The sequence below is a fragment of the [Erwinia] mediterraneensis genome (genome assembly GCF_900604315.1).
GTDB classification, from domain to species: domain Bacteria; phylum Pseudomonadota; class Gammaproteobacteria; order Enterobacterales; family Enterobacteriaceae; genus Pantoea; species Pantoea mediterraneensis_A.
Genome location: NZ_LR026978.1, coordinates 3,693,175 through 3,808,517, shown reverse-complemented (window position 1 = coordinate 3,808,517; position 115,343 = coordinate 3,693,175). Strand labels below are relative to the sequence as shown.

111 protein-coding genes, 2 tRNA genes and 4 pseudogenes (2 of these 117 only partly in view) are annotated in these 115,343 nt (G+C 54.4%); 56 read left to right on the top strand and 61 right to left on the bottom strand.

What is annotated here, in order from left to right; genetic code table 11:
- The 9 genes from E0E17_RS17985 to E0E17_RS17945 form a co-directional block, all read right to left on the bottom strand.
- A protein-coding gene (locus E0E17_RS17985) for an NAD(P)-dependent oxidoreductase (RefSeq protein WP_130835353.1) crosses the window boundary here: on the bottom strand, positions 1–247 show its start. The gene continues 650 nt to the left of window position 1, outside the view; 247 of the gene's 897 nt are visible here — the first part of the coding sequence; its start codon is at positions 245–247; its stop codon lies off the left edge, out of view.
- A gap of 10 nt (positions 248–257) precedes the next feature.
- Positions 258–1,616 carry an MFS transporter gene (locus E0E17_RS17980; protein ID WP_130835352.1) on the bottom strand — a complete coding sequence of 453 codons (1,359 nt, stop codon included), beginning with the start codon at positions 1,614–1,616 and terminating at the stop codon, positions 258–260.
- A 102-nt stretch (positions 1,617–1,718) separates the two neighbouring features.
- The gene (locus E0E17_RS17975) at positions 1,719–2,117 is read right to left on the bottom strand and encodes a carboxymuconolactone decarboxylase family protein (RefSeq protein ID WP_130835351.1); all 399 of its coding nucleotides are present in this window, start codon (positions 2,115–2,117) and stop codon (positions 1,719–1,721) included.
- Positions 2,118–2,195: 78 nt separating this feature from the next.
- Complete coding sequence (locus E0E17_RS17970) at positions 2,196–3,626, bottom strand: aldehyde dehydrogenase family protein (RefSeq protein WP_130835350.1); 1,431 nt, start codon at positions 3,624–3,626, stop codon at positions 2,196–2,198.
- Between the two features lie 15 nt (positions 3,627–3,641).
- On the bottom strand, positions 3,642–4,517 hold the full coding sequence (locus E0E17_RS17965) for an NAD(P)-dependent oxidoreductase (RefSeq protein ID WP_130835349.1): 876 nt from the start codon (positions 4,515–4,517) through the stop codon (positions 3,642–3,644).
- A gap of 32 nt (positions 4,518–4,549) precedes the next feature.
- The gene (locus E0E17_RS17960; RefSeq protein ID WP_130835348.1) at positions 4,550–4,876 is read right to left on the bottom strand and encodes an NIPSNAP family protein; all 327 of its coding nucleotides are present in this window, start codon (positions 4,874–4,876) and stop codon (positions 4,550–4,552) included.
- 22 nt (positions 4,877–4,898) lie between these two features.
- Complete coding sequence (locus E0E17_RS17955; protein WP_130835347.1) at positions 4,899–5,708, bottom strand: N-acyl homoserine lactonase family protein; 810 nt, start codon at positions 5,706–5,708, stop codon at positions 4,899–4,901.
- Positions 5,709–5,859: 151 nt separating this feature from the next.
- Positions 5,860–7,242 (bottom strand): MmgE/PrpD family protein, encoded by a 1,383-nt coding sequence (locus tag E0E17_RS17950; protein ID WP_130835346.1) that lies wholly within the window; start codon positions 7,240–7,242, stop codon positions 5,860–5,862.
- Between the two features lie 398 nt (positions 7,243–7,640).
- Complete coding sequence (locus E0E17_RS17945) at positions 7,641–8,636, bottom strand: bifunctional helix-turn-helix transcriptional regulator/GNAT family N-acetyltransferase (RefSeq protein WP_130835345.1); 996 nt, start codon at positions 8,634–8,636, stop codon at positions 7,641–7,643.
- 503 nt (positions 8,637–9,139) lie between these two features.
- Between E0E17_RS17945 and E0E17_RS17940 the strand changes: the two are divergent.
- Both E0E17_RS17940 and E0E17_RS17935 read left to right on the top strand, forming a co-directional pair.
- Positions 9,140–9,298, top strand: a pseudogene (locus tag E0E17_RS17940) (transposase); the annotation flags it as partial.
- A 167-nt stretch (positions 9,299–9,465) separates the two neighbouring features.
- Positions 9,466–9,696: a hypothetical protein gene (locus E0E17_RS17935; protein WP_130835344.1), complete on the top strand. Its 231-nt coding sequence runs from the start codon at positions 9,466–9,468 to the stop codon at positions 9,694–9,696.
- Here the strand turns inward: E0E17_RS17935 and E0E17_RS17930 are convergent.
- The 5 genes and pseudogenes from E0E17_RS17930 to E0E17_RS17910 form a co-directional block, all read right to left on the bottom strand.
- On the bottom strand, positions 9,649–11,622 hold the full coding sequence (locus E0E17_RS17930) for a PhoX family protein (protein WP_130835343.1): 1,974 nt from the start codon (positions 11,620–11,622) through the stop codon (positions 9,649–9,651). The genes E0E17_RS17935 and E0E17_RS17930 overlap by 48 nt on opposite strands.
- A 261-nt stretch (positions 11,623–11,883) precedes the next feature.
- A pseudogene (locus E0E17_RS17925) lies at positions 11,884–13,059 on the bottom strand (tyrosine-type recombinase/integrase).
- 160 nt (positions 13,060–13,219) lie between these two features.
- A tRNA-Asn gene (locus E0E17_RS17920) sits at positions 13,220–13,295 on the bottom strand.
- Between the two features lie 103 nt (positions 13,296–13,398).
- Complete coding sequence (mtfA, locus tag E0E17_RS17915; protein WP_130835342.1) at positions 13,399–14,175, bottom strand: DgsA anti-repressor MtfA; 777 nt, start codon at positions 14,173–14,175, stop codon at positions 13,399–13,401.
- A 186-nt stretch (positions 14,176–14,361) separates the two neighbouring features.
- Positions 14,362–15,027, bottom strand: coding sequence for an ASCH domain-containing protein (locus E0E17_RS17910; RefSeq protein ID WP_130835341.1), 666 nt, complete (start codon positions 15,025–15,027; stop codon positions 14,362–14,364).
- Between the two features lie 616 nt (positions 15,028–15,643).
- Here E0E17_RS17910 and E0E17_RS17905 point away from each other — a divergent pair.
- Complete coding sequence (locus tag E0E17_RS17905; RefSeq protein WP_130835340.1) at positions 15,644–16,357, top strand: phosphohydrolase; 714 nt, start codon at positions 15,644–15,646, stop codon at positions 16,355–16,357.
- Positions 16,358–16,397: 40 nt separating this feature from the next.
- On the opposite strand, the gene dcm is transcribed toward E0E17_RS17905, so the two are convergent.
- Positions 16,398–17,819: a DNA (cytosine-5-)-methyltransferase gene (gene dcm, locus E0E17_RS17900; RefSeq protein WP_130835339.1), complete on the bottom strand. Its 1,422-nt coding sequence runs from the start codon at positions 17,817–17,819 to the stop codon at positions 16,398–16,400.
- A 167-nt stretch (positions 17,820–17,986) separates the two neighbouring features.
- Here dcm and E0E17_RS17895 point away from each other — a divergent pair, with 167 nt between their 5' ends.
- Positions 17,987–18,463: a very short patch repair endonuclease gene (locus tag E0E17_RS17895; RefSeq protein ID WP_130835338.1), complete on the top strand. Its 477-nt coding sequence runs from the start codon at positions 17,987–17,989 to the stop codon at positions 18,461–18,463.
- Here E0E17_RS17895 and yedA read toward each other — a convergent pair.
- Positions 18,460–19,368 (bottom strand): drug/metabolite exporter YedA, encoded by a 909-nt coding sequence (gene yedA, locus E0E17_RS17890; protein WP_130835337.1) that lies wholly within the window; start codon positions 19,366–19,368, stop codon positions 18,460–18,462. The two genes, E0E17_RS17895 and yedA, sit on opposite strands and share 4 nt — an antisense overlap.
- Positions 19,369–19,544: 176 nt before the next feature.
- Between yedA and E0E17_RS17885 the strand changes: the two genes are divergently transcribed.
- The 4 genes from E0E17_RS17885 (at position 19,545) to E0E17_RS17875 (ending at position 21,260) form a co-directional block, all read left to right on the top strand.
- Positions 19,545–19,820 (top strand): hypothetical protein, encoded by a 276-nt coding sequence (locus tag E0E17_RS17885; RefSeq protein ID WP_130835336.1) that lies wholly within the window; start codon positions 19,545–19,547, stop codon positions 19,818–19,820.
- A 10-nt stretch (positions 19,821–19,830) separates the two neighbouring features.
- The gene (locus tag E0E17_RS17880) at positions 19,831–20,742 is read left to right on the top strand and encodes a DUF808 domain-containing protein (protein WP_130835335.1); all 912 of its coding nucleotides are present in this window, start codon (positions 19,831–19,833) and stop codon (positions 20,740–20,742) included.
- A 35-nt stretch (positions 20,743–20,777) separates the two neighbouring features.
- A complete protein-coding gene (locus E0E17_RS20530; RefSeq protein WP_255352405.1) occupies positions 20,778–20,909 on the top strand; it encodes a hypothetical protein in 132 nt (43 codons plus the stop codon).
- Between the two features lie 171 nt (positions 20,910–21,080).
- Positions 21,081–21,260: a YodC family protein gene (locus E0E17_RS17875; RefSeq protein ID WP_130835334.1), complete on the top strand. Its 180-nt coding sequence runs from the start codon at positions 21,081–21,083 to the stop codon at positions 21,258–21,260.
- A 58-nt stretch (positions 21,261–21,318) separates the two neighbouring features.
- On the opposite strand, the gene E0E17_RS17870 is transcribed toward E0E17_RS17875, so the two are convergent.
- From E0E17_RS17870 to E0E17_RS17860, 3 genes are all read right to left on the bottom strand, one after another.
- The gene (locus E0E17_RS17870; RefSeq protein ID WP_130835333.1) at positions 21,319–22,539 is read right to left on the bottom strand and encodes a glycosyltransferase family protein; all 1,221 of its coding nucleotides are present in this window, start codon (positions 22,537–22,539) and stop codon (positions 21,319–21,321) included.
- Positions 22,540–22,575: 36 nt separating this feature from the next.
- On the bottom strand, positions 22,576–23,373 hold the full coding sequence (locus E0E17_RS17865; RefSeq protein WP_130835332.1) for a mannosyl-3-phosphoglycerate phosphatase-related protein: 798 nt from the start codon (positions 23,371–23,373) through the stop codon (positions 22,576–22,578).
- Between the two features lie 258 nt (positions 23,374–23,631).
- Complete coding sequence (locus E0E17_RS17860) at positions 23,632–23,862, bottom strand: DUF2525 domain-containing protein (protein ID WP_237680806.1); 231 nt, start codon at positions 23,860–23,862, stop codon at positions 23,632–23,634.
- Positions 23,863–24,070: 208 nt separating this feature from the next.
- On the opposite strand from E0E17_RS17860, the gene E0E17_RS17855 reads away from it, so the two are divergent.
- On the top strand, positions 24,071–24,229 hold the full coding sequence (locus E0E17_RS17855; protein ID WP_130835330.1) for a YqaE/Pmp3 family membrane protein: 159 nt from the start codon (positions 24,071–24,073) through the stop codon (positions 24,227–24,229).
- Between the two features lie 65 nt (positions 24,230–24,294).
- On the top strand, positions 24,295–24,492 hold the full coding sequence (dsrB, locus tag E0E17_RS17850) for a protein DsrB (protein ID WP_130835329.1): 198 nt from the start codon (positions 24,295–24,297) through the stop codon (positions 24,490–24,492).
- A gap of 31 nt (positions 24,493–24,523) precedes the next feature.
- On the opposite strand, the gene E0E17_RS17845 is transcribed toward dsrB, so the two are convergent.
- The 15 genes from E0E17_RS17845 to fliF form a co-directional block, all read right to left on the bottom strand.
- Entirely contained in the window at positions 24,524–26,230 is a 1,707-nt protein-coding gene (locus E0E17_RS17845; protein WP_130835328.1) for a methyl-accepting chemotaxis protein, read from the bottom strand.
- A gap of 486 nt (positions 26,231–26,716) precedes the next feature.
- A complete protein-coding gene (rcsA, locus tag E0E17_RS17840; protein ID WP_130835327.1) occupies positions 26,717–27,352 on the bottom strand; it encodes a transcriptional regulator RcsA in 636 nt (211 codons plus the stop codon).
- Between the two features lie 629 nt (positions 27,353–27,981).
- A complete protein-coding gene (fliR, locus tag E0E17_RS17835) occupies positions 27,982–28,767 on the bottom strand; it encodes a flagellar biosynthetic protein FliR (protein WP_130835326.1) in 786 nt (261 codons plus the stop codon).
- Positions 28,767–29,036: a flagellar biosynthesis protein FliQ gene (gene fliQ, locus E0E17_RS17830; protein ID WP_130835325.1), complete on the bottom strand. Its 270-nt coding sequence runs from the start codon at positions 29,034–29,036 to the stop codon at positions 28,767–28,769. Before fliQ ends, fliR begins: the two co-directional genes overlap by 1 nt.
- Positions 29,037–29,075: 39 nt before the next feature.
- Entirely contained in the window at positions 29,076–29,804 is a 729-nt protein-coding gene (gene fliP / locus E0E17_RS17825; RefSeq protein ID WP_130835604.1) for a flagellar type III secretion system pore protein FliP, read from the bottom strand.
- The gene (gene fliO, locus E0E17_RS17820; protein ID WP_130835605.1) at positions 29,804–30,199 is read right to left on the bottom strand and encodes a flagellar biosynthetic protein FliO; all 396 of its coding nucleotides are present in this window, start codon (positions 30,197–30,199) and stop codon (positions 29,804–29,806) included. The genes fliP and fliO overlap by 1 nt, the downstream gene beginning before the upstream one ends.
- A gap of 2 nt (positions 30,200–30,201) precedes the next feature.
- Positions 30,202–30,618 carry a flagellar motor switch protein FliN gene (gene fliN, locus E0E17_RS17815; protein ID WP_130835324.1) on the bottom strand — a complete coding sequence of 139 codons (417 nt, stop codon included), beginning with the start codon at positions 30,616–30,618 and terminating at the stop codon, positions 30,202–30,204.
- Entirely contained in the window at positions 30,611–31,618 is a 1,008-nt protein-coding gene (gene fliM, locus E0E17_RS17810; RefSeq protein WP_130835323.1) for a flagellar motor switch protein FliM, read from the bottom strand. Before fliM ends, fliN begins: the two co-directional genes overlap by 8 nt.
- 4 nt (positions 31,619–31,622) lie before the next feature.
- On the bottom strand, positions 31,623–32,108 hold the full coding sequence (gene fliL / locus E0E17_RS17805; protein ID WP_130835322.1) for a flagellar basal body-associated protein FliL: 486 nt from the start codon (positions 32,106–32,108) through the stop codon (positions 31,623–31,625).
- 129 nt (positions 32,109–32,237) lie between these two features.
- Complete coding sequence (locus tag E0E17_RS17800; RefSeq protein ID WP_130835321.1) at positions 32,238–33,458, bottom strand: flagellar hook-length control protein FliK; 1,221 nt, start codon at positions 33,456–33,458, stop codon at positions 32,238–32,240.
- Complete coding sequence (fliJ, locus tag E0E17_RS17795; protein ID WP_130835320.1) at positions 33,455–33,898, bottom strand: flagellar export protein FliJ; 444 nt, start codon at positions 33,896–33,898, stop codon at positions 33,455–33,457. Before fliJ ends, E0E17_RS17800 begins: the two co-directional genes overlap by 4 nt.
- A gap of 25 nt (positions 33,899–33,923) precedes the next feature.
- Entirely contained in the window at positions 33,924–35,285 is a 1,362-nt protein-coding gene (gene fliI, locus E0E17_RS17790; RefSeq protein WP_130835319.1) for a flagellar protein export ATPase FliI, read from the bottom strand.
- Entirely contained in the window at positions 35,285–35,977 is a 693-nt protein-coding gene (fliH, locus tag E0E17_RS17785) for a flagellar assembly protein FliH (RefSeq protein ID WP_130835318.1), read from the bottom strand. Before fliH ends, fliI begins: the two co-directional genes overlap by 1 nt.
- Positions 35,970–36,968 (bottom strand): flagellar motor switch protein FliG, encoded by a 999-nt coding sequence (gene fliG / locus E0E17_RS17780; RefSeq protein WP_130835317.1) that lies wholly within the window; start codon positions 36,966–36,968, stop codon positions 35,970–35,972. The genes fliH and fliG overlap by 8 nt, the downstream gene beginning before the upstream one ends.
- Positions 36,965–38,680, bottom strand: coding sequence for a flagellar basal-body MS-ring/collar protein FliF (gene fliF / locus E0E17_RS17775; RefSeq protein WP_130835316.1), 1,716 nt, complete (start codon positions 38,678–38,680; stop codon positions 36,965–36,967). Before fliF ends, fliG begins: the two co-directional genes overlap by 4 nt.
- Positions 38,681–38,911: 231 nt before the next feature.
- Between fliF and fliE the strand changes: the two genes are divergently transcribed.
- Entirely contained in the window at positions 38,912–39,223 is a 312-nt protein-coding gene (fliE, locus tag E0E17_RS17770; RefSeq protein ID WP_130835315.1) for a flagellar hook-basal body complex protein FliE, read from the top strand.
- A 350-nt stretch (positions 39,224–39,573) separates the two neighbouring features.
- Here the strand turns inward: fliE and E0E17_RS17765 are convergent.
- Positions 39,574–40,742 (bottom strand): IS3 family transposase gene (locus E0E17_RS17765; protein ID WP_130835314.1). Its coding sequence is split into 2 segments (ribosomal slippage): positions 39,574–40,493 and positions 40,493–40,742, totalling 1,170 coding nucleotides; the frame shifts between segments, so codons are not numbered across the junction.
- A gap of 109 nt (positions 40,743–40,851) precedes the next feature.
- Between E0E17_RS17765 and E0E17_RS17760 the strand changes: the two genes are divergently transcribed.
- Positions 40,852–41,490 carry a glutathione S-transferase family protein gene (locus E0E17_RS17760; protein ID WP_130835313.1) on the top strand — a complete coding sequence of 213 codons (639 nt, stop codon included), beginning with the start codon at positions 40,852–40,854 and terminating at the stop codon, positions 41,488–41,490.
- 175 nt (positions 41,491–41,665) lie between these two features.
- Here E0E17_RS17760 and E0E17_RS17755 read toward each other — a convergent pair whose 3' ends face one another.
- On the bottom strand, positions 41,666–41,926 hold the full coding sequence (locus E0E17_RS17755) for a hypothetical protein (protein WP_130835312.1): 261 nt from the start codon (positions 41,924–41,926) through the stop codon (positions 41,666–41,668).
- A gap of 288 nt (positions 41,927–42,214) precedes the next feature.
- Between E0E17_RS17755 and zinT the strand changes: the two genes are divergently transcribed.
- The 3 genes from zinT to E0E17_RS17740 all read left to right on the top strand — a co-directional run bounded on the left by zinT (position 42,215) and on the right by E0E17_RS17740 (position 43,827).
- Positions 42,215–42,865, top strand: a complete 651-nt coding sequence (gene zinT, locus E0E17_RS17750) for a metal-binding protein ZinT (RefSeq protein WP_439654638.1) — start codon at positions 42,215–42,217, stop codon at positions 42,863–42,865.
- 165 nt (positions 42,866–43,030) lie between these two features.
- On the top strand, positions 43,031–43,390 hold the full coding sequence (locus E0E17_RS17745; RefSeq protein WP_130835311.1) for a hypothetical protein: 360 nt from the start codon (positions 43,031–43,033) through the stop codon (positions 43,388–43,390).
- A gap of 209 nt (positions 43,391–43,599) precedes the next feature.
- Entirely contained in the window at positions 43,600–43,827 is a 228-nt protein-coding gene (locus E0E17_RS17740; protein WP_130835310.1) for a hypothetical protein, read from the top strand.
- Positions 43,828–43,989: 162 nt separating this feature from the next.
- On the opposite strand, the gene E0E17_RS17735 is transcribed toward E0E17_RS17740, so the two are convergent.
- The gene (locus tag E0E17_RS17735) at positions 43,990–44,640 is read right to left on the bottom strand and encodes a helix-turn-helix domain-containing protein (RefSeq protein WP_130835309.1); all 651 of its coding nucleotides are present in this window, start codon (positions 44,638–44,640) and stop codon (positions 43,990–43,992) included.
- Positions 44,641–44,785: 145 nt separating this feature from the next.
- On the opposite strand from E0E17_RS17735, the gene E0E17_RS17730 reads away from it, so the two are divergent.
- The 3 genes from E0E17_RS17730 (at position 44,786) to E0E17_RS17720 (ending at position 46,228) form a co-directional block, all read left to right on the top strand.
- Positions 44,786–45,172 carry a hypothetical protein gene (locus E0E17_RS17730; RefSeq protein ID WP_130835308.1) on the top strand — a complete coding sequence of 129 codons (387 nt, stop codon included), beginning with the start codon at positions 44,786–44,788 and terminating at the stop codon, positions 45,170–45,172.
- On the top strand, positions 45,156–45,473 hold the full coding sequence (locus E0E17_RS17725) for a hypothetical protein (protein WP_130835307.1): 318 nt from the start codon (positions 45,156–45,158) through the stop codon (positions 45,471–45,473). Before E0E17_RS17730 ends, E0E17_RS17725 begins: the two co-directional genes overlap by 17 nt.
- 74 nt (positions 45,474–45,547) lie before the next feature.
- Positions 45,548–46,228 (top strand): SOS response-associated peptidase family protein, encoded by a 681-nt coding sequence (locus E0E17_RS17720; protein ID WP_130835306.1) that lies wholly within the window; start codon positions 45,548–45,550, stop codon positions 46,226–46,228.
- Positions 46,229–46,432: 204 nt separating this feature from the next.
- Here the strand turns inward: E0E17_RS17720 and E0E17_RS20695 are convergent, their stop codons facing one another.
- Entirely contained in the window at positions 46,433–46,681 is a 249-nt protein-coding gene (locus tag E0E17_RS20695; RefSeq protein ID WP_500812376.1) for a YmdA family protein, read from the bottom strand.
- Positions 46,682–47,275: 594 nt separating this feature from the next.
- The gene (locus E0E17_RS17715) at positions 47,276–47,515 is read right to left on the bottom strand and encodes a DinI-like family protein (RefSeq protein ID WP_130835305.1); all 240 of its coding nucleotides are present in this window, start codon (positions 47,513–47,515) and stop codon (positions 47,276–47,278) included.
- A 186-nt stretch (positions 47,516–47,701) separates the two neighbouring features.
- Here E0E17_RS17715 and iraP point away from each other — a divergent pair, with 186 nt between their 5' ends.
- Positions 47,702–47,989, top strand: a complete 288-nt coding sequence (iraP, locus tag E0E17_RS17710; RefSeq protein WP_130835304.1) for an anti-adapter protein IraP — start codon at positions 47,702–47,704, stop codon at positions 47,987–47,989.
- A gap of 210 nt (positions 47,990–48,199) precedes the next feature.
- Here iraP and E0E17_RS17705 read toward each other — a convergent pair whose 3' ends face one another.
- The gene (locus E0E17_RS17705; RefSeq protein ID WP_130835303.1) at positions 48,200–48,523 is read right to left on the bottom strand and encodes a DUF6388 family protein; all 324 of its coding nucleotides are present in this window, start codon (positions 48,521–48,523) and stop codon (positions 48,200–48,202) included.
- A gap of 171 nt (positions 48,524–48,694) precedes the next feature.
- On the opposite strand from E0E17_RS17705, the gene yedD reads away from it, so the two are divergent.
- Positions 48,695–49,168 (top strand): lipoprotein YedD, encoded by a 474-nt coding sequence (gene yedD, locus E0E17_RS17700; protein ID WP_130835302.1) that lies wholly within the window; start codon positions 48,695–48,697, stop codon positions 49,166–49,168.
- 66 nt (positions 49,169–49,234) lie between these two features.
- Here the strand turns inward: yedD and fliT are convergent, their stop codons facing one another.
- From fliT to fliD, 3 genes are read right to left on the bottom strand one after another with little or no spacing between them, the layout of a single operon-like run.
- Positions 49,235–49,591: a flagella biosynthesis regulatory protein FliT gene (gene fliT / locus E0E17_RS17695; RefSeq protein WP_130835301.1), complete on the bottom strand. Its 357-nt coding sequence runs from the start codon at positions 49,589–49,591 to the stop codon at positions 49,235–49,237.
- Entirely contained in the window at positions 49,592–49,996 is a 405-nt protein-coding gene (gene fliS, locus E0E17_RS17690) for a flagellar export chaperone FliS (protein WP_130835300.1), read from the bottom strand.
- Between the two features lie 18 nt (positions 49,997–50,014).
- A complete protein-coding gene (fliD, locus tag E0E17_RS17685) occupies positions 50,015–51,412 on the bottom strand; it encodes a flagellar filament capping protein FliD (protein WP_130835299.1) in 1,398 nt (465 codons plus the stop codon).
- Between the two features lie 30 nt (positions 51,413–51,442).
- Here fliD and E0E17_RS17680 point away from each other — a divergent pair, with 30 nt between their 5' ends.
- The 10 genes from E0E17_RS17680 to E0E17_RS17635 all read left to right on the top strand — a co-directional run bounded on the left by E0E17_RS17680 (position 51,443) and on the right by E0E17_RS17635 (position 61,182).
- Positions 51,443–51,634, top strand: coding sequence for a hypothetical protein (locus tag E0E17_RS17680; RefSeq protein ID WP_130835298.1), 192 nt, complete (start codon positions 51,443–51,445; stop codon positions 51,632–51,634).
- Positions 51,635–51,678: 44 nt separating this feature from the next.
- Positions 51,679–53,382: a FliC/FljB family flagellin gene (locus E0E17_RS17675; protein ID WP_130835297.1), complete on the top strand. Its 1,704-nt coding sequence runs from the start codon at positions 51,679–51,681 to the stop codon at positions 53,380–53,382.
- 151 nt (positions 53,383–53,533) lie between these two features.
- Complete coding sequence (locus E0E17_RS17670; protein ID WP_130835296.1) at positions 53,534–54,502, top strand: HNH endonuclease signature motif containing protein; 969 nt, start codon at positions 53,534–53,536, stop codon at positions 54,500–54,502.
- Between the two features lie 142 nt (positions 54,503–54,644).
- A complete protein-coding gene (locus E0E17_RS17665) occupies positions 54,645–55,367 on the top strand; it encodes an RNA polymerase sigma factor FliA (RefSeq protein WP_130835295.1) in 723 nt (240 codons plus the stop codon).
- Between the two features lie 51 nt (positions 55,368–55,418).
- Complete coding sequence (gene fliZ / locus E0E17_RS17660; RefSeq protein ID WP_130835294.1) at positions 55,419–55,922, top strand: flagella biosynthesis regulatory protein FliZ; 504 nt, start codon at positions 55,419–55,421, stop codon at positions 55,920–55,922.
- A 128-nt stretch (positions 55,923–56,050) separates the two neighbouring features.
- Positions 56,051–57,037, top strand: coding sequence for a D-cysteine desulfhydrase (locus E0E17_RS17655; protein WP_130835293.1), 987 nt, complete (start codon positions 56,051–56,053; stop codon positions 57,035–57,037).
- Positions 57,038–57,147: 110 nt separating this feature from the next.
- Positions 57,148–57,948 (top strand): cystine ABC transporter substrate-binding protein, encoded by an 801-nt coding sequence (gene tcyJ, locus E0E17_RS17650; RefSeq protein WP_130835292.1) that lies wholly within the window; start codon positions 57,148–57,150, stop codon positions 57,946–57,948.
- Entirely contained in the window at positions 57,948–58,616 is a 669-nt protein-coding gene (tcyL, locus tag E0E17_RS17645) for a cystine ABC transporter permease (protein WP_130835291.1), read from the top strand. Before tcyJ ends, tcyL begins: the two co-directional genes overlap by 1 nt.
- A complete protein-coding gene (gene tcyN / locus E0E17_RS17640) occupies positions 58,613–59,365 on the top strand; it encodes an L-cystine ABC transporter ATP-binding protein TcyN (protein WP_130835290.1) in 753 nt (250 codons plus the stop codon). The genes tcyL and tcyN overlap by 4 nt, the downstream gene beginning before the upstream one ends.
- Positions 59,366–60,096: 731 nt before the next feature.
- Positions 60,097–61,182 (top strand): acyltransferase family protein, encoded by a 1,086-nt coding sequence (locus E0E17_RS17635; protein ID WP_130835289.1) that lies wholly within the window; start codon positions 60,097–60,099, stop codon positions 61,180–61,182.
- 2,009 nt (positions 61,183–63,191) lie between these two features.
- Here E0E17_RS17635 and putA read toward each other — a convergent pair.
- Entirely contained in the window at positions 63,192–67,136 is a 3,945-nt protein-coding gene (putA, locus tag E0E17_RS17625; protein WP_130835288.1) for a trifunctional transcriptional regulator/proline dehydrogenase/L-glutamate gamma-semialdehyde dehydrogenase, read from the bottom strand.
- Positions 67,137–67,586: 450 nt separating this feature from the next.
- Here putA and putP point away from each other — a divergent pair, with 450 nt between their 5' ends.
- Together putP and phoH are read left to right on the top strand one after the other, a co-directional pair.
- Entirely contained in the window at positions 67,587–69,071 is a 1,485-nt protein-coding gene (gene putP, locus E0E17_RS17620) for a sodium/proline symporter PutP (RefSeq protein WP_130835287.1), read from the top strand.
- 983 nt (positions 69,072–70,054) lie between these two features.
- A complete protein-coding gene (gene phoH / locus E0E17_RS17615; RefSeq protein ID WP_130835286.1) occupies positions 70,055–70,843 on the top strand; it encodes a phosphate starvation-inducible protein PhoH in 789 nt (262 codons plus the stop codon).
- Between the two features lie 95 nt (positions 70,844–70,938).
- On the opposite strand, the gene fbpC is transcribed toward phoH, so the two are convergent.
- The 7 genes from fbpC to E0E17_RS17580 form a co-directional block, all read right to left on the bottom strand.
- Complete coding sequence (gene fbpC, locus E0E17_RS17610) at positions 70,939–71,985, bottom strand: ferric ABC transporter ATP-binding protein (protein ID WP_130835285.1); 1,047 nt, start codon at positions 71,983–71,985, stop codon at positions 70,939–70,941.
- An 11-nt stretch (positions 71,986–71,996) separates the two neighbouring features.
- Positions 71,997–74,075, bottom strand: coding sequence for an ABC transporter permease (locus tag E0E17_RS17605; RefSeq protein ID WP_130835284.1), 2,079 nt, complete (start codon positions 74,073–74,075; stop codon positions 71,997–71,999).
- Between the two features lie 69 nt (positions 74,076–74,144).
- Positions 74,145–75,176: an ABC transporter substrate-binding protein gene (locus E0E17_RS17600; RefSeq protein WP_130835283.1), complete on the bottom strand. Its 1,032-nt coding sequence runs from the start codon at positions 75,174–75,176 to the stop codon at positions 74,145–74,147.
- Positions 75,173–76,507: an MFS transporter family glucose-6-phosphate receptor UhpC gene (gene uhpC, locus E0E17_RS17595; protein WP_272940801.1), complete on the bottom strand. Its 1,335-nt coding sequence runs from the start codon at positions 76,505–76,507 to the stop codon at positions 75,173–75,175. Before uhpC ends, E0E17_RS17600 begins: the two co-directional genes overlap by 4 nt.
- Positions 76,508–76,570: 63 nt before the next feature.
- Positions 76,571–78,109: an MASE1 domain-containing sensor histidine kinase gene (locus tag E0E17_RS17590; RefSeq protein ID WP_130835281.1), complete on the bottom strand. Its 1,539-nt coding sequence runs from the start codon at positions 78,107–78,109 to the stop codon at positions 76,571–76,573.
- Entirely contained in the window at positions 78,109–78,738 is a 630-nt protein-coding gene (locus E0E17_RS17585) for a response regulator transcription factor (RefSeq protein ID WP_130835602.1), read from the bottom strand. The genes E0E17_RS17590 and E0E17_RS17585 overlap by 1 nt, the downstream gene beginning before the upstream one ends.
- Positions 78,739–79,307: 569 nt before the next feature.
- Positions 79,308–79,395 (bottom strand) — tRNA-Ser (locus E0E17_RS17580).
- 240 nt (positions 79,396–79,635) lie between these two features.
- On the opposite strand from E0E17_RS17580, the gene phoA reads away from it, so the two are divergent.
- Complete coding sequence (phoA, locus tag E0E17_RS17575) at positions 79,636–81,042, top strand: alkaline phosphatase (RefSeq protein ID WP_130835280.1); 1,407 nt, start codon at positions 79,636–79,638, stop codon at positions 81,040–81,042.
- Positions 81,043–81,075: 33 nt separating this feature from the next.
- Here phoA and msrA read toward each other — a convergent pair whose 3' ends face one another.
- The 3 genes from msrA to E0E17_RS20270 form a co-directional block, all read right to left on the bottom strand.
- A complete protein-coding gene (gene msrA / locus E0E17_RS17570; protein ID WP_130835279.1) occupies positions 81,076–81,609 on the bottom strand; it encodes a peptide-methionine (S)-S-oxide reductase MsrA in 534 nt (177 codons plus the stop codon).
- A gap of 68 nt (positions 81,610–81,677) precedes the next feature.
- Entirely contained in the window at positions 81,678–82,244 is a 567-nt protein-coding gene (locus tag E0E17_RS17565; protein ID WP_165446244.1) for a flavin reductase family protein, read from the bottom strand.
- A gap of 211 nt (positions 82,245–82,455) precedes the next feature.
- Positions 82,456–82,605, bottom strand: coding sequence for a hypothetical protein (locus E0E17_RS20270; protein ID WP_165446243.1), 150 nt, complete (start codon positions 82,603–82,605; stop codon positions 82,456–82,458).
- Between the two features lie 127 nt (positions 82,606–82,732).
- Between E0E17_RS20270 and otsB the strand changes: the two genes are divergently transcribed.
- The 17 genes from otsB to flhE all read left to right on the top strand — a co-directional run bounded on the left by otsB (position 82,733) and on the right by flhE (position 102,461).
- A complete protein-coding gene (otsB, locus tag E0E17_RS17560; RefSeq protein ID WP_237680805.1) occupies positions 82,733–83,548 on the top strand; it encodes a trehalose-phosphatase in 816 nt (271 codons plus the stop codon).
- Complete coding sequence (gene otsA, locus E0E17_RS17555; RefSeq protein WP_130835278.1) at positions 83,523–84,965, top strand: alpha,alpha-trehalose-phosphate synthase; 1,443 nt, start codon at positions 83,523–83,525, stop codon at positions 84,963–84,965. The genes otsB and otsA overlap by 26 nt, the downstream gene beginning before the upstream one ends.
- Positions 84,966–85,929: 964 nt before the next feature.
- Positions 85,930–86,280: a flagellar transcriptional regulator FlhD gene (gene flhD / locus E0E17_RS17550; RefSeq protein WP_130835277.1), complete on the top strand. Its 351-nt coding sequence runs from the start codon at positions 85,930–85,932 to the stop codon at positions 86,278–86,280.
- A complete protein-coding gene (flhC, locus tag E0E17_RS17545) occupies positions 86,280–86,858 on the top strand; it encodes a flagellar transcriptional regulator FlhC (protein WP_130835276.1) in 579 nt (192 codons plus the stop codon). Before flhD ends, flhC begins: the two co-directional genes overlap by 1 nt.
- 130 nt (positions 86,859–86,988) lie before the next feature.
- On the top strand, positions 86,989–87,876 hold the full coding sequence (motA, locus tag E0E17_RS17540; protein ID WP_130835275.1) for a flagellar motor stator protein MotA: 888 nt from the start codon (positions 86,989–86,991) through the stop codon (positions 87,874–87,876).
- Positions 87,873–88,817, top strand: a complete 945-nt coding sequence (gene motB, locus E0E17_RS17535) for a flagellar motor protein MotB (protein WP_130835274.1) — start codon at positions 87,873–87,875, stop codon at positions 88,815–88,817. Before motA ends, motB begins: the two co-directional genes overlap by 4 nt.
- 10 nt (positions 88,818–88,827) lie before the next feature.
- On the top strand, positions 88,828–90,855 hold the full coding sequence (cheA, locus tag E0E17_RS17530) for a chemotaxis protein CheA (protein WP_207302097.1): 2,028 nt from the start codon (positions 88,828–88,830) through the stop codon (positions 90,853–90,855).
- 23 nt (positions 90,856–90,878) lie between these two features.
- Positions 90,879–91,376, top strand: coding sequence for a chemotaxis protein CheW (gene cheW, locus E0E17_RS17525; RefSeq protein ID WP_130835272.1), 498 nt, complete (start codon positions 90,879–90,881; stop codon positions 91,374–91,376).
- A 169-nt stretch (positions 91,377–91,545) separates the two neighbouring features.
- Complete coding sequence (locus E0E17_RS17520) at positions 91,546–93,222, top strand: methyl-accepting chemotaxis protein (RefSeq protein WP_130835271.1); 1,677 nt, start codon at positions 91,546–91,548, stop codon at positions 93,220–93,222.
- Positions 93,223–93,555: 333 nt separating this feature from the next.
- On the top strand, positions 93,556–95,163 hold the full coding sequence (locus E0E17_RS17515; protein WP_130835270.1) for a methyl-accepting chemotaxis protein: 1,608 nt from the start codon (positions 93,556–93,558) through the stop codon (positions 95,161–95,163).
- Between the two features lie 25 nt (positions 95,164–95,188).
- On the top strand, positions 95,189–96,064 hold the full coding sequence (gene cheR / locus E0E17_RS17510; RefSeq protein ID WP_130835269.1) for a protein-glutamate O-methyltransferase CheR: 876 nt from the start codon (positions 95,189–95,191) through the stop codon (positions 96,062–96,064).
- The gene (locus tag E0E17_RS17505; protein ID WP_130835268.1) at positions 96,061–97,110 is read left to right on the top strand and encodes a protein-glutamate methylesterase/protein-glutamine glutaminase; all 1,050 of its coding nucleotides are present in this window, start codon (positions 96,061–96,063) and stop codon (positions 97,108–97,110) included. Before cheR ends, E0E17_RS17505 begins: the two co-directional genes overlap by 4 nt.
- A gap of 39 nt (positions 97,111–97,149) precedes the next feature.
- Positions 97,150–97,539, top strand: coding sequence for a chemotaxis response regulator CheY (gene cheY / locus E0E17_RS17500; RefSeq protein WP_021506272.1), 390 nt, complete (start codon positions 97,150–97,152; stop codon positions 97,537–97,539).
- 9 nt (positions 97,540–97,548) lie between these two features.
- A complete protein-coding gene (gene cheZ / locus E0E17_RS17495; protein ID WP_130835267.1) occupies positions 97,549–98,190 on the top strand; it encodes a protein phosphatase CheZ in 642 nt (213 codons plus the stop codon).
- A 644-nt stretch (positions 98,191–98,834) separates the two neighbouring features.
- Positions 98,835–99,986, top strand: a complete 1,152-nt coding sequence (gene flhB, locus E0E17_RS17490) for a flagellar biosynthesis protein FlhB (RefSeq protein ID WP_130835266.1) — start codon at positions 98,835–98,837, stop codon at positions 99,984–99,986.
- Positions 99,979–102,066 carry a flagellar biosynthesis protein FlhA gene (gene flhA / locus E0E17_RS17485; RefSeq protein ID WP_130835265.1) on the top strand — a complete coding sequence of 696 codons (2,088 nt, stop codon included), beginning with the start codon at positions 99,979–99,981 and terminating at the stop codon, positions 102,064–102,066. The genes flhB and flhA overlap by 8 nt, the downstream gene beginning before the upstream one ends.
- On the top strand, positions 102,066–102,461 hold the full coding sequence (gene flhE, locus E0E17_RS17480; protein WP_130835264.1) for a flagellar protein FlhE: 396 nt from the start codon (positions 102,066–102,068) through the stop codon (positions 102,459–102,461). The genes flhA and flhE overlap by 1 nt, the downstream gene beginning before the upstream one ends.
- A gap of 164 nt (positions 102,462–102,625) precedes the next feature.
- Here the strand turns inward: flhE and E0E17_RS17475 are convergent, their stop codons facing one another.
- Both E0E17_RS17475 and argS read right to left on the bottom strand, forming a co-directional pair.
- Positions 102,626–103,441: a hypothetical protein gene (locus E0E17_RS17475; RefSeq protein WP_130835263.1), complete on the bottom strand. Its 816-nt coding sequence runs from the start codon at positions 103,439–103,441 to the stop codon at positions 102,626–102,628.
- Positions 103,442–103,701: 260 nt separating this feature from the next.
- Positions 103,702–105,432: an arginine--tRNA ligase gene (argS, locus tag E0E17_RS17470; RefSeq protein WP_130835262.1), complete on the bottom strand. Its 1,731-nt coding sequence runs from the start codon at positions 105,430–105,432 to the stop codon at positions 103,702–103,704.
- 643 nt (positions 105,433–106,075) lie between these two features.
- Between argS and E0E17_RS17465 the strand changes: the two genes are divergently transcribed.
- Positions 106,076–106,642, top strand: coding sequence for a VOC family protein (locus E0E17_RS17465; protein WP_130835261.1), 567 nt, complete (start codon positions 106,076–106,078; stop codon positions 106,640–106,642).
- On the opposite strand, the gene E0E17_RS17460 is transcribed toward E0E17_RS17465, so the two are convergent.
- Entirely contained in the window at positions 106,639–107,781 is a 1,143-nt protein-coding gene (locus E0E17_RS17460) for a MalY/PatB family protein (RefSeq protein ID WP_130835260.1), read from the bottom strand. The genes E0E17_RS17465 and E0E17_RS17460 overlap by 4 nt on opposite strands.
- A gap of 86 nt (positions 107,782–107,867) precedes the next feature.
- Between E0E17_RS17460 and cutC the strand changes: the two genes are divergently transcribed.
- Positions 107,868–108,620, top strand: coding sequence for a copper homeostasis protein CutC (gene cutC / locus E0E17_RS17455; RefSeq protein WP_130835259.1), 753 nt, complete (start codon positions 107,868–107,870; stop codon positions 108,618–108,620).
- Between the two features lie 220 nt (positions 108,621–108,840).
- On the opposite strand, the pseudogene E0E17_RS17450 reads toward cutC, so the two are convergent.
- Both E0E17_RS17450 and E0E17_RS17445 read right to left on the bottom strand, forming a co-directional pair.
- Positions 108,841–109,314 (bottom strand): annotated as a pseudogene (locus E0E17_RS17450) (type II toxin-antitoxin system HicB family antitoxin).
- Positions 109,300–109,464: pseudogene (locus E0E17_RS17445) on the bottom strand (type II toxin-antitoxin system HicA family toxin); the annotation flags it as partial. The pseudogenes E0E17_RS17445 and E0E17_RS17450, both read right to left, overlap by 15 nt.
- A 411-nt stretch (positions 109,465–109,875) precedes the next feature.
- Between E0E17_RS17445 and E0E17_RS17440 the strand changes: the two are divergent.
- The 3 genes from E0E17_RS17440 (at position 109,876) to E0E17_RS17430 (ending at position 112,823) form a co-directional block, all read left to right on the top strand.
- Positions 109,876–110,478, top strand: a complete 603-nt coding sequence (locus E0E17_RS17440) for a hypothetical protein (protein WP_130835258.1) — start codon at positions 109,876–109,878, stop codon at positions 110,476–110,478.
- Between the two features lie 843 nt (positions 110,479–111,321).
- Positions 111,322–111,843 (top strand): hypothetical protein, encoded by a 522-nt coding sequence (locus tag E0E17_RS17435; RefSeq protein WP_130835257.1) that lies wholly within the window; start codon positions 111,322–111,324, stop codon positions 111,841–111,843.
- Positions 111,844–111,980: 137 nt separating this feature from the next.
- Entirely contained in the window at positions 111,981–112,823 is an 843-nt protein-coding gene (locus E0E17_RS17430; protein ID WP_130835256.1) for a hypothetical protein, read from the top strand.
- A 29-nt stretch (positions 112,824–112,852) separates the two neighbouring features.
- On the opposite strand, the gene E0E17_RS17425 is transcribed toward E0E17_RS17430, so the two are convergent.
- Positions 112,853–113,950 (bottom strand): glycerol dehydrogenase, encoded by a 1,098-nt coding sequence (locus tag E0E17_RS17425; protein WP_130835255.1) that lies wholly within the window; start codon positions 113,948–113,950, stop codon positions 112,853–112,855.
- Between the two features lie 178 nt (positions 113,951–114,128).
- Between E0E17_RS17425 and E0E17_RS17420 the strand changes: the two genes are divergently transcribed.
- Positions 114,129–114,752 carry a LysE family translocator gene (locus tag E0E17_RS17420; protein WP_130835254.1) on the top strand — a complete coding sequence of 208 codons (624 nt, stop codon included), beginning with the start codon at positions 114,129–114,131 and terminating at the stop codon, positions 114,750–114,752.
- 3 nt (positions 114,753–114,755) lie between these two features.
- Here the strand turns inward: E0E17_RS17420 and cmoB are convergent, their stop codons facing one another.
- On the bottom strand, positions 114,756–115,343 hold the 3' portion of the coding sequence (gene cmoB, locus E0E17_RS17415) for a tRNA 5-methoxyuridine(34)/uridine 5-oxyacetic acid(34) synthase CmoB (protein WP_130835253.1). 381 nt of this gene lie beyond the right edge of the window; the window shows 588 of its 969 coding nt (coding positions 382–969); its start codon lies beyond the right edge, outside the window — the gene reads right to left on this strand; the stop codon is at positions 114,756–114,758.

Sequence of the window (115,343 nt, the reverse complement as noted above, 5' to 3'; positions counted from 1 at the left end):
ACGTCAGCACACCGTTTTCACCACTTATCACGCTTTCCACCGCTTTACTGTCGGGTAGTGAGAGCATGATCAGCGGACTGGCTTCCACCAGTTGTGCAAGGGAGGAGGCAGAGAGTGCCCCGGCACGTTCCACCGCTGCGCGCTGTGTATCAAATCCTGTTACCTGAATACCGGCAGCCACCAGACGGCGCGCCATGCGTCCGCCCATATTGCCCAGGCCGATAAAACCCACTTTTCTGTTTTCCATGATGACCTCCTTAATCCTGATGCGTCGAGAAATCGACATCTTTGGTTTCTGGCCCCATCAGCGCACCGATCATTCCGATCACGCCGCCCAGTACCAGCAGGACAACAGCGGTCAGACTGAACGGCATCAGCGCGCTCAGCCACTCCATATAAAAGGCGTAAAAGGAGGGCAGGATCACCGAGAGGCTAAAACCGATGCCAAAGCCGGTTGCACGCACATCGGTAACAAACCGCTCATTGATATAGGTAACGATAACGCCCCAGGGCGAAGTCACCAGCACCGCCAGCAGACTGACCAACAGCATAATGGCAGGTAACGACAGGTTGGGAAGGTGCAACAGCGCCCAGAGAATGGCGGCACCCAGCGTGGCGATTAGCGGGCCAACAATAATGAAAAAGCGGCGGCGGCCAATTTTTTGCCCTAATAAACCAGAACCGATATAACTGAAAAACAACAGGATATAGCAAATAATCAGCGTCGCGGTCATTTCAAAACCGCTCAGATGCAGGGTATGTAACAGCACGCCCGTTGGCAGAAAGATGGTAATGATATTTTGCGTTAACCAGAAACCGCTCATCATAATAAGCACCTGGAAAAGATTGCGGGCGCTTTTTCCTTTCAGCAGATCCAGCAGAGGCACTTTTTCGCGTACTGCGCCATCTCCGCTTTGCCATACCTCAGATTCCGCGACTTTATAGACATAATATAGCGCCAGACCTGCCGCCATCAGCGCGCCGATGATAAAAGGGATACGCCATCCCCATTGAACATAGGGGGAATCCATACCGCCCTGCGGAAACAAGGCAAACATGAGCATGGTAATCAGGTTAATACTGACATACGCGGCCGGGAACCCGGCGATAATGAGGCCACCGACAAAACCACGTTTCTCTTTTTTCGAATATTCAATAGCCAGAGGCATGGCACCGGTATAACCGCCACCCAGGAAAATGCCATCAATAAAACGCAGCAACACCAGCAGGATATAGGATCCCAGGCCCAGCGTTTGATAGCCAGGCAGCAGGGCGATTAACAGCGTCACGATCCCGAAGCCCGATACCGAATAGATCGACGCTTTCCGCCTGCCGAGTTTATCTGCCACAATACCAAACAGCAGCGCACCCAAAGGACGGCCGAGGAGAGTAGTGATAAAAACCAGTGACGCGAGAATGGTTTCCGTGCTGGCAGAAAGGTTGGGCGGCTGAAAATAGAATAGCATCGGCGACAGCACAACGACCGGCAGATAAATATCGAACATATCTATATATTCAGAAAAGAAAGCACCTTTAATGGCGTTCTTTCTCTTTTCTTCCAGCGACTGATCGTGAACATTATCCACAACAGTCGTATTGGCGCTTACGCTAACCATAATGTCTCCCGTTTCTCAGTGCATCTCTGTGGATGCCTTGTTCTGGGTGGAAATCCAGCGCCGCTGATCATGGGTTGTAGGGCCAGAGGGCTGGATGAGAGGTTAAGCCGAGGCGGAATGTTCTTTTTCCCACTCGCTAATGGCTTTACTGGCAACGCGAAACGCTGCCAGCGCAGCGGGTGCACCGCAGTAAACCGCCGTTTGCATCAGCACGGCACGGATCTCTTCGTGACTCACGCCGTTATTCAGCGCGCCACGGACATGCACCGCCAGCTCGTGATGCTGGCTCATCGCGGTCAGCATGGCGATATTCAGCATGCTGCGCGTTTTAAAACTGAGCGTCTCATCGCCCCAGACCTCACCCCAACAAAATTCCGTGACCAGTCGCTGTATCGGCCGATTAAACTCGTCGGCACTGGCCCAGGAGCGATCGACATGCGCTGCGCCCAACACCTGTTTACGGTGGTTAAAACCCTTCTGAAACAGTTCGCTTTCGTCCATTCTGACTCCTTTAGTTTCTCAACTTCAGATTATTCAATAATATTGTCATACAATAATTTCAGAGAAAATTTTTTGCGCTCAGGCGTCGCCATATCCCACCATGGCTTTGACTTCGAGGTATTCGCGCAGACCGGCCTCTCCCCATTCACGGCCATTACCGGAGCGGCGATAGCCACCAAAAGGGGCATGAAAATCGGGACGGGGATAGTTGATATGCACCTGGCCTGCCCGTAGACGACGGGCGATATTACGCGCGCGCATCAGATCGCCGGACTGAACGTAAGCCGCAAGCCCATACTCGGAATCGTTGGCAATAGCGACGGCTTCATCATCGCTGTCATAAGGAATGATAGAGAGCACCGGACCAAAGATCTCCTCCCGGGCAATGGTCATATCGGGTGAGACGTTGCTGAATACCGTGGGACGCACGTAGTAGCCGGTTTCCAGGCCTTCCGGCTTGCCGTTTCCGCCTGCAATCAGGTTTGCGCCTTCCTGGATGCCGCGGGCGATCAACTGTTGCACACGGGTGAATTGCGCCAGGTTCACCAGCGGCCCCAGCTCTGTTTGTGGATCTTCCGTCGGGCCGGGACGGTAACCTGACGCCACGCGTCGGGCTATTTCATCAACACGCGGCAGCAGGGCGCGCGGCACCAGCATACGGGTCGGGATGGAGCAGGACTGGCCGCAGTTGGTGAAACAGCCAGCGATGCCACGCGTTACCGCCTCTTCCAGATCGACATCATCCAGCAGTATATTGGCGGATTTTCCACCCAGTTCTTGCGCGACACGTTTCACGCTATCGGCTGCCAGTTTCGCGACCGCAATTCCGGCGCGGGTGGATCCGGTGAAAGAGACCATATCCACATCCGGATGCGCCGCGATAGCCGCACCCACTCCTTCACCATCGCCATTGACCAGATTAAACACCCCAGCGGGAACCCCAGCGTCATGCAGGACTTCAGCCAGCAGGAGCGTGCTGATGGGAGAATATTCGCTGGGCTTCAGTATCATTGTGCAGCCTGCCGCCAACGCCGGTGCCACTTTTACCATCACCTGATTTACCGGCCAGTTCCAGGGGGTTATCAGCCCACACACACCCACCGGTTCCAGGCGAATCCGGGTCGTGCCACGCATCGTCTCAAAAGAAAAATTTTCCAGTACCTCAATGATGGCGTTCAGATGTGCAGGCCCACGCGCTGCCTGTCCGTCGCGGGCAAAGGTGACGGGTGACCCCATTTCCAGGCGAATCGCCTCAACAAACTCGTCATAACGCCGTTGATAGCCGTCAAGGATACGCCGCAATAACGCCAGCCGTTCTGCAACAGAGGTGGCGGCCCAGGGCAGAAAAGCGCGCCGTGCCGCTCTGACTGCCCGCGCCACATCATGGTGATTCCCCAACGCCAGGGAAGCGATCGGCTGTTCCGTTGCGGGATTGATGACGTCGAACGGGCGGGGAGCGTCCGGTTCCACCCACTGGCCATCAATATAAAATTGTGCAGCATGAGACATCACAATCTCCTGACATTAAAGGTTATCCGCCAGTAAACGGTACATTTCGGTGTGATCGGTGGTAGCGGAAGCTGATTCTGCGGCCCGATGCCATAGCGCGATACAACTGCGGCCAAGCGTCATCGGGTAGTTCACGTCGTCTGCCAGCGCCTGGGCGATATGCAGATCTTTATCCATCAGTTTCAGGGCAAAGCCGGATGCGTAACTGCCGCTGAGCATAAACTGCTTCACTTTGTTTTCTGACGTATTGCTGCGCCCGGTCGACGCATTGAGCACATCAGTCATTACCGACGCGTCAATACCAAAACGTTGGGCGATATGCAGCGCTTCGACAGTGGCTGCCAGGCCCGCCGCCGAAACATAGTTATTCAGCGCTTTCGCCGCATGGCCAGCGCCGGCCGCGCCAATGTGCAATACCGAGCGCCCCATGGTTTCCAGCAGCGCCTGGCAGCGCGCCAGTACTTTCTCTTCGCCGCCAACCAGAATCGCCAGCTCGCCTTGCTCAGCGCGTTTCACACCTCCTGATACCGGCGCATCCAGCCACGCCAGTCCCATCGCCTGCAGCCTGGCGGCAAGCTGGCGTGAGCGCGTTGGCACGGAAGAACTCATATCAATCACCACTGCACCTGCAGTTAATCCTGCCGCCCATTTACGACTCAGTAACACCTCCTCCACAATAGTGGAGTCAGGCAGCATCGTGATCAGGGCCTCGCAGTCGGCGATATTGTCTGTGGTTAAGACACTGGCGCCTGTCGAGGCGCAGAGCGCTCGGGTGCGGGCTTCGTCGGTATCGTTCAGATATAAGTGATATCCCGCCCGTGCCAGACATGTCGCCATGGGCGTCCCCATCATGCCAAGCCCAATAAAACCAATGTTGCTGATCGCTTTCACTCTTACCTCTCTTGATTCAGCTCAGTTATCGCCTAACGCAGCGAAGAAAAATCGGTTGGTGCCAGAAAACTGTTTTCAATCCGCGCGACAATAGCCTTTTCCCGCTCGCTCCCGGCGCGTTTGGCTATCCAGTCGCTGTCCGCCTGAAAAGCGTTCCAGCGCGCTTCTCGATCGGCCATGTCCTGCCATTTCAGCAGATAGGTCAGCGTATGGTTACTTTCGCCGACCTGGGTGGTCCAGAAACCCACAGCTTCAATGCCATAGGTAGCAAAGAACCCCAGCGTGGTGGTGCGAAAACGTTCGAGCAGTGCCGGTAAACGCCCCGGCAGACAGTGGTAAACGCGCAGTTCATAGAGCATAAGGTCTCCTTGATAACGGGAATTAATTCAGCGGGAGCGGCGCCAGATCGAGACGGACAATCCACGCTTCTGTGCCGGGTTGCAGTGCCGGATAACGTTGCAAAACCAGAGGGTCATGTCCGGGGATGATGTGGTCTGCGGAATCGGCCAGCTGCCTGACCCGCTGGTAGCCTTCCATCATATCGCCGATGTTGAAGACCACCGGATAGGGCAGTTGCTGATCAATATTGGCGTAATAGTGTGCGGCGTCTGAAGCCAGCACGACCCAGCCTCGTTCGGTACGCACTCTGACGATCTGTAAACCGTCGGAATGGCCGCCCACCCGGTGGAGTGTGATGCCCGGCAGGAGTTCGCTGTCACCATGATGAAAACAGACCCGTCCGGCAAAAAGTTTCCCGATCATCGCCTGGACATCTTCAACGGCAAAAGGGTGGCGTACGCCCTCATGACACATATAGCGACCGGTACAAAAGGCCATTTCCTGGTCCTGAACATGAAAGGTCGCTGCCGGAAAGAGATGCTGATTGCCGGCATGGTCATAATGCATATGGGTCACAATGACATTTTTCACCTTGTTGGCATCAACGCCTGCCCGCTGTAAGCCCGCTTCGACAGGATGGGTGAGGGTACGGCCTCGCTTTTCTGCCATGGCCGCATCGAACCCCATATCGACAATGAGAGTTTGCTGCCTGCCGACAATCGCCCAGACGAAATAGTCCATGGGCATCGGACCATCATGAATGTCGCCGCCAATAAAGTTCTCTCTGGCTTGCCGGTTATGATGCGCATAGCGAATGGCATAGATCTGATAGTTTTCACATTCTGCTGACATAAAGCTGCCCTTTTACACAGGTGGAGCGGGATACGCTTCAGTTAAGCGTCCCTGCAGGGTTCCGGAATAAAAAAGTAAGCGCCATGTGTTCTGGCAAGGTGACACAGGCGTCTGTCATTTCCCCTGCAACGATGCAGGATTTCGGCGCGGTTCACTCTGTAGCCAGCGAACAACCTGCTGAAAGGTGCATGCCACTGCACAGCCGCACCAGATACAATAAATGCTCTGCCGTTGCTTCCCCTGTGGATAGTGTGGTGATGGCGGTCGTCAGGTGCGAACAGGCGGCGGCGGAAAGGCGTTCGCTTGCCACCTGCTTCAGCCTGTTTATCACCTGTTCTGGCGATGCTGCACGCACGTCTTCAAGGGATTCATGGATGACTTCACCCTGCAGAGTTTCAATGCGAATCGCCGCTCCCTGGCGGGCAGGAAAGACGCTATCCAGATCCGCAGAAACCTTCAGCGTGATTTTTTCGATCAGACGTGCAATGCGTTCATCTTCCAGCCGGGCATAATTCGACTCGGCAATCTCCCGCTGTGCCAGGGTCGCGGCGACGCCAAAGTAAATGCTCATTTTGGCCTGTAACGGCGTGTTAAACGGCCCGCGCCAGGCACAGCCGGGATAATTTATCGCCGCCTGACAGGTGGAAAGTTCAATACGTTTTATTTCGTCAATGTTTTTTATGCGTTCGACCGCCGCCAGCGCGACCTGGCAGGGGGACTGAGCAAAATTACAGGCGGGTACTTCTTTGTTGAATACCGTGGTTATTTCGTATTCATCCTGTGGAAACAGTGACAGCGGTTCCTTCAGCGGAATCGCGAAGGCGGCGAACAGCCCGGCCTGGCCATCAAGCGCGGAAGCAGAGCCTTGCGCGCCCAGCATCGCCAGTCTGAGTGCGGTAATGGCGTTGCGGGCAGCGAATCCCGGATGGTAATACATCTCGTCGGCACCGCTGTGCGGCCACTCATTTAAACCGCCAAAGGCATTGGCGGCGAACGCAAGGGCGTTGATGGTTTTTTCCCGATCGAGCTGCAGCAGTGCGGCACCCGCAAGGGTGGCCGCCAGTGGACCAATAAGACCTGTAGGGCGAAAGTGACGCGCCATCGCCGGTGTAATCAGCGCGCGTCCAATGCGTCCGCCGAGTTCATAACCTAAAATGGCCGCTGCAAGCGGGCAGGCGTTCAGCGCAGGATTTTCCGCTGCCAGTGAAATCAGCACTGGCCAAATCACCACGCCCATATGGGAAATGCTGCCGGTGTGCATATCTTCACGCACCAGGCCGTGGCCTCTGACTGCATTCGCAAAGGCTGCCTCTTCTGCACTGGCGCATACCGCGTCGCCTGCCACCGGTACCACGCCGCTGCTTTTCGCCGCGATATCCCGTACCTGCTGGCTCCACGGCAAATGTGCTGACTCCAGCGTGCAGGATAAAAAATCAAGAAAACAAATCGCGGCTTTTACGCGCGCTGATTCAGGAAAAACGGCGTGTGATAGTGCCTGGTCAACCAGGTTGCTTAGCAATGTTATCTGTCCCACCGCACTTCTCCTTTGATGATTAACCCTGAATGATTCAACAAATGGTCGTTTTTTCTGCCGCCGCTGGCGTCTGTGTGCCGTTTAGGTATTACAGTAATACAATATACAAAAATACAATTATGTGATCTTTTCCACAGATGGAAACAAGCGCAGGATCCGAGCGTGCAGAGCCGCTTGTTATCCGGGGCGTCCAAATCTGCTCGATCTGGCGGGGTGATGGCTAAGCTGTTGGCCTGCTGATGACGCAAGGAGAAATTTATGGGAGGGCGATGGGATCAGGCAGAATCGGGGCTAAGCAACGCAGAACGGGGTTGGCGGAGAGTGCCGCTGAAAAACGTGTGCGCCTGACAAGGCCGTCGGAAGTGACGGCCCGCAAGCGTGGCGTGTATCCGGGTCTCTTACAGAATTTTTTCCATAAACACAAAGCGTAAGTCGGGGCTGACCGGCGTACCGAAGCGGGTATCCCCGGCGGGAAAGGCTTCGGTTTCGCCCGTCTGATGATAGCCGCGTCTTTCATACCAGCTGATGAGCGTATCGCGCACTTCCAGCACCGTCATCTGGATGCGTGTGCCGCCCCTGGCCTGGCACCAGTTTTCGGCGGCGGCCATCAGTTTTCGCCCGTAGCCCGTGTTCTGCAGCTGAGGATCAATGGCGAGGGAACCCAGATACCAGGTGCCATTGGTGACCGGCTCAAGCCAGACGCAACCTTTGACGTTGCCCTGTATCTTCCACACCAGCAGGGTGGCATCGCCTTTTGCGGCGACTTCCTGGCGCAGGGTGGCCTCGCTGATGCGATCGCCGTCAATAATGCCGACTTCTGTGGTCCATCCGCCTTCACCCTGTGTGTTGCGATAGGCACGATTTAACAGCGAGGCCACGGCTGGCATATCCTCTTCACGGGCCCTCTGCAGTTGCGGCAGGGAGAGGCGGGCAGCCCGTTTGGTCAGCGGCTCCGCTGCCAGACGCTTTTCCAGCTCGCTCACTTGATCAACAAAAGACCCTGTCAGCCCTTCCACCAGTTCTCTGACCACCAGATCAAGCAGTGGCCAGACAATTTTTTCCCCGCGTTCGACAACCGACTCACCCGCCTCGGTCAGTACCACTACCGTTTTACGGCGATCCGTTTCGTCAGCCCGGGTCGCGATCAGGCCTTCCTCCGCCAGTCTGCTGATGTTTTTTGTCATGGCGGGCTGGCTGACGTCAATCGCCCGCGCCAGGTCGCTGATGCTCTGCCCCCCCTCTTTTTTCAGCTGGGCAAGCACCGGATAGAGGCCGGGCGGCACATTGGTGCCGGTGTCGCTGGCGAGCAGACTGGAATCGGCCTGCATACGCTCGGCCAGTCGCTTCAGGCGGCTGCCAAGGAAGATAAACGGCATATCTGAAATAATGTCCATCACGCATCCCTTAAAAAGTCCCATTGATTACTTTATGTTCATAACCGGCTATATTTAACGCCATTAATGTTGTCACCATGTTAAAGGATTCGCTGGCAGGCGGCAGCAGGCAATACGCAATAATCAGACCTCTGCAGAATTTCCGACAAAATGGCGAAATTGGGCTTACCACTTTCTGAATAAACCTTCCGTGCTTTAATCTGTGCCTAAGCGCTCGCTGCTTTTATAAGTATTTGAAATTAATTGGAAATATAAATATACCGTCTGGTCTCTATATATTGACAGGTTTCAGAACGCAATAATAATGTATCAATCGATACATTACTGTCAGAGTGATAGTTCGCGCTGATTTTCCACACTGTCCGCCATCATCCGTGGAAAAATTTCACTGATTGGATCTCTGTTAATCAGCCAGTTTTAGCCTGTTTACTAATGGGAAATCAATCGCCACGGGTTTAACAGACACCTCAGAGTCATTTAAGATGGCTTAAAGAGAGGTGCCCATGAGCGGTAAGCGCTATCACGAAGAGTTCAAAATTGCAGGGGTAAAACAAGTGGTTGATCGTGGTCATTCTGTTACCAGGGTGGCAATACGTCTTGATATTACCACCCACAGTCTTTATGCCTGGATAAAGGCTTATGGCCCAGATTCCTCCACCTATTTTGTATCGCAGGTAAACCCTCATAACCCAGCGCCAGCGCCAGATTTGCAAAACGCAAAAAGAAGCCGTGCATGACATCCATTCCATATAATTAGTTACTTTTTTGAGTGTTATAACATAACAATTATAATGTAAACGATTAATCGATTTTTTGATATGGAACGTGCATGTACGAAGCTAAGCTTAAGGTAGCGTTAAACTTGATAATCATTTCAGAGAATAAGAAAAAACATAAAAAGCTAAGGTTAATTCCTTCAGATAACAGCGAGATTGAATATTTGATACCTGGGGAAATTAGGGAGGATCAAGCTGTTGCCATAAAAATGGTGCCCAAAAGGGCACCAGATGCATCAGGTACCGATTATCCCGCCATTGGATTTGGTGATAACTACTGTTGAAGAACGTGGTCGTCCGTCTGATCTAGAATCTGGCCAGTTGGAGATAGCACGAGGGTTACTCGGATCGGTAATGTCGTCGCCACCTTCGCCGGGATGCTGGATATTAATAAACAGCGTGCGGTTGTCCGGCGTAAAGGCGATACCGGTAATTTCACACCCGCGTGGCCCGGTCAAAAAGCGGCGATACTCATTGGTGCCGGGCAGGGTCGCCACCATCTGGTTATTCCCCATCCCTTCATACGCTTTTTTATTAATCGTACTGGAGGAGACGTCGGTCTGGATCCACAGCACGCCGCGGTGATCGAAAGAGAGCCCGTCAGGGCTGCCGAATTCCGCCCCCTGCATGGAGCCTTTCACTTTAGGATCTTCACTGTCTGTACGCCCGGCGAGCACCAGAATATCCCATTTAAATTTCGTTGATGCCGGGTCGGCACTCGCTTCGCGCCAATGCATGATGTGGCCGAACTGGTTGTTGGCGCGCGGGTTGGCCGCGTCTACCGGGGCTTTGCCCTCTTTACCACGATCGGAATTGTTGGTGAGCGTGCAATACACGCTGCCTTTCGCATGCGGATCAACGGCGATCCATTCCGGGCGATCCATTTTCGTTGCGCCCACCGTATCGGCAGCAAGGCGCGTTTTGATCAGCAGATCGCCCTGATTGTCGAAACCATTGCTTTGATCAAGGCCATTTTCACCGAAGACCAGCGGCAGCCAGTCGCCGGAACCGTCGTCATTGAATCTTGCGACATAGAGCGTGCCTGACTCCAGCAACTGCATATTTGCCTTGCGATCGCTCGGGTCATATTTGTTCTCGGAGATGAATTTATAGATGTATTCAAATTTCTGATCGTCGCCCATATAGACCACAACGCGATTATCCTCCGCCAGCGTCACGGCGGCGCCTTCATGCTTAAAGCGGCCTAATGCGGTATGTTTGCGCGGCGTGGAGGTCGGATCGTAGGGGTCAATCTCCACCACCCAGCCAAAGCGGTTCGGCTCGTTGGGCGTTTTATCGACGCTGAAACGTTCGTCAACCTCGTTCCAGCGGTAGGATTCATCGCTATCGCTAATGCCGTAGCGCTTCTCCAGCACGTTACGCGGCGCTTTTTTAACAAAAATATCCGACCAGTTCTCTTCACAGGTCAGGTACGTCCCCCACGGGGTTTGGCCATTGGCGCAGTTTTGCATGGTGCCCAGTACCACTTCGCCTTGCGGATCGGCGGCGGTTTTCATCAACGCCTGATGACGCGCCGGACCGCTCAGTTGCATGGGTGTATTGACGGTTATGCGACGAGCAAAGCTGGAGGGACGGACCACCTGCCAGCCCACGTTATCTTTTTTCACCTCGATAACAGATACGCCCATCGCATTCTGCCCTTTACGGGCCTTATCAAGATTCCAGTTGGCGGTACCGTCTTTAAACAGCATGCCGTTATCAATGTACTCATGGTTGAGCGCCAGCAGACCGTGTGCCGGGTTCTCTTCGCCCTGCGGCAAGCTAAACCAGGCCATGCCGTCATGGTGCATACCGGCCTGCGCCGCCTGTTCTTCGGTGGTGTTGCTGGCGTCGAATTTAAATTCCGGCAGATTGCCCTTTATGCCCACAGCATCGCCCCAGCGATAAAACGGACGGGCTATATAGCCTTCCGGCACGGTAACCGTGTCTGCGGTCGAAACGGGAATGCTGGTGAAGCCCAGCGACACCGCTTTGGATAATGCTGAGGGATTTGCCTCTGCCGCGAAGGCGTTTTCTGGCTTGACTAGATAGGGAAAGGAGACGGCAGCGCCCGCCACCATTCCCATTTGCAGAAAGCGGCGACGGGACATAAAAGCGCTGACTACCTCAGAAAAGACAGGGTTCACGCTGTGGTTACTGATCTCATCGCTGTGCTCCTTTTTAAACACTGATTTAAGGGGTCTGCTCATATCGTTTTCCTGTGATTTCCATAGATTTGCGTGGCAATACAGGGCAGTTTAAAAAATATTTGTTACAGATTTATAACATGAGAAATAGCGGAGGTTCAGGAGAAAAAGTTCAATGGCATTTTTGTATTACTGATAAATCAATAAAGCCGTCCCCACCTAAGCGGAGACGGCTTTATTATACCTGACAATTCAGCGGTTCTCCTGAACCATTATATAAGGCGGTACATAGGCTTTTCTGCACATATCCAGATAATCCGACCATCACTGCATCATTGCCTTGCGGGCTTCAAGATGCTCTGCCTTATGAATGTATGTCTGACGCACGGTGTTACGTTCCTGGTGACTCATCTGGCGTTCTACCACATCCTGCGACCATAAACCGGATTCCATCACTGCATGCATCGCCCGAAAGCCATGACCGCAAATATCCTGTTTTGTATCATAACCCATTAGCCGTAGCGCCTTGCTGACTGTGTTTTCGCACATAGGTTTATACGTGTTGTGGTCGCCCGGAAAGACCACTTCACCATCACTGTAAATATCCTTAACCTGCTTCAGAATGGCAAGAGCCTGGCGCGAGAGCGGAACGATATGCGGTGTGCACATTTTGGCACCACGCCCGGAATAAAGGACACCGGCAATGAGCTCACGAGTGGCAGGTATCGTCCAGATTCTGTTTCTGAAATCAATCTCTGACCAGCGGGCAAAGCGCAGTTCACTGGAACGGATGAACAGATGCAGCGTCAGCAGGACGGCAAGCCGGGTCAGTTCACGGCCCTGATGATAGCCCTCAACGCGTTCGAGCAGCTCAGGCAGATGGTCCAGCGGCAGGGCAGGATAGTGACGTCTGATGGGAGAGTCGTCACGCCGTTAAGGTTTGCCGCCGGGTTAGTGTCGATTAATCCCTGATGAACCGCATGAAGCATGATGTTGCTGAGGTACTGCCGCATGCGGGATGCAACTTCCAACAGGCCTTTTTCCTCAATGCCTTTCAGCAGGTCAATGAAATGACGGGGTTTAAGTTCTGGTACTGACAGGTGCCCGATAACCGGAAAGACATGATTGTTCAGGCTGACGAGCCGGCGGTCAGCGGTATTCTGCGACCACTTTTTATTGCTCCTGTGCCACGCCAGCGTCACGGCTTTAAACGTTGTTTCCGGTCTGCGTAAGCTGCGCTCAGTAGCACGCTGCTGTGCTGGGTTGATGTTAAACGCCAGCATGTTGCGGACACCTCCCGCTGCTGCCTGGCGTCAGAAGGGAGACGGCAGGATAGGCACCCAGTGCAATGCGGGATTCTTTGCCGTTAATACGATACTTGAGATACCAGTGGCGGGAGCCACCCGGCTTGACCAGCAGATACAGGCCGTGAGAATCGGAGACTTTAAAGGGTTTATCAGTAGGGTTGAGAGTGCGGATTTTCGCGTCGGTAAGGGATATATGGGATCACTCCATTATCGAACTAACCTGACCCCAGATTTGACCATCAATTTTTCCCGATGCAGAGGGTAAAATCAAAATGCACCGGGAAGAGTTTTCACGCTAACCTGTTGAATCTGAATCATATAGAGATTCGTGAAGATGCATGAAAACAGAAAATTGGCTCCTCTGACTGGACTCGAACCAGTGACATACGGATTAACAGTCCGCCGTTCTACCGACTGAACTACAGAGGAATCGTTTCGATGGGGCGCATATTAACGGCGCGCCCATAGTGTGTCAACAGCAAAAAACGCATTAGCATTCAACTGGCTAGCTTTAAAGCAAACTGGCGAGATATCAGGCGGAGACGGCCGGAATTGCCTGTAAACGCGCCAGCGGATGTTGCCCGTAAAACTGACTGAGCCGGTGGTACATCGCCGGGAAGCGCTCCGCCAGCAGATCCGGGGCGCTGAAAAAATATTCAGACAACACGGCGAAACATTCTGCCGCATCGCTGGCCGCATAAGGATCGATGGTCGACGCCTGTTCGCCTACCAGTTCCACTTCTGCCTCAATTTCACTCATCGCGGCATGCAGGTCATGTTCCCAGCCTGCCACTTCACGCAGCGGAATGGGCGGGACGCCATTGGTATAGCCGCTGCCGCGCGCATCCAGCTTGTGTGCCACTTCATGGATCACCAGGTTATAACCCGAAAGATCGAACGAATCCTGGATATCGAGCCAGTTCAGCACCACTGGCCCCTGCGTCCAGCTTTGTCCAGCATGCACGGCGCAGGCGTGATGCATCAGTCCGGCATCGTCCTGCCAGTGATCATCAACCTTAAAGGGTTCGGGATAGATAAGGACATCATGAAAGCCGTCGAGCCACTCAAATCCCAGCTTTAACACCGGCAGACAGAAAAGTAGCGCAATGCGTACCGAGCGTAGTTCATCGAGCTTTACGTCCTGCAATGGCACCACTCTTTTATGTTGTAAAAAGCGGCGGGCGAGGGCAATTAGCGCCTGCTGTTCATCGTGATTAAGCAGGGTGAAAACAGGCTGTGCCAGACCCTGTTGCCAGGGCAGCTCGGCCAGCATCGCATCATGATTTGCTTTCCAGGGCCAGTTGAACATGAAACACTCGCTGTGGTGAACGACGCTGAAGCAGCCCTGGTGCGTCCGGCAAATCTTGTCATCCCGCGCGCGGGCAAAAGAAAAGTCACCGGGAGCCGCCATCTACAGGGCTGAGGGAGCAATATTCAACCCGTTAGTGCAAGATTAATCTGTGATGCAGGCCGCAAACCGGGGCGTCTGCCGCGATTATTCACGTTTGACGTGTCTGAACTCAATCACCCATACCCAGGGATTCACTTCCCAGCTGGTTGCGCCATACTGTTTTTGCCAGGCTTTGCGGTACGCTTCTTTCGGCGATTCCGCATTCATACTCATGGTAAAAAAGTTGTTCAGGAAGTGCGTATCGGTCTGCACGCCCTCCGCCATAATCTCATCATCAGTGATATCCTGGATTTTTTGCGCACGGACGGCGGTAATTTCCAGATTAATGCGACTTGCCCAGCGTGGCATATGAATCGCAGTTTGCCAGCCGAACTGCTCGGCTTCAGGATTATGATCCAGCCCGGCGCTGTCCGCACGGTACTGACAAAATTCCGGGGTGCGGAAGGCAACGGGATCGCGCTCATAGGCGCAGACTTTATCTTCTGGCACCATCGGACCGCGCCAGGTTTCACGCACCCAGAGAATATCGCCCGGCTTGCCGTAAGGGCAGTGATAGCTGATATCGCTCATCGACATCAGTTTATAACCATGCAGGTGGTTAGCGCTGACGTCAAACGCGTGTACCCCTTCATGGTGATCCTGACCAGGGCCAAAGGACTGCGTTTTCATGATACGCCGGGTCTGGGTTTGCTGGCCAATTAACAGGGCGCGAACCCGCTGTTCCGAAAAAAGAATCGGCCGTTCTTTCATTGCACACCTCTTGTTATGTGTAGAACCCGTTGTATAAACGGTAAAAAGCCATCGGCGTAAGCCATTATGCCCTGGCATAAGGGGGATAAATCATTTTGCTTAATAATTTGCCGCCTTATAATAAGCATGAGTTTTCTGTTTTCCGTGATTCACAAGGCATTCACGAAAAATGGCGAAATAAAAGTGATCTATCTCGCATCTTCTCAGGCCATTTTCTCCAGTAACAGTACGTTATATCGGCAGGTACGGGAACTTTTTTAGACTGATTCACTGCTTTACATCAGTTTTTACAGCGATATGACCCTGATCATAGCCGTGAAAAGCCGCGTTGCCCATATATTCTCTCTGTATAAAAGCATTATCAATTTTTAACATATCATTTTAAGGCAAACTGCGCTGAGGAAAAACTGAAAACCCGCTAATGACTGGGCATGGGTACAGAAGCGCACTATAAATAGGATCCGGATCCCATTTTTTGCTGCTGCCTCGCGCTTTTTTTGCTTTCACTGGCAGAAGCATGTTCAGAAAAGTGTCATCAGAAAACCGCTATACTGTGCCACGTATTAATGCTGGCCGGACCAGTGTAACGAAAATAAATTTTGCAGGGAGAGAGAAGATGTCACTGACGCTCTGGCAAGCTCGTTTCGAAAGCTGGTTACAGACTAACTGGGTACATGACGATAAAGCGCATGATATTGCTCATCTGCGCCGCGTCTGGATGAGCGCGCAACGTATTATGCAGGGCAGCGACGCCGATCCCCTGGTGGTGCTGGCTGCCTGCTATTTTCATGACATTGTTAACCTGGCAAAAAATCACCCTGAGCGTCATCTTGCTTCTACGCTGGCGGCGGCAGAGACAAAACGCATTCTGCAGCAGGCCTTTGCGGATTTCCCTGCGCAACTGCGGGAACCGGTCGCCCATGCGGTACAGGCGCACAGTTTCAGCGCCGCGATTAAACCGGAAACGCTGGAGGCGAAAATCGTGCAGGATGCCGATCGGCTGGAATCGCTGGGAGCAATCGGTCTGGCGCGCGTGTTTTATACCGCCGGCGCGCTGGGACGTCCGCTGTTTGACAGCGAGGATCCGCTGGGGAAAAAGCGCGAATTAAATGATATTGCCTGGACGCTGGATCACTTTCAGAAAAAGTTGCTGCGGCTGCCTGCCACCATGCAAACCGAAGCGGGACGCCAGCTGGCCGAGCACAACGCGGAATTCCTGGTGGGGTACATGGCGAAACTGTGTGCCGAGCTGCAGGGCGATCTGCTAAACCTGGATGCCTCGGTGCTGCGTGATTTTAGCCCGCAACGGACATCGGCACTCTTCTGCTGAAGGTGACCCTGAGCGCGGGCCGCCAACAGCATGATATCTGTTAAGTGCGCGACGAATCAGCTGCCCGGGTAATTTTCATCACCTGTTGAATCACTGGCAGCAGCAGTTGAGCCACTGCCGCAAACACCGGCACCACCACCGAGTTGCCGAACTGCTTGTAGGCCTGGGTATCGGACACCGGGATGCGAAAACGCTGCTCGCCCGGCGCTTCAAAGCCCATCAGACGCGCGCATTCGCGCGGCGTCAGGCGGCGCGGGCGGCGCGCCATATTCTCCGGATGCTGGAAATCCGCTTCGCCTTGCGCGTTATCCCAGCCACGATCGATCAGAATTTCCGAGCCATCTTTGTAATAACGCGCTGAGAGGGTGCGCGTACAGCAGTGGCTGTCGCGCGGATCGTTCAGGCCAAAACCAAATCCGTTGCCTTTCGCCTTATGCTTTTTCGCGTACTGATAGAGATAGCGCCACAGATCGGGCGAAAGCGTATATTTATCGTCCACCTCGCGATCCAGCAGGCTGTGCAACGACGGCACGCGGGCAGGGTAGAGCTGACGCAGATTCTGCAGGGTAAAATCGCGGCTGAAGGGGTAATCGCGACGAATGCCGACCAGTACAATACGCTCGCGATGCTGCGGCAGGAAATGGCGCGCATCGATGATTTTGCTGTCGGGCAGGGTCGCGTCGGCATCAGCCACATCGTAGCCCAGCTCATCCAGGGTCTGCATAATAATCTGGAAGGTGCGGCCTTTATCGTGACTCTTCAGGTTTTTAACGTTTTCCAGCACAAAAACTGCAGGCTGTTTGGCGGCAAGAATACGCGCCACATCGAAAAACAGTGTGCCCTGTGCCTGGCATTCAAAGCCATGGGCGCGTCCCAGCGCATTTTTTTTACTTACTCCGGCCAGCGAGAAGGGCTGACAGGGAAAGCCCGCCAGCAGCACCTGGTGATCCGGGATCTCCCGGTCAATATACTGATAGATGGCCGCTTCGTCGCTCAGACCTTCCGGCTGGGTGATCTGGCGGATATCGGTGTTGAAGCGATGCTCGGCGGGATCGCTATAATGGTTCGCCCGATAGGTTCTGACCGCCTCTTTATTCCATTCGCTGGTAAAAACACATTTGCCGCCGATAGCTTCAAATCCGGTGCGGATACCGCCAATCCCGGCGAAGAGATCGATAAAACGGAACTGCGGATTATCATAGTGCGCGGGACGGGACGGAAGCATGGCGCGGAGCATAGCGACTTCGTCAGCAATAAGCGGTTTGCTGCTGGCTTTGCCCTGGCGTATACGCGCCAGCCGCTCATGGGACCAGTCACGCCCGCCCGCCTGGTTCAGCGCAGCTGCCACGGTGCGCGGGTTGTAGATAGTCAATACCTGCGCCAGCAGAGACGCATCGTCCGCCGGGTCAGGGTGAGGCAAAAGATACGGTGCGGCGAGCATGGAAGTGTCAACGGCGTGCATGCGTTTTTCCTTAACAGTGAAGGCGCTATGCTATCACTCCTTGCAGGCTGAAGTAATAAGCGGTATGCCAGGGTGATGCATCAGCAAGCGCGCTGAGTCGCCAGCTACAGTCAGCCTGGCGGTGCGTGCGCTACAGTTGTCCTGGGATAAGAAAAAAGGAGTCGCTTATGGCAGACGTGCACAGCAGCGAAATACGCAGCAAAAACATGCGTGCTATCCGCACCCGGGATACCGCCATTGAGCAGCGGGTGGCGCTGCTGTTGAAAGAGCTAGGCTTTGACTTTCGCGTTCAGGATAAAAGCTTGCCGGGACGGCCTGACTTTGTCCTCAGCGAGCAGCAGGCGATCATTTTCGTCCACGGCTGCTTCTGGCATCGCCACCATTGTTATCTGTTTCGCCTTCCGGCGACCCGCACTGAATTCTGGGCAGGCAAGATCAACAGTAATGTGGAACGTGACCGGCGCTATATTGCCGAACTGCAGCAAGCGGGCTGGAAAGTGCTTATCGTCTGGGAATGCGCGCTGCGCAACAAGCTTCGTCTGGGTGAGACGGCGCTGGCCGAGCGGCTGGAGGAGTGGCTGCTGGAGATGGAGACGAGTGCCGAGATCGATCATCTCGGCCTTCATCACTATCCGGTAGTTTAACGCTCACCCCGGGTAATATTGCGCGCCGGAAACAGATATTTCCCCAGCGTCACCAGTACCACGGCCGCAATAATAATCGCCAGTGCCAGCCATTCACGCGGCGACAGAGACTCTCCGGCAAAGGTGGTGCCCAGCAGCACCGCCACCACCGGGTTTACATAGGCATAGCTGGTCGCCACTGCCGGTGAGGTGTGGCGGATCAGATACATATAGGCGCTGATGGCGATCACTGAACCAAAGATTATCAGATAAGCCAGCGCCAGAAAGCCGCTGAGCGGTGGCAGATGATCCAGATGTTCGCCGCTGAACAGACTCACCAGCAGCAGGATCACTCCTGCGGCAATCAGTTCAATGGCCCCGGCCATCGCCCCTTGCGGCAGCGCCACGCGCGATCCCCAGACGGAACCAAATGCCCAGCTCAGAGCCGCCAGCAAAATCATTATCGCCCCCCAGGGATTGCCCGCCAGATGTCCCGCACTGTTCAGCAGAAGAATTCCGATCATGCCGATAATAACTCCCAGCCATTCTGGCGGACGTGACGGGAGGCCGAACAGACGGCCAAAGATCAGGGCAAACAGCGGCACCGTGGCGACCATGACGGCCGCCAGCCCGGAGGGAACATGCTGATGCTCCGCCAGCGTCACCAGTCCGTTGCCGACGCTGAGCAGCAGAAAGCCGACAATCACGGCGTTACGCATTTCGCGCCAGCCCGGCAGCCGCTGTCCGCGCAGCCGTAAAAACAGTAACAGCAGCAGGCCGGCGCTGAAGAAACGCACCCCTGCCATCAGTAGCGGCGGCCAGCTTTCAACCCCCACACGAATAACGTAGTAAGTAGAACCCCAGACAACATAGAGGATAAACAACGACAGTATTAACGGCAGAAGCGCCCGGGCGCGAGGTGACATTATCCATAATCTCAACGTAGAAACAGGATGCTCAGACTGCGGGGAAAGCGCGCGGGACGCAAGCGGTTTTCGGACAGGGAATTCATCTTTTCTCATACGCAGCGGCTGCGCAACCATTGCCAATTTGCACCATACTTGGTTAGATTGCCATTTCCTCCGTGACGAAGGATGCTTCAATGAGCAGTATCAAACTGACGGTGAAACGTCTGTATCAGATTCAGGATGAGCGCATGGTGAATACCCGTGCTACGGCACGTATTTACATTGGTGAGGCGTTGGTCGCTACGGAGGAGATTACCGGCATGACCGAAAGCCCGGTAAGCAAATACCTACATGCCGGGGAAACCCACGGGCAGCCGGTACGGGTGGAGTGGGATTGCGCAGGAATTGCTGACATGACCGTCACGGAAATGGAACGCTGCCCCTGTTGCCAGCATAACGAACCGGAATAAGGATGCTATTTTGGCGGGAACAAGCTTACTGACTTTACTGGATGATATTACCACCCTGCTCGACGACATCTCCATGATGGGGAAAGTCGCGGCGAAAAAGACCGCTGGCGTACTGGGAGACGACCTCTCCCTGAATGCGCAGCAGGTATCCGGGGTGCAAGCCAATCGCGAGCTGCCGGTGGTATGGGGTGTGGCGAAAGGCTCCTTTCTGAACAAGCTGATTCTGGTGCCGCTGGCGCTGCTGATCTCCGCTTTCGCTCCCTGGCTGGTAACGCCGCTGCTGATGATCGGCGGCGCTTATCTCTGTTATGAAGGCACCGAAAAGGTGTTCCACAGCCTGCATCGCGATAAAGCGGAAAAAAGCCCGGAGGCGAGCCAGCAGAGGCTGGAAAAACTGGCGCAGCAGGAGCCGCTCGATTTTGAAAAGAAGAAGATCAAGGGCGCGGTGCGCACAGATTTTATTTTATCGGCGGAGATTGTCGCCATTACGCTGGGTATTGTCTCAGATGCGCCGCTGCTGAATCAGGTGATTGTCCTGTCCGGCATTGCGATTCTGGTTACCGTGGGTGTTTACGGGCTGGTGGCGGCGATTGTAAAACTGGACGATCTCGGTCTCTGGCTGCGAACCAAAGGTTCAAAGCTGGCGCAGAGCATCGGTAGCGCACTGCTGTTTACCGCCCCCTGGCTGATGAAAATTCTCTCGGTGGTAGGCACCCTGGCGATGTTTCTGGTGGGCGGAGGGATTGTTGTCCATGGCATTGCGCCGCTGCATCACGCCATTGAGCATTACAGCGCCGGCTTCAACAGCGTGATTGCCGCGCTGTTAAGCAACGGGGCTAACCTGGTGCTCGGCTTTATTCTGGGTACTATCGTGCTGTGGACGGTAAATCTGATTGCTAAACTGCGCGGGAAGTCGGTATAAAGCGCACTTTATTTCGATAAGTCAGGAGAAAAAGCGTGAACGACGATATGTTTGAATTTGATATCGATGCCCAGCTGGAGCAGGCCGAGGCGAAAGCGGAAAAAAAGGCCAGTGAAGTGCCTGACGATCTGAGTGATGAAGCGGATTGCGAAGGCTGTAAGATCTAAGCGAGCCAGCAGATACGTTTAAAAGCGGATAAGAAATCTTATCCGCTTTTTTTATTTCCAACATTTTTAACTGCTTAATGACGAGTTATCCGCTTTCCGTTTCTTCTGATGCGCAAATTTCGTGCATAGCTGCTATATAAATCAGTAATCATTTATAGAGGAGGAGAAGAAATGTATTTTGCCATCAGTGATGAAGTTCAGCATAAAGACGGCGGACCTGTAATGGTGGTAACCGGCTACGCCAGCGGTATGGTTGAGTGTCGCTGGTATGATGGTTTCAGCGTGCGCCGCGAAGCGTTTCGTAAAGAAGAACTTTCTGTTTTGACACCACAGCGCCAGCTGGCCAGCTAATGTGCTGACCGCAACGAAGACGGGGCGATAACGTCCGCCCCGTCTGATGCCCGCAGCTTTATACCTTACCGTCGTTATCCTCTTCTACCGCCTGATAAATACGCTGCAGAATATCCGGAAAAGCGGACTGAACACGGCTCCAGCTCGGAATAAAGGGCTTATCATTCGGACGTTCAATAAAGGCCTGGCCCGCATCGAGAATTGACTGAGTAAACATTTCCACCGCTGCCTCTTCCGAATGCTGATCAAACTTCAGGCCATTCATTGCCGCTTCGTGGTTATAGGTTTCCATCATATCCAGCGCGTTGCGGTAGTAGGTGGCTTTCAGCACGCGGAAGGAGTCGCTGGTGAGATTGACCCCCATGGTGGCCAGTTTGCGCAGCAGCGATTGTACAATATCGTTACTCATCCGTTTCAGCCCGCCGGTGCCATCTTCTTCCGAGAGCGGCTGATGTTTATGGTCGTAGTTGTCAGAGATTTCCACCTGACAGCTCTGGCGGGTGGTGTAGTTACGGTAGATTTCCGACAGCACGCCAATCTCCAGTCCCCAGTCACCGGGAATTTTAATATTGTTCAGCACATGGGTGCGCATGGCGAACTCCCCGGACAGGGGATAGCGGAAACTGGCAAGATAGTCGAGATAGTCGGAATGCCCGTAAACCTTTTGCAACGAGCGCAGCAGCGGGCTCACCAGCAGACGTCCCACACGCCCGTTCAGCTTGCCGTTCGCCACCCGGGCATAGAAGCCTTTACAGAACTCATACTGGAACGAGGGATTAGCCAGTGGATAGAGCAGGCGTGCCAGCATGCCGCGTTCATAAGTGACAATATCGCAATCGTGTAAGGCCACACAGCTGGTCCGATCGGAGGCGAGGGTGTAGCCGGTGCAGAACCAGACGTTGCGCCCCTTGCCCGGCTGCGTGGGCGATAACCCTTCTTTATCCAGCTCAGCGTCCAGCGCCTTGAGACGCGGTCCATCGTTCCACAAGATGCGGTGACGCTGTGGCAGGCGCGAGAAAAATTCGCGCGCATACAGGAACTGGTCGCGATCGGCGCGATCGAGGCCAATTACGATCTCCTCCAGGTAGGGCACCTTCGCCAGCTCATCAACGATATGGCTCAGGGCCGGGCCTTCCAGTTCGGAAAAAAGCGATGGCAGCATCAGGCCCATTTTGCGCTTGCGGGAAAACTGCACTAACTCCTTTTCCAGCTCTTCCACATTGCGGTGGGTGAGATTATGAAAATTGGTAATCACGCCATTCTGGTAAAAATCACTCATCGCCTCATCCTTCTTTTGGATTCAGAATGCGCGGCATCAGGGCTGCGCAAGAAAATAGTCGAGACCTTCGCGCCAGCCTTCCGGGCCGTAGTGGGTAGTATGATAAACGTTGTGCTGATCCTGGCGGGACAACGTAACCGGGGTTTTACTGTAGCCTTTGATTACCACCGCATAGTCGACGCTGTCGAGCATCGGGGCATCGTTGGGACCGTCGCCGAGGCCAATGGTCTGGCGCTGCACGCCTTCTGCCTGCTGCAGATGCTGACGCAGCCAGGTCAGCGCCGCGCCTTTGCCGCTGCCCTGCGTCATTACGTGCCAGAAGCGTCCTCCCTGGGTCAGCATCAGGCCTTCAGCCTGCAGCGCGCGGCTAAAGCGCTCAAACTGCTCGTCGCTGTCGCGCCAGATCACTACCTCTGAGGCGTCACGCTGACGTGCCAGCGCGGATTCAGCCACGGTCAGCCCGGTCATTTTCGCGACGTCCTGGTCGGTGAAATCACAAAAGCCGGAAAAACGATAGGTACCCTGCAGGGCGCTGAGGGTGGTGCACAGCGCCTGATAATCGCGACCTCCATGCGGAATATGTTGCAGTTGCCCATCTTCCAGATGGACCACGGCACCGTTTTCGGCAATAAAGGGCGCACCGCTAATACCCAGCTTCTCCTGCAGTGGAACGATTTCCGCTACGGTCTTACTGGAACAGATAACCAGCGGGATCTGGTACTGCTGCAGACGCGCCAGCCATTCGGTGGCGGGCTCCCACTGATAGGTATGATGGTCAAGCAGGGAACCGTCGAGATCGGTCACGATCATTAAGGGCTGCTGCAAATCGGGCATTTCACCTCTCCTGTACCATCCCATGGCAGTTAAGCAGATAAAATTCGAAATACTAGCTTAACCGCTCTACGGGTTTTTGCCTGTCGGCCCCGAAACTCTGTGCCAGGAATCGTCTTAAATCCGGATGGGCGAAGCGGGAAAGAGGAGAGAAGGGCGAGCAGACAGCAGAGCACAAATCTGCTCCGCAGTGGACGTTGCAGCGCCAACGCCTGCAAGCTGCTTTCAGCTGGCGGCGGCGCCGCTTTTTCATCTTCCTGGTTAGCGATTCAGCTCATTGCTGCTGTAATCGTGAATATCCAGCTCAAATGCATCGGCCAGTTCACAGCCTGCCGCCGGATTTGTGGCTTCAGGGCGGGGGCGGGGCTGCGCTGCATCGCTATCCATCCACTCTCTAATCTCACCGGAGGTACGCGTTTGAATCGCCTGCAGCAGCTGCTCAATATCGGCAGCATGGTCCTCTGGTCTGACATTGCCCTCAGATCGCTTCATTATGTTCATGATACCCCCGGCAGCCTTTTGTTCAGTATAATCGCTGCGGGAAAAGGAAAGTATGCAGCGTGCCAGAAACCGGGCGCCGATCAGAAAGCAGGCAAAAAGGCTCCTGACGAATCTTTACCTGACAGGTAAGCATCCTGCGATCAGAAAGACTATATTTATCAGTGTTTCGCAGATTTTATTATGAACTCAAGGAGAGATTATGGATCTGTTACGTATCATTATCGCTATTCTGCTGCCACCGCTCGGCGTGTTTCTGCAGGTGGGATTTCGCGGCGCCTTCTGGTTAAACATCCTGTTAACGCTGCTGGGGTATATTCCCGGTATTGTTCACGCCATCTGGGTGATTGCCCGCCGCTAAGCTCGGCAACGCGCTTTCTCTTCGGTTACAATGGGGTCTGACCGGGAATCAGGGGAGAAAGAAATATGCAGGTGAATGACCGCGTCACGGTAAAAACGGATGGCGGCCCACGCCGGGTCGGCACTATCCTGGCGGTGGAAGACTTTAACGAAGGCACCATGTATCTGGTCGCTCTGGAAGATTATCCGCTGGGGATCTGGTTTTTTAATGAAAACGCCCAGCAGGAGGGCGTTTTCGTGGAACCTTATGAAGAAGGGGCATAGTACCCCTTCGGTTTATCTGCGCCAGAAGTTGTCAAAACGTCTCCCAGTTATCGTCACCTGCTGCCAGCGCCGGGCGCCGGGCAACAGGCGCGGCTTTCTCTGCCGGAGCCCCTTTCTGCACCGGTGCGGCTAACAGTGGCGTATCACTCAGGCGGAACGCTGACACGGCTTGCGTGAGTTTGCCCGCCTGATCTTCCAGCGCTGCCGCAGCGGCTGAGGCTTCTTCCACCAGCGAGGCGTTCTGCTGCGTGACGTTATCCATCTCGGTGACCGCCTGGCTCACCTGCTGGATACCACGGCTCTGCTCATCTGACGCAGCGGCAATTTCCGCCATAATATCGGTGACACGCCGTACCGCTTCGACAATTTCGCTCATGGTTGAGCCCGCTGCGCCAGCCTGATGCGAACCGTTATTGATCAGCGCTACCGACTCCGCGATTAACCCTTCAATCTCCTTCGCTGCCTGTGCACTGCGCTGCGCCAGATTACGCACTTCGCTCGCCACCACGGCAAAGCCGCGGCCCTGCTCTCCGGCGCGCGCCGCTTCTACGGCGGCGTTCAGCGCCAGAATATTGGTCTGGAAGGCGATGCTGTTAATCACGTTGGTGATTTCAGCGATCTTCTTCGAGCTGCCGGAGATATTATTCATGGTTTGCACCACGCCGCTGACGATCTCGCCGCCATTGCGCGCTTTTCCGGAGGCATCAGCCGCCAGCTGACTGGCATGATGAGCGTTTTCCGCATTCTGTTTCACCGTGGCGGTCAGCTGCTCCATGCTGGCTGCCGTCTGCTCCAGCGCTGCCGCCTGCTGTTCGGTGCGTGAAGAGAGATCGGTGTTGCCAGCGGTAATTTCACCGGAACCCTGATAAATAGCCACAGCACCTTCGCGTACGGAGCCAACGGTTTTCACCAGCGCATCCTGCATCAGCTGCAGATTATGCAGCAACAGGCCAATCTCGCTGCGACCACAGGGTTGATGAGGCGCGGTGAGATCGCCCTGCGCAATGCGTTCAATGCGCGCCACAGCGTGGCGCAGTGGCGTGATCACCACACGACGCAGGAACACAAAGGTGAGCAGCGTCAGCAGCAGGGCGGCAACAAAGGCACCCGCCATCGCGATATTGCCAATACGTGACTGCTCTTCTGCCTTCCGGTTAATGGCTTCAGCGCGGTCGGTACGGATTTTAATCGCCTTTAACAGCACTTCGTTATACGCATCATCAAGCTTACGGGTCACATCGGTTTCCAGCGCGATGACGCTTTCAAAGCTACCCTGTTTGGCAGCATCGACCATCGGCTGCAGCCCTTTATCTATATAAGCGTTGAAACGTTCCTGTAACGGGGCATCAAGAGCGATACCCTCAGCCGTCTTGTTATTGCGGCTCATATAGACTTTGAAGCCTTCGCGCGCCTGCAGAATACGTTTCTCGGTGTGGGCCACATCGGCACGATACTGGTCCATTTCGCCGATACGCGCGGCAGCGCCAGCCTGAATAATATTCAGGCGCGCGCTACGCAGGTGATTTGAGCTGTTAGAGATTCCCATGCGAATCTGAATTTCTTCTGTAGCATCAGCAAGAGAGTTATTGCTCTGCGCCAGAAACCAGCTTGCGAGGCCAATGCATAAGGCAAAAAGCAATAAAATACCGCCAAAAATCAGGGAAAAGAGCGGCATCAGGCGGATGTTCTGCCAGATACTGAGCTTGCTTTGCCCATCGGTCACCAGTGCTGTGTTCATATCCGTGCTCTCTTATAAGTTGTAGGGGCCGCAGATAAAGACATCGGCAAGAAAACAGAAAGGATTAGTGGGGATAATGGGATCAACTTCGCAATTTTCGTTAAAAGTAAAAATCCGCCTTCATAGAAGGCGGCTTTGATTGCGCCCCATAGGGGGTACCAAAAACCTTAAAAGGAAGTCTCTGCCTGTTCCGTAAGATTCAAATCCAGAGACGATAAGGCAGAGCCAAAACGTATTGATGACCACGCCCGCAGGACGTGGTTTTAAGCTGGCAGTAAAAATCCGCCTTCATAGAAGGCGGCTTTGATTGCGCCCCATAGGGGGGTACCAAAAACCTTAAAAAGCAGTCTCTGCCTGTTCCGTAAGATTCAAATCCAGAGACGATAAGGCAGAGCCAAAACGTATTGATGACCACGCCCGCAGGACGTGGTTTTAAGCTGGCAATAAAAAAACCGACCCGGAGGTCGGTTTTTAAATCGGGCAGGGTTATCTGATGTTAACGTAAATACCCGAGGTCACATTATCCGTAAGACGTACCACATGATAAATAACCTGCTTATTATGAGTTTTAATCTTACGCTTAATATTACCTTTATGTGACGAAACCGTTTTCGCCTTAATTTGCATCTTATCCGAGATCTGGATGGTGTCGTGTCCTGACATCCACATCTTCAGCATGTTTGACTCGGTCTGGCTCAGAGTCAACGGATGCACGTCCAACCCGGCAGAAATACGCGGTGATGTGCTGGCTTTCTTTTGCAGGTAACTGCTCAGCAGAGAGTCCAGAGTTGAAGTTTTCACCGATTTAGAAGTGATAATCAGGTTCTTACGGACGTAAAGATATTCTTCAAAATGAATGTTAGAGATCGCCATGAAAATAAAAAACAGCGTATCAGGATGCTGCATGATAATGTTACGAATGCGATCGCTGGAGTCCGATTCATGAATGAAACACTCTTCATTAATAAAGACGACACCCGGTTTTAATTGCTCGCATTTCTGTTGTAACTGATCAATATCTGATACAGAACTAATATTTTTCTTTTTAACTCCCTTTGACGACATGTAGTCCGACAAACCCAGGCGTGTGTAGTTGCATGAATCCATAATAATAGTTGGCATGTTAGCGACCCTCACCAATTTGTTATCCGTTTAAATCAACGATGAATACGCGTTTGCGGTACAAGCAAGTTTTCCAATGATACTTTATTTTGCATTGCAGCCTGGCGACGGGCAAAAAGCCTGTCCAGAAGATACATCCCTGACCCTGACTGCGAAAGTAATGTTTTACGCTACTGTAACGTCACTCATCCGCCGGCGACAGAAAGCCGCTGGCAGCGGGTAGCGTGCGTTGCTATCACGCGCTTTTGAGATGTCCGTCACTATCGCCGATAACTCAGTTAATTCTGATAGGACAATTCTCAAAAGGCCTGAAAGGCAAAAGCGTGATGATTCAGAGCGTGTTGACAATGCCGGAAAAAAAGGATTCTGACAAGAAAAATTATTTCTAAATATTTCCTCTTATAAAACAACCATTTGCGCATTAATTCAACAGATACATAAGGTTATGCGCCTTAAGAATCTTCTACTTAAAATACGCCAAGGCTCATTTAATAAGAATAATTTTCAGCACACTTCAGCACTTATCAGAATTTCCTTAGTTGATTTCTGAAAAAATTGGTTCAAAAAATGCACTCAATGTTTTTAACCACTTAAGTGTGTGATCACCCTGATAAAGGAATACTTAACCCTTAGTCATGAGTAAGTTCAGTAAGGAAGCGTGCAAGCAAATCGAAGAGTTCGCCGAACAGATGCTCGCAGAACGGGGCCAGCAACGGCATCATCAGGCCAATAGAGAGAATACCCACTGATAAGGTAATGGGGAAACCAATCGCAAACACTGACAACTGTGGTGAAACCCGGTTTAATAAACCCAGGACCAGGTTTAACGTAAGAAGCAGAATAATTAAGGGCAGCGCTAACATCATGCCATTAAGGAAAATTAGTCCGGCTGCTTTCACCAGCGCCATAAAAGCATTAGCGTTGAGCGGCGCACCTCCGATGGGCATGGTATGAAAACTGTCTGCCAGCAGCGAGATGAGCCAGAGATGACCATCGAAGCTGAGAAACAGCAGCATGGTAAGCATATCAAGAAAACGCGCCAGCACCGGCATATTCAGACGACTGCCAGGATCAAAGAAGGTGGCGAACGAGAGCCCCATCTGTAAGCCGATCACTTCACCGGCGGTGCGCACGGCAGCAAAGGCAAACTGCATGGTCAGCCCCAGAGCGGTGCCGATCATGATCTGCTGAATCAGCAACCATAATCCGGCGGGGGAGAACAGGGTGACTTCGACGGGCGGCAGCAGCGGCATCAGCAGCCAGGTAATCATCACGCCTAAACCCAGCTTGACCCGCTTGCTGATGTTACGCTCGCCCAGCAGCGGCGCCGTGGCCAGCAGGGCCAGCACCCGCACCAGCGGCCAGTAAAATTCGCTGACCCAGCGCACCAGCTGACTGCTGTCGATGTCAATCATCAGCCGATCATATAAGGCAGGTTAGAGAACAGCGTGCGGATGTAGTCCAGCACCAGATTCAGCATCCAGGGACCGGCAATAATCGCGGTGGTCGCCACGGCGAGGATCTTCGGTATAAAGGAGAGCGTTTGCTCGTTTACCTGAGTGGCGGCCTGCAGCAGGCTGATAATCAGGCCGCTGAACAGAGCGGCCAGCAGCAGCGGCGCGGCAAGGGCGAGGGCGACCTTCATCGCTTCCTGACCCATTACCATAATCGATTCGGGTGTCATGTGCGTTTTCCTGTGGCTGAAAAGGAATATAAGAAGCGGTCAGGAGTAGAAGCTTTGCGCCAGCGACCCTACCAGCAGCTGCCAGCCATCAACCAGCACAAACAGCATCAGCTTAAAGGGTAAAGAAATGGTTGCCGGCGGCACCATCATCATCCCCAGCGCCATCAGTACGCTGGCGACGACCAGGTCGATGATCAGGAAGGGGATAAACACGGTAAAGCCAATCTGGAACGCTGTTTTCAGCTCGCTGGTCACGTAGGCGGGCAGCAGAATACGCAAAGGCACCGCTTCCGGCCCGGCGATGGGCGGCGTATTGGACAGGCGGGCGAACAGCGCCAGGTCGGCTTCACGTGTCTGACGCAGCATAAAGTCACGCAGCGGCTGAGCCCCTTTTTCCAGCGCCACTTCCATGCTGATCTTGTCCTGGCTGAAAGGCAAATAGGCGTCCTGATAAATCTTGTCGAAAGTCGGCGCCATAATAAAGAAGGTCAGAAACAGCGCCAGGCCCAGCAGCACCTGGTTTGGCGGTGCCGATGGCGTACCGAGGGCGTTACGCAGCAAGCCGAAAACGATAATGATGCGGGTAAAGCTGGTCATCATCAGCAGCACGGCCGGAATAAAGGTCAGGGCGGTAATAAAGACCAGCGTCTGTACCGGCAGTGTCCAGCTCTGCCCGCCGTTGGGCAGCGGGTGGCTCACCAGACCCGGCAGTTGCGCATGGGCAGCCGGTGCCAGCAACAGCAGCAGAAAAGGAAGCAGTCGACGCATCATTGAGGTTTTCCGGGACGTTTAACCAGGTTTTGTAACAGCTGACGAAAATCTTGCGGCGCGGCGGGCGCTTGCTCTTCCGGCGCGGCGGGTGGTAGCGTGTGCAGATGGGTAATCTGCTGTGCGGTGACGCCCAGCACCAGACGCGCATCGGCGGTATCGACAATCACCACACGCTCACGCTGTCCCACCTGCACACTGGCGCTGACGTTCAGCGCCTGCTGGCCGCTGACCCGCTTCGGGGCAAACCCGAGGCGGCGCGCCAGCCAGGCACAAACCAGAATCAACAACACGATCACCGCCAGCACGCTACTCACCTGCGTCAATACCGAGCCGGTAGAGTAGACTGGCGCCTGGGTGGAGGCGCTGTGCGTTGCCTGGGTTGGGTTGTTCATCATTAACGACTCAGACGACGCATACGTTCAGAAGGCGTAATGATATCGGTAATGCGTACGCCATATTTGTCGTTCACCACCACCACTTCCCCCTGGGCGATAAGATAACCGTTAATCAGGATGTCCAGCGGCTCACCGGCCAGACCGTCCAGCGCCACCACCGAACCCTGCGTCAGACGCAGCAGCTCTTTGATGGTCATCTTGGTACGGCCGAGTTCAACGGTCAGCTTTACCGGAATATCCATGATCAGGTCGATATCCTGCAGGGAACCGGTAACATCACTGGTTTCAAAAGACCGGAAGACGTTCTCGCTCTGCGGCGCACTGCTACTGCTGGTCGCCGCCTGCTCGTTCATCGCCTCAGCCCACAGATCGTCCGCAGAGATATTGTCATCGGACGGTTTCTTGCTGTCACTCATTGGGCTGTTCCTCGTTCAGCGAATTCAAAATCGGGTTAATCAAATGCTCAACACGCAGGGCGTACTGGCCATTCAGCGTGCCATATTGACTGGTTAATACCGGAACGCCATCCACATGGGCAATAATGCGGTCCGGTTTATCAATGGGCAGCACGTCGCCGGGTTTCAGCTGCAGAATACGCGACAAGCGCAGCGAGACATCAGCAAAGTGCGCAATCAACTCCAGCTCCGAGTGCTGGACCTGTTTCACCAGATTATCGCGCCAGTGGGTATCCTCCTGACGGGAGTTCTCCAGCGGCGGGTTTACCAGCAGTTCACGCAGCGGTTCAATCATGGAGAAGGGAATACAGATATTGAATTCCCCTACCAGGTTACCAATCTCCACCTGGAACGGCGTATTGACCACGATGTCGTTCGGCGACGTGGTGATGTTGGTGAACTTCACCTGCATCTCCGAACGCACATATTCGACTTCCAGCGGGTAAATCGCTTTCCAGGCGTCGCTGTAGCCTTCCAGCGCCAGTTTCAGCATACGACGAATAACGCGCTGCTCTGTATGGGTAAACTCCCGACCCTCTACCTTGGTAGGGAAACGGCCATCACCGCCAAACAGGTTATCTACAGCGATAAACACCAGGCTGGGTGAAAACACCACCAGGGCGGTGCCACGCAGCGGCTTCAGGTGGATCAGGTTCAGGTTGGTCGGCACCGGCAAGTTGCGGGCAAACTCATGGTAAGGCTGAATCTTGATCGCACCGACGCTGATGTCCGGGCTGCGGCGCAGCAGGTTAAACAGCGCCATACGAAACTGACGGGCAAAGCGTTCATTAATAATTTCCAGCGCCTGCAGACGCTCGCGCACCACGCGACGCTGGGTATTGGGATCATAGGGGCGAATATCCCCCTCGAGTCCCTTCGTGCTTTTATCATCTTCTGCGCTGTCGCTGTCTCCATTGAGCAGCGCGTCTATCTCAGCCTGGGAGAGAATGCTGTCGCCCATTGATTCACCTCAAAATGAAGGCGGTAAACAACACATCGTTTACGACCTGAGGAGGTTGACCCTTAACCAGCGGCGGTGCCAGCACCTGCTTGATCTGCCCAACCAGATCCTGCTTGCCTTGCTCGGTTGCCAGCGCCGCAGCGTTCTGGCGCGAGAGCAGCAGCAGCAGACGACTGCGCACTTCAGGCAGATATTCAGCCATCCGACGACGCGTATCCTCGTCCGGCATACGCAGGGTAAACCCTACATACAACACCCGATCAGGATTGTTGTCGGGATTAACCAGGTTAACGGTAAAGGTATCAAGTGCAAAGAATACCGGTGCCGCAGGCGGTTGCCCTTTTGCCGCTTCCGCCTGTCCACCTTCAGGTTTATTCATCATTCGCCAGACTGCATAGCCGGCAACGCTACAAGCGGCCAGCGTTACTATCAGTAACACCGGAATTAATATTGAACGTTTGCGGCCTTTAGCTTTCGCGTTATCAGACATTTTTGCAGTAACTTCCTGTGAATTAGGGGCAAGCCTCTCAGCTTGTCTGAACAGATTATCCCGCGTCTTAAGTCAAACAATGGGAAGAAAAGACGCGGGTTTTACGCTTACCTTCAGCGTTTGTCGCTGTCAGGCAAAAGTATCAACGGCGCCGTTGCCATTTACCCGCGCCTGTAACGAGGCTGGTACGGCGATCGGCGTTATATCACCGTCACTCTCCGCGGCGAGCGGAAAGCGGCCATGCTGGCCGTCACGGCGTGCTTCCTGTTGGCCCTGATAGCCCTGTCCCTGTGCAAAGGCGTCGCTGCTGACATTGCTCTGTCCCAGGTTAATCCCGCTTTCTGCCAGGGCGCTGCGCAGTTGCGGCATGGCCGCTTCCAGCGCCGCGCGCACCTGACTGTGGCTGGAAACCATATTCAGCTGCGCCTGATCGTTATCCAGCTTCAGGCTGATCTGAATGGCCCCGAGGTCTGCAGGATGCAGATGCAACTCCGCATTCTGCTGGCCGTTGCGCGTAAACATCAGGATCTGCTGGCTGAGCGCCTGCTGCCACTCGGAACTGCCGAGCTGAGCATTCAGCATCGGCGTTGAGGGCGAACTGATATTCGCGGAAGGCGTTACCGGCGCGCTGACTGCGCTGGCGCTACTCAGCATGGCGCTGGCAGGGGAACTGCCAGGTTGCGTATCCACAGTAAAGCTCTTCTCCTCCAGCGAGCCGGATGCCTGACGGAAGCTGCTGTCCAGGGTAAGCGGCGCAGCGGAAAGCGTCTGAGCCCCAGATGCATGCGTCCGGTTCCCTTCTTGTGCCTGAGTGCCGGTGAGCACGCTGCCTGTCTCCTGTGTCGCGTCGCTACGGGCGCTCAGCAGGCTGGCGGCCGTCAAAGGCGCACTCTGCGCACCTGCAGGGCGCAGGTTAATCCCGGGCTGGTTCTCCGCAGAACGCACGGTGACCGGTAACATGGCGAACAGCGCCTGCAGGTTCTGCTGATCCGTCGCGCTCAGGGTGACCGTTTCAGAATTTCCTTTATCATCGGCGGATTTAAGGGCGGCTTTAATCTTTTCCGGTGATAACAGGGTGTTCAGCGTATCGGGATTTTCCAGCGAGGCGAGCAGGGCATCCAGCGCCTCAGTCGGCGCCGCCTTTGCCTCTGCGTCCACCGGTTTTTCCGCGGTTTGCGCCAGATCCTGAGGCTGATTCGCCAGCGTCAGCAATTGCTGGCCTAATTCTGCCAGAAAGTCTTGCGGCAGCCCCGCAATTCCCGGCGCGCCATCCCCCTGCGGCACGCTCTCTCCTTCGCCAGCACGGCCGGTAACTGGGGTGCTGGTAATGATGTTTGGCAGCGTAATCATTCGCTTTTCCTCATGGCTGCCCGTTGGGCAAATTCATCCATCCGTTTCTGATCGAGACGGTTTTCCTGTCGTAATGCATTTTCCGCCGCCCGTGACAGCAGCGTTTGATAGGCGTTGAGCCGCTGCTGCTTCTCACGCCAGCTGGCCAGTGCCTGCTCCAGGCGTCGGTTCCACTGCTGCAGCTGCTGGCGATGCTGCTCAATCGCTTTTTCCAGCGTCTGGATAAACTGGTGGTAGTTGGTCCAGCGCGAGCTGGCGATACCGCCAGACATATCGTCATTAAGCTTATGGCGATACTCATCCTGATAATTGAGCAGCATGTTGAGCTGCTCATCAGCCTGTTGTACGCCACGGCGCATATCGCCGAGATGGACTGCGGCTTTTTCCAGGTCTTTTTCCGCGAGATCGCGTAGCGTATCGATAGCATTTGCGGTTTTCATGGCGTCACCTTGCTTTCAGCGTCGATCAGCCGAACAGTGTCTGCAGATGCTGGCAGGCATCGTCGTAATTGCTGCGTTCATAAATGCTCTGTTGCAGGAAAGCTTCCATCTGGGGATAAAGCGAGATCGCTTTATCCAGCATCGGGTCGCTGCCTGCCGCGTAGGCGCCCACGCTCACCAGATCGCGGTTACGCTGAAAGGTGGAGAGCAACTGCTTAAACTGGCGCACGCGCGCGTACTGCGTTTCATCAATCAGATGGGTCATCACACGGCTGATTGAGGCTTCGATATCAATAGCCGGGTAGTGACCCGCTTCCGCCAGGCGGCGTGACAGCACAATGTGTCCGTCCAGAATGGCACGCGCTGAGTCGGCAATCGGATCCTGCTGGTCATCCCCTTCGGTCAGCACGGTATAAAAGGCGGTAATAGAGCCGCCGCCATGCGTACCGTTACCGGCGCGCTCCACCAGCGCGGGTAGCTTGGCAAACACCGAAGGCGGATAACCTTTGGTCGCCGGGGGCTCGCCGATCGCCAGCGCAATTTCACGCTGCGCCATGGCGTAACGGGTCAGCGAATCCATAATCAACAAGACATGCTGACCACGGTCGCGAAAATCTTCGGCAATACGGGTAGCATAGGCGGCACCCTGCATACGCAGCAGCGGCGAGACGTCCGCCGGGGCGGCGATAACCACCGAACGCGCGCGGCCTTCCGCGCCGAGAATATTCTCGATAAAGTCTTTCACCTCGCGGCCACGTTCGCCGATCAGGCCAACTACAATGACGTCCGCTTTGGTATAGCGCGCCATCATGCCCAGCAGCACGCTTTTCCCCACGCCGGAACCGGCGAACAGACCCATACGCTGACCGCGTCCCACGGTAAGCAGGGCGTTGATGGCGCGCACCCCGGTATCGAGCACATCGGTGATCGGTGTACGCTGTAACGGATTAAAGGGCGCGGTAATCAGCGGCGCGCGGTAGCCGGTGTCGGGCGAGGGCAGGCCATCCAGCGGCCGGCCACTGCCGTCCAGCACGCGCCCCAGCAGTTCCGGCCCCAGCAGCAGCTGTTTGCCGCTTTGCGCATTGTCGCCGGCGAGACGGGCGTAAACGCGTGCGCCCGGTAAAATACCGTCCACCTCTTCCAGCGGCATCAGAAACAGTTTCTGACCGTTAAAGCCCACCACTTCACTTTCGACTTCGGTGATGTTTTTACCGTCATTACGCTCAATAACGCAGGTAGCGCCCAGCGGCAGCTGCAGGCCAGTGGCTTCCAGTACCAGGCCGGTGGCGCGCGTCAGGCGGCCATAGCGACGTACCGGTTGTACCTGTGAGATGCGCTCTTCAAACGCATCGAGCGCGCCGAGCCAGCGTGAAAGACGTGAGGTCATTACAGTTCTCCTGGCGCGGCGAGGCGACACAGTTCCTGCCAGCGTGTCGCGACGCTGGCATCGAGATCGCCATCCTCGGCGCTGAGTTTACAACCGCCAGGATGCAAGGTGTTGTCGGCCAGCAGTCGCCAGCCGTGCAGATCCAGCGTCGGACCCAGCGTCTGTTCGATGCGTTGCAGATCGTCCGGATGAACGCGCAACTGCGGCTTGCCGTTAAACATCGGCTCCTGCTGCAGCAGTTGCTGAATCTGACGGAGCAGGGCGCTGCCATCCACTGCGGTGGCCTGGCCAATCACCTGCCGCGCCGCTTCCAGCGCCAGCTGCATCAGACGCGAGGCGATCACGCTGTCGAGCGCTTCCAGCGTGTGCTGGAATTCGGTGACCAGCTGCTGCATACGCGCCTGGAGCGGCGCCTGCTGCTGCCGGGCATCGGCGAGGCCCTGCTGGAAACCGGCGTCATAGCCCGCTTTCTGACCTTCGGCAAAGCCCTGCTGATGACCTTCCTGATAGCCCTGACCCTGCGCGTCTTTGCGCACCTGCATTTGCAGCTGCTCCAGCTGGCGTTGCTGCTCGTCTACCGCGTCGTAGACCACTTCCACTTCCGGTAACGGCTCGATTTCCGGTTCGTTTAAACGGCCCAGGTCTTCAGGCTGCCAGCGCTGCCAGGGACGGGAAGAAAAGGCATCAGACATAGGTTTCCTCGCCAGCGCCAATCACCATTTCGCCCGCTTCGGCCAGACGACGTACAATCAGCAGAATCGCTTTCTGTTCGTTCTCTACCGCCGACATACGTACCGGGCCACGGTTGGCCAGATCGTCGCGCAGGATATCCGCCGCACGGGCAGACATGTTGCGCAGGAACTTCTCGCGCAGCGGCTGCTCGGCCCCCTTCAGGGCGATCAGCAACTGCTCGGACTCCACTTCCTGCAGCAAACGCTGAATACTGCGGTCGTCGACTTCCACCAGGTTTTCGAACAGGAACATTTCGTCGATAATTTTCTGCGCCAGTTCGCCATCGAAGCTGCGTACCGCTTCGATAACCGCTTCTTCCTGCTGCGATTTCATCAGGTTGATGATTTCTGCCGCCGTTCTCACGCCGCCCATCTTCGCCCGCTTGAGATTCTGACCATCCAGCAGGTTGTTGAGCACTTCGGTAAGCTCTGCCAGCGCGGCGGGCTGCACGCCGCCGAAGGTGGCGATACGCAGCATCACATCGTGACGCAGACGTTCGTCGAACAGGGCGAGAATATCTGCCGCCTGGTTCCGCTTCAGGTGCACCAGGATGGTGGCGATAATCTGCGGATGCTCGTCGCGAATCAGATCGGCTGCCGCCTGCGGTTCCATGAAGTTGAGGGTTTCCATGCCGCTGGTGGTTTCGCGCGTCTCCAGAATATCTTCCAGCAGGGTAGAGGCCCGCTCTTCCCCCAGCGCTTTGACCAACACCGAACGCAGATACTCGTTGGAGTTGAGGCTCAGGGCAGCATACTGCTCGGCATCCATCTCGAACTGGCGCAACACCTCAGTCAGCTGCTTGTGTGAAACCTGCTTCATATTGGCCATGGCCGAGCTGAGGTGCTGCACCTCACGCTGGTTCAGGTGTTTAAACACCTCAGCGGCGCGCTCCTCGCCAATGGTCATCATCAGGATGGCGCTTTTTTCTGTACCGGTCAGATTCACACTCATAGTTCGTTACTCATCCACTCGCGGATAACCAGCGCGACGACGCGCGGATCGTTTTCAGACATGTCGCGGATGCGCTGGCTCATCACTTCAGCGCTCACTCGATTCTGGAACTTACGCTCCTGATCTTGCTCATCTTTGCTGAGCTGAACGTTATAAGCTTCCTGTTCTTCTTTCGCCTGCGCTTGCTGTGCTGCTGCTTCAAGGGCCGCTTTTTCCACTTCCTGCTTACGTATCAGTTGCGGACGGACCAGTTTGCGATAGAGCACAAAGGCAACCAGGGCAATCAGCAGCCAGCGTCCGCCACTCATCAGCTGATCAAAGAAGGCTTGCTGCTGCCAGAAGGGCAGGTCACCGCCGCTGTTATCCACCGCGTTGAAGGGTGAATTCACCACGTTGATGCTGTCGCCACGTTGCTGCGAGTAGCCAATCGCTTCACGCGTCAGATCTTCCAGCTGTTTGATCTGCTGCTCGGTCAGCGCAACGGTTTTGCCTTTTTCGTCGGTACGGTAGTTCACTACCACCGCGACCGAGAGACGCTGCACATCGCCCACGTTCATTTTGGTGTGGCGGACGGTACGGTCTACTTCATAGTTCACCGTGTCATCGCGACGCGAGTTGGTGGGCGTTGCGGGACGCGCGGTGCTGGTCGTGGTGGTGTTGTTTGCCGGGTTATTCGCGTTATTGCCATTCGCGTTAGCGTTATTGGCGTTCGGCGTCTCTACCGGAGCAGCGGTAGCCGGCGCAGGCTGATTCGACAGCGCTCCCGGAACGCCACCCGGATAAGGGCTGCCGGACTGATCGCTGGTGCTGGTCTGACGCGAACGGATCGCTGAATTATCTGGACTGCCGTTGGGTTTATACTGCTCGTCAGTTTGCTCACGCGTGTCGAAGTTAATCTGAGCGGTGACCTGCGCATGCACATTACCCTGGCCGACAATCGGGTTGAGGATAGCTTCAATGCGCTGTTGATAACGCGATTCCACCTCGCCGGTGTATTTCAGCTGTGCATCATTGAGGTTACGGCCATCAGCATCGGTACGCGTCAGCAGGCGACCTGTCTGATCGACTACCGTGACGTTGCCCGGCGGCAGGCCGGGAACACTACTGGAAACCATATGCACAATGGCGTTGATCTGACCTTCATCCATCGCGCGGCCTGGCTGCAGACTGATGGTCACTGAGGCGGAGGGCGCTTTCTGCTCACGCACAAACAGCGTGGGCTTCGGCATCGCCAGATGCACGCGCACACCCTTGACCGGGCCGAGGGTCTGGATAGTACGTGCCAGCTCGCCTTCCAGCGCGCGCTGGTAGTTCACCTGCTCACTGAACTGGCTGATGCCAAACTTTTCTTTATCAAGCAGTTCAAAGCCCACCGAGCCGCCTTTCGGCAGACCCTGTTGCGCCAGTCGCAGGCGCAGTTCATGGACGTTCTCTGCCGGCACCATCAGGGCGCCCCCGCTTTCATTGAAGCGATAGGGAATGTTCATCTGCGTCAGCTGGGTGACAATAGCGCCGCCATCTTCATCAGAGAGATTGTTATAAAGGACGCGGTAGTCGGGCGCTTTTGCCCAGAGCACCAGAGCGAACACAATGGCGATAGCCGCTGCGGCGGCGACAATAATGGGGATACGTGGGTTTGCACGCAAACGGGCAACAAGGTCACTTACGCCTTTTTTTGCTGAATCCTGTGTGGCTGCTGCACTCGCATTCATGACCAATTCCTGCCTGACAAATTTGACCGTGTTTGTTGTGGTGACAAAACTGACTCCCTGATACTGCGTGAATTAAGTTCCACTCCAATGCATGGCATTATTTGTTAACTCAGGAAATTCGATGGGCCAAAAAGCCCATCTTTTTAGGGTCATTTAAAGCCTTTGTCTCATTGACAATGTGTTAACTTTCGCTGCGTAGATAAATCACCCCCTACTTTGATGAGGTAGTGCATGTCCATTCAGGCGATTGATAACGTATTGCAACAGCTGCAAATCACGTCCCTGCAGGCCAGTAACAAAACCAGCGAAGCCACTAACCATGTCGATTTTGCGGCGACCATGAAAGCGGCACTGGATAAGATCAGCGAGACTCAGAGCCAGGCGCGGACCCAGGCACAGGATTTTGAGATGGGCAAGCCGGGCATCTCACTGAACGATGTGATGGTCGATCTGCAGAAGTCTTCTATCTCTATGCAGATGGGGATCCAGGTAAGGAATAAGCTGGTCTCAGCCTATACGGATATTATGAATATGCAGGTATAGTTTTTTTAAATTACTGAAATTTTATACTATTATCCTGGATCTGTTTTCCGGTAGGGCATATGTAGGACAACGTCAGTAAATTTTGAGTACATCAGGATTACTTGCGCTCTGTTGTTCTCCTGCATCCTGGTTCCGTACAACCAGGTAAACCCTCTGCGCATTTGCATAGCCCTCTGGCTGGCGATGAAGTAGTAAGTTTACTCCTCCAGCAGAGCGCGCGCAGAAGCGATAAGTGTGTCTGGACTGGCTGAGCTTTCGTTACGTCAGTCTGGCTTTTTTGGTCGTTGCACGCCACATCTGCAGAAATAATGCTACCACGTAGTCATTATCATCCTTATTGTTTGAAGTGGTCAACAAAAACTGGCCACCGAGTTAGAGTTTTTCCAGTATCGGTTTTCCGATTCGTTTGGGGGTAACCCACCGTTATAGCCATGCGGCCTTAGCGAGCTGTAATACCCGACGATATAGTCCGTGATCGCATGAGCAGCTTCGCTAAAGTTTATATAACCTGTCACTGGCACCCACTCGTTTTTCAGACTCCGGAAGAAGCGTTCCATCGGGCTGTTGTCCCAACAGTTTCCACGTCGGCTCATACTCTGCCTGATTTGGCAACGCCACAGTAACTGCCGGAACTGCCTGCTTGTATAATGACTGCCCTGATCGCTGTGGAACATTACTCCGGCGGGCTTGCCGCGCGTTTCCCATGCCATTTCCAGCGCTTTAATGGTGAGTCTGCTGTTCGGTGAGAACGACATTGCCCAGCCCACTGGTTTTCTTGCGAACAGGTCGAGAACAACGGCGAGGTACGCCCAGCGCTTACCTGTCCAGATATAGGTCACATCACCGCACCACACCTGGTTTGGCTCTGTTACAGCGAACTGTCGCTCAAGATGATTCGGGATAGCTACGTGCTCATGACCGCCACGCTTATACCGGTGAGTCGGCTGCTGGCAACTGACCAGCCCCAGCTCTTTCATGAGCCTGCCAGCAAGCCAGCGCCCCATCTGGTAGCCTCTCTGGGTTGCCATTGTGGCGATGCTTCTTGCTCCGGCCGAACCGTGGCTGATGCCATGTAGCTCAAGTACCTGACTGCGTAATACAGCCCGTCTGCCGTCTGGTTTTTCAGGACGGTTTTTCCAGTATCTGTAGCTACTGCGGTGAACCCCGAACACGTGGCAGAGAGTGGTCACAGGATAACGCGCCCTGAGTTTCCCGATTATCGAGAACTGTTCAGGGAGTCCGACATCAAGAGCGCGGTAGCCTTTTTTAATATATCGTTTTCCATTTCAATGCGTTGTAGCTTTTTCTTCAGCTCACGTATTTCAATCTGTTCTGGGGTTATAGGGGAGGCTTTAGGTATTTTTCCCTGTCGTTCATCCCGCAACTGCTTTACCCATCGCGTCATGGTAGAAGGACCCACATCCATAGCACTGGCCGCAGCTGCAACGGTGTAGTTCTGATCAAGGACCAACTGAGCGGATTCGCGTTTAAACTCTGCGCTGAAATTTCTTTTTTTCATTGAGGCACCTGTAATGTTCTGAGGTGAGCATATCACCTCTGTTCAGGTGGCCAAATTCAGTAAACCACTTCAGTTGATGGCGTTAATGCTCGCGTGAGGTAAAAGAATCATGCTGGAAGTCTGGGGTAGAAAAACATCCTCCAACGTGCAGGCCTTGATGTGGTGCATAGGGGAGTTGGGTTTGCCGTATCATCGATATGATGTTGGTCACCGATTTGGCGGCACGGATACGCCTGAATTTTATGGGCTGAACCCAAACCGCACTATCCCTGTACTCAGAGACGGGCATCATAAACCTCTGTGGGAGACAGGAGCAATCCTGCGGTATCTGGCTAACCGCTACGCACAAGAGAGCTTCTGGCCTGCTGATGACGTTGCCAGAGCAGATGTGGATCGGTGGATGGAGTGGTCGAAATTAAATATTGCGCTCCTTTTTACCGCGCCGGTTTTCTGGCGTGTTGTTCGTACTCCTGCTGCAGAGCGCGACCACAAAGCGATTAAGATCGCGGTCAATACCTTTGAGCAAAAACTTGTGATTGCAGAAGAGCAACTGGCGGGCCGCCAATTCCTGGTGGGTGATGAGTTTACTCTCGCAGATATTCAATTTGGGCATGTGCTGTATCGCTATTACGATATAGATATTGACCGCATGACGTTGCCGAATCTCAAGGCATATTATGCCCGACTAAAGGCACGGCCTGCGTTCAACGAGCATGTCATGGTTTCTTACGATGAGCTAAAAGAGTAAGCCATTGCAGGTGATTTTGTACCGGATGGATAAGCATATTCAGACCGGAAAACAGGCCATTACGCCGTATTACTTCAGCGCACAGATAATCCACCGTGTCATGAATGACCTCGCCACTGCGCGATATCAGCAGACATCACCCACCCACCCTCAGGTGGGCTTGTTACAGACAGATTTAGTCGATGGGCCTGAGTTGCAGTAACTCAATCAGATCGTCGATATCATTACTGGCCGCGTGCCGCTCAACCGCCACGGCATAATAGTTGCCTCTGTAATAATGCTTGTTTACCGCGACCTGCCGGCCCGACTGGTTGTCAGTAGGTGTGCCAGCCGCCGACGCCATGGGGGCAGAAATCTCCAGCGGGCTTTCAAATTCCTCTTTTTCAATAATCGTATTGTTGCCGTCCTTTGCAAGCAGTAGGTGCTGTACGCTCATTATCCTTTCTCCTTTTATCTGTCGGGCCGACGCGCGGCGAGACTCCCGCCTGGCATACTGAGGGCTTTGCCTGTCTGTGTTGCAGGTGCAGCCTGGTGATCAGAAATAATGCTTTTGCCTGAATATCATAATTAGATGCAGGTCAGCCATAATGCAACCCGCGTAACCTGGATCAGACGTCTGCGGCTCTGTTGCTGACAGGGAAACAATGGCGGATATGCCGATACTTGAAACAGTAATTGTTATGTTATAACGTATGTATCTCTGAAGCACACCGAGGATTTTACATTGACCAGTTACTCATTAATAAAGCGCTTTACGCTGGCGGCGCTTTGCATTGCCGCTCCTGCGTTTGCTCATAATCACCATTCCCATGGCGCACCTCTGACCGAAAAGGAGCAGAAAGCTTCTGAGGGCATTTTTAACGATAACGATGTGAAAGAGAGACAGTTGAGCGACTGGGAGGGCATGTGGCAGTCCGTTTATCCGCTTTTACAGCAGAATGAACTTGATCCCGTGTTCAGAAAGAAGGCGGAAAAGGAGCAGGGGAAAAGCGTCCAGCAGATCAAAGAGTATTACCGCAAAGGTTACGCTACCGATGTAGACACCATTGGCATTGAGAATGGGGTAATCGAGTTTCACCGCGGCGATAAGGTCTCCTCCTGCCACTATAAATATGCGGGTTATAAGATCCTCACCTATGCCTCCGGTAAAAAAGGCGTGCGCTATCTGTTCAGCTGTCAGGATGCCAGCAGTGAAGCGCCTGCGTACGTTCAGTTCAGCGATCACATTATTGCGCCCCGTAAATCAACGCATTTCCATATCTTTACCGGTAATACCTCACAGGAAGCGTTACTACAGGAAATGGATAACTGGCCAACCTATTATCCTTACCAGTTACTGAAAGAGCAGGTGGTCGATGAGATGTTACATCACTGAGGCTTAGCTTTGTCACGGGCTGCGCTGCCGTTAACTGCGATTACACAAGGCGCGGACGTGTGCATCAGATCACCATTTTTGTTAATTTTTCTAATCTTTTTCGCGTTTCTGCCGATTATGTTTTTTGCCGATTCTGGCGGGATAGTTGAATCTAAAGAGTAAAAAATGAAAAAATTAGCATTAATGGCAGTGGCTGCATCAGTTTTACTTTCCGGTTGTACCGTGCGTGTGGCCGATATGACGGTAGGGAGCACGAAAAATTACAATCTGAATGCGGCTAAATTTGAAAAGGGCCAGCGTGTTACTGGTGACGATAAGGTTCCGGTGGTGCTCTTTCCTCTGGGTATTCCTAACGTGAAAACGGCGATGGATCGTGCCATTGAGAAAGATAAGTGTGCTGTGGGTCTGAGCGACGTCGTCGTTTCACAGCTGAATCACTCCTTTATTGTCGGCACTATCGGATACCGCGTAGAAGGAACGCTTATCATCGATAAGTCTCAACCCGGCTGTGAAAACCACATCTGAAGCGCGCTTCTTCACTGAAATAAACGCCCGGCGGCTGGATACTCCAACCGCCGGGCGTATAAGTGAATTTTTCGGCTCACCCTGAGCAGTCGTCTCTCCGGCACCAGGCTCTGACGCACTTTCGCCGCAGCAAAAAGCCTGAATATGACCCGACCTGCTCGTGGAGTTTCCCGGCGGACTATACTTACCCTTTCGCAAAGGAGGAAGCTATGGTCGACTTGAGAGAAATGAACGAAAAAATCCATGAAATACTCGATGGCGATGAGGCTACCGGGTTTAATGCGTCAACAGCCAATAAGATTATGACTACGGTCAAGCCTTACTGGCAGGCGGGGGATGATACGGTGAAAAATGATATCCGCCAGAAGCTGACCCGTCTGCAGGCTTCCGGCGTGCCGTTCCCGGACAATTTCCAGGACGCGCTGGCTTCTGAGTAGCACGGCCAGGCACAGGGCCGCCGCAGCGGCCTTGACAACGGCTGAGCGCGCTGCGACAGCATCAGGGACCAGGTCGCGCGCTCTGGTTTCTTAATTTAAAAAAACTAAATTCTGCCGCGCCAGCCACCGTTTTTCTGTCCTTCTCATCATCCGCAACTGGTCTCATTCGTTACGCTGGCGATAGCGACGTTGTTCAACCAGCGTGCCAATGATGCGTACAGAAACCTGCTGCGAGCGCACGGGAGGGTAATCCTCATTTAACGGCACCAGTTCAAAACACTCTTTACCACCGACGATACCGCGTGAACGGTACTTCGCCACCCGCGTTTCGTCACCACACAGGGCCACCACAACGTCGCCTGGCAGCGGAGCAAGCTCAGGTTCAAAAATGGCACAGTCACCTTCACGGAGTTCCGGCTCCATCGCCTTTCCTTTGATCATCAGGGCAAATGCCGCCTCTGACAGCGCCATATGACTCTGCACATATTCAACATTGTTTAGCGTCTGGCGCAGCTGCTCATCCGCAGTCCAGTGTGCCGCCTGGCCATAACCGATTACCGGCACGCTATAAAAGTCGACAGGAGCAGGGCTCAGTTGAAAAACCTGTCCTTCGCCATCCACGATATAGGCGGGAGCACAGCCTAAAGCCTCTGCTACGCGCAGCAGGTTCTCACCGCGTGGCACGGTCTCATCTTTCTCCCATTGTGAAATAGCGACATGCGATACCCCCACCTTAGCGGCGAGGGCTTTCTGGGTTAACTGAAGTTCTTTGCGTCTCGCTCTGATGCGATCGCCAGCAGTAGCTTTAATCATAATTAAGTTATCTTAAATGAGCTTGACTTAAGTTTCCTTTAGCTTAATAATTTAAGCAATCTTTAATTTGTCAGAGGTTATTACGATTGTGATAGCGCTCTGTTCAGTGTGTTTATCGTGAATTGCCCAATGCGAGAGGTGTGGCATGGAGAATAGCTTGATAACCAGCGTCGGTGCGTTACTCCTTGGAGGGAGTGCAGCTGCTCTTTTCTGGAAACCGCTATTAGCAGGTATTGCCTCTTTCATGACGACTAATCGGGCGGGCGGCGAGATCATTACCAGCTACAAAGAGCAGGTAATGTTGCTGAAAGAGAGCAACGAACGACTCAGGAAGGAAAATGATCTGTTACGCGAGCGGCACGACAAAAGTCGCCAGCGTATTTCGACGCTCGAAACCGATTTGCGTCTGATCAAAAGCTCGGTTTCTATTCTGCTGGCAATGACCGAGGTTGATAAGAACGACAAGTTTCGCAGTGAGGTGGATCGGCTAATTAAAACTCTGGAGGAGAGCAATCATGATGTCAGTCAATAATGAAGTGCGGCCAAAACTTTACAAGCGGAACCTGATCCTGGGTTGTGTGCTGCTTATCTCAGCGCTGATTTGCATAATGATGACCATTATTTTTCTCTACGTCAGTAGCGAAGCGAACCGCAGAGTGGCCAGCATTCGGGCGGAATATCGCGACATTGCCGATCGGCGTGAGTATAAAGTAGAGGAGCTCTCCAACAGAGTCGCGGCGTTACAAAAAAAGCTGGATGCGCTGCCTGAGCGAACCGCCAGCAAGACGGCAGACAAGGTCAAAGAAGCGGTAAAAGAGGAGGCTGCGCAGTGAAAGCGCGCAGACCTCGCGCAATGAGCGCAGCAGCATCCTGACAGGCGCGCTATGCTTGAAACAAGGAGGTCTTTATGTGCGGACGATTTGCTCAGTATCAGCCTCGGGACGCTCTGCTGGCGCCGCTTCATCTGTCTGACAGCGCTATCCCTTATGACCCGGTGCCCATCGGGCGCTATAACGTGGCACCGGGCACCCGGGTGCTACTGCTGAATCAGCGTGATGGACTGCTGCATCTGGATCCTGTGTTCTGGGGATATGCGCCAGAGTGGTGGGAGAAGGCGCCTTTAATTAATGCGCGCAGCGAAACCGCCGCCAGTGGACGTATGTTTAAGCCACTATGGCGCAACGGGCGGGCTGTTGTCCCCGCCAACGGCTGGTATGAATGGAAACGGGCAGGAGATAAAAAGCAGCCCTATTTCATCCATGCAAAGGACGATGCGCCGCTCTGGTTTGCGGCAATTGGCAAAGCGCCTTACGATCGGCCACATGAAAAAGAGGGCTTTGTGATCGTTACGGCAGCCAGCGACAAAGGGATGGTAGATATTCACGACCGTCGCCCGCTGGTACTCACGGCTGAGGCGGCCCTGGCATGGATGAGTGCCGACACCTCACCACAACACGCAGAAGAGATTGCACATGATGGCGCGTTGCCGGAAGAGGCGTTCAGCTGGCATCCGGTAAGCCGTCAGGTAGGCAATATTCATAATCAGGACGAAACTCTGATTGCAGAAATTAACGATCCGCTTATTTAACAAAGCAACAGGGCAGGGTAGCCCTGTTGCTTTAAAACGGCGCAGGTAAATAAAAATAACGCAGCGATAATCAGCGCTGAGTTTTAATTTTTACCCCACGTTCACATTAATTGATACCCTTGACTAAGCGTTAATAATGACCGCTGCACTCTGAGCTATTTATTTTTGTAAAGAAAATAAATGCGCTGTCAGCCTTGCTGTCATTTAATAATAATTATAGGTTACCAGGGCGAGATTTTTATTTTTGTCAATCCAGCTGAATTGTGTTGTACCGATATGGTAAGGCAAGGTCCCTTGCACGTTCGTATTTATCAGCACCGGCTGTGACCGCCACTGGCCCTCGCGGTAGCAGCTCACCTGAGGCGCAGCGGGCAGGCCGCCAGTGTAGCAGCCATCTTCGACAATTCTTCCCTGAAAATGGACCGTGCCGGAATCGGCGGCGTAAGCGGGCATAAACAGGAGCGCAGGAATAAAAAGCGCAAACAACATTACTGATAAAGCGGAGGGTGTAAGTTTTGTGGAATTTATGATCATGTGGGTAACCTCCTGTCATGAACATATTTAAATTATCGGTGAGGTAGCTAAAATTTTTGGCTTTTATGTGCGATCTTTACGGCTCACAGGAAATATTTTTACTTAGCCGCTGAGGTTAATTATTCTTTTTTAATAATGCAGGGTTTTGCCGTTCGGTATATTTACCAGCAAGCAGGTTTATTTACGGCTAGGCTAAACTGTCAGCAGGCTTGTTTTAAAACATAAAAACAGCAAAATAGATGGAGAGAGCCAGAGAGGCAGCGAGATTTTTTCTGGTATGCCATGCTATTTATTAGCATACTATTTTTTTGGCCAGCAAGACGCCCTGAAGGACAGCACAACGCAGATCAGCATTTCATGATGGCGATACGGGAAAATACCATCGCCATCAGTCAGCCTGAGCGGACGTAAAGCAGACAACAGGCACAGACTCGCTCATCCGGGTATCGTGCAGTGCGAGGCCCGAAAAAGGTACAACACCCGGCGGTGCATGCAGTAGAAGGCAACCGGGTGTCAGTCAGCGACCAGCCACATATCCGCCTCATCAAACATCTCTTCGATGATGCGTGCCAGGGTTGCTTTATCGTTCTTGCTCATATCCGTATCAATAGCATTACGTTCCATGGGTTTCACCTTGACTTCAATCTCAGGAAAAACCCGATGTACACGCTTTTCCAGCTCTTGCAAGATCATCTCACGGGCACCGGGCAGACCTGCGACGTTGCGCTTGTCGTAAATCAGTTCAACAAACATTAGGGGGTTCCAATAAGCTAACACTAAACCCCGCAATAATACTGTAAATCCAAACAGTATCAAGCGCGGAGCAGCAGGCAACGAAAAATAATTTCTTTTTACGCCACATCCCGCAAACCCGCCGCATTCTTATGCTTGCTGAGAGGATAAAAGAGGAGAGTGGGTGGCCCTGACAGGAGTGACAGCATGAAACAATTGGTCATTGATATTCTCATGAAGATGGCCGCCATGGATGTCGGCACCAAAGAGCTGACCGCACAGGTCGAAGCGCAATCCCTGCTGGTTGCGGCGTTGCTGATTCAGGCTAAGTCAGATAACGCACTGACGATAACGCAGACGGTGCAGGAAGCGATTGTCACCGCCTCGGTATCTTCCACGGAATTTCTACAGTCAGATGTCGATTTATTGCTGACGCACGTTAATCGGCTGTTGGCCGTAGCGCGTATGATTGAAGTCAAAGTGACACGGAGTTAAAGACAGGAAGGGAGATGAAAAAATGAACCTCTGGAGGTGGAAATCCAGTGACACCTCCAGAGGCAGTGCAATTACACTATTCGTTCAAGGACAATCAACGACTTGGGTCGCAGATTAAAAGTTATATCATCCTTAACCGGTTGTACAATTTGCGCAACGCAGAAAAGTAGTGGTTGGAGGTGTATTTTAAATGCACTTTAACTGGCTGTGTTATAAGTCATTTTTCCGGCAAAAGGCTTCCCAGCTCATTCCCAGCGCTTGCGCGTGTGATTTCAGATAAGCTTCGATTGCTTCTGCCGCGACGGCTTTATCCGGCTCAGCAAGCTGAATGGAAAACAGGATACCGTCCAGTTTCTTCTGGCGCAGAAAAGCCGCATAGATGCGTTCGGCGTGTAAATTTTTCAGGGCCTCCAGCGTCATCCCGGCGGCGCTGGCATCGGCGGGCGTCAGTTCGTCCAGCGCTTGCTGGAAATCGGGATGTGCTGAGAAAAACATGTCGCGCGCGCGGGCGTAATACTCTTCAGGGGTTTTCATGCGTGTGTCCTGCATTTTATTCAGGGCTCAAGTGTACCCTTTCCGGTGCCAGAAAGGCCAGGCGGCACTGCGCTGCTGCGAGGAAAATCGCGCCAACGCAGCAGATATCTTGCGTAACCACAGTGAAAAATTATAACTTAGCCGCCATTGAACAGAAGTCAGGGATACAGCATGAAAAAGTGGATTGCCGTTGCGGCACTGGCGTTAGGCGGTTGTGCGCAAATCAGTAACTATGAGCAGGCAGTGAAAACCCCCGCGCCTGCACAACTGCAGGGCAACTGGCAGACCGCAGGGCCTCAGAGCGGTTTAATTAACGAAAATGCCATCGGCTCGCTGATCATCAGCGCGCAGGGAGATACGCTTGACTGTCGTCAGTGGCAGCGCGTCATTGCCAAGCCCGGCAAACTGACGCAGCTCAATGGTGAGTATGTCAACGTCAACAAGCAGGTGCGGGTCATGCCGCTGGAGCTGGAGGGGGACGAGCTGCACTATGATGGTCTGGTGATGCGTAAGGTAGAACGGCCAACGCTGGAATGTCAGCAGGCCCTGGCAGCGGCGGCAGAGAATCCTGAGCAGAAGATCATTCAGAATATTGAGCCGGAAATTATGCGTCCCCAAGCCACAGGCGCAGACAGCGCATCCTGATTTTCAGCGGCACCGCGTCTGAAAAAGCTTATCAGACGCGGCGTGCCGAACAGCAGAGGGCGTAAATCAGGGCTTATCCTGCGGCAGCAGCACGGTGCCGCTGTTACCGTAGGCCGACAATACCGACTTTTGCCTGGATGACTGGCTCACCAGCGCAGCCAGCTCATTCATCCGCGCCTGCAGCAGCCGTTTGACTTCACTCTCATTATCAAGGATCTGCCGCAGCATGGGCTTTAACTGGTTCTGCAGCAGGCCGGAAACCTCGGCTGTCCCGGTGGATTGCGCCAGCTGTTGTACCTTGCTGACATAGTCCACTTCTTTCTGAATCAACTCATCCCATTCACCGGCGACAGCAAGACGTCGCATCTCCTGGCTAAGGCCGAGTAACTGTTGATGAATAGCAAGCAGATGCGGAGTGGTCATTTAAAGTGCGTCCTGAGCGGGAGCCTGGACGACTTCTTTCCAGGCGTCGGCGATATTGCGCAGTAAAGCTTCCACTTCTTCGATCGCGGCCACATCGTTATGCAGGTTGGCTTTCAGCAAACGACGTACCATGTAGCTGTACAGTCCCATCAGGTTTTGTGCCAGCTCGTCGTTGCTGTTGTCATCCAGGCCCTGTTTCAGGCCGCTTTCAATAATATTGATCGCCCTGGAAATGGAATTGCCTTTGCCTTCCACATTGCCATCCTGCATAAACAGGCGGGCGCGCACCAGAGCACTGAGCGCACCGTCAAAGAGCATTACCATCAGCTGCTGCTGGCTGGCGCTCATGACGGCACTCTCAACACCAATTTTTGCATAGGCCTGGGTGCCGTTAGCGCTGTACATAATTAGTTACCTTCTCCGTTATTTATTGTCGGTGGTCATGTTTTCGAACTGAGTCGTCAGATAATCGCTGGTGCTGTTCAGTTTACTCATCGTGATATCCAGCTGAGTAAACTGCTCTTTGTAGCGGGCGATCATCGCATCGATACGCTGGCTGGTGCTGTTGTACTGTTTGGTCAGCGTGTTGAGCGTTTTACTCACGCCATCAGTGGCCGACTGCACAATACCACTGCTGGAGAGCCAGCTGGTGAGGTTAGTAGCGATTTTCGTGGTGATACCGGTGGTTTTGCCATCGCCAACAATCATCTCTTTTACGCCTGCCGCATCGCTGGATAAGGCACTTTCCAGTTTGCTGTCATCCAGGGTGAGTTTGCCGCTGGTGGGATCGGTAGTGATGCCTATTTGTGAGAGAGTTTTGAAGCTGGAGGTGCTGGCTGTGTTATTCAGCATGCCTTGCAGCTGGGTCTGAATGGTACGCAGCGTGCTGTCGCCCAGCAGGGCGCCGTTGCTTGAGCTCTGGGCATCGGCACCCGCATCCACCGCGGTGTACTTCGTCAGACTTGAGAAGGTATCCTGCAGCGCATTATAGGCGTCTACCCAGCTTTTCACCGCATCTTCGGCCTTAGAGGTATCTTTAGTGATGGTCAGCGTCTGGTCGCTGGTGGTGGTTTCACTGAGATTCAGGGTGATCCCTTCCAGCGCATCACTGATGGTATTGCTGCTGCTGGTAATGGCGACGTTATTCACCGTGATTTTTGCGTCCTGTGCTGCAACGCTCTCTTTCATCCCGTTACTGCCGCTACCGAGAAAATCCTGCAGCGCCGTATCGCCGCTGACACTCAGCGTCATGGCGTTTTTGGTGCCGGTTTCGTTAGAGGTCAGAGAAAGGACATAGCTGCCTTCTGCGGTTTTAATAATGCTGGCGCTGACGCCCGCATTAGCACCATTGATCGCATCGCGAATGCCGCTCAGCGAGGAGTTTTCTGGCTTCAGGGAGAGGGTAACCGGATCTTTGCCGTTCCCCTGCTGAATAGTAATAGTGCTGTCGCTGCTGGCGATGGCCGTTTTGGTGTCGCTCTGCGTCTGGCTTGAGGTCAGCGTCTGTGCCTGTGCCAGCTTCTCAATGCTCACCGTATATTTTCCGGCAATGGTATTGCCCGACGTGGTGGCAGTGAAGGCTGTTGAGTTGGTGGTGGCTTTGGTGGCGCTAAACAGGTCGGCGCTGTTCAGCGCAGTATTGGCCGTCTGAAAACTGGTGAGGGCGCTTTTCAGGGTGCCATAGGCGCTTAGCTTCGCGGTGTATGCGCTTTGCTGGGTAGAGATAGGCGTCAGCGACGCTTTTTCCGCAGTCTGCAGGCTGTCCAGAATACTGCTCAGGTCCAGACCGGATCCTACGCCCAGGGTAGAGATACTTGCCATGTTTTTTTCCTTATCAAAATGACACGGAGAATGAATACCGGGGTTATCGGCCAGCATGGCAGAAAGTTTATGCTGAATGTGCAGCGCTTAATGGCGGGAACAGAACAAATAGAGAAGGGCATTTCAGCGACTAAAAAAATTGTCCCGTCACGAAAAAAAATTCTAAAGGTTGGCAGGGGAGAGACGATAACAGGGTTGACGGCGATGAAGCCGACGGGTTGAAACCCACAACTTAATCAAAGACTTGAAATACAGGAAACTAAATCATGACCCAAGTCATTAATACCAACAGCCTCTCGCTGGTCACCCAGAACAACATGAACAAATCTCAGTCTGCGATGTCTACCGCGATTGAGCGCCTGTCTTCAGGTCTGCGCATTAACAGCGCGAAAGATGACGCTGCTGGCCAGGCCATTGCTAACCGTTTTACCGCTAACATCAATGGTCTGACCCAGGCGGCACGTAACGCCAACGACGGTATCTCTATCGCACAGACCACTGAAGGTTCACTGTCAGAAATCAACAACAACTTACAGCGTATCCGTGAACTGACTGTACAGGCACAGAACGGCACCAACTCTGAGTCTGACCTGAACTCCATCCAGGACGAAATCACTTCTCGTCTGAACGAAATCGACCGCGTATCTGGTCAGACTCAGTTCAACGGCGTGAAAGTACTGGCTTCAGACAACACCCTGAAAATCCAGGTTGGCGCAAACGACGGCGAAACCGTTTCTATCGACCTGAAAAAAATCACTTCTGAAACGCTGGGTCTGGATGGTTTTAACGTGAATGGCAAGGTCGCTGTGGATAACGCTAAAGCGTCTGAAGCAGATCTGACCGCAGCTGGCTTTACTCAAGGTACCGTGGACGCTAACGGTAACAGCGACTGGACTAAAACTACCACTACTACTCACAATGCAGCGACAGCAGCAAATGTACTGTCTAAAATCAGTGATAACAGCACTATCAGTTACGCTGGCACAGACACTGGTTTAGGGCTCGCAGCTACTACAGATTATAAGTATGATTCAGCGACGCAATCATATACTTTTGATGTAGTAGGCGCTGTTGCTACATCCGGCGCAGCAGCAACGGCACTTAAAGGTTATTTAGGAACAGGTGATAACCTTGCTACAATTGACATTGGTGGTAGTAAACAGGAAGTAAATATTGCTAAAGATGGCACGATCACCGATACAAATGGCGATGCTTTATATATTGATAGTACTGGCAACCTGACTAAAAACAAAGCAGGTCTTAATGCTACCAATCTGGCAACGGTGGACAGTTTATTTGATAAGACTCGTACTGGTACTCAGGATGCCACTGTCGAATTCGTCAGTGGGATGTCAGCTCATTTTGATGCGGCTGCCGACACAGTTGATTTTACTGGTGCATCAATTTCTGCGGATGCAATGGCTACAGCGTTAAATGGTAAGGCCTATAGCGTAGCTATTGGTGCTGAGTCTTATCAGGTTGCTGCTGGTGGCGCGGTGACAACTCCTGCTGGTGGTGCTACTGCTGTCTTCACTGATGCCGATGGTGCATTGACCACTAATGCCACTTCCATCAAGGTTGATACTTACCATGAGTTTGCCAACGGTAACATTTATGATGATAAAGGTGCAGCGCTGTATAAAGCTGCTGACGGTAGCCTCACTACAGAGGCTACCGGTGAGTCTGAAGTTACTAAAGATCCGCTGGCTGCGCTGGATGCTGCTATCAGCTCCATCGACGAATTCCGTTCAAGCCTGGGTGCGATTCAGAACCGTCTGGATTCAGCGGTAACTAACCTGAACAACACCACCACTAACCTGGCTGCAGCGCAGTCTCGTATTCAGGATGCTGACTACGCGGTGGAAGTTTCTAACATGTCTAAAGCGCAGATCGTTCAGCAGGCAGGTAACTCCGTGCTGGCGAAAGCGAACCAGGTTCCTCAGCAGATTCTGTCCCTGCTGCAGGGCTAATCGCTCGCAGATTCACGCTTTACCCCAAACCCCGCCTCGGCGGGGTTTTTTATCTCTGCGTTTAATCCCAAAGATTATCAATTTGTTACAGTTCCCCGCCCCGGTGCCGATAACCTCTTCATATTGAATGAGTCTCGATCCTGGAGTGTCCATGCGCTTCAACTATGACCTGTTACCCGGTGCGCACCTCAGTTTTGAGGAGATCGCCATGCGCTATGCGCGTCTGCATCCGGAGGAGAAGGAGCTCACGGCCCGTGCGCTGCTCACCCCCTCGGTCAGCCCACGCAAGCTGGTGATCCGTGCGGTATTCGCGCATCAGCAGAGCAACAGCCCGCTGGAAGATTTACTGTTTATCTCCAGCGACAACGAGCGTAAAAATTATCTGCGCCGCTTCGAGCACTACCTGAAATCGCAGCAATCCTTCCACTATTTCCGCCGCATCCCGGAAGATCAAAAAGAGAATCTGTGGAAGGTGATGGGTAAAAGTCAGGTCTATGCGATGATCGATCCCCATTCTGCCGACGCACAACACCTGTTAAACAGCCGCGGTTATAAACTGGTACTGATGCGCCAGGACGAGCAGGAGAGTTACTGGCAGCTGTTTGACCGCGAGGCGCATCCCTGTTTCGCCACTTCACGTCGCATTCAGTTCATCGTGGTGTTGAGCACGCCACAGCAGAAAGTGCCCACCGCGGTGATGCCCGGCACTGAAGTGGGGCGTCAGGTGAAAGCGAAAGTGCTCCAGCGCGCCAGCCAGGCTGAATTCGTTGCCGCCCTGAAGACGCGCTATGGCGCCTGCGTTATCACCGGCACGCGGCTGATCGAACGCTATCGTTGGCCCTGGCTGGAAGCCTGCCACATCAACACCGCAGAGAATGAGGAAGGTTTTCTCGCCGATAACAGTGTCGACAACGGCCTGTTTCTGCGCAGCGATCTGCAACGGCTGTTTATCAATGGTCTGCTGAGTATCGATGCGGACAGCGGGCGCGTGCACTTTCATCCCGGCGCTGAGGCGCAGGAAAACATAAGCCTTTTTTATCAGGAGATAGAGGGGAGGGTGTGCGCCCTGTGGGATGCGGTGCCGCCCGCCACCCGGGAAAGGCTGCGCGCCGCGCGCTAGTCATTGTCCTTATGGCGGAAAGCTCCGCCATTGATCCTGTCAAATTTGAAATTACCTCGCTTTTGCCCGCCTATTCTGCCAATCGAATCCCCTACAGAATTGGATAATTATGCCGATAACTTAATAACGCAGGGTAGTCAACGTGAACGATTTCTATACCGCCGAAGGCGTGATGGACAAACATTCGCTGTGGCAGCGATACGTCCCGCTGGTACGTCATGAAGCGTTGCGTCTCCAGGTCAGGCTGCCCGCCAGTGTCGAACTCGACGATCTGTTACAGGCGGGTGGTATCGGTTTGTTAAACGCGGTAGAGCGCTACGATGCGCTGCAGGGCACCGCTTTTACCACCTATGCCGTGCAACGTATCCGTGGGGCGATGCTGGATGAGTTACGCAGCCGTGACTGGGCGCCGCGTAGCGTACGGCGTAATGCCCGTGAGGTAGCCAATGCCATGCATCAGGTGGAGCAGGCGCTGGGACGTTCCGCAACCGAGCAGGAAATTGCTCAGTGGCTGAATCTCTCCCTGGAGGAGTATCGGCAGATTCTGCTGGATACCAATAATACCCAGCTCTTCTCCTACGACGAGTATCGGGAAGAGCATGGCGATAGCGCGGAACTGGTGACGGAAGGGCATGAAGAGGCCAATCCGCTGCATCAGCTACTGGAAGGGAATCTGCGTGAGCGCGTCATTGAAGCGATCGAAGCGCTGCCCGAACGCGAAAAGATGGTGCTGACACTGTACTACCAGGAAGAACTGAACCTGAAAGAGATTGGCGCCGTGCTGGAAGTGGGGGAATCCCGCGTCAGCCAGCTGCACAGTCAGGCGATCAAACGCCTGCGCGCCCGGTTAACGGGTGCGCGCTAACAGCCATCAGTTCCTGGCGATCCAAAAATATAATAAACCGGGGACTCTTTAATGAGAGCCAAAACAAAAGCCAGACCTTTAAGCCGTTATCTTAAAGACTATAAACACAGCCAGAGTAACTGTTCGCATTGTGGCAAGGTGCTGGACAGGATGGCATTGGTATTTCGTGGGCAGATCATCAATAAAGAAGCCATCACCCGTATGGATCAGGTGATTGATGAGCAGGTGTGGCTCAAGCTGCAGACCGAACTGACCGCGCTGTGCCGTTTTTGCAGCGATATTTTCTGCAATACCCAGCCCAACTACTTCGATATTATGGCGTTTAAACAGTATCTGTTTGAGCAGACCGAGATGAGCCACAGTACCATCCGTGAGTATGTGGTGCGCCTGCGTCGGCTGGACGATATGTTAAAGGCCAAAAATTATCCGGCAGAAAAGCTGGGCGGCAGCAGCTGGCACGAGTGTCTGCAAAACGATCTGCCGGATGCGGGTAACAACAATTACCGCATCGCACTGCGTAAATATGACCAGTTTTTAGGCTGGCGCCGCGGTTAAGCCTTGTGGTGTCCTGGCTGCTGTTGAAACAGACAGCAACAAGGGCACCATAAGCGGGATTAAGGATGATCCTTTTTCCATCTTCTGTAACACTGTAAGGATAAATGTTGATTGCCCCGGAGGCTGCATTGTCCTTACATCTTTTGCACCAGTTTCCTCGTCTTGAACTGCTCGGCGCGCCTACGCCGCTGGAGCATCTGCCACGTCTTTCTGACTACCTGGGCCGCGATATTTTTATCAAACGTGACGATGTCACGCCTGTGGCGCTGGGCGGTAATAAGCTGCGTAAGCTGGAGTACCTTGCTGCGGATGCTCTGCGTGCAGGCGCGGATGTGCTGCTGACCGCCGGGGCGATTCAGTCCAACCATGTGCGCCAGACGGCGGCGGTGGCCGCTAAGCTGGGCCTGAAATGCGTGGCGCTGCTGGAAAATCCCATCGCGACGACCGCCCCCAATTATCTGCATAACGGTAACCGTTTGCTGCTGGAGTTAATGGACGCCGAAGTGGTGATGGTCGAGGCGCTGCATAACCCGGCAGAACAGCTGGCGGAACAGGCTGAGCGTCTGGAAGCCCAGGGATTTCGTCCTTATATCGTACCGCCAGGCGGATCCAATGCGCTGGGCGCGCTGGGCTATGTCGGCTGCGCGCAGGAAATCGCTCACCAGAGTGAAGGGGTGGTGGATTTCGCCGCCGTGGTCGTGGCCTCTGGCAGCGCCGGTACTCATGCCGGGCTGGCGATGGGTCTGGAGCAGCTGCTGCCGGAGAGCGAGCTGGTGGGCGTCACCGTATCGCGCAAAGTCGCCGATCAGCTGCCGGTGGTGGAGCGTCTGCGCCAGCAGCTGGCGGAAAGCCTGGAGCTGCAGCCGCGCGCGCCCATCACCCTGTGGGACGACTACTTTGCGCCGCGTTACGGCGAGCCGAACGAAGAGGGTATGGAAGCGGTAAAACTGCTGGCGCGTCTGGAAGGGATCATGCTGGATCCGGTCTATACCGGGAAAGCGATGGCCGGTCTGATCGATGGCATCAGCCAGCAGCGTTTCCAGCGTGAAGGGCCGCTGCTGTTTATTCATACTGGCGGGGCACCGGCGTTATTTGCTTATCACCCTTCGCTCTGACATTAAGCAGGAAAATGAGTTTATAATCCGTTTGTTATGCAGAAACAACGCCAGGGCGGCACTTCTCTGCCCGGGCAACTTCAGACAACACCAATAAAAATGAGGTATCTATGGCTTTTTCTCAGGTTCGTCGTCAGCTGGTGATGGGGGTAATGGCGGTGGCGCTGGTCGCCGGTTTTAATGTGAAAACCTTCGCGGCGGAAAACTTGCTTAACAAAGTTAAAGAGCGTGGCACCCTGCTGGTGGGACTGGAAGGTACTTATCCGCCGTTCAGCTATCAGGATGAAAACGGCAAGCTGACGGGTTTTGAAGTCGATTTCGCCGAACAACTGGCGCAGCACCTTGGTGTGAAGGCGAGTCTGAAGCCCACCAAGTGGGACGGCATGCTGGCTTCACTGGAATCTAAGCGCATCGATGTGGTGATCAACCAGGTGACCATCTCCGATGAGCGTAAAAAGAAATATGATTTTTCTACGCCTTATACCATTTCCGGGATTCAGGCGCTGGTACGTAAAGACAAAGAGGGCAGCATCAGCAAAGCGGAAGATCTGGCTGGCAAAAAAGTGGGTGTGGGGCTGGGAACCAACTACGAACAGTGGCTGCGCGAGAATGTGAAGGGCGTGGATGTGCGTACCTATGATGACGACCCGACCAAGTATCAGGATCTGCGCTCAGGGCGTATTGATGCGATTCTGGTGGATCGCCTGGCGGCACTGGATCTGGTGAAAAAAACCGGCAACACCATGGCGGTAGCAGGAGAGGCATTCTCCCGTCAGGAAGCGGGCGTTACGCTGCGTAAGGGCAACGACGATCTGCTGCAGGCGGTGAACCAGGCGATTGCGGACATGCAGAAAGATGGCTCGCTGAGCAAACTTTCTGAGAAATGGTTCGGCGCGGATGTGACGAAATAATGCTGGAAAGTGTACAACTGGTGCTGGATTCAGCACCTTTCTTACTGAAAGGGGCGCTCTTTACCCTGCAACTGAGCATCGGGGGCATGTTTTTTGGCCTGCTGCTCGGCTTTGTACTGGCACTGATGCGTCTCTCCCGTTTCTGGCCGATTGCCTGGCTGGCGCGCTTTTATGTCTCCATTTTCCGCGGCACGCCGCTGATTGCTCAGCTGTTTATGATCTACTACGGTCTGCCGCAGTTTGGCATTGAGCTGGATCCTATCCCCTCGGCGATGATTGGCCTGTCGCTGAATACCGCCGCTTACGCTTCTGAGTCGCTGCGGGGCGCTATCGCCTCTATCGAGCGTGGACAGTGGGAAGCTGCCGCCAGTATTGGTATGACTCCCTGGCAGACGCTGCGTCGGGTGATCCTGCCGCAGGCTGCGCGTACGGCATTGCCACCGCTCGGCAACAGCTTTATCAGCCTGGTAAAAGACACCTCGCTGGCGGCAACCATTCAGGTGCCTGAGCTGTTCCGTCAGGCGCAGTTGATCACGTCACGGACCCTTGAGGTGTTTACCATGTACCTTGCGGCCTCGCTGATCTACTGGGTAATGGCGACACTGCTCTCCGCGCTGCAAAACCGTCTGGAAAATCATGTTAATCGTCAGGATCGGGAGTCAAAATGAGCGCCATTGAAGTCAGTAAACTGGTGAAACAGTTTCACGGGCAGACGGTGCTGCATGGCATCGATCTGGAAGTCGCCTCCGGGGAAGTGGTGGCCATTATCGGCCCCAGCGGCTCCGGTAAGACCACGCTGCTGCGCAGCATTAATCTGCTGGAAGTGCCCGACAGCGGCACTATTCGGGTCGGCGAGATTACCATTGACGCCGCACGTCCCCTGAACAAGCAGAAAGAGCAGGTGCGTCGTTTGCGCCAGCAGGTCGGCTTTGTTTTTCAGAGCTTCAATCTGTTTCCGCATCGGTCGGTGCTGGAAAACATTATTGAAGGGCCGGTTATCGTGAAGGGTGAACCTAAAGCGGAAGCCACTGCCCGCGCCCGTGAGTTGCTGGCGAAAGTGGGCCTGACGGGGAAGGAAGAGAGTTTCCCGCGTCGCCTCTCTGGCGGTCAGCAGCAGCGTGTCGCCATCGCTCGTGCGCTGGCAATGCGACCCGAGGTGATTCTGTTTGATGAGCCGACCTCGGCGCTCGATCCTGAGCTGGTAGGCGAGGTACTGAATACCATCCGCGCGCTGGCGGAAGAGAAGCGCACCATGGTGATTGTGACGCATGAGATGAGCTTCGCCCGCGATGTCGCTGATCGCGCTATCTTTATGGATCAGGGACGCATTGTGGAGCAGGGTCCGGCGAAAACGCTGTTCAGTCAGCCACAGCAGGCACGTACCCGCCAGTTTCTCGATAAATTCCTTAATCAATAATTTTGTGCCGTCATACACTGGCGGCACGGTTATTTTCCTTTTCCCCTGTTTTTCCTGACAGTGTTATCCCCGAGCTTGCTCGTTTCGCCTCTCCTGTCACGCCTGACGTCCGATGCTGTCTGCCAGCCTGTAGTAACGTTTATTTTCCGTTAAGGCTGATTGCGGCGGTAATTGCCGTTTCGCTTTACACATCTTTACTGTAATTGTGCAGGCACTGGTGGGATTAACGATAACGCGCGGAGCCTGACGCCTGGCGATGGCGCAAACCAACATCAGACAGCAGCTGAAGAAATAAAGGACTGAAAATTGCCGTCTGGCTTATCGCATTTAATTTCCGTATATCAGTCATTTAAATGCATTTCCCTTTTTTATTTTTACGGTAAACAGTCCCGGCTGGCAATGTTGTTTATTATCAAAGGTTATCGTTGGCAGATTTTTATGGTTTTTATTCTACTTGTTTTCTCTGAAATATTTCGTTATGGCAAGCCATCTATTTATAGGGTCTGTTTTTGTTAGTAATTAAAAACAGAGGAATAATATATTTTTGCATGAAATTGTAAATAAAAAATCTGGCAGGTAAATAATTGTATTGTTAGTACCGAAACGGCTTTTTTAAGACTATCGCTACATTCATTAGCGGACCCATCCCCAATACTCGCTGAATAATCATAAGCACCGCGCGCTGTTAAGCGCCTTACATTTTGTTACGACTGACACAGCGGGAGTCCAACATGAATAACGCAAAGCGGGATGAGATATTATGGATAAACACCCTGAAGGGCGCTTGTATATTACTGGTTGTCCTTTATCACACTGTACTGCCAGGCTTTGAAAACACACTAAAATATCTTTCTGCAGGCTTTATTCCTGCTGAAATATGGGTGCAGTTTAATACCGTGCTTTCGCCGCTGCGTATGCCAGCTTTCTTTTTTGTTTCCGGTTTACTGGCGACAAATGGCATTTTAAACCGCTCCTGGAAACAGGTTTTTACCAGCCGAATCACCAATTTGTTTTACCTTTATATTCTCTGGGGATTTATTCAGTGGTGGTCGATTACTGGCATTTCCACAGAAATTACCGGCCAGCGTATTTCACAGAATCTGAACGCAGCTTACGCCGGTTCGCTGTTTGAATTCCTGAAGTTAACTTTCCTGGCGATGAGCACATCCTGGTATTTATATGGTCTGGGGATCTATTTCCTGCTGGCGAAATTGTTCCACCAACACAAAATTGCGCTGCTGGTAGCGGCTGTGGTGCTTAACTATCTCGCGCTAGAGAAAATTATTCCTTACTGGGGGCCGCAGAGCGTGGCGCAATATTTTCTGTTTTTCCTGTTGGGTGCATTCTGGAGCCAGACTATGTTGCGCCTGAGCGAATGGCGTCGCGAGAACATCCTGCCCTGGGCCGTGCTGGCAGCGCTCTCCGGGCTGCATATCATCTTCGGCATGGATAAGAGCCTGTTTCTCTGCATCATTGCCGTATTGTGCAGCGTGGCGGCCTGCCGCTGGCTGAATGCGCATTTCAAAATGACTTTTTTAAACTGGGTCGGGCGCAATACACTGCAGATTTATGTTATCCACCGGATATTTATTGAATTTTTCGGGATGTCCGCCATTCTGTTCGCCCTGCGTCATCATCTGTTTGAGCATGCCTGGTTCTCGCTGCTGTGGGCCTGTTTCTATCCGCTGGCGATTGTGGGCATTTGCTCGGTGTGCTCGGTAGCCGTCTGGTCACTAACGAACCGCGGACTGGGTAAATCCCTGTTTATTTTCCCGACCCTGATTGGGATGAAAGGGCGCAAACAACCCGTGGGGTGACCGCTGAGAAAATTTCGTGCGCCAGTGCGGCGGGCTGACTGTGGGGAGGTTTCGTTCGCCGGTGCAGCGGGATGACTGCGGGGAAGGCTTTGTTCGCCGGTGCAGCGGAGTGACTGCGGGGAAGGCTTTGTTCGCCGGTGCAGCGGAGTGACTGCGGAGAGGGCTTTGTTCGCCGGTGCAGTGGAGTGACTGCAGAGAAGGCTTTGTTCGCCGGTGCAGCGGAGTGACTGCGGAGAGGGCTTTGTTCGCCGGTGCAGGGGAGTGACTGCGGGGAAGGCTTTGTTCGCCGGTGCAGCGGAGTGACTGCGGGGAAGGGTTTGTTCGCCGGTGCGGCGGAGTGACTGCGGGGAAGGCTTTGTTCGCCGGTGCGGCGGAGTGACTGCGGAGAAGGCTTTGTTCGCCGGTGCGGCGGAGTGACTGCGGGGAAGGTTTCGTTCGCCGGAGCGGCGGAGTGACTGCTAAGATGGTTTCGTTCGCCAGAGCGAACCGGCAGTTTCAGCCCGTCTGCTGGGGGCGACTGACAAGGGGGCGCCATACGCCGCGCCCCTTGACCCCGGGCTGGAGGCCCCCTTCATCGCCGCTGCGCGGTGCCTTCGCGTTTTCAGGATTTCAGCCGCGCGCCGTCCCTGGCGCGGCCCTTCGCTCGCGCCGACCTCCTGTCGGCTCGTCCTGAAATCCTTCCTCCGCTCAGCGATGAAAAGGCCGCACCAACGGCCCCGCTGCACGGTCAGCAGCCGTTCTTTCGGCTGAGTCATGGCTGAAAGATTGAAGGGAGGCAGTCCTGTTACTGCCGGGGTTGCGGGCGTTGGGCAATGTTGCGCTTTTTCCCTCACCCGAACCCTCTCCCGGAGGGAGAGGGGACTGCTCTGTGCGATCTTCCCCCTCACCCTGACCCTCTCCCGGAGGGAGAGGGAACGGCTCCGTGCGGTCTTCCCCCTCACCCTGACCCTCTCCCGGGGGGGAGAGGGGACTGCTCTGTGCGATCTTCACCCTCACCCTGACCCTCTCCCGGGGGGAGAGGGAATAGTCCGTGCGGTCTTCACCCTCACCCTGACCCTCTCCCGAGGAGAGGGGACGGCTCCGTGCGGTCTTCCCCCTCACCCTGACCCTCTCCCGGGGGGAGAGGGAATAGTCCGTGCGGTCTTCACCCTCACCCTGACCCTCTCCCGCAGGGAGAGGGAATAGTCCGTGCGGTCTTCCCCCTCACTCTGACCCTCTCCCGCAGGGAGAGGGGACTGCCCGTGTGGTTTGTCCTTCTCACCATTCTCCCGGCCCGCACGTTTTCCCCCTCTCCCTTTGGGAGAGGGCCGGGGTGAGGGAAAAACCGCACTGACTCTGAACTCGCTTACAGCCAGCCCACTTCACACCCAAAGAAAGAAACGAGGACCTGCAGACGGCTCCCCGGTTCCGGCTTCCGGGGCGCTGAGGAGGGAACGACGGTCAGGACGAGCCGACAGGACGTCGGCGAGAGTGCGGGCCGCGCCAGGGAGGGCGCGTCCCGGGCGGTCCGTAGGGCGGCGTGAGTGACGAAGGGACAGCGCGCAGCGCTGCGCAACGGCAGCCGGTCGCGGGGATTGTTAAGGGGCCGGCGAAACGGCCCCTTAACCCGGCCGCGTGTGGCGCAGCCGCTGGAACTGCCGCTCGTCTGGCGGGCGGAACTGTGCGGCCTTCCCCTCACCCTGACCCTCTCCCGGGGGGAGAGGGAATAGTCCGTGCGTCTTCACCCTCACCCTGACCCTCTCCCGGGGGGAGAGGGGACTGCTCTGTGCGGCCTTCCCCTCACCCTGGCCCTCTCCCGGAGGGAGAGGGAACTGTCCCGTGCGGTCTTCACCCTCACCCTGACCCTCTCCCGGGGGGAGAGGGAATAGTCCGTGCGGTCTTCCCCCTCACCCTGACCCTCTCCCGGGGGGAGAGGGGACTGCTCTGTGCGGCCTTCCCCCTCACCCTGACCCTCTCCCGGGGGGAGAGGGGACGGCTCCGTGCGGCTCTGCCAAAGGGAAGGGAACGCCTTACCCGATTGTCATCAGGCTGGCGTTGCCGCCAGCCGCGGCGGTATTCACACTCAGGGAGCGTTCAATCAGCAAACGCTCCAGCAGCAGGTTGGTTTCGCCGCGTGCGAAGCCCTGTACTGAAACAATAGCTCCTTCGCGCGCAGCGATCTGCGCACAAAGGCTCCGCAGCTGATCGGCATCGCCGTGGTAGATCACCGCGTCGAAATGGTCATTCAGGGTATCCTGCGCCAGCTCGACACGCTCCTGCACCCGTTTCGGCAAGGATTTCCACAGGCTGCGATGCAGCTCATCATCCTGCCACAGGGCGCGGCTGCCGACGCTGGTCACTGCCGCCAGCTGAATCAGCGCATCCTGCTCGTTATCTGCAACGCAAAGGACGCGTTCACGCGGCAACAGGGTAAAGGTATTACGCTCACCGGTTGGGCCGGGTAGCAGACGCACCGTACCCGACTGTGCCAGCTCCGCATAGTGCTGACAAAGGGCCGCCAGATCAGGTTTATCTTGCGCCCAGTCGCTGAGAGCCTGATGCGCGGTAAGCAGAGACTGACGCAGCGTGGCATCAACCGGGCGCTCGCTGTCCTGACGATCAAAGGTCAGACGCAACGCACCATCCGGACGATGGGCCAGCAGACGATAGAGATAGAGCGGGCCGCCCGCTTTCGGTCCGGTGCCGGAAAGGCCTTCGCCACCAAAAGGCTGGACGCCAACCACGGCACCAACCATATTGCGGTTCACGTACAGGTTGCCTGCTTTCACGCCAGCCGTAACCTGAGCGATGGTTTCATCAATACGCGTATGCACACCCAACGTCAGACCGTAGCCGGAAGCATTAATCTGCTCAATCAGCTGCGGCAGGGCGTTGCGCGAGAAGCGCACCACATGCAGCACCGGACCAAAGATCTCTTTATCGAGATCGCTCACCTGATCCAGCTCAATCAGTGTCGGCTTAATAAAGGTGCCGGTTGCCCACTCTTTACTGTCCTGCGGATTTTCCTGCGCCGCCTGATAGACATTAAAGCCCTTGCTACGCATCGTCTGAATGTGACGTTCGATATTGGCTTTCGCTTCGGCATCGATTACCGGACCAATATCAGTGGAAAGGCGTTCCGGATTGCCCATACGGCATTCCGCCATGGCGCCACGCAACATTTTCAGCGTGTGATCGGCGACATCTTCCTGGATACAGAGCAGGCGCAGGGCGGAACAGCGCTGACCCGCGCTGTCAAAGGCGGAAGCGACAACATCGATCACTACCTGTTCCGTCAGCGCGGAGGAGTCAACAATCATGGCGTTCAGGCCGCCGGTTTCGGCAATCAGCGGCGTTGGGCGGCCCTGAGGATCGAGTCGTCCGGCGATATTGCGCTGTAACAGCGACGCCACAGCGGTTGAGCCGGTAAACATCACGCCACGCACGCGATCGTCGCCGGTCAGCTGTGCGCCGACGGTTTCACCCTGACCGGGCAGCAGCTGCAGTACGCCCGCAGGTACGCCGGCATCCAGCAGGATCTGCACCGCCTGGGCGGCAATCAGCGGTGTCTGTTCGGCAGGTTTCGCCAGCACACTGTTACCCGCTGCCAGCGCGGCGGCAATCTGACCGGTAAAAATCGCCAGCGGGAAGTTCCACGGGCTGATACAGACGACAGGCCCCAGCGGACGATGGGTTTCGTTATCAAAATCATCACGCACCATGCCCGCGTAATAGTAGAGGAAATCTACCGCTTCACGGACCTCGGCAATAGCGTTGTTATAGGTTTTACCTGCCTCGCGCACCAGAATGCCAATCAGCTGCTGCATCTGACCTTCCATCATGACAGCGGCACGCTCCAGGATTGCAGCACGCTCCTGCGGCGGGGTGGCAAACCAGATCGGTCCGGCATTGACTGCTGCATCCAGCGCCTGCGACACTTCCTGTTCGCTCGCTTCTCGCACCTGACCCACCACATCGGCGGGCGCTGCCGGGTTAAGCACCGGGCGGGATTCGCCTCCGGTTAACTCACCGGCAATTATCGGCTGCGCCAGCCACGGGTGCGAGGCGCTGTTCAGCAGTGCGCTGGAGAGAGAGGCAAGACGATGTTCGTTCGCCAGATCCAGACCGGCGGAGTTAGCGCGTTTTTCCCCGTAGAGATCGCGTGGCAGAGGGATCTTCGGATGGGGCAGGCCGATGGCGCCTTCGCTGGCCGCCAGTTTCTCGACGGTCGTCACCGGATCGGCCACCAGCTCATCAATCGGCATGCTGGTATCAGCAATACGGTTAACAAACGAGGTATTGGCGCCGTTTTCCAGCAGGCGACGCACCAGATAAGCCAGCAGCGTCTCATGCGTGCCTACCGGGGCGTAGATACGGCACGGACGGTTGAGTTTGCCGTCTGCGACTTTGCCTACCACCTGCTCGTAGAGCGGTTCGCCCATGCCGTGCAGACACTGGAACTCATACTGCCCCGGATAGTAATTATTGCCCGCCAGCTGATAGATGGCGGCCAGTGAGTGAGCGTTATGGGTCGCAAACTGTGGATAGATCAGATTAGGCACCGAGAGCAGTTTGCGCGCGCAGGCGAGGTAAGAGATATCGGTATAAACTTTGCGCGTATAGACCGGGTAGCCCTCCAGGCCTTCCATCTGGGCGCGTTTGATTTCGCTGTCCCAGTAAGCACCTTTTACCAGACGGATCATCAGACGACGACGGCTGCGCTGCGCAAGGTCGATCAGATAGTCGATAACAAAGGGGCAGCGTTTCTGATAGGCCTGAATAACGAAACCGATGCCGTTCCAGCCTTCCAGTTCCGGTTCAAAACAGAGTTTTTCCAGCAGGTCGAGAGAGAGCTCCAGACGATCGGCTTCCTCAGCATCAATATTAATGCCGATGTCATAAGAGCGGGCCAGCAGCGTCAGTGATTTCAGTGTTGGATACAGCTCTTCCATTACCCGCTCATACTGGGCCCGGCTGTAGCGGGGATGCAGTGCGGAGAGCTTGATAGAGATCCCCGGGCCTTCATAAATGCCGCGACCGTTAGAGGCTTTGCCAATGGCATGAATCGCCTGCTGGTAAGAATGAAGATAGGCTTTTGCGTCGCTGGCGGTCAGCGCGGCTTCTCCCAGCATGTCATAGGAGTAGCGGAAACCTTTCTCTTCCAGCTTGCGGGCGTTTGCCAGCGCTTCGGCGATGGTTTCGCCGGTGACGAACTGTTCGCCCATCAGGCGCATCGCCATATCGACCCCTTTACGGATCAGCGGTTCGCCACTCTTACCAATAATACGGTTTAACGAGCGCGACAGATTGGCTTCGTTATGGGTAGAAACCAGGCGCCCGGTGAACAGCAGCCCCCAGGTGGCTGCATTAACAAACAGCGAAGGGCTGCGTCCCAGGTGGGACTGCCAGTTACCATTACTGATTTTGTCGCGGATCAGCGCATCACGGGTCGGTTTATCGGGAATACGCAGCAGTGCCTCCGCCAGACACATCAGGGCCACCCCTTCCTGAGAAGAGAGCGAGAACTCCTGCAGCAAACTTTGCACCATACCGGCGCGTCCGCTTGCCCCTTTTTGGTGCCGCAGCTTTTCTGCCAGCTGGTAAGCGAGCTGATGGGTTTTTTCTGCCAGCGGGGCGGGCAGGCGCGCCTGCTCCAGCAGCATCGGGACGGCATCGGTCTCCGGACGTCGCCACGCCGCAGTAATCGCCGCGCGGGTTACCGACTGCGGCAGAATCTGCTCAGCAAAGTCGAGGAAGGGCTGATGCGTTTCTTCCGGCGGCTGCTCCTCACTTTCTGTCAGCGCGTTTTGCAACGGGATTTCGGGCAGGGCTTCTCCCGCTTCCAGCTGCGTTAAGTAGTTGAAAATCGCCTGCTTAATCAGCCAGTGTGGCGTGCGATCAATCTTTTGCGCAGCCAGCTTAATCCGGTCGCGGGTCGCTTCATCCAGCTTTACCCCCATTGTCGTCATACCCATGACAAAACACTCCTCAAAAAAGTAAGAATCCTGCGTGGCAAGCAATATCACCCAGGTTGCAACTTAGTGCAACCGCATAAGTGTGAGTCAGCTAACACCTCTGACGCACAGCTGAATATTCGCCCTTTCAAAGACGGCACAGATATTGCTGCAAGAATCTCGCCAGGCGTAACAGCGGCAAAAACGCACATTTTTGCAGCTTTATGTCAGGTGCAACTGGATTTGTGTGAGCCAGTGCAACCTCTGCGTATTTTTCCGTAAACGACAGGTGAAATGGCGATAACGGGTGTGTTAAATCCATTGTGCGCGCTGCGTCTTTGCGGCAGGATACCGCGCCTCAGGACACGGCACCGCTTCGGTGGTGCAAGATAGCCTGACGTTATGCTTCGTTCCGGCATAAGGCCAGGAGAGGTTTCCGCAAAGGAAATCGAATAATAAGTGGAGAGACAGATGACTGTAAGTACACCGATGCTGGTGACCTTTATTGTTTACATCCTCGGGATGGTATTGATTGGTCTCATTGCATACCGTTCAACCAATAACTTTGATGATTATATCCTTGGTGGGCGTAGCCTGGGCAGTCTGGTAACGGCGCTTTCCGCCGGTGCCTCTGATATGAGCGGCTGGTTGCTGATGGGATTGCCCGGAGCCATTTTTCTGTCCGGCATTTCAGAAAGCTGGATCGCCATTGGTCTGACCATCGGGGCCTGGCTGAACTGGAAAATTGTGGCGGGCCGTTTACGTGTACAGACGGAGCATCACAATAACGCCCTGACGCTGCCCGATTTCTTCACCAGCCGCTTTGAAGATCACAGCAAAGTGCTGCGTGTGATTTCGGCGCTGGTTATCCTGATTTTCTTTACCATCTACTGTGCCTCCGGCATTGTTGCTGGTGCGCGCCTGTTTGAAAGCACTTTTGGCATGAGCTATGAAACGGCTATCTGGGCCGGTGCCGCCGCCACCATTCTGTATACCCTGGTGGGGGGCTTCCTCGCGGTAAGCTGGACCGACACCGTACAGGCGAGCCTGATGATCTTTGCCCTGATCCTGACGCCAGTGATTGTGATTGTGGCAGTCGGCGGACTCAGCGATTCACTGGCGGTGATCGAAGCGAAAAGCATAGAAAACCTCGATATGCTGAAGGGCCTTAACTTTGTCGCGGTGATCTCGCTGCTGGGCTGGGGACTGGGCTACTTCGGACAGCCGCATATTCTGGCGCGCTTTATGGCGGCAGATTCACACCGTTCGATTCGTACCGCGCGGCGTATTGGCATGACCTGGATGATCCTCTGCCTGGCCGGTGCCGTGGCGGTGGGCTTCTTTGGTATTGCCTATTTCCAGAACCATCCGCAACTGGCGTCAGGTGTCAGCGAAAATGGCGAGCGCGTGTTTATCGAACTGGCGCGTATTCTGTTTAATCCCTGGATTGCTGGCATCCTGCTGTCCGCTATCCTTGCTGCGGTGATGTCAACCCTGAGCTGTCAGCTGCTGGTCTGCTCCAGCGCCCTGACGGAAGATCTGTATAAAGGTTTCCTGCGTAAAAACGCCAGCCAGAAAGAGCTGGTGTGGGTAGGGCGCCTGATGGTGCTGCTGGTGGCGCTGGTCGCCATTGCGCTGGCCGCCAACCCGGATAACCGCGTGCTCGGCCTGGTCAGCTACGCCTGGGCCGGTTTTGGCGCGGCCTTTGGGCCGGTGGTGCTGTTCGGGGTATGCTGGAAGCGTATGACACGCAACGGCGCGCTGGCGGGTATGATCATTGGTGCGCTGACCGTGCTGGTATGGAAACAGTATGGCTGGCTGGACCTGTATGAAATCATTCCGGGCTTCCTGTTTGCCAGCATTGCTATTGTGGTTGTCAGCCTGCTGGGTCGTGAACCTTCAGCGGCAGCGCAGCAACGCTTTGATGCTGCCGAAGCGGAGTTTTTGACTAAGTAACACCTGACTTTTCTTCCAACGCCCGGGTTATTGCTGACCCGGGCGTTTTTTATTGCCAGCTTAAAACCACGTCCTGCGGGCGTGGTCATCAATACGTTTTGGCTCTGCCTGTCGTCTCTGGATTTGAATCTTATGGAACAGGCAAAGACTTTTTTTAAGGTTCTTGGTACACCCCTATGAGGTGCAATCAAAGCCACCTTCCAGAAAAGCGGATTTTTACTCTCCATTTGCCATTACCCGCCCGGGTAAAACAGACAATGCGCGTATGGTGAGTCGATGAATGACGCAAGTAAGAAGCGAGTCTGACTGCTAAGCGCGGAATATGCCCGCTTGTACGGGACCATTTAATTTCTTTGCTCGCTGATTGTCCTGATAAAAACATTCTCTCAGAACCTGGATAGCTGAAATTGATTATTTTTTCAGCGCACTGGCTGCGTCAGGTTGCTGTTTCGCGTAAAAGGGCCGTTTACTTGTTTTGCGTTTATCGAGGCAGATTTGCGAATTCTCTGAAAAAGTTTAAGTAAATTCTTAATTAATAATGCTTTGAAAGATAAGGTTAAAGTTATCAGAAGCGCGGGTGTGTATTAGCCAGTGTCCACTTTTTTAAAGCGGCATGTAAAAATAGAGTTGCAAAATTCTTGAAATGTGGTGCACTTTAATCATCTGCGTCATCGGATGTGCTGATGTTTCACTCTGGAGATCGTGAATGGGCAGGTCCTTTAAAGGACAAAGTGATTACCGCTTAACATCGCACCACCACGCGGGGGTTTACTTCCCTCGGGTTTATCTTCTTCACCTTTTATTTCTGCCAAATCATACAGCTGTTTCTTTTAACCGGTGCGCAATCGCGTTTCGGCGCTGTTGCACACTTTTCTCATGGCTTATCAAGGCTCAAAAGGAAGCCAAAAACCTCTAAAGCGTTCACGTAATCGCAACGGGCCAGAACCCGAAGCGGGAAATGAAACCAACTGTAAGGTGCCACTATGGGAAGACAGAAAGCAGTGATCAAAGCGCGTCGTGAAGCCAGACGAGTGCTTCGTAATGACTCTCGTAGTCATCGTCAGCGTGAAGATGAATCGGTCACTTCGCTGGTGCAAATGGGTGGGCTGGATGCGATTGGTATGGCGCGCGATACGCGCGACCGGTCACCAGTTGAGGCCAGGAATGAGGCTCAGGCGCACTATCTTAATGCCATAGAGAAAAAGCAGCTGATCTTTGCCACCGGTGAAGCCGGATGCGGGAAAACCTGGATCAGCGCCGCAAAAGCGGCTGAGGCCCTGATAAATAAGGATGTTGAAAGGATTATCGTTACGCGCCCGGTATTGCAGGCGGATGAAGATCTCGGTTTTCTCCCCGGAGATATTTCCGAGAAATTTGCCCCCTATTTCCGGCCGGTCTATGACGTTCTGGTTAAACGTCTTGGCGCTTCCTTTATGCAATATTGTCTGCGTCCTGAAATTGGCAAGGTTGAGATTGCCCCGTTCGCCTATATGCGAGGACGCACCTTTGAAAATGCTGTGGTGATCCTGGATGAGGCACAGAATGTCACTGCTGCACAGATGAAGATGTTCCTGACGCGACTGGGTGAGAATGTGACAGTTATCGTGAACGGCGATATTACCCAGTGTGATTTGCCTGCAGGCGTGAAGTCCGGTCTCAGCGATGCGCTGGCGCGCTTTGAAGAGGACGAGATGATTGGCATCATCCGTTTTGAGAAAGAGGACTGCGTGCGTTCGGCACTCTGCCAGCGCACACTGCATGCTTACGAATGACAGTAAAAATGTAAAAACCCGGCGCCAGCCGGGTTTTTTTGCTTCAGGCCGAGAAAGTGTGCCGGGGAGAGGATAATGTCACGCCCGGCATCAGATTACGCCGCATCGGCTAAGACAAACATGCCGTACGGGTGGATTTCCAGGTAATAGTGATCGCCCACATCCGGTTGCAGACGGGTGGCATTGACCTGTAACAGTATCTCCTGGCCATGCCAGACTACCGTCACTTCGTACTGCGGCCCCATGTAAGCTACATGCTGAATAACACAACGCTGACTTTCATCGCCGCGATCGCTCAGTGTGATCGCCTCCGGACGCACGCCGACGGTACCTGACCCCTGCGCGACAAAGTGTTGCGGACGCGGTAAACGATAACCGTAGACATCAACATAATCCTTGCTGAAGCTGGCCGGGAACAGGTTGGCGTCCCCCATAAAGTTCGCCATAAAGCGCGATGCTGGCTGGAGATAGAGATCCTGCGGGGAGCCCATCTGCATGATATGCCCCTTATTCATGACCAGCACCTTATCGGAAACCGCAAAGGCTTCGCTCTGATCGTGAGTCACGTACAGAGAAGTGATATTAAACTGCTTTTGCAGCTCGCGGATTTTGTCACGCATACTGCGACGCAGGTTAGCATCCAGGTTACTCAGGGGCTCATCAAACAGCAGCACCTTCGGCTTCAGGATCAAGGCGCGCGCCAGCGCCACGCGCTGCTGCTGTCCCCCGGAAATTTGATCGACATAGCGATCTTCGAAGCCGTCCAGATCTACCATCGCCAGTGCTTCTTTCACCCGGGCTTTGATCTCCGGGCGCGATACGCCGAGCATCTTCAGGCCGTAGCCCACGTTGTCACCCAGCGACATATGCGGGAACAGCGCATAAGACTGGAACACCATACAGATATCGCGCTGCTGAATGGAGCGATGGGTGACATCTTCACCATCAATGAACATTTGTCCTTCGCTTGGTTTCTCCAGACCCGCCACCAGGCGCAGAATGGTGGTTTTTCCACAGCCCGATGGGCCGAGCAGCGTGACCATTTGCCCCTGCGGAATAGTGAGATTGATTTTGTCAATTACCGTATTGTTGTTGAATCGCTTGGTGACGTTACGCAGTTCAACGAAATTTTTCTGACTCATAGAGCACTCCATTACGCCTGGTTTTTGGCTTTTGAACGGGAGATACGCGCTTCACCGATCAGCCAGTCAAAGATGAAAATAATCGCCAGCATTACCACAATCAGAATCGAACCGTAGGCAATGGCCACACCGTATTCGCCGTCTTCCACGCGGTTCAGAATATAGGCTGTCGCAACGCGGGTATCCGGCGTCACGAGGAACACAATGGCACTGACAGTGGTAATGGCGCGGACAAAGCTGTAAATCAAACCTGAGAGGATCGCCGGGCGCAGCAGCGGCAGCAGAATGTTTGTAATGGTACGCAGGGAGCCGGCGCGCAGGCTGAGCGAAGCTTCATCCAGCGATTTATCGATCTGACCTAAGCCGGCAATCCCGGCGCGAATACCTACCGGTACGTTACGCATCACCATGGACATGATGACAATCGCGGCGGTGCCGGTGAGATAGACCGGTGCGCTGTTAAAGGCGAGGATATAAGAGACGCCCGCCACGGTGCCCGGAACGGCAAAGCAAAGCATGGTGGTGAACTCAATGGTCTTTTTGCCCCTGAACTGCTGGCGTACCACGATCCAGGCGATCAACAGGCCGAAAGCGGCAGTAACAGGCGCAGCGATCCCGGCGTAGAGCAGGGTATCAAGCAGTGAAGGCCATGCCCCGTCGTTCATCCCCTGGCCGAACAGCTTGATAAAGTTATCCAGCGTCAGGGTGTAGTCCACGCCCCAGTTAACGGTAAAACTGCCGTAGAAGATGCTGCCGTAAAGCAGGGTATTAAAGGCAACCCACACCGCCAGCAGGGCGATGACACTCCACACCAGCGCCACCGGCAGCGGCTGAACGTCGCCGCGGTATGATTTCCCCGATACGGTGACGTAGGAACGTTTGCCGATCCACATATACTGGATACAGAACACCAGCAGCGAGAACAGCAGCAGGAACGCACCCAAGGTACTGGCGGCCTGATAATCGAGCTGCGAACCGGTAATGTAGAAGTAGATCTGGGTGGCCAGAACGTCAAAGTTTCCGCCCAGCACCAGCGGGTTACTGAAGTCAGCCAGCGATTGCACCACTACAATCAGGAAGGCGTTCGCCAGTGCCGGTTTCAGCAGCGGGACAAATACGCCGTTAAAGGTCTGCCAGTGGTTGGCGCGCAGCGTATAGGAAGCCTCTTCCAGCGAGGGGTGAATGGTCTTGATCGCACCGTCGAGGATCATGAACGCCATCGGCGTAAATGCCAGTACCTGCGCCAGCCAGATGCCGGTAAAGCCGTACAGCCAGTTCGTGTTAGTCAGTCCAAACCAGTCCACCATAAATTCCGTGATGTAACCGGAGCGACCCATCATCAGCGTCACGCCTAAACCCACAACAAAGGGCGGCGTAACGATTGGCAGAATAGAGAAGATGCGACCAATGAATGCACTACGTCTGGCGATACGGGTTGTGTAAATCGCCAGCACCAGGCCAAAGAAGGTACATCCCACCCCTACGGCAATTGACAGCACAATGGAGTTCAGAATGACCTGCAGAATATGGGACTGCGACAATACATGAACAAAGGCCAGCGGGGCGAATTCGCCTGCATCATTAGTGAAGATGGGAATGAAAATGGCGATGCTTGGCCAGATAATAAACACGCCAATTAACGCCAGGATGGTGATTAGTGAACCAATCACAAAACGGTCGCCGCCCAGCCATTCCAGGCGGGCGAGCGCCAGCGTCATAATGGCGCCCAGCGCAACAAACAACACGATAGTGGCATAGCCTAAACCGCGTCCCTCCAGCGTGGCGCTGATAACAATAAAGGCCATGCAGCAAAATGCCCAACCGGCATCAAGGTAATGGCGGTTACCCTGTTCCCGTCCGGCTTCATGAAACGGACGAATCAGTAACAGGCTGGGGAGGAGATACCATAACCAGCTGATATTGAATTGAGACCAGCCGTAGGCGTCGATAATTTCTTCGCGCGTGGACTCCAGCAGGCTGTAATCGAGGCTCCAGCTCGGCAGCAGGGCGAAACCCAGCCAGCCCAGCAAAACCCAGTAGAAGATCGCATCCCGTTTTTTCACGGGATGTAATGCAATTGTCTGTGACATAGTTTTTTTCCGGATGTTCAGGCCGGGTAAGGCCGCGCCGCTACCCGGCAATTACCGTAAAACAGAGGTTTATTTGCTCATTTTTACGTCGCTGAGCCACTTATTAATCAGTGCTTTACGGACATCAGTTGAGCCATATTTATCCATGTCGTAATTGATCAGTTTCAGATCGTCGAGCTTCAGTGAGTTCGGCGAGGTTTCGGCGGTGGTGTTGGTCAGGATCTGATAGGACTTGCCTTTCTTCCAGGTCAGCTCCTGGGCCTCTTTGGACAATACCCAGTCAACAAAGAGTCTGGCGTTGTCGAGGTTACGTGCGCCTTTCAACACGCTGACGCCGCCAATTTCATAACCGGTGCCTTCACAGGGGGAAATCAGCTCCAGTGGCGCACCCTGTTCTTTTTCCAGCGAGTAGTCATGCAGGAAGCCGATACCAATGGCGGTTTCACCGCGTGCGGCGTTGCGCGCCGGGGCAATGCCCGATTTGGTGTACTGAGAAATATTGGCGTTCAGCTGCTTGAGGTAATCAAAGGCCTCATCTTCACCCCACAATTGGGCGAAGGTCGCCAGTGCGGTATAAGCCGTACCGGAGCTTTGCGGATCGGCAATCTGGATTTCGCCTTTGTATTCGGGTTTGGTCAGATCCTTCCAGCATTTGGGCACTGGCAGGTTTTTTTCTTTCAGGCGTTCGGTATTCACGCCGAAGCCGAGAATGCCAACGTAGACCGCTGAGGAGTAGTTGCCTTTTAGCTTCGCCGGATCACGGAATTTTTCCATCACCTGCTCAAGGTTAGGGGACTTGTAAGGTTGTAGCAGACCCATCTCACCGGCCTGAGATTGCGGATCCAGCGTACCGCCATACCAGACGTCGGCTTGCGGGTTTTTCTTCTCTGCATCGACCTTGGCCAGGGTGCTGCCAGAGCCGTTACGGATAAACGACGTTTTAACATCATATTTTTCGCCGAAGGCTTTGGTTTCCACTTCGCACATTTCATTGGTCGCACTGCAGTAGACCACCAGACGACCTTTAGCCTGTGCGGCCCCGTTTAATGTTGCCAGCGCAATGCCGGAAGCAATCAGCGTCGTGACCAGTGTTTTTTTCATTGTTTTATCCTTTGATCAGGAGTAGGAGAGGTAGTAATGACCGCCATCAGAAGCGGCATCAGTAATAAACCCATCAGTATCGCGGCGACCGAAAGCACGCTAAACATCCCCGACCAGCCGTAGTTTTCAATAATCAACGACAGAGGCCAGCCCGCCAGCGCAGCGCCCAGATAGGCGAACAGGCCGAGAAAACCGGTGACAGAACCCGCCGCTGCTTTGTGTCCGCACTCCACGGCAGCCAGCCCAATCAACATCTGTGGGCCAAAGGCAAAAAAGCCCACAGTAAAGAAACAGGCCGCCAGCAGCGCATAGTGATGAACCGGGGCCAGCCACAATGCGGTCACAGAGGCCATCAACCCCAGCGTGAACAGCAAAATCATGGGCGCGCGCTGACCGCTGAACAGTAAGTCCGAGCCCCATCCGGCAAACAGCGCACCGAGCAAACCGCCAGCTTCAAACAACATCACGGTGGCGTTAGCGCTGAGCAGATTGACGTTATGGCTTTCCATCAGCCAGAGGTTGCCCCAGTCGTTGAGTGCAATACGGATCAAATAGGCCAGCACATAAGAAACACCCAACAGCCAGATCAGCGGATTTTTAAGCACCGTGATACGCAACATCTGCCACAGCCCCATGGGCGGGCTTTGTTGTTCCTGGCGCAGTTCCAGCGGGTCGTTGCGCCATCTTCCTACCGACGGCAAACCTTCTTCCACGGGCGTTCCTTTCAGCTGCTGTATTAACATGACGCCTAAGACCATGCTGATCGTCCCGGGGATCAGCATCGCTGCCTGCCAGCCCCACCAGTGGGCGGCCAGACCGCTAATCAACGGGATAATCGCGCCTCCGATATTGATCGAGGTATTCCAGCAGCCCCACCAGAAACCCCGCTCGTTGCGCGAATACCAGTGGGTCAGTAGTCGGGCGCAGGGTGGCCATCCCCAGCCCTGAAAAAAGCCATTCAGGGTCCATACCGCCAGCAACAAGGGCAGTGACTCACCAAAGATGAACAACACGTTCAGCAAACCGGTAGCGAACAGGCCTGCGCCCATAAACCAGCGCTGTCCGTAGTTGTCGTGCCACAGTCCAGCGATAAATTTCGACAGGCCGTAAGTCAGATAAAACAGCGACCCCAGTAGCCCGATATCCCCTTTATCCAGTCCCAGATCTGTCTGCAGCATCGGCAGTACGTAGTTCACACTTTTACGCGTCAGGTAAAACGCGGCATAGCCAATGACAATGCACAGCAACAAGCGTGGACGCAGCGTCCGGTAACGTTGGTTGATTTCAATTGCTGAGTCTGCGTGCATAGACGTCTCCGTTTTGCTGACTATAAGAAAGTGAAATTGAAAGGGGATGAGAGAAATTCCGGAGTGACTAAGACTTTTTCCTGGTTATCAGACGTTTTGTTGCAAATTTGTGGGCAAGTTAACAATTACGCGTGTGCCGGGCTGCGCTTCCAGCGCCAGTTCGCCGCCCAGGGCGCTGACGCGCTCGCGCATTCCCTGAATACCGAAACCAGAGAGGTTACCAGGACTGAGGCCTACGCCATTGTCTTTTACTTCCAGATGCAAAAAATCCCCCTGCTGGCGTAACACAATAACCACCTCGCTGGCGGCAGCATGTTTGCAAATATTATTGAGTAACTCCTGCAGGAGACGGTACAGGGTAAAGCGCAACGTTTCGCTTTCCGGCGTGGCGACTAACTGATAGTCAAAGCGGCAGCGGATACCGCGTTCATTAAAGGCGAACTCGTTGAGCAGATGGTGCAACGCCTCCTGAAAGGTCAGTTCATCCAGCGCCGGGGGGCGTAGCTGGCGTAACAGCTGGCGCGTGGAGTGATGAATACGCAGGGCAAGCTCATGAATCTGGCTGGCGGCGGCCTGGGTGTGCGCCGCATCGCGTGATCGTTTCACTAACTGGGACTGGATTTGAATGGCGGTGATGTTCTGGCCGATTTCATCATGGAGTTCACGCGCCAGATTTTTACGCGTGTCCTCCTCGGTATGGATAAGTTTTTCAGCCAGCGCGCGTCGCGCTGCCAGTTCCGCTTCCAGTCGCTGGCGGTAATGGTGCAGGTTTTGCGCCAGATGCTGCTGACGGCTGATGGCTATCCCCAGTCCGATGCCGAGAAGCGCCTGGGAGGCCAGAAAAATCTCCAGCTCGATCAGATTGCTGAATCCTACGCTGACCTGACGGGCGATGGTGATCATGATGCTGCCCAGCAGGGCAGAGAGCACGCCGCCCTGCCAGCCAAACTTCCAGGCCATCACCACATTCGGCAGAAAGACTACAATCAGCAACAGGCGCTCAATTTCCGGTGACAGCACCATCTGCGTGCCGATGCCGATAATAAAGAACAGGCTGCACCAGATAATTAACGACGTGCGTAGCGGCGGGTTCGTGATCTCCAGACCCAGTAAGTGATGGTGATGCTGCTGGCGCAGGAATTCAAAGATCAAATAGATGAAAGGCGTCAGCAACACACCGCCGGTAAAGGAGGAGAGCCCCAGCAGCAAGGCCGGGCTTTTCACAAAGGGCGACAGCAGGGCGGTGTTGAGCAAGGCGGTGGCGGTAACTGCTGCCAGTAACAGCGTTAACCGTTGCCAGTAAAGGGAGAAACGGTGCCAGAAACTTTGCGCGAAGCGGGCAGGCAGCAAGCTGATAAACAGGGTAGCGGGCAGAATATAGCCGTTCAGTAACTGTTCCTGGTGTAGCCAGAGCAGCATCAGGAGCGGTGGCAGCACCAGCGCGGGCCAGTAACGACGCGCAAGCAGGATCAACAGCGCCAGATAGACGCCATGCGGCAGCAACAGCGCCGCTTGCTGGCCGTCCCGGGTCAGATAGAAGCCAAGCGTCCACAGCATCAGCCAACTGCTACCCCAGGCCAGCAGAATAAACAGCGAGATGACCCAGTAGCGGAGAGGGTGCGACATTACTGCCCCGTCAGCAGTCGATGATCGAGGGCAAAATGCACCAGTTCAATGGTGCTGTGGCATTGCAGTTTGCTTAAGACGTTGGCCCGGTGCACATGCACCGTTTTATGACTGAGATCGAGTTGAAAGGCGATCTCTTTCACGCTGTGACCTTTGACCAGCAAAAAGAACACCTCACGTTCCCGTGAGGTCAGAATATCCAGCACCTGAGTGGGTTGCTCTCCGCCGCGCAGAGCCCGCAGCGCATCGGCACACAGATAATGACCGCCCATCCCGACAGAGCGAACTGCCTGCACTAACTCTTCCGGCCCGCAGCATTTCGTCAGATAGCCGCTGGCGCCTGCTTCGAGTGCGCTCTGTACAAAGGTGGGGGTATCATAAATGCTGAGAATAATGGCGCGAAAATGCGGTTTTTGCGCACGCAGGCGTTTCAGCAAACTCAGCCCATTTTCATCCGGCATGGCGATATCCATGACCGCAACATTAACGTCATCACGCAATAACGCAGGCCAGGCTTCCGCCGCGCTGCTGTACTGCCCGGTGACGTCAAGGTCATCTTCCAGACTGAGTAATTGCGCAAAGCCGGAACGTACTACTACATGATCATCGACCAGCGCCACGCGAATCATGTTCATACTCTCTTACTAAATCATGGCCCTATAATGCCTGTTGCCGCTGCGCTGGCAATTGATCAGGCGTAATTCTGGAATGGAAGTAGCAAAATAGTACGCTTTATGCGGCCCTGTAAACGATTCCGTCATTGTGTTTATGCATAATGCTATAAACGGAAAAAGCCTGAACTTGCGTTCAGGCTCTCTTCTGAAATGATGGCGGTGAGGGGGGATGTCACTCGCGCCCTCCCTGGCGCTCGCCCTGCGGGTGGCCTGACGGCCATGCAAAACGGCTTTCCTGCCGTTTTGTCGAACCCCGGCGGGGGTTCTCATCACCCCCTCACAGGCAGATTATAAACGAAAAAAGCCTGAACTTGCGTTCAGGCTCTCTTCTGAAATGATGGCGGTGAGGGAGGGATGTCACTCGCGCCCTCCCTGGCGCTCGCCCTGCGGGTGGCCTGACGGCCATGCAAAACGGCTTTCCTGCCGTTTTGTCGAACCCCGGCGGGGGTTCTCATCATCCCCCTCACAGGCAGATTATAAACGAAAAAAGCCTGAACTTGCGTTCAGGCTCTCTTCTGAAATGATGGCGGTGAGGGGGGGATTCGAACCCCCGATACGTTGCCGTATACACACTTTCCAGGCGTGCTCCTTCAGCCACTCGGACACCTCACCACATTTTTTTGCTGACCGCGCTGGCCAACGGGGCGCTACTATAGGGGGGGAGATTAAAAGGGTCAAGCACTATTTTTTTCTTTTCTTCTATCCGCTTAAGGTGTGAGCGAATCGCTTTTTTGCTCATCAATCCCCTCTGGCTGTCATCAGAATGCCATCGACATAACACAAAAGTGTCACACTGGCGCGCCACACTGGCGGGAGGAAAATAATGATGATCTGCTGATAAGGACAACCAGAATGCATTACGCTCGCCTTTTTACCGTTTCTCTCCTCTCTGCGCTGATTGCCACACCCACTATTGCTGCCACGGATGACTATTCCCGTGCTGCGCAGGGCGATCTCACGCAGCTGGGCGGTGCCCGCCGTGTCACTCAGGAACAAACGGAGTGGCTGAAAGCCTCACTCAGCAACCGCACGGCAAAAAATGTCATCCTGCTGATTGGCGATGGCATGGGGGATTCAGAGATCACCGCGGCGCGCAACCTGGCGCGGGGCGCGGGCGGCTTCTTTAAAGGTATTGATGCTTTGCCGCTCACCGGCCAGTACACGCACTACTCGCTGGATAAAAAAACGCATCAGCCGAATTATGTAACCGACTCGGCGGCATCTGCCACCGCCTGGGCAACCGGCACCAAAACTTACAATGGCGCGCTGGGTGTCGATGTGAACGGCAAGGATCAGGTCACCATTCTGGAGCTGGCGAAAGCGGCCGGGAAAGCCACAGGCAATGTTTCCACGGCGGAACTGGAAGATGCCACGCCCGCCGCGCTGATTGCTCATGTCACTTCACGCAAATGTTATGGACCGGAAAAAACCAGCGAACTCTGTCCGGGCAACGCGCTGGAGCGGGGCGGAAAAGGATCGATCGCAGAACAGCTGCTGAAAACCCGCGCCGATGTCACGCTGGGCGGCGGCGCGAAAACCTTCAGCGAGGTGGCGAAAGCGGGCGATTTCCAGGGAAAAACGCTGCGTGAACAGGCGGAAAGCCTGGGCTATCAGCTGATCAGCGATCTGGAGGGGCTGAAGGCGGTCAGTAGCGCCAGCCAGGAGAAACCGCTGCTCGGCCTGTTCGCAGAGGGCAATATGCCGGTACGCTGGCAGGGGCCCAAAGCCAGTTACCACGGCAATATTGATAAACCGGTAGTGACCTGCGAGCCCAATCAGGCACGTAACGCCACGGTGCCGACGCTGGCGCAGATGACAGAAAAAGCGATCGCCTTACTGAACCAGCACCCGAACGGGTTCTTCCTGCAGGTGGAAGGCGCTTCCATTGATAAACAGGATCATGCGGCGAATCCGTGCGGGCAGATTGGCGAAACCGTTGATCTCGACGAAGCGGTGCAGAAAGCGCTGGAGTTTGCCCGTAAAGAGGGGAATACGCTGGTGATCGTCACTGCCGACCATGCGCACAGCAGCCAGATCGTGGAAAACGGCACCAAAGCGCCGGGACTGACGCAGGCATTGCACACCCGGGATGGGGCGGTAATGACAATGAGCTACGGCAATTCAGAAGGGGATGCGCAGGAACATACCGGGACGCAGTTGCGCATTGCCGCCTATGGTCCGCAGGCGGCGAACGTAGTGGGACTGACCGATCAGACCGATCTTTTCTTCACCATGCGCAACGCGCTGGGGATCCAGTAACAGAAAGGGCGGACCAGAGGTCCGCCCGCTGAATTAACTTTTCACCCGGTTAGCAAAGCTTTTTCGCAGCTTTTGCAGTTTTGGTGGAATCACTGCCAGGCAGTAGCCGTTGCGCTGACCGGCTCCTTCCCAGTAATCCTGATGGTAATTTTCCGCCGGATACCAGGCTTTAAGAGGCTCGATGGTTGTTACCACAGGCTCCTGATGATCTTGCTGAGCACGAGCGATTGCCGCGCGCGCTTCCGCTTCCTGCTGCGCATTAGCCGGGAAAATAGCGGAGCGATACTGCGTTCCGATATCATTGCCCTGACGATTAAGCTGGGTGGGATCGTGCGTCGCAAAGCTGATATCCAGCAAGTCGCCATAGGAGACTTGCTCCGGATCGAAGCCAATGCGAATCGCCTCTGCATGGCCAGTTGCGCCGCTACAGACTTGTTCATAAGTCGGGTTCGGACGTTCCCCGCCAGTATAGCCGCTCTCAACCGATTCGACGCCAATCACGTCCTTGAATACTGCTTCCGTACACCAGAAGCAGCCGCCCGCGATCACTGCGTATTCGATTGCCATAATGATTTACTCCCGTTCAGGTATCGTGCTTTATCTGTGGGGACAGCCTAAAGCAAATTCAACCAGCGTTAAATCAACATCTCCGGTTTAAAGGCCCGGCTCTGATCCAGCACTTTCTCGCTCATCACGGTAAAACGGCCTTCGCCGGTATAGTGCAGCGTTACAGGAAACTCCGGCTGCGCGGCGACATGCGCTTTGACGATCTCAAAAATAAACAGGTTGTAAGTATCCACCATCGAGTCGTCATAAAGCTGACATTCAAAGCTGGCAAAACATTCGCCAATCATCGGCGCGTTGACCTTGCTGGCGGGCTCGGCGGTCAGATCAAAAGCGGCAAACTTATCCAGCTTATCGCCGTGGCTATTGCCGATCGCCACCACGGCATCGGTCAGTTCGACCGTGGGGACATTGATCACGCACTGGCCGCTGTTGCGGATCAGCTCGTGGCTGAAATTCATGCCAGATATCATGCAACCCACCAGCGACGGGGAATATTCGAGGATGGTGTGCCACCCCAGCGTCATAATGTCGCTGTGAGCCCCGAACTGCGAACTGAGCAGCAGCACCGGGCCGGGTTCCAGATATTTGCGCGCTTTCTCAACCGGGAAATCGACTTTGTGGATGCGTTGACGCATGGCGTTACTCCTTTGTACAGGAATTCGCCTTTAAGTGTAGCGGTATCGCCATCGCCGTGAGGCGACAACATAGCGTCGCTGCCCTTTTCAGCGCAGTGCTGCGGCATAAAGCGGGTATCAGGGCGGCTAATCGCGGATAAAGTAGTCAAATATCTCCATTTAGCAAGTGATGACGGCTATTTTCTGGCAAAACCAGAAATGCCTTCTACACTTAAGCCTGATGATGTTCGTAGTCAGGTTGATGTGTCAGCAATAACTTATTGGTTTGTGGAGCGTTACCCATTGAAATACTCTCTGTCAGTTCAAACCTCATCGCTGTAAGGTTCATCGCAACGCCCGCCGTTGCCTGTTCCAGACTCACATAACCTCTCCGTGGCATCAGTTACTCCTCACGCGATGGCAATTCAGGTACGTAACCTGGCCTGCCTGTACCAGCCCGATATGTCAGGTTGCGCATCGCGTAATACCATGCAAACAGGAGCACAGGTGTGACCCAGACAGCCAATGAAAACAGCATGTTACCCGCTCTGAGCGGTGGCCTGTATGCCTTCTTCTTTGATGTGGACGGCACACTGGCGACACTGCAGCCGCGTCCCGATGACGTCTCTATCCCCGCTGAGGTATGTTCGCATCTGCAGCGTCTTGCTGAGTTATGTCACGGTGCGCTGGCGCTGGTTTCTGGCCGACCTGTTGCGCAACTCGATCAACTGGCCGCACCTTTAACGCTGCCGACAGCCGGCGTACATGGTGCGGAGCGCCGTGATGCGCAGGGTGAAATGCATTGCGTCAGTTTGCCGGAGGATGTCGCCCGGGCGTTGCAGCATCAGCTGCAGAGCACGCTGGATCAATGGCCAGGAACAGAGCTTGAAGTCAAAGGCATGGCTTTTGCGCTGCACTACCGCCGGGCCATGCAATATGAACAGGCCATTCTGCAGCTGGCAGAAGAGGCCGTAGCACGTTATCCGGCGCTGGCGCTTCAGCCAGGTAAATGTGTCGTGGAGATTAAACCGCAGGGAATCGACAAAGGTGCTGCAATCAGTGCCTTTATGCAAGAAACGCCATTCACCGGACGAATCCCGGTCTTTATTGGGGATGATCTTACAGATGAAAAAGGATTTCTCGCTGTGAATGCCATGCAAGGCATTTCCGTAAAAGTTGGAGAAGGTTCAAGTCACGCCCGCTACCGCCTGCACGGGGTAAAAGAGGTCCATCAGTGGCTTGAACAATTACTATTACAATTAGAGAAAGACAAGACAACGTCGTTAAGGAGTCAAGATTATGAGTCGCTTAGTGGTCGTATCTAACCGTATCGCTATTCCAGATGGTTCAAAAACCAGTGCGGGCGGCCTTGCCGTAGGTATTCTTGACGCATTGCAAGCCACCGGCGGATTGTGGTTTGGCTGGAATGGAGAGATAAGCGAAATTACTGAAGATGACGATGAAAACGCTACCCTATCCCGCATGGAGCATGATGGCATTACCTACGCCTCGTTTCCGCTGAGTCAGAATGATTACGATCTCTATTACTGTCAGTTTTCCAATACCGTCATCTGGCCCGCCTTTCACTATCGCCTCGATCTTGTTCAGTTCCAGCGTGAAGCCTGGGATGGCTATTGCCATGTGAATGAAGAACTGGCGAAGCGACTGCAGCCGCTTATCGAACCGGACGATATTCTCTGGATTCACGATTATCATCTGCTGCCGTTTGCCGCCGCGCTGCGCAATCTCGGCGTGACCAACCGTATCGGTTTCTTCCTGCATATTCCTTTCCCGACGCCGGAGATTTTCAATGCGCTGCCGCCGCATCAGGAACTGCTGGAGATGCTGTGTGACTACGATCTGTTGGGCTTTCAGACCGAATCTGACCGCCAGGCCTTCCTGGAGTGTCTCAGCCAGCTGACCCAGGTGCAGACCAAAGAGGGCAAACAGCATCGGGCCTTCGGCAACAGCTTTATGACCGAGGTCTATCCGATCGGTATTGAACCCGACAGCATTAAAGAGATGGCGGAAGGTCCGCTGCCGCCGAAAATGGCGGCGATGAAGCGTGAACTGGGCGATGCGAAGAATATTATTGCCTGTGAGCGTCTTGACTATTCCAAAGGGTTGCCGGAACGCTTCCTCGCTTATGAAGCCCTGCTGGAAAATTATCCGCAGCATCGGGGAAAAATCCGCTACTCGCAAATAGCGCCGACTTCCCGTGGCGATGTGCAGGCTTATCAGGATATTCGTCATCAGCTGGAAACTGAAGCGGGACGTATTAACGGTAAATATGGCACCCTGGGCTGGACGCCGCTGTATTACCTTAACCAGCATTTCGATCGCCGCTTACTGATGAAAATTTTCCGTTTAACGGACGTCGGTCTGGTTACGCCGCTGCGTGACGGGATGAATCTGGTGGCGAAAGAGTATGTGGCTGCGCAGGACCCTGACGATCCGGGTGTACTGATCCTGTCACGCTTTGCTGGTGCCGCTAACGAGCTGACTTCCGCGCTGCTCGTCAACCCGTACGATCGCGATGAAGTGGCCGCTGCGCTGGATAAAGCGCTGACCATGCCGCGCACGGAAAGAATCTCTCGCTATAACGATATGATGCATGTGTTACGCAAGAATGATATCAACCACTGGCGTGAGAATTTTCTGAAGGATCTGCGCGCGGTGACGGCGCGCAGCGATGCTCACCAGACTGAAAACAAGATTGCTACCTTCCCGAAACTCGCCTGACGTTGCGGGTGCGCCGCCTGGCGCGCCCGCACTTATCATCGTATTAAGCTTTGGGTTTCTACGCCAGCAGGGCGCAGAAACCCGATTTTGCTTCTGTGTCCTCCTGATATCCTGATTTTAATCGATTTCCCTTCTCTTTCCTGCGGCAGCCGCTTTATCTGCTTTCTCTCATGCGCGTTATGCCAGTGCCTTAGTGGCAATACTTTTGTTGTGGCGAACACTCAGTGCACCTATTCATCCGTATCTCTTAACTAATTGGTTGTTGCGTTCTTGTTTCAGAATGCAGCCTTAAGCGCCGTTTTTTATCATCAGTTTTCAGAATAGATGCTAATGACTTTTACAAAAATTTGCCTTTTCGTTGACAATGCAGAGAGGTAATTTAGTTAAGTGATTAATTTCAAAGTTAATATCTGCCTGCATAAACAGGGGTTAACTCTGCATAAATGCCAATTATTGGTTGAGTGTATGGTGATAATGACAATCAGGCAGCGGAAAGGCCTTAACCCGTTTCGCTGCGCTGAATTAACATCCAGATAACCTGTTTTAGAAAAAAAGATTAGCGAGACAAAAGGTTTTTAGTGATGAAAAAGACAACAGGAAAGCGTTTCTGAAGCTTTATGAAAAATAATCCGCCCAAAAGTGTGATCTGCATCACACTTTATCTAAAATTTCATGCTGGTGTCGTTGTATGTGCAAATCAGAACGGATAGATTTGCCTTGTTTTCGGATTAGTCTTAAAACTTGTAAGCAGACGTCACGGAAGATGGTTACGACTCAAGAAAAGATTGGCCTGGGGTTATGACTACAACTGACTATTTTTCCCACCGGGAAAATAAACAGCTTTCAGTAAACGTTTGGCTTTTGCCTGATTATTTTTGCCATCTTTAGATTTACCAACCAGCAAATTCATACGCGAAATAATTTATTCGCGGTAGCTTTATGTAGCATCTATCAGGATGGAAAAATGGGTACATCAGAATTACTAAAACATATTTATGATATCAATCTGTCATATTTGTTGCTTGCGCAACGCTTAATAAATCAGGAAAAAGCATCAGCAATGTTTCGTTTAGGGATTGATGAGCCAATGGCAGATGCGTTATCCCAATTAACTTTGCCAGAAATGGTTAAGTTAGCTGAAACTAATCAGCTGGTTTGCCAGTTTCGCTTTACCGATCACAACCATATTAACCGCCTGACGCAGGAATCACGCGTGGACGAACTGCAGCAAATTCATACCGGAATTTTACTGTCCAGTCGTTTACTGCGTAACGCTTCTCAGCAGGAAGCCGCAGCGAAGAAGAGGGCAGTGTAATGAGCGAAAAAAGCATCGTTCAGGAAGCTCGTGATATTCAGCTGGCGATGGAACTGATTTCGCTTGGCGCGCGGTTACAGATGCTGGAGAGTGAAACCCAGCTTAGCCGTGGTCGCTTGATCAAGCTTTACAAAGAGTTACGTGGCAGTCCTCCTCCTAAAGGCATGCTGCCGTTCTCCACTGACTGGTTTATGACGTGGGAACAAAATATTCATGCCTCCATGTTCTGCAACGCCTGGCAGTTTTTGCTGAAAACCCGGCTCAGCAGCGGCGTGGATGCGGTTATCAAAGCTTACCGGCTCTATCTGGAGCAGTGTCCGCAATCGGACGAAGGGCCTTTGCTGGCGCTGACGCGCGCCTGGACCCTGGTGCGCTTTGTAGAAAGTGGCATGCTTGAGCTGGCCGACTGCAAATGCTGCGGCGGAAGTTTTATCAACCATGCGCATCAGCCTGTGGGCAGTTTCGTCTGCAGCCTGTGCCAGCCGCCGTCGCGAGCGGTAAAAAGACGTAAACTTTCTGCAGATTCTGCCGATACCCCTCCACAACTGCTGGATGAACAGGTTAAACACGCCGTTTAAGTTTGTTCGCAACGTGGAAGACATCCAGCAGCGGTTGATACCGCTGCTTTTTTTTGCCTCGCGTTTGGGAATAACACCTGCGGCTTCTGGCTTAACTTCCACCCACACGTTACGGACGTAAGGATTTAGTGTGCTGATTATATTAGGTTATATCATAGTCGTTGGTTCCGTGTTGGGCGGCTATATGATGGTTGGCGGCCACATGGGGGCGCTTTACCAGCCATCGGAATTATTGATCATTGGCGGGGCGGGAGTCGGTGCCTTTTTGGTGGGAAATAATGGTAAAGCCATTAAAAAGACCTTAAAAGCGCTGCCGCTGCTGATGCGCGGTTCAAAATATAATAAAGCGGTTTACATGGATTTAATGGCGCTGCTCTATCGCCTGATGGCCAAATCGCGTCAGCAAGGGATGTTATCCCTTGAACGCGATATCGAAGAGCCTAACGAAAGTGAAATTTTCGCTAATTACCCGCGTATTCTTGCCGATATAAAGCTGGTCGATTTTATTACTGACTATCTGCGTCTGATGATCAGCGGAAATATGAACGCTTTTGAAATTGAAGCGTTGATGGATGAAGAGATCGAGACTTACGAACATGAGTGCGAAGTACCAGCGCAAAGTTTAGCGGCGGTAGGTGACGCGTTACCCGCTTTCGGTATTGTCGCGGCGGTAATGGGCGTGGTGCACGCGCTGGCGTCGGCGGATCGTCCGGCGGCTGAACTGGGTGAACTCATCGCCCATGCGATGGTGGGGACTTTCCTTGGTATTTTGCTTTCGTACGGCTTTGTCTCTCCGCTGGCTTCGGTGCTGCGTCAGAAATGCGCCGAATCGACCAAGATGATGCAGTGCATCAAAGTCACGCTGCTCTCCAGTCTGAATGGCTATGCGCCGCAGATCGCCGTCGAGTTTGGTCGTAAGACCCTTTATTCCAGTGAACGCCCATCCTTCACAGAACTGGAAGAGCATGTACGTAACGCCAAAAATCCGGCTAAGCAAACTTCGGATGGGAATGCATGAAGCACGATAATCGGCCCATTGTGCTGGTCAAGCGGCGCAAGGTGAAAAAGCATGAGGGCGGTCACGGCTCGTGGAAAATCGCCTATGCCGACTTTATGACGGCCATGATGGCGTTTTTTATGGTGATGTGGCTGATTTCCGTCGCTAACCCTCAGGAACTGGTGCAGATTGCCGATTACTTTAAAACGCCGCTTAAGGTTGCGCTGACCGGCGGCGCGCGCAGCAGCGACAGCGACAGCCCGATTCCGGGGGGCGGTGACGACCCCACGCAGAAAAAGGGAGAAGTGAATAAAGCGATTGAGATGCATGATCCCCAGCGTCAGCTGGACGATATTCGTCTGAACCGTTTGCGCGAGAATCTGGACCAGCTGATTGAATCCGATCCGCGCCTGAAAACGCTGCGCCCGCACCTGATTATTAACATGGTGGAAGAGGGGCTGCGTATTCAGATTATCGACAGCCAGAACCGCCCGATGTTCAAAACCGGTAGCGCCGAGGTCGAGCCTTATATGCGCGATATCCTGCGCGCCATTGCGCCGATTCTGAATAACATTCCTAACAGAATCAGCCTGGCGGGCCATACCGATGATTTTCAGTATGCAGGTGGCGATCGCGGCTACAGCAACTGGGAGCTGTCAGCCGATCGTGCCAACGCCTCACGGCGTGAGCTGGTAATCGGTGGGCTGGAGGGCAACAAGATACTGCGTGTGGTTGGCATGGCCGACACCATGAAGTTGAAAAACCGTGGCGGTAATGACGCGGTTAACCGTCGTATTAGCCTGTTGGTGCTGAATCATGACACCGAAGAGGCCATTAAAAAAGAGAATGCCGAGAATGACGCCGTACAGGTTGTCGAACCGGCGACGATTCAACAAATTACTGCACCCACCCCACCAGGGGATAGCGCAGTGACCAACGACCACTCCTCACAGCAGAGGTGATCCCGTGAGCATGGACATCAGCGATTTTTACCAGACGTTTTTTGACGAGGCCGATGAGCTGTTAGCGGACATGGAGCAACACCTGTTGGGACTGGATCCCCAGGAGCCCGATGCCGAACAGCTTAATGCCATTTTCCGCGCCGCCCATTCCATTAAGGGCGGGGCGGGGACTTTCGGCTTTACCGTCTTACAGGAAACAACCCATATCCTGGAGAACATTCTGGATGGTGCTCGCCGCGGCGAGATGCAGCTCAGCACCGACATCATCAACCTGTTTTTGGAAACCAAAGATATTATGCAGGAACAGCTCGATGCTTATAAAACTGCGCAAGAGCCGAACGCAGAAAACTTTAACTATATCTGCGAGGCCCTGCGGCAGCTGGCTTTAGAAGCCAAAGGCTTACCTGTTGACGCACCGGCGGTTTCCGCACCGGCCGCCGTCAGCGCGCCGGTGCCCGTTGCGGAAGCCGGTAAAGGCTTACGTATCCAGCTGGTCGATCTGAAAGAAAAAGAGGTTGATCTGATGCTGGAAGAGTTGGGCAATCTGGGCCAGCTCAGCGGCGTGCAGAAAGGCCCAAATGCGCTGGAAGCCAGGATCGAAGGTGTCAGCAAAGAGGATATCGTCGCGGTACTCTGCTTTGTCATCGAGGAAGCGCAGATTCGCTTCCCCGATGCCAGTGAAGCCGCACCTGCGCCTGCCATTGACGCAGCGCCCGCAGCGCCTGCCGCCGCCGCGGCCCCCGCTGAAGCGGCGAGCACAGAGCCGGCAGCACAGAGCGCCACCGTGACCGATATCACCCCGGCCGTGAAGCGCGAAGTCAAGCGTGCCGCGGCGCCAGCCAAAAGCAACGAGTCAAGCAGTATCCGCGTGGCGGTAGAGAAAGTTGACCAGCTGATTAACCTGGTAGGCGAGCTGGTGATCACCCAGTCGATGCTGGCGCAGCGTTCTGGCGCGCTCGATCCGGTGGTGCACGGCGATCTGCTGAACAGCATGGGGCAGCTGGAGCGTAACGCGCGCGATCTGCAGGAATCGGTGATGTCCATCCGTATGATGCCGATGGAATATGTCTTCAGTCGCTTCCCGCGTCTGGTGCGCGATCTGGCCAGCAAGCTCGGTAAAGAAGTGGAACTGACCCTGTTGGGCAGCTCCACGGAACTGGATAAGAGCCTGATTGAACGCATTATCGATCCGTTAACCCACCTGGTGCGTAACAGCCTGGATCACGGGATTGAATCGCCGGAAAAACGCCTGGCTGCAGGCAAAGTGGCGACCGGCAACCTGACGCTGTCTGCGGAACATCAGGGCGGCAACATCTGTATCGAAGTCAGCGATGATGGCGCAGGCCTGAATCGCGAACGTATCCTGGCGAAAGCGCTCTCTTCCGGCCTGCCGGTCAGCGAGAATATGAGCGACGAAGAAGTAGGCATGCTGATCTTCGCCCCGGGCTTCTCTACGGCGGAGCAGGTGACGGATGTCTCCGGACGCGGCGTCGGTATGGATGTAGTGAAACGTAACATCCAGGAAATGGGCGGCCACGTCGAGATCGCCTCGAAGCAGGGCAAAGGCACCACCATTCGCATCCTGCTGCCGCTGACGCTGGCTATTCTCGACGGCATGTCAGTACGGGTCGCGGACGAAGTCTTTATCCTGCCGCTGAATGCAGTAATGGAGTCGCTCCAGCCGCGCGCCGAAGAGTTAAAACCGCTGGCTGGCGGCGAATGTGTGCTGGAAGTACGCGGCGAATATCTGCCGCTGGTCGAACTGTGGAACGTCTTTGACGTGCAGGGCGCGAAAACTGAAGCCACGCAGGGCATTGTGGTCATTCTGCAGAGTGCCGGTAAGCGCTATGCGCTGCTGGTGGATCAGCTGATTGGCCAACACCAGGTCGTCGTGAAAAATCTGGAAAGCAACTACCGTAAAGTGCCGGGTATTTCAGCCGCCACCATCCTTGGCGATGGCAGCGTAGCGCTGATTGTCGATGTCTCTGCACTGCAATCGCTAAACCGTGAAAAACGTGTGGCCGGGGCCGCAGCGTAACTGATAACGAAAGGGTAAAAACAATGACTGGAATGGCAACCGTTACGAAACTCGCTGGTGAAACCGTGGGCCAAGAGTTCCTGGTATTCACACTGGGTGATGAAGAGTACGGTATCGATATTCTTAAAGTACAGGAGATCCGCGGTTACGATCAGGTCACGCGTATCGCTAACACGCCCTCTTTTATTAAAGGTGTAACCAACCTGCGTGGCGTCATCGTGCCGATCATCGATCTGCGCATAAAATTTGCCCAGCCTGATGTGGATTACAATGACAACACTGTAGTGATCGTGCTGAATCTGTTACAGCGTGTCGTGGGTATTGTGGTGGACGGCGTTTCTGATGTGCTGTCACTGACCCAGGATCAGATCCGTCCGGCGCCGGAGTTCGCAGTTACCATGTCGACCGAATATCTCACCGGCCTGGGTGCGCTGGGTGATCGTATGCTGATTCTGGTAGATATTGAGAAACTGCTGAGCAGCGAAGAGATGGCGCTGATGGATTCTCTGCGCAGCGCATAAGCGTAATAGTCACGGATCGCGACAGATGCGATCCGTGACTAGTTTATGTTAATAAAAAGTAATAAAATCAGAGCGTAAAAGCAAGTATTTCGTCCGCCTGCCTAAATTTTTATCCTGCTGCGCCGATAATCCCCTCGCTTCTTCCTTACTTCTTCTTTCAGGGTTCCTTATGTTGACTAAAGTTCGGGTGGTGACCAGCCTGCTGCTGGTTTTACTGATGTTTGGCCTGTTACAGGTCATGTCTGGCAGCGTCTTTTTTACAGCGCTGAATAGTGATAAGCAGAGCTTCACTGTCTCCCGTCTTGCCAGCAAGAATATTGCTGAGATGACCGACGCTTATATGAGCCTCAACCAGACCCGCGTGGTACTGACCCGCATTCAGCTGCGCATTGCGAAAAGCAAGCTGACCAACAGCGAGCCGGATATTGCCGGTCTGTTTAAGCAAAGCCAGGCTTTCCAGAAAAATGCCGCAGAGAGCTATCAGCGTTATCTGGCTCTGCCTGACACGCCGGGACAGGAAGAGAAACTGATTCAAAGTTTCAAAGCAGGCTATAACGCCTATGCGGCTGTGTTGGGGCAGATGCATGATGCCCTGCAGGCGGGCGATCTGGCGCTGGCCGACCAGCTGCCGGTTGCGCCGAATCAGGATGCGTTTAAAGCGCTCTACAGGGAGTGGCGCGCCGATCAGGATCGCCTGGCGACAAATGCCTTCGCGCAGAGCGAAACGCTTTTTGCCCGCATGCAATGGGTCTTTGGCAGCGTTCTGGTGGCCGTCGTGCTGGTGATTGCGCTCTGCTGGATGGGCCTGCGTAAGGTGCTGCTCAACCCGCTTAACACCAATATCGGTCATATTCAGCGTATCGCCCAGGGCGATCTGACGCAAACCATCACAGTGAGCGGACGTAATGAAATGACCCAGCTGGCGTCCAGCCTGCATGAGATGCAGCAGGCGCTGGTACGTACTGTCAGCAACGTGCGTGACGGATCTGACGCCATCTTTACCGGTGCCAGCGAAATTTCTGCTGGCAATAACGATCTCTCTGCCCGCACTGAACAGCAGGCCGCCTCGCTGGAACAGACGGCAGCCAGCATGGAGCAGCTGACCGCCACGGTGAAACAGAATGCGGAAAACGCCCGCCAGGCGTCACAGCTGGCGCTGAGCGCGTCGGAAACTGCCCTCAAAGGCGGCGAAGTCGTGGATGGGGTAGTGAAAACCATGCACGACATTGCAGGCAGCTCGAAGAAAATCGCTGATATCATCAGCGTTATCGATGGCATTGCTTTCCAGACCAATATCCTTGCTCTGAATGCTGCCGTGGAAGCGGCGCGTGCCGGTGAGCAGGGCCGCGGTTTTGCCGTGGTGGCGGGTGAAGTGCGCAACCTGGCGCAGCGCAGCGCCCAGGCGGCGAAAGAGATCAAGGGCCTGATTGAGGACTCCGTCAGTCGTGTCAATACCGGCTCTACGCTGGTGGGCACCGCCGGGGAAACCATGAATGATATCGTGAACGCCGTTACGCGCGTGACCGATATCATGGGTGAGATCGCCTCCGCCTCTGATGAGCAGAGCCGCGGTATCGATCAGGTTGGCACAGCGGTGACCGAAATGGACCGCGTTACCCAGCAGAACGCCGCGCTGGTCGAGGAGTCAGCGGCAGCCGCGGCTTCACTGGAAGCGCAGGCAAGCAGGCTGAGCCAGGCGGTATCGGTATTCAGCATTCCACGCAAGCAGGTCGCCAAAGCGGCGCCGGTAGTGAAAAAGCCGCAGACCAGCGCCCCGGCAGCGGTAAAAGCGCTGGCCACCAGCAACAGTAAAAACAGCAGTGACGATAACTGGGAAACGTTCTGATTTCCTTTAACGGGTGAGTCTGACTCACCCGTTTGCTGTAAAGATTTTTTATCTTTCGCCGATAACAGAGCCGACTCGCCAGTCAGTAACAAAGGCAAAATAATGCATGCTGGTGGGGTTCATGTCAGGGTCCGAAGGGGTTGCCGCTGAAAACAAGCAGTGACCGCATTCAATATGGGTAAAGAATTTCCCACCCGCGCCGTTAACCTGTCTACAGAGTCAAAATATCGCTGGCTGCGTTGCGTGCAGAACGCGCGCAGATGTCTGAAGACCTGGTAAATCTTTTAACCATGACTGGCTGCTGTTTTCAGGCGGCACTGAGGGGAGTGTGTGATGTTGAGTCGTATGCGCGTATCCACCCTGCTGGTGGCTGTGTTGCTGTTGTTCTGCCTGATGCAGATCCTGAGCAGCGGTTTGTCATTTAACGCTTTTCGTCTGGATAGCCAGAATCTGTCGCAGGTTGACCAGGGGGCACAGCAGCGCGATGCGCTGAGTCAGACCTGGGCTTCACTGCTCAGCGCCCGCGTTACCCTGAGCCGGGCTGGCACGCGTGCGGCGCTCAGCCTGCCGCGGGAAGATGTGCTCAGCCTGATGAAGAATGCGCAGGCCGATCTCGACAGTGCCGATAAGAGCTTCAAAGCCTTTCTCGCGGTGCCTTCTCTTTCAGCGAAAAACGAGACGCTGACCAAAGAGGTTCAGACGAGCTACAACGCCTACCACGAGGAGCTGGCGCATCTGATTGTTTATCTGGAGAATTTCCAGTTGCAGGATTTTCTCGACTCGCCAACCCAGAAAGTGCAGGACAACTTCCTGCAGCAGTATAACCGCTGGAACAGCCACGTCGGCGAGTTCCTCGGCCATGCGCGCATGGCAAGCGACGGGTTTTATCAGCAGTCATTGCTGACTTTTATTGCTGCGGTAGTGATCGCGCTGGGCATCACGCTGCTGGCGCTGTTCTGGTTAAAACGCGCGCTCTTTACGCCGCTGGCGGTGGTGCGCAGCCACTTTGAGCGTATCGCCTCTGGCGATCTGCACAGTGAGATTCAGGTCACGGGGCGTAATGAGATAGGGCTGCTGTTTGCCGGGCTGCGTGAAATGCAGCAAAAGCTGGCGGAAACCGTGGCGCAGGTGCGCGACGGCAGTCAGACCATGCAGGTCGGCATTCAGGAAATTGCAGCGGGTAATAACGATCTTTCTGCGCGCACCGAACAGCAGGCCGCTTCCCTGGCGCAGACGGCAGCCAGCATGGAGCAGCTCACCGCGACGGTAACCGGTAATGCGGAGAATGCCCGTCAGGCGGCGCAACTGGCGCATGAAGCGACCAGCACGGCGCACAAAGGGGGCACGCTGACGCGCAGCGTAGTGGAAACGATGAGTGATATCGCCAGCCAGTCGAAGAAGATTGGTGACATCACCAGCGTGATTGACGGCATCGCCTTCCAGACCAATATCCTCGCCCTGAACGCCGCGGTAGAAGCCGCGCGTGCCGGTGAGCAGGGGCGCGGTTTTGCCGTGGTGGCGGGTGAAGTGCGTAATCTGGCGCAGCGCAGCGCCCAGGCGGCAAAAGAGATTAAGACTCTGATTGAAGACTCTATCAGTCGGGTAGATCAGGGCTCCGGCCTGGTGGCGAGCGCGGGCAGCACCATGGAAGAGATTGTGCAGTCCGTCACGCGCGTCAACGACATTATTAACGAAATCGCCTCGGCATCCGATGAACAGCGTCGCGGGATTGAACAGGTGGCGCAGGCGGTCAGCCAGATGGATCAGGTCACCCAGCAGAACGCTGCGCTGGTCGAAGAGGCCGCCGCTGCCACTGATGCGCTGGAAACCCAGGCGGAAAACCTCAGCGCGACCGTCCAGCGTTTCAGGCTGACCAGCAGCGCGCCGGTAGCTGATACGTCGCTGCCGTTGCCGCAAACCGATGTGGCGATAACCACTTAATCAGTACGTGTCAGGTGACCTTTAGATGAAAAAAACGACGTTACTGGATCAAAACGAAACGACAACGCTGCTTTCGCAGATGGTGCAGCGTTTGCCGCTCTCGGATACACATTTTCGTCGTATCAGCCAGCTGATTTATCAACGTGCCGGGATTGTGCTGGCCGACCACAAACGGGAAATGGTTTACAACCGTCTGGTTCGACGCCTGCGCACGTTAAACATTGATGATTTTGGACGCTATCTGGCACTGCTGGAGAACGATCCTAACAGCGCTGAATGGCAGGCGTTTATTAATGCGCTGACCACCAACCTGACCGCGTTTTTCCGCGAGGCACACCATTTCCCGATTCTGGCTGAACACGCGAAAAAGCGTTCGGGCAGCTATAGCGTCTGGAGCACCGCCGCCTCGACCGGCGAAGAACCTTATTCTATTGCCATGACACTGGCGGAAACCCTGGGTACCGGTCCGGGTAAGTTTCAGGTACATGCCAGCGATATCGATACCCAGGTGCTGGAGAAGGCGGTAGCGGGCATCTATCGCCATGAGGAGTTGCGCACGCTGTCACAGCAGCAGCTGCAGCGTTTCTTTCTGCGCGGCACCGGCCCCCACGATGGCATGGTGCGCGTGCGACCTGATTTGGCGGGGCATGTCTCGTTTGCCCGGCTGAATCTGCTGGCGCCCGACTGGGCGCTCCCCGGCCCCTTTGATGCGATTTTTTGTCGCAACGTGATGATCTATTTCGATAAAGAGACGCAAGAAAAAATCCTGCGCCGTTTTGTTCCGCTGTTAAAGCCGGGAGGTCTGCTGTTTGCCGGTCACTCAGAGAATTTTAGTCAGATCAGTAAAGAGTTCTGGCTGCGGGGACAAACCGTCTATGGACTGACTAAGGAAAGACGATGAGCAAAATCACCGTAATGTGTGTGGATGACTCAGCGCTGATGCGGCAGCTGATGACCGAAATCATAAACAGTCATCCCGATATGGAGATGGTGGCTACGGCACCGGATCCTCTGGCGGCACGCGATCTGATCAAGCAGCACAATCCGCAGGTGCTGACGCTGGATGTCGAGATGCCGCGCATGGATGGCCTCGACTTTCTGGAGAAGCTGATGCGTCTGCGTCCCATGCCGGTGGTGATGGTGTCATCGCTGACCGGTAAAGGTTCAGAAGTGACGTTGCGTGCGCTGGAGCTGGGCGCGGTTGATTTTGTTACCAAGCCGCAGCTGGGTATTCGCGAAGGGATGCTGGCCTACAGCCAGATGATCGCGGATAAAATTCGCGCCGCCGCGCGCGCCAGGTTGCATGCCCGTGTCACCATGACGCCGCCAATCATGCTGAAGGCGGGACCGATGCTCAGCAGCGAAAAGCTGATAGCCATCGGCTCATCAACCGGCGGCACGGAAGCGATTCGCCATGTGCTGCAACCGCTGCCGGCAACCAGCCCGGCGCTGCTGATTACCCAGCATATGCCGCCTGGCTTTACCCGATCCTTTGCCGAGCGGTTGAACAAGCTGTGTCAAATCACCGTGAAAGAGGCGGAAGATGGCGAGCGTATTCTGCCGGGCCACGCCTATATCGCTCCCGGTGCCATGCATATGGAGCTGGCGCGCAGCGGGGCCAACTATGTAGTGAAACTGAATGAAGGACCGCCGGTTAATCGTCATAAGCCGTCGGTCGATGTGTTGTTCAATTCGGTAGCAACCCATGCCGGACGTAACGCCGTGGGGGTCATTCTGACCGGAATGGGTAACGACGGCGCGGCCGGGATGCTTGCTATGCATCGCGCAGGCGCCTGGACCATCGCCCAGAGCGAAGCGACCTGTGTGGTTTTTGGTATGCCGCGAGAAGCGATTGCTCTCGGGGGGACCAGTGAAGTAGTGGATTTAGGACAAATCAGCCAGCACATGCTGGCCAAAATTAGCGCCGGACAGGCATTGCGTATTTAACAAGCCCGTCCTGCCGGGCGAGACAACTCAGGAGTAGATATGGCTGATAAAAACATGCGTTTTTTGGTGGTGGACGACTTTAATACGATGCGTCGTATTGTTCGTAACCTGCTGAAAGAGCTGGGATTCAATAACGTTGAAGAGGCGGAAGATGGCGTTGACGCGTTAACCAAACTGCGGGCAGGCGGCTTTGATTTTGTCATTTCCGACTGGAACATGCCAAACATGGATGGCCTTGAGCTGCTGCAAACCATTCGCGCCGACGCCACGCTGGGCAAACTGCCGGTGCTGATGGTGACCGCAGAAGCGAAAAAAGAAAACATCATTGCGGCCGCGCAGGCAGGTGCCAGCGGTTACGTTGTTAAACCATTTACTGCAGCCACCCTTGAAGAGAAGTTGGGCAAAATCTTCGAAAAACTGGGTATGTAAGGAGACGTGATGAGCGAACTTCCGAAGCCAGCAGCGGACGCCACGGCACACGATATTATCGGCCGTATTGGCGCACTGACGCGCATGTTACGTGACAGCTTACGTGAGCTGGGGTTAGATCAGGCAATTGCTGAGGCGGCAGAAGCGATTCCGGATGCCCGCGATCGCCTGGATTATGTAGTACAAATGACCGCTCAGGCCGCCGATCGCGCCCTGAACAGCGTTGAGGCTGCTCAGCCGCATCAGGATGCGCTGGAAGCGGGTGCCAGCGGTCTGAAAGAGCGCTGGGATGCCTGGTTTGAGAACCCGATTGAGCTGGCTGATGCGCGTGCGCTGGTTTCGGATACGCGCGAATATCTGACGGCGGTGCCGGAACACACCTCGTTCACCAACAAGCAGCTGCTGGACATTATGATGGCGCAGGATTTCCAGGACCTTACCGGTCAGGTGATCAAGCGCATGATGGATGTGATCCAGGAGATCGAGCGTCAGCTGCTGATGGTGCTGCTGGAGAATCTGCCGGAGGCGAATGCTTCGCAGCGTAAAGAGGGCGAGAGCCTGCTGAACGGCCCGCAGATTAATACGGCGGCCCCAGGGGTCGTGGCGAACCAGGATCAGGTCGATGACCTGCTGGATAGCTTAGGCTTTTAAGCGGCGTGCGCCGGGGAACGGGGAAGGTTGTGTTCGCCGGTGCGGCGGAGTAACCACGGAGCAGGTTTCGTTCATCGGTGCAGCGGAGTGACCGTTGAGAAGGTTTCGTTCGCCAGAGCGAACCGGCAGTTTCAGCCCGCCTGCTGCGGGCGACCGACAAGGGGGCGCCAGTCGCCGCGCCCCCTTGACCCTGGGCTTGCGGCCCCCTTCATCGCCGCTGCGCGGTACCTTCGCGTCTTCAGGATTTCAGCCGGACCGCCCGGGACGCGCCGTCCCTGGCGCGGCCCGTCGCTCTCGCCGACGTCCTGAAATCCTTCTTCCGCTCAGCGATGAAAAGGCCGCTCCACGGTCCCGCGGCACGGCCAGCCGCCGTTCTTCGGCTGAGTCGTGGCTGAGAGACAGAGGGATAGCGGCTTTGCTTCAACGCTGATAGTCTGCGGGGAGGGCAGGCGGTTTCTCCCACTCTCTTCTCCCGGTTCCGCACAATTTACTTTCTCTCCCTTTGGATGAGGACAAGAACCCCGCACTGCTTCCGCCCCGGCGCAAAGCCCCAATAAGCTCTATTTTTCGTACGTTAATCCCCGCTTCATTGACCGCTAACTTTGGCATCCTGTACTCAGAATTCCTGCCAGCAGAGGTTTGTCGTGGCTGAAGAGAGCGACGAGGACAAAACAGAATCGCCCACACCCCACCGATTAGAAAAAGCGCGGGAAGAGGGGCAGATTCCACGATCCCGTGAGCTGACCTCGGTTCTAATGCTTGCTACCGGCCTGATGGTCCTCTGGCTGGGGGGCGAAAACATGGCGCATCGGTTAGCCAGCATGGTCGCGGCAGGATTGCACTTCGATCACGGCATGGTGAACGACGATAAGCTGATCATCGCGCATATCAGCAATCTTATCGGTCAGGCGATTATGGCACTGCTGCCGCTGATGGCAGGTCTGGTGCTGGTGGCGATTGCCGCGCCGATGCTGCTGGGCGGCATTGTGATCAGCGGCAAGTCAATCAAAGTGGACATCAAGAAGCTCAATCCGCTGAGTGGACTGAAGCGTATGATTGCCGGTCAGGCCTGGTCGGAACTGCTGAAAGGGATCCTGAAAGCGGTCCTGGTTGGCAGCGTGGCGGGCTGGTACATCTGGTCACACTGGCCGGAAATGCTGCGCCTGATGAGTGAATCGCCGCTGAGTGCGCTGGCGCATGGCCTGAATATGATCGCGGTCTGTTGCCTGCTGGTGATGATTGGCCTGATTCCTATGGTCGGCTATGACGTTTTCTGGCAGCTCTACAGCTACTACAAAAAATTGCGCATGTCGCGTCAGGAAATTCGCGACGAGCACAAACAGCAGGAGGGCGATCCGCATGTTAAAGGGCGTATTCGCCAGCAGATGCGCGCCGCCGCCCGTCGCCGCATGATGACGAATGTACCGAAAGCGGATGTGGTGGTCACCAACCCGACGCACTATTCCGTCGCCCTGCAATATAACGAGAAAAAAATGAGCGCCCCGAAAGTGGTGGCAAAAGGCGCCGGTGATGTGGCGTTGAAAATCCGTGAGCTGGCAAAAGAGCACCGGATTCCCATTCTGGAAGCGCCGCCGCTGGCGCGTGCGCTCTACCGACATACTGAAATCGATCAGCATATTCCCGGCGCGCTCTATGCCGCCGTGGCGGAAGTGCTGGCCTGGGTGTGGCAGCTGCGACGCTGGAAGCGTGAAGGCGGCCTGATCCCGAAAAAACCTCAGGTTCTGCCAGTACCGGCGGAACTGGACTTTGCTGGAGAGAACAGAAACGATGGCTAATCTGGCCGCTAAACTGCGTTTACCAAATGATTTCAAAAATACGCAATGGCAGGTGCTGGCCGGTCCGGTGCTCATTCTGCTGATCCTGTCGATGATGGTGCTGCCGCTGCCGCCCTTCATCCTCGATCTGCTGTTTACCTTTAATATCGCGCTTTCGCTGATGGTGCTACTGGTGGCGATGTTTACCCAGCGCACGCTGGAGTTCGCGGCCTTCCCGACCATTCTGCTTTTCTCCACCTTGCTGCGCCTGGCGCTGAACGTCGCCTCTACCCGTATTATCCTGATGGAAGGGCATACCGGCGGAGCAGCGGCGGGACGGGTGGTTGAAGCCTTCGGTCACTTCCTGGTGGGCGGCAACTTTGCCATCGGTATCGTGGTCTTTATCATCCTCGTCATCATTAACTTTATGGTGATCACCAAAGGTGCCGGCCGTATCGCAGAAGTGGGCGCGCGTTTCGTGCTCGACGGGATGCCGGGTAAACAGATGGCGATTGACGCCGATCTCAATGCCGGCCTGATCGGTGAAGATGAAGCTAAAAAGCGTCGTTCTGAAGTAACACAGGAAGCGGACTTCTACGGCTCAATGGACGGTGCCAGTAAGTTCGTACGTGGTGATGCCATCGCGGGCATCATGATTATGGTGATCAACGTGATCGGCGGCCTGCTGGTGGGCGTGTTGCAGCATGGCATGGATGTCGGCCATGCGGCAGAGAGCTATACGCTGCTGACCATCGGTGATGGTCTGGTGGCGCAGATCCCGGCGCTGGTAATCTCTACCGCAGCGGGCGTTATTGTTACGCGCGTCAGCACCGATCAGGACGTGGGCGAACAGATGGTCAGTCAGCTGTTTAAAAACCCACGGGTGATGTTGCTGAGTGCAGGCGTGCTGGGTCTGCTGGGCCTGGTGCCCGGCATGCCCAACTTTGTGTTCCTGCTGTTTACTGTGGCCCTGCTTGGGCTGGCCTGGTGGCTGCGCGGACGGGAAATGGCGCCGAAACCGGCCGCCGCTGCCAGCAGCGTGGCCCGGCCGCAGGAGACCCCGGCGAACCTGGAAGCGACCTGGAAAGATGTGCAGCTGGAAGATACGCTGGGCATGGAAGTCGGCTATCGCCTGATCCCGATGGTCGATCAACAGCAAAATGGCGAGCTGCTGGGACGTATCCGCAGTATCCGTAAAAAGGTGGCGCAGGAGGTGGGCTTTCTGCCGCCGGTGGTGCACATACGCGACAATCTGGAGTTACCGCCCGCGCGTTACCGTATTCTGATGAAAGGGGTGGAGATCGGCAGTGGCGATGCCTTCCCGGGCCGCTGGATGGCGATCAACCCCGGTACGGCTGCCGGTACGTTGCCGGGTGAAGCGACGGTCGACCCCGCGTTTGGCCTGGCAGCGATCTGGATCGACAGCGCGTTGAAAGAGCAGGCGCAAATCCAGGGCTTTACCGTGGTGGAAGCCAGTACCGTGGTAGCGACGCACCTGAATCATCTGATTGGTCAGTACGCCAGCGAGCTGTTTGGCCGTCAGGAAGCGCAGCAGCTGCTTGACCGTGTCACCCAGGAGATGCCGAAACTCACGGAAGATCTGGTTCCCGGCGTGATCACCTTAACCACACTGCACAAAGTATTGCAGAACCTGCTGACGGAACGCATCTCTATCCGTGATATGCGCACCATTCTCGAGACTCTGGCAGAGCATGCGCCGGTACAGAACGATCCGCAGGAGCTCACCAGCGTGGTACGCGTCGCGCTGGGACGTGCGATTACCCAACAGTGGTTCCCGGGCAATGGCGAGGTGCAGGTAATAGGTCTGGACGCGACGCTGGAACGCTTGCTGCTGCAGGCGTTGCAGGGCGGCGGCGGTCTGGAGCCGGGGCTGGCGGATCGTCTGCTGCAACAGGCGCAGACGGCGCTGCAGCGTCAGGAGATGCTGGGTGCGCCACCGGTGCTGCTGGTTAACCATCCATTGCGCGCGCTGCTGGCGCGTTTCCTGCGCCGTACGCTGCCACAGCTGGTAGTGCTCTCCAATATGGAACTGACCGATAATCGTCAGATCCGTATGACTGCCACCATCGGAGGCAAATAATGTTTCGCGCAGCGCTGCTGACAATGCTGTTGTTACCCGGTATTACGGGCGCAGCGGATATGGCCTGGCACGCCAGCGCCAGTGGGCCAACGCTGAGCCTGCGTGGCAGCTGGCTGCGTTCACCCGCGCTGAAACCCCCGGCGGATGCTCAGGGCGCCATTCGGGTGATCCACTGGCGCTACCAGCTGAGCGGTCCGGCGCCTTCCGGCTTGCAGGTCCGGCTCTGCGCATCGCAGCGCTGTGCCGTGCTGGAGGGGGGGAGCGGCTATACCCGTGGCCTGGCGAATGTGGCGGCGAATGAAACGCTGCATCTGGTGTTTGGCGTGATGGGGAAAGGCCATCTCCCGCCAGGCTTACGGGTGGTCAGCAGCGAAGTGATGGTGAATTACCATTAGTGTCTGGCGGGGAGCGTAAAATCGCCCGCGACCTGTATGGCTCAATGAGGCATTTTCTGGCAAGAAACTATCTCCTGTCGATCTCAGGATGAAAGCGTGCGTCGCTTATCATCCTGAAATAACGTTTATGATGAAAAGAGTATACCGGATATTACAGGCACGATTTAATCGCTATCTGTGTCGAAAGCAATACGATAATAATTGGGGTTAAGGCTTTTTATTGCTGCGTTTCTTTCCTGCGCGTCCTCTGTTTCCTGCCCGCTTTTTCCGGCATATTCTTCTTCTCTTTCGATAGCTTGCATAGCCTGGGTATATTGCAGCTTTGCTGCCTGCTGATAAGCCGCTAAATGCGCATTACGTTTATCAACATCACTGAGAAAATGGTCAAGATCCATCAGATGCTGTTCAAGCTCTTCATCGTCGCTCTCTTCATCGGGGATGTATTCAACTTTCGGCATTCTTTCCGCCAGCTTGATTTTGGCTTCATTGCTGGAGTATGCGGACGCATCGAATCCCTGGAAATAATTACCAAATCGGTTCAGTGGTGTCGGTGGATAATGAGGTTTTTTGTTTCCATCCATTTTACAGGGGTTAAAATCATCCTTTGCTACAGCACAGGGGGGAAGTGAGTAGCCGGGCGATGCCTCTTTTTTCATTAAAGCCGTCATGGCTGGTGTGCGGGCTTGAGAAACACGATTTTCAAATGCCGCACGCAGGCTGGCCACCTTATCACCGGGGAAAGCGATTGTACGGTGAGCGCTTTCAGCAGAAGGCGAAACCACCTTTTTAATCTTTTCCGGCCAGCTAATTTTAACCGGGACGCCAGTAAAAGGGGTTCCGTCCCGGTTTAATTTCCAGGGGTTGTTTTGTACGTTGATGAAATTAAATTTATCCTCAGATTTAGATTTGCTTTTGTCACTATCGCCGATACTGGCAAACAGGTTTTGTGTGTTTGCGACAAATTGAACCGATGATGTCATTTCCTGCTATCCACTTGTTAACTATTGACGAAGCGAGTTTACAAAGCTTATCAGGATCATATTTTCAAAAAACGCCTTTGTAATAATAATTAACAAACGTAATTTTTAATCCTGACGGCATTCAGCTATTGCTGAGAGCAACCTGTAGCGAGGTATAACACGGGGAAAACAGCGAAAGGGGCAACAGAGGCGGCAAAGCATTTTCTCTGCCGCCGGGGTTTGCCCGCTGCTGATAAAACAGTCTCAGAGCGGGCAGACGATTACATACGTTCGATGGTTTTGATACCGAGGGTATCGAGACCCTGACGCAGGGTTTTCGCCGTCAGCGCAGCCAGTTTCAGGCGGCTCTGGCGGGTAGCCTCATCTTCTGCTGCCAGAATCGGACAGTGCTCGTAGAAGCCTGAAAAGAGCCCGGCCAGGTCGTAAAGGTAAGCACACATCACATGCGGCGTACCGTCACGCGCAACCTGAGTGATAATCTCTTCGAACTGAATCAGTCGGGTTGCCAGCGCAGCTTCCCGCGCGTCAGAGAGCGTGATCGCGCCGCTCAGGCTATCGATATCAATACCCGCTTTGCGGAACACGGAAAGCACACGCGTATAGGCATACTGCATATAGGGCGCGGTATTACCCTCAAAGGCCAGCATGTTATCCCAGTCAAAGATATAATCGGTGGTGCGGCTTTTCGAGAGATCGGCATATTTCACCGCGCCGATACCTACCACTTCCGCCAGCTCATGCGCCTCAGCAGGAGTCATGTCCGGGTTCTTCTCTTTCACCAGCGTCAGCGCGCGCTCATGCGCTTCATCCAGCAGATCCGCCAGCTTGATAGTGCCGCCGCTACGGGTTTTGAACGGACGACCATCTTTGCCCAGCATCATGCCAAACGCATGGTGTTCAAGCGGTACCGATTCCGGCACATAGCCTGCTTTGCGCACAATGGTCCAGGCCTGCATCAGGTGCTGGTGCTGACGTGAATCGATGTAGTAAACCACGCGGTCAGCGTGCAGCGTTTCATAACGGTATCTGGCGCAGGCGATATCGGTTGTGGTGTAAAGGTAGCCACCATCCTTTTTCTGGATGATAACCCCCATGGGTTCGCCTTCTTTGTTTTTGAACTCGTCGAGAAACACCACGGTGGCGCCTTCGCTCTCCTGCGCCAGCCCTTTGGCTTTCAGGTCGGCCACGATGCCCGGCAACATATCGTTATACAGGCTCTCACCCATCACATCGTTGCGTGACAGGGTTACGTTCAGACGATCGTAGACCAGCTGGTTCTGGCTCATGGTGATATCCACCAGCTTTTTCCACATAGCGCGACAATATTCGTCGCCGCCCTGTAGTTTCACTACATAGTTACGCGCGCGTTCAGCAAAGGCTTCATCTTCATCATAAGTGCGTTTTGCTTCACGGTAGAAAGCTTCCAGATCGGCCAGCGCAATCTCTTCGTGGTGTTCGTTCTGCTGTTTTTCCAGGAAGGCGATAAGCATACCGAACTGGGTGCCCCAGTCCCCGACGTGGTTCGCGCGAATCACCTTATGGCCCAGAAACTCCAGTGTACGCACCGCTGCATCCCCGATGATGGTGGAGCGAACATGGCCCACATGCATCTCTTTCGCCACATTCGGTGCGGAGTAATCCACCACAATGGTTTGCGGCTCAACAGGCGCAACGCCCAGGCGGGGTGAGCTCAGCGCCTGCTCAGCCTGCTGTGCCAGCCATTGCGGATCAAGAAAAATATTGATAAAGCCGGGTCCGGCGATGTCGACTTTACTGGCGATGCCGGTTAAATCGAGGTGTTGTAAAACCTGCTCTGCCAGCTGACGCGGCGCTTGCCCCAGCTTTTTCGCTACGGCCATAATACCGTTGGCCTGATAATCACCAAACTGCGTTTTAGCAGACTGACGAACCTGAGGTTCACAATCGGCCGGTGCGCCAGCCATCATCATCGCCTGACTGACTTTTTCACTAAGTAGAGCCTGAATATTCACCGAGTTACCTTAGTATGCTGAAAAGGCTCATCTGCAGCACAGCGAGCCGTTGTCGTCATCCTGCCCGGAAGGAAAGGTGACAGGCAGGATGAAAAAAGAAAAAATAAGGGGGAAAGTATACGTGAATTGTTACCGGGCGTCAGTAGCCTGATAACCAGCAAAATCAAGGGCGGTGTTGTCTGGCGTAAACAACACCTGGCGACGTAACAGGTCTAACGACGTCTCAGGTGACGACGGGGATTCTTGACGCTTTTGTCTTCACGCACTTTCCAGTGACGTGCTATAGCGAATCCCATCAAGGCAATCAAAGCCGCGACAATAATGAGCATAGACATAGAGCCATTCCTTGTATGAGGTGTGAGACAAATCTATAAGAAAGGGTCGTCCCCTGCAAATGTTTGCAGGCTAATTAAGAGTTATCTCATTGAATTAACAAATGCCATTTTAATCATGCATTTAAGAGCACTTTGTCAACTAACGTTTGGCCCTAAACAGACGAATATTCCGAAATGAAAGGCCAGATTATGCAGTTTTTTGACGAAATTTAGCACAAATCAGATGAATCTGAGCCTTTTCTGGCCGCGAAACCAGACGGCAGGCCGGATTCGATCATTTAAAATTATTGAACATAGACCGAGGAAACATGACGCATCACGGCTTTTTACTGCCAGAACTACAGGACTTGCGTACCGATCTGGTGCGCTTTGAGTCTGCACTCGAGAATCTGGCGCAGCGCCTGGGCTTGCCGCTGGTCGATCTTGAGGTCGATCATATCGCGCTGCGCTGTCATCAAATCGCTACCGCTGAACGCTGGAAGCAGGGCTTATTGCGCATAGGCACGCTCTTTTCAGAAGCGATGATTAATGGTCGTCCCATTGCGTTGTTTAAACTGCATCAGCCTCTGCAGGTCGCCAGATGGCAGCTGGATGTGATCGAATTGCCCTGGCCTGGTCAGAAGCTTTATCGCCACGAAGGTTGGGAGCATGTGGAGGTGGTGCTGCGCGGCGCACCGGAAACGCTGGGCGTGCGCGCCATGGCGCTGCTTTCTGACGAAGGGTTAGCGCAGCCGGGGATTTCGTTCAAAACCAGTAGCCCGCAGGGGGAGAATGAACGCCTGCCCAATCCGACCCTGGCGGTGACGGACGGGGAGACCACAATTAAATTTCATCCCTGGCGACTGGAGGAGATTGTCGCCAGCGAAGCGGATTAACGTTCCTGCACCGCACGCGCGAGGCGGGAGAGCGCTTCTTCCAGCGTGGCGCGCGTGCAGCCAAAGTTAAAACGCACAAAGCGATCGTCGCCAAAATCACGTCCGGGCGAGAAGCCAAGCCCGTGTTTCTCAAAATAGAGCGCCGGGCTGGCGACATCCAGTCCGCTGGCATCAATCCAGCCAAGGTAAGTCGCCTCGGGTGCCGCCATGTTGAGGCCCGGTAAGGCATTGACCTGCTGCGTCAGACGATTGCGGTTTGCACGCAAATAGTCGAGCTGGGCGTCCAGCCAGCTTTCCCCATCACGCCAGGCGGCCTCAGCGGCCACCAGCGCCAGAATGTCCACGGACGGCACAATCCCCTGGCGCGTGCGGGTAAATTGTTTGCGCAGCTCCGGATTGGGAATAATGGCCATCGATGCCCCTAAGCCGGCGATATTAAAGGTTTTGGACGGCGAGAGCAGGGTAATGGTGCGCTGGGCAGCCTCTTCACTCAGGCTGGCGAACGGAATATGTTGCAGGCCAGGCGTCAGAATCAAATCACAATGGATTTCATCTGAGCAGACGATCAGATCGTGACGTTGTGCAAACTCAAGCTGCGCCTGCAGCTCTTCCCGCCGGTAAACGGTGCCGCCCGGATTTTGCGGGTTGCACAGCATCAGCAGTTTCTCTTTGCCCGTCAGCTGATTATCCGCGTCGCTGAGATCCATGACCCAGCGGTTATCCTGCAGTCGCAGCGGCAGGTTGACCTGTGGACGTTCAGCCAGCTTTGCGGAATAACGAAACGGAGGATAAATGGTCGCCGGCGCGACAGTGGCTTCATCGGGCGCGGTAAATGCGCGTACGCAGAGATTCAGGCCGCTCACCACGCCGGGCAGCAATACTATCCACTCCGGCTGGATCTGCCACTGATAGCGCTCCGCCATCCGCTGTACCGTGATCTCAAGCAGTTTATGCGGCGTGTCGCCGTAGCCGAAAATGCCATGTGCCACACGCGTTTGCAGCGCCTCGATCACACAGTCTGGGGCGCGAAAATCGGTATCTGCCACCCATAGCGGCAACACATCACGATTGCCATATTTGTTCCATTTCAAACTATCGCTGTGACGCCGATCGAGCGCCTGGTCAAAATTAAATGCCATAGTTACGTTTCCGCCTAAAATAAGTCACTCTGTCAGAGTAACTGAAGCACCTGTCCCGAGCCAGCAGACACGTAAAGGAGAAGAACATGACAAAGCTGGAAATTTGTTGCTATGGCCTGGATTGTGCAATCACGGCGCAGCAGGCAGGAGCAGATCGCGTTGAACTCTGCACCGCGCCGCGCGAAGGGGGACTGACGCCCTCAGCGGGCCTGCTGGAAGCCGCACGGCGTGAACTCACCATTGCCGTACACCCTATTGTGCGGCCACGCGGCGGCGATTTTTGCTATACCGCGCGTGAGTTCGACGTGATGAAATCTGAGGTGGCGATCATCCGCGAGCTCGGTTTTCCCGGTCTGGTGATCGGTATGCTGGATGAGGATGGCCATATCGATCATGCGCGTATGGAACACATTATGGCGCTGTGCGACGGGCTGGAGGTCACCTTCCACCGCGCATTTGACCTGTGTCATAGTCCGAAACGCGCCCTGAAAGAGTTGACCGCTCTGGGCATCGCGCGCATTCTGACTTCGGGCCAGCAGCAAAATGCCGAAAACGGAATTGCGTTATTGCGGGAACTTAATGAGCTGAGCACAGGTCCTATTATTATGGCCGGTGCAGGTGTGCGTCTCAGCAACCTGCAGAAGTTTCTTGAGATGGGGATTAAGGAGATTCACAGCTCCGCCAGCCGTCTCATTTCCTCCCCGATGCGTTACCGGAAAGCCGGGGTTTCCATGTGTTCCGAAGCCGAAACGGATGAATTCAGCCGCTACTGCGTGGATGGTGATGTGGTAGAAGCCATGAAAAGTGTGATGCAGATGACCCCTGACCGGGTGGCCTGAATCACCAGTGATTTTGCCGCGCAGCACGCCGAAAACCGACGTGATGTTTGCCTGTACCAAACCCCAGCATCTTGTTGGGGTTCTTTTTATCTACAACCCGACGAACAGAATAAAGGGCCTCAGGGACAGAGCCGGAGCGGTAAAAAGCTGCGCTGCAAACCGGACAGACAGCCGCCTGTTGCAGCCGGAAGAGACGAAGGAAAAGCCTTCAGAGGTAAGACTATTCTTTACGTGCTGCCTCGGCCAGAAAATGGCTGCGGCTTGTATAACGGGAGTCTTTACTTACCGCCTTATCAATTTTCTCAATTAACAGATGGGGCATAGTGATATTGATACGTTATGACTTGCCAGGATATTTGGTGATGTCCATTTCAATGCCAATGAAAACCAGACGCGTCGATGGTGCTTTGCTGGCTATATTTTGCGCCTGGTCAGCTAAATGCGCATCAGTCGCTTCAGGAACAGGCAGCCCTTTTTCTGCCAACAGCGTAAAATGCGCATTTAGTGCAGATCCGACATCTTTAAATGCTTCCTGAAAATGCTCCCCGGCAAAGATGCAGCCAGGCACATCAGGAAACCAGCCGCTGGCACTGCCGTCAGAACCGATTTCAACTAAGCCTGTATAAATCATATAAAACCTCTGTCTGAAAAGAGCGTCCTTATGGGCGGCTCCGCACTGGTTTAGTTTCGCAATCTTCAGAATCTGGTGGACCGTGCCTGTTTTCAGGTTCTTCTCTGGATGTGGAACTGTTATGACAATAGCGAAATCCGGGTGGCCAAATAAGTGATGGCTTCCTTTCACCCTTTCAAGCTGCCAACCCTTTTTCTCTGACAGCTTTATCAGTTCCGAACTTTTTCAATCTCTCTCCGTCTTGTGCACTGACGTTAAAAATACACACAGGCTACACACCGCCAGTCAATGTTATGGTGTGTAGCCTGTGTGTTGGCTTTGGCTTGCTTTAGAGGAGCTGGAGTTTTTGCGCTGTGCCACATTTTGCATACAGGCTCCGCTGTCAGCCTGAAAGGAGATGTTTTATGGCAAGTGGCTGTTCCGTCGTGTTTTTTTAGACAACAAGACGCTGTGCTGGTGACAGAGTGTTATCTGGCCGAAGCATAAATTCATAAGACATAAATGGAAACCGTGTCCATAGTTGACCCTTTGTTTGCAGGAATAAGACACGTGCTTCATCGCTCATATTTTTCGCTAAAATTTACCCTTTTTATCTCAGCCTTTGCCCTGATACTGTGGACTGTTATGCCCACGGAAGCGTTGATCCATCTGGCTGAGGAGGGGCAATTGATTGAGAGCCTGACGTTGTATTTCTATGCTGCGGTGCTCATTATGCTGATGTTTACTCCACTGGCCGGGGTAAAACTGACCACCCGCTGGTCGGTGATCTTCGTATTATTCGCCATGATGGCTCGTGAGGCGGATTTACATAAAGCTGTTGATGACATGAGTATGCTGAAACTGCGTTTCTGGACCGGCGCGCTGCCCTGGCAGGATAAGTTGCTGGCGCTGGCGGTGTTGCTGCCTGTTGTCCTGGCCTGTTTAAACCTTCTGTGGCGTCACAGCCGTAAAATCTGGCACGCGGCCAAAGCGCACGAAGCGCACGCCGTCACTATCCTGGCGTTTATCAGTCTGATTATCCTGACCAGCATGCTTGATCGCTCCCTGGGCGTGGTGAAAGAAACCTTCGGCTGGCACGGACCAAAATGGCTGGTTGCCCTGCAAACGTCGCAGGAAGAGTTGCTGGAGATGGCATTACCATTGCTGGCGCTGGTGGCGGTCCTGCAATACCGGGGCAGTGTACGGCATGCGCAGACGGAGCCTGCCAGCGTGGTCAGAGCTCGCTAAGGTTCCGATTACGGAACAGTAACCAGGAGGATGACAGGCAATGATGGCGCTTGTTATCCCCAGGAAGTCCGCCATCCTTATCACTGTGTAACCAGCATGACCTGAAGCCGGTCAATGCTGTCCGGAAAACCGCTACCAGCCGAAGGGTCTGCCACAATCAGTACTGCTGTCACGGCAGCCCCGGTTGCGCACGCGTTCCATACGTCGGTCTTTTTTGAGCTTTCCATTACCATCAACACGATATATCGGGGACTTGGGGGAGGGGAGCGGTTTGTTATCCTGTCTGTCAGGGGTATAGCTGGCGGTACAGGAGACAAGAGGGAGTGAAAGCAGCAGTAAAAGAGGTAATCGCAACAAAAGCATTTTAGCTCCATCATAAAATAAAGTTGAATGCACCGCACGGAGAAACTTAACAAAGTTCCGTAATGAAAATAGCCAGAAAAGGAGCAAATTTGCCTGAGTTTACAAAGCGCCTGTAAAAGCCAGGTAACCTCACCGCGTTGGGCGCGAGGCATGGAATTGATTGATGGTTGTAATAACTACTGGTGCGATAGTGTCGGTGTAACAGAGGCGTTGTTAGCATGTTGCTGTGGATTTTTGGCATCAATCGCGCGGTAAAGTAAGAAAAGACAGAGCCAATAAGCGTTCTGCTGGAATATGCCTATATCTGGCGTAAATCACATTATCAACAATAGTTTATTGAGTAACGCTTCCCGGTTTTGCTGTTGTTCCTGATCTCATCTGTGTTGTTAATCTGTTGTGTGGGGGAGCGGCCGTATCAGGCGGTTGGCTTATTGTGGGCCGGGAAGCCTCAGCTGTTTTTTTAATGCCTGAGGTAAATCATTGACAGGTAAAGTCAGTACTTCTGTTTACATCATTCTTATGGGTGTAGTTACCCCTTTTACGCCTACATTTGCTGATCAACGGGACCTCTATTCTGTTCATACCGCTTCATTTGTTTACCATGCTTATGCTCCCACGAAAGACTATACCCAGTATTTTAAAAATGAATTAATTGCGGTAGAAAAGCGGCTCAGCGCAGAGTCAGAGTACAGCCTGTATGCGGGCACCATGATTAACAGCGAAGATAATCGCTGTGTATTACTGGGAATGGGCAAACAATGGGGAGAATATAAAAAGCTGGTTATTGAAGGCCTCTACGTTTACGCGGGCGAGTTTTTCATTGAGCCTTTCTCGCATTGTGGTGACCGGGGCATTTATCATGAATTTAAAAGGATAACCGGGGTGGGCTTTGCCCCTTATATCTATCATGGTGTCAGGTATGATGTGAACCCCTACGTAGGAGTAAGGTCGGGGGTGATCTTGCCAGGAATTGTGGTATTCAGCCTGCAGTTCCGGTTCTGAACTCTCATCGGTCTGCAGGTCAGAGTGAATGCGCGCCGCTCTGGTCTGATGCAGCATGACTCCTGGCCGCAGCAGAAGATCCCACACAGGCGCGGAAGGCGTTACACTTACTTTATCCACTCTGACGGACACCCAACATGAAACGCCTGAACCTGCTGGTTTTTACCCTCCTGAGCGCCAGCTTTTTCAGCTCGGCTGCCCCGGCTATCCGCTGCGATCCCCAAAGTCAGGCGATTGCCAGCAGCAACAACTGGATCATGCTGGGCGGCAATGCCAAAGGGGCGGTGCGTCAGGTGATCGCGGGTGAATTTGGGAAAGATGTCAATTCGCAGAAGCGGATCCTCGGGCAGTTTGATCCCTGTGGCGATTTGATGGTGGCGGATGTCAGTTACGATAAGTCGGAACACAATGTCAGGCTGAGCATGGAGCAGCATATTGCCCGGGTAGAAGATGGCTGGATGGCGGAGTATGCTTACCTGGTTAAAGTCGTAAAAGAGGGCAAAGAGGTAGTGGTAGACAACCGGCAGGGCACCATCAACTGGCTGACAGGACGGCAGGGTAATATCGTCAGCGCCTCCGACAAATTTATCAGCATGGGCAAACACGGTTTTACCGACTCCACCTACCACTACGACGACCAGTTCCGCCTGCAAAAAAGCGTCTCGCGCGGCACCGATGAACTGACCAATGGTGAAAGTCATTATCGCTGGAATCCACACGGATTGATGGTCAGCACTACCAGCGCGCGCGGTAAAGATACCTATACCTACGATGAACAGTTGCGCGAGCTACGGCTGGATGGACTGACCAGCACGCCGGTCAGCACCATTCGCTCGGTGGATGAGTGTCAGCTGTGGGATGGGGTGGGCAACTGCACCCTGAGCTATCTGCATGAAACGGAAGTGTTTTCGCAGGGCGCCATTGAGCGTCACCTCAGTACGGCCTATAAGTATGAATACTGGGAGCAACCGGCCGAGTAATGCGGGACGGCTCGCGCCGTCCCGCGCTGTTATTTCACCGTTTTACTGAAGGCATCCACCGCCAGAATCGCGCTGGCAATATCTTCCGCCGTCAGGTTGGGGTTAAGGTTTTTCAGCGTATCGCCTTCGTTGTTCGCCAGGGCGCCCACTTTCACCAGATTTTCCCAGCTTTCATTTTCCAGATGCAGTTCCTGCAGCGTGGTCGGCATCCCGATAGCGCGATAAAAGCGAATATAGCGCGCGATCTCTTCATCGGGACGGCGTTCCAGCACCATTTGCGTCAGCGTGCCGTAAGCGACTTTTTCGCCGTGCGTCAGATGATGGATTTCGCCATCAATGGCGGTAAAGCCGTTATGGATCGCATGGGCGCCGGCCAGACCCGCATTTTCAAAGCCCAGCCCGGAGAGCAGGGTATTGGCTTCAACCACCGCTTCAACGGCAGGCGTGACACGTTTCTGCGCAACGGCGGTATAGGCGCTGTAACCCCAGGTCAACAGCGTCTCTTCACAGGCGCGGGCAATCGCCATCCCGGCGATCGTCGGCTCGCCATTGACCATCGATTTGGCATGTGAACGCTGTACGGCCTGCGCCTCCACCCAGGTGGCCAGCCCGTCGGCGATGCCGGAGGCAAACAGACGTACCGGCGCGCTGGCGCAGACAGCGGTATCTACCAGTACCAGGTCGGGGTTTTTACTGTAGAAGCGATAGCTTTCAAATACGCCGCTGTCGGAATAGATCACGGAAAGGGCGCTGCAGGGCGCATCGGTGGAAGCCACGGTAGGCACAATCACGACCGGCTGTTTCAGTTCATCGGCAATGGCTTTTACCGTATCCAGCGTTTTGCCACCGCCGAGGCCGACCACGATATCGCTATTCCATGTCCGGGCCAGCTGCGTCAGGCGGGTGATTTCATTAGTGGAGGCTTCCCCTTTAAACTGCTGATAGTGAAATTCAATGCCCGCTTTTTTTAATGTCTCCGCGCTGCGCTCGCCGATCAGTTGCCAGACCACCTCATCCGCGACAAGAAAAGCGCGGCTGCCCAGCTCCGTCAGATACTGTCCCAGATCGTCCAGCGCGCCAGCGCCCTGAACATATTTTCGTGGTGAAGAGAAAATAAGCTTATTCATAACCTCTACTCCTTACATGAATGATGCAGACCTTTTGAAATAACCTGACACAACCGGAAGCAATTTCATTAACAAAAGATGGCAGGTTACGGAAAAATGTTTTTAATAACACCCTGTTATCCTTGCATTAACGCTTTCCTGCTGTCAGAGTCGTGATACGCTTTCCTGGAGATCATTTATGACCGCGACGCAGCTCTCCTTCCTTATTGCTATTACGTTACTGACCCTCACACCCGGTTTCGATACCGCGCTGGTGCTACGTACGTCCGCAACTGAGGGCTGGCGCCGCGCCAGTGCCAGTGCATTGGGCGTTACGCTCGGTTGTATGTTGTGGGGTATTGCCGTCGGTGCCGGGCTGGGCGCGCTGCTGCTGGCCTCAGAAACAGTTTATCACTGGCTGAAAGGATTGGGGGCGGCATATCTGCTCTGGCTCGGGGTCAGCTTGTTGCTGAAACCGCGAAACGCGCTACAGAGCGCAGAGGATAGCTCCCGCGCGGCAGCGGGCTACCTGACTCATTTCCGCCGCGGGCTGCTGGGGAATCTGTTGAACCCCAAGATTGGAGTGTTTTACGTCACGTTTCTGCCGCAGTTTATTCCGGCAGGGGCGTCCGTACCCTTGTGGTGTACCCTGATGGCGTTAACGCATATGGTGATCGGTCTGGTATGGAATGGATTGCTGATTGCGGGCAGCCACTATTTTGCCCGACGGCTGCGCCAGCCGGGCATGATTAAAATCATGGATCGTGTAACGGGATGTGTGTTTATCGCCTTTGCCGCAAAACTGGCCTTATCGCGACGCTGAGCCTCAGGGCTTACGGGCAATAAGTACGGCACGCAACGGTGCCGGATAGCCTTCAACCGTACGGGTGTTGTCGGCGGGATCGAGGAAATCCGCCAGCGATTCGCTGGTCATCCAGTCGGTACGCCGCTGCTCATCAGTGGAGGTGACGGCATAATCCGCAATGCGTACGTCAACGAAGCCGCATTTCTCCAGCCAGGTTTTTAACATTTCCGCTGAAGGGATAAAGTAAACGTTACGCATTTGCGCGTAGCGTTCGCCCGGCACCAGTACCTCGTTGGCACTCCCCTCAATCACCAGCGTTTCCAGAACCAGTTCGCCTTCACTGACCAGCTGATTTTTCAGCTGCAGCAGATGATCCAGCGGCGAGCGGCGATGGTAGAGCACCCCCATGGAAAAGACGGTATCGAAGGCTTTCAGCTCCGGCAACTGTTCAATCCCTAACGGCAGCAGATGGGCGCGACGATCGTCCCCCAGCAGCTTACGCACCGCTTCAAACTGACAGAGGAACAGCTGCATGGGATCGATGCCCACCGCCAGCTGCGCCCCGGCACCGACCATACGCCACAGGTGATAACCGCTGCCGCAGCCCAC

Coding starts and splice junctions, on each gene's coding strand:
- E0E17_RS17980 (WP_130835352.1), bottom strand. CDS start 1,616: ATGGTTAGCGTAAGCGCCAATACGACTGTTGTGGATAATGTTCACGAT.
- E0E17_RS17975 (WP_130835351.1), bottom strand. CDS start 2,117: ATGGACGAAAGCGAACTGTTTCAGAAGGGTTTTAACCACCGTAAACAG.
- E0E17_RS17970 (WP_130835350.1), bottom strand. CDS start 3,626: ATGTCTCATGCTGCACAATTTTATATTGATGGCCAGTGGGTGGAACCG.
- E0E17_RS17960 (WP_130835348.1), bottom strand. CDS start 4,876: ATGCTCTATGAACTGCGCGTTTACCACTGTCTGCCGGGGCGTTTACCG.
- E0E17_RS17955 (WP_130835347.1), bottom strand. CDS start 5,708: ATGTCAGCAGAATGTGAAAACTATCAGATCTATGCCATTCGCTATGCG.
- E0E17_RS17945 (WP_130835345.1), bottom strand. CDS start 8,636: ATGGACATTATTTCAGATATGCCGTTTATCTTCCTTGGCAGCCGCCTG.
- E0E17_RS17935 (WP_130835344.1), top strand. CDS start 9,466: ATGTACGAAGCTAAGCTTAAGGTAGCGTTAAACTTGATAATCATTTCA.
- E0E17_RS17930 (WP_130835343.1), bottom strand. CDS start 11,622: ATGAGCAGACCCCTTAAATCAGTGTTTAAAAAGGAGCACAGCGATGAG.
- mtfA (WP_130835342.1), bottom strand. CDS start 14,175: ATGTTCAACTGGCCCTGGAAAGCAAATCATGATGCGATGCTGGCCGAG.
- E0E17_RS17910 (WP_130835341.1), bottom strand. CDS start 15,027: ATGAAAGAACGGCCGATTCTTTTTTCGGAACAGCGGGTTCGCGCCCTG.
- E0E17_RS17905 (WP_130835340.1), top strand. CDS start 15,644: ATGTCACTGACGCTCTGGCAAGCTCGTTTCGAAAGCTGGTTACAGACT.
- dcm (WP_130835339.1), bottom strand. CDS start 17,819: ATGCACGCCGTTGACACTTCCATGCTCGCCGCACCGTATCTTTTGCCT.
- E0E17_RS17895 (WP_130835338.1), top strand. CDS start 17,987: ATGGCAGACGTGCACAGCAGCGAAATACGCAGCAAAAACATGCGTGCT.
- yedA (WP_130835337.1), bottom strand. CDS start 19,368: ATGTCACCTCGCGCCCGGGCGCTTCTGCCGTTAATACTGTCGTTGTTT.
- E0E17_RS17885 (WP_130835336.1), top strand. CDS start 19,545: ATGAGCAGTATCAAACTGACGGTGAAACGTCTGTATCAGATTCAGGAT.
- E0E17_RS17875 (WP_130835334.1), top strand. CDS start 21,081: ATGTATTTTGCCATCAGTGATGAAGTTCAGCATAAAGACGGCGGACCT.
- E0E17_RS17870 (WP_130835333.1), bottom strand. CDS start 22,539: ATGAGTGATTTTTACCAGAATGGCGTGATTACCAATTTTCATAATCTC.
- E0E17_RS17865 (WP_130835332.1), bottom strand. CDS start 23,373: ATGCCCGATTTGCAGCAGCCCTTAATGATCGTGACCGATCTCGACGGT.
- E0E17_RS17860 (WP_237680806.1), bottom strand. CDS start 23,862: ATGAAGCGATCTGAGGGCAATGTCAGACCAGAGGACCATGCTGCCGAT.
- E0E17_RS17855 (WP_130835330.1), top strand. CDS start 24,071: ATGGATCTGTTACGTATCATTATCGCTATTCTGCTGCCACCGCTCGGC.
- dsrB (WP_130835329.1), top strand. CDS start 24,295: ATGCAGGTGAATGACCGCGTCACGGTAAAAACGGATGGCGGCCCACGC.
- E0E17_RS17845 (WP_130835328.1), bottom strand. CDS start 26,230: ATGAACACAGCACTGGTGACCGATGGGCAAAGCAAGCTCAGTATCTGG.
- rcsA (WP_130835327.1), bottom strand. CDS start 27,352: ATGCCAACTATTATTATGGATTCATGCAACTACACACGCCTGGGTTTG.
- fliR (WP_130835326.1), bottom strand. CDS start 28,767: ATGATTGACATCGACAGCAGTCAGCTGGTGCGCTGGGTCAGCGAATTT.
- fliQ (WP_130835325.1), bottom strand. CDS start 29,036: ATGACACCCGAATCGATTATGGTAATGGGTCAGGAAGCGATGAAGGTC.
- fliP (WP_130835604.1), bottom strand. CDS start 29,804: ATGCGTCGACTGCTTCCTTTTCTGCTGCTGTTGCTGGCACCGGCTGCC.
- fliO (WP_130835605.1), bottom strand. CDS start 30,199: ATGAACAACCCAACCCAGGCAACGCACAGCGCCTCCACCCAGGCGCCA.
- fliN (WP_130835324.1), bottom strand. CDS start 30,618: ATGAGTGACAGCAAGAAACCGTCCGATGACAATATCTCTGCGGACGAT.
- fliM (WP_130835323.1), bottom strand. CDS start 31,618: ATGGGCGACAGCATTCTCTCCCAGGCTGAGATAGACGCGCTGCTCAAT.
- fliL (WP_130835322.1), bottom strand. CDS start 32,108: ATGTCTGATAACGCGAAAGCTAAAGGCCGCAAACGTTCAATATTAATT.
- E0E17_RS17800 (WP_130835321.1), bottom strand. CDS start 33,458: ATGATTACGCTGCCAAACATCATTACCAGCACCCCAGTTACCGGCCGT.
- fliJ (WP_130835320.1), bottom strand. CDS start 33,898: ATGAAAACCGCAAATGCTATCGATACGCTACGCGATCTCGCGGAAAAA.
- fliI (WP_130835319.1), bottom strand. CDS start 35,285: ATGACCTCACGTCTTTCACGCTGGCTCGGCGCGCTCGATGCGTTTGAA.
- fliH (WP_130835318.1), bottom strand. CDS start 35,977: ATGTCTGATGCCTTTTCTTCCCGTCCCTGGCAGCGCTGGCAGCCTGAA.
- fliG (WP_130835317.1), bottom strand. CDS start 36,968: ATGAGTGTGAATCTGACCGGTACAGAAAAAAGCGCCATCCTGATGATG.
- fliF (WP_130835316.1), bottom strand. CDS start 38,680: ATGAATGCGAGTGCAGCAGCCACACAGGATTCAGCAAAAAAAGGCGTA.
- fliE (WP_130835315.1), top strand. CDS start 38,912: ATGTCCATTCAGGCGATTGATAACGTATTGCAACAGCTGCAAATCACG.
- E0E17_RS17760 (WP_130835313.1), top strand. CDS start 40,852: ATGCTGGAAGTCTGGGGTAGAAAAACATCCTCCAACGTGCAGGCCTTG.
- E0E17_RS17755 (WP_130835312.1), bottom strand. CDS start 41,926: ATGAGCGTACAGCACCTACTGCTTGCAAAGGACGGCAACAATACGATT.
- E0E17_RS17745 (WP_130835311.1), top strand. CDS start 43,031: ATGAAAAAATTAGCATTAATGGCAGTGGCTGCATCAGTTTTACTTTCC.
- E0E17_RS17740 (WP_130835310.1), top strand. CDS start 43,600: ATGGTCGACTTGAGAGAAATGAACGAAAAAATCCATGAAATACTCGAT.
- E0E17_RS17735 (WP_130835309.1), bottom strand. CDS start 44,640: ATGATTAAAGCTACTGCTGGCGATCGCATCAGAGCGAGACGCAAAGAA.
- E0E17_RS17730 (WP_130835308.1), top strand. CDS start 44,786: ATGGAGAATAGCTTGATAACCAGCGTCGGTGCGTTACTCCTTGGAGGG.
- E0E17_RS17725 (WP_130835307.1), top strand. CDS start 45,156: ATGATGTCAGTCAATAATGAAGTGCGGCCAAAACTTTACAAGCGGAAC.
- E0E17_RS17720 (WP_130835306.1), top strand. CDS start 45,548: ATGTGCGGACGATTTGCTCAGTATCAGCCTCGGGACGCTCTGCTGGCG.
- E0E17_RS20695 (WP_500812376.1), bottom strand. CDS start 46,681: ATGCCCGCTTACGCCGCCGATTCCGGCACGGTCCATTTTCAGGGAAGA.
- E0E17_RS17715 (WP_130835305.1), bottom strand. CDS start 47,515: ATGTTTGTTGAACTGATTTACGACAAGCGCAACGTCGCAGGTCTGCCC.
- iraP (WP_130835304.1), top strand. CDS start 47,702: ATGAAACAATTGGTCATTGATATTCTCATGAAGATGGCCGCCATGGAT.
- E0E17_RS17705 (WP_130835303.1), bottom strand. CDS start 48,523: ATGAAAACCCCTGAAGAGTATTACGCCCGCGCGCGCGACATGTTTTTC.
- yedD (WP_130835302.1), top strand. CDS start 48,695: ATGAAAAAGTGGATTGCCGTTGCGGCACTGGCGTTAGGCGGTTGTGCG.
- fliT (WP_130835301.1), bottom strand. CDS start 49,591: ATGACCACTCCGCATCTGCTTGCTATTCATCAACAGTTACTCGGCCTT.
- fliS (WP_130835300.1), bottom strand. CDS start 49,996: ATGTACAGCGCTAACGGCACCCAGGCCTATGCAAAAATTGGTGTTGAG.
- fliD (WP_130835299.1), bottom strand. CDS start 51,412: ATGGCAAGTATCTCTACCCTGGGCGTAGGATCCGGTCTGGACCTGAGC.
- E0E17_RS17680 (WP_130835298.1), top strand. CDS start 51,443: ATGAATACCGGGGTTATCGGCCAGCATGGCAGAAAGTTTATGCTGAAT.
- E0E17_RS17675 (WP_130835297.1), top strand. CDS start 51,679: ATGACCCAAGTCATTAATACCAACAGCCTCTCGCTGGTCACCCAGAAC.
- E0E17_RS17670 (WP_130835296.1), top strand. CDS start 53,534: ATGCGCTTCAACTATGACCTGTTACCCGGTGCGCACCTCAGTTTTGAG.
- fliZ (WP_130835294.1), top strand. CDS start 55,419: ATGAGAGCCAAAACAAAAGCCAGACCTTTAAGCCGTTATCTTAAAGAC.
- tcyJ (WP_130835292.1), top strand. CDS start 57,148: ATGGCTTTTTCTCAGGTTCGTCGTCAGCTGGTGATGGGGGTAATGGCG.
- tcyL (WP_130835291.1), top strand. CDS start 57,948: ATGCTGGAAAGTGTACAACTGGTGCTGGATTCAGCACCTTTCTTACTG.
- tcyN (WP_130835290.1), top strand. CDS start 58,613: ATGAGCGCCATTGAAGTCAGTAAACTGGTGAAACAGTTTCACGGGCAG.
- E0E17_RS17635 (WP_130835289.1), top strand. CDS start 60,097: ATGAATAACGCAAAGCGGGATGAGATATTATGGATAAACACCCTGAAG.
- putA (WP_130835288.1), bottom strand. CDS start 67,136: ATGGGTATGACGACAATGGGGGTAAAGCTGGATGAAGCGACCCGCGAC.
- putP (WP_130835287.1), top strand. CDS start 67,587: ATGACTGTAAGTACACCGATGCTGGTGACCTTTATTGTTTACATCCTC.
- phoH (WP_130835286.1), top strand. CDS start 70,055: ATGGGAAGACAGAAAGCAGTGATCAAAGCGCGTCGTGAAGCCAGACGA.
- fbpC (WP_130835285.1), bottom strand. CDS start 71,985: ATGAGTCAGAAAAATTTCGTTGAACTGCGTAACGTCACCAAGCGATTC.
- E0E17_RS17605 (WP_130835284.1), bottom strand. CDS start 74,075: ATGTCACAGACAATTGCATTACATCCCGTGAAAAAACGGGATGCGATC.
- E0E17_RS17600 (WP_130835283.1), bottom strand. CDS start 75,176: ATGAAAAAAACACTGGTCACGACGCTGATTGCTTCCGGCATTGCGCTG.
- E0E17_RS17590 (WP_130835281.1), bottom strand. CDS start 78,109: ATGTCGCACCCTCTCCGCTACTGGGTCATCTCGCTGTTTATTCTGCTG.
- E0E17_RS17585 (WP_130835602.1), bottom strand. CDS start 78,738: ATGATTCGCGTGGCGCTGGTCGATGATCATGTAGTAGTACGTTCCGGC.
- phoA (WP_130835280.1), top strand. CDS start 79,636: ATGCATTACGCTCGCCTTTTTACCGTTTCTCTCCTCTCTGCGCTGATT.
- msrA (WP_130835279.1), bottom strand. CDS start 81,609: ATGGCAATCGAATACGCAGTGATCGCGGGCGGCTGCTTCTGGTGTACG.
- E0E17_RS17565 (WP_165446244.1), bottom strand. CDS start 82,244: ATGCGTCAACGCATCCACAAAGTCGATTTCCCGGTTGAGAAAGCGCGC.
- otsA (WP_130835278.1), top strand. CDS start 83,523: ATGAGTCGCTTAGTGGTCGTATCTAACCGTATCGCTATTCCAGATGGT.
- flhD (WP_130835277.1), top strand. CDS start 85,930: ATGGGTACATCAGAATTACTAAAACATATTTATGATATCAATCTGTCA.
- flhC (WP_130835276.1), top strand. CDS start 86,280: ATGAGCGAAAAAAGCATCGTTCAGGAAGCTCGTGATATTCAGCTGGCG.
- motB (WP_130835274.1), top strand. CDS start 87,873: ATGAAGCACGATAATCGGCCCATTGTGCTGGTCAAGCGGCGCAAGGTG.
- cheA (WP_207302097.1), top strand. CDS start 88,828: ATGGACATCAGCGATTTTTACCAGACGTTTTTTGACGAGGCCGATGAG.
- cheW (WP_130835272.1), top strand. CDS start 90,879: ATGACTGGAATGGCAACCGTTACGAAACTCGCTGGTGAAACCGTGGGC.
- E0E17_RS17520 (WP_130835271.1), top strand. CDS start 91,546: ATGTTGACTAAAGTTCGGGTGGTGACCAGCCTGCTGCTGGTTTTACTG.
- E0E17_RS17515 (WP_130835270.1), top strand. CDS start 93,556: ATGTTGAGTCGTATGCGCGTATCCACCCTGCTGGTGGCTGTGTTGCTG.
- cheR (WP_130835269.1), top strand. CDS start 95,189: ATGAAAAAAACGACGTTACTGGATCAAAACGAAACGACAACGCTGCTT.
- E0E17_RS17505 (WP_130835268.1), top strand. CDS start 96,061: ATGAGCAAAATCACCGTAATGTGTGTGGATGACTCAGCGCTGATGCGG.
- cheY (WP_021506272.1), top strand. CDS start 97,150: ATGGCTGATAAAAACATGCGTTTTTTGGTGGTGGACGACTTTAATACG.
- cheZ (WP_130835267.1), top strand. CDS start 97,549: ATGAGCGAACTTCCGAAGCCAGCAGCGGACGCCACGGCACACGATATT.
- flhA (WP_130835265.1), top strand. CDS start 99,979: ATGGCTAATCTGGCCGCTAAACTGCGTTTACCAAATGATTTCAAAAAT.
- flhE (WP_130835264.1), top strand. CDS start 102,066: ATGTTTCGCGCAGCGCTGCTGACAATGCTGTTGTTACCCGGTATTACG.
- E0E17_RS17475 (WP_130835263.1), bottom strand. CDS start 103,441: ATGACATCATCGGTTCAATTTGTCGCAAACACACAAAACCTGTTTGCC.
- E0E17_RS17465 (WP_130835261.1), top strand. CDS start 106,076: ATGACGCATCACGGCTTTTTACTGCCAGAACTACAGGACTTGCGTACC.
- E0E17_RS17460 (WP_130835260.1), bottom strand. CDS start 107,781: ATGGCATTTAATTTTGACCAGGCGCTCGATCGGCGTCACAGCGATAGT.
- cutC (WP_130835259.1), top strand. CDS start 107,868: ATGACAAAGCTGGAAATTTGTTGCTATGGCCTGGATTGTGCAATCACG.
- E0E17_RS17440 (WP_130835258.1), top strand. CDS start 109,876: ATGCCCACGGAAGCGTTGATCCATCTGGCTGAGGAGGGGCAATTGATT.
- E0E17_RS17430 (WP_130835256.1), top strand. CDS start 111,981: ATGAAACGCCTGAACCTGCTGGTTTTTACCCTCCTGAGCGCCAGCTTT.
- E0E17_RS17425 (WP_130835255.1), bottom strand. CDS start 113,950: ATGAATAAGCTTATTTTCTCTTCACCACGAAAATATGTTCAGGGCGCT.
- E0E17_RS17420 (WP_130835254.1), top strand. CDS start 114,129: ATGACCGCGACGCAGCTCTCCTTCCTTATTGCTATTACGTTACTGACC.